The organism is Stenotrophomonas sp. CFBP8994, from assembly GCF_034044835.1.
In the GTDB taxonomy this organism is placed as follows: Bacteria; Pseudomonadota; Gammaproteobacteria; order Xanthomonadales; family Xanthomonadaceae; genus Stenotrophomonas; species Stenotrophomonas rhizophila_A.
Genome location: NZ_JAXCWT010000002.1, coordinates 562,979 through 678,321, shown reverse-complemented (window position 1 = coordinate 678,321; position 115,343 = coordinate 562,979). Strand labels below are relative to the sequence as shown.

General features: G+C 66.1%; 94 protein-coding genes and 1 pseudogene (2 of these 95 running past the window's edge). 33 read left to right on the top strand and 62 right to left on the bottom strand.

Annotated features, from left to right (window positions below):
* The 3 genes from fhuE to SOM39_RS07730 form a co-directional block, all read left to right on the top strand.
* A protein-coding gene (gene fhuE / locus SOM39_RS07740) for a ferric-rhodotorulic acid/ferric-coprogen receptor FhuE (RefSeq protein ID WP_093533818.1) crosses the window boundary here: on the top strand, positions 1 to 2,071 show its 3' portion. It extends 107 nt beyond the left edge of the window; the window shows 2,071 of its 2,178 coding nt (coding positions 108-2,178); the start codon falls outside the window, past its left edge; its stop codon occupies positions 2,069 to 2,071.
* A gap of 158 nt (positions 2,072 to 2,229) precedes the next feature.
* Positions 2,230 to 2,679 carry a hypothetical protein gene (locus SOM39_RS07735; protein WP_141236197.1) on the top strand — a complete coding sequence of 150 codons (450 nt, stop codon included), beginning with the start codon at positions 2,230 to 2,232 and terminating at the stop codon, positions 2,677 to 2,679.
* Between the two features lie 137 nt (positions 2,680 to 2,816).
* Complete coding sequence (locus tag SOM39_RS07730; RefSeq protein WP_320457978.1) at positions 2,817 to 3,353, top strand: hypothetical protein; 537 nt, start codon at positions 2,817 to 2,819, stop codon at positions 3,351 to 3,353.
* Positions 3,354 to 3,460: 107 nt separating this feature from the next.
* Here SOM39_RS07730 and SOM39_RS07725 read toward each other — a convergent pair whose 3' ends face one another.
* The 6 genes from SOM39_RS07725 to SOM39_RS07700 form a co-directional block, all read right to left on the bottom strand.
* Entirely contained in the window at positions 3,461 to 6,331 is a 2,871-nt protein-coding gene (locus SOM39_RS07725) for a TonB-dependent receptor (RefSeq protein ID WP_320457977.1), read from the bottom strand.
* 203 nt (positions 6,332 to 6,534) lie between these two features.
* On the bottom strand, positions 6,535 to 7,002 hold the full coding sequence (locus SOM39_RS07720; protein ID WP_320457976.1) for a hypothetical protein: 468 nt from the start codon (positions 7,000 to 7,002) through the stop codon (positions 6,535 to 6,537).
* 336 nt (positions 7,003 to 7,338) lie between these two features.
* Positions 7,339 to 7,710, bottom strand: coding sequence for a hypothetical protein (locus SOM39_RS07715; protein WP_320457975.1), 372 nt, complete (start codon positions 7,708 to 7,710; stop codon positions 7,339 to 7,341).
* A gap of 425 nt (positions 7,711 to 8,135) precedes the next feature.
* On the bottom strand, positions 8,136 to 8,456 hold the full coding sequence (locus SOM39_RS07710) for a hypothetical protein (RefSeq protein ID WP_320457974.1): 321 nt from the start codon (positions 8,454 to 8,456) through the stop codon (positions 8,136 to 8,138).
* On the bottom strand, positions 8,453 to 13,183 hold the full coding sequence (locus SOM39_RS07705; RefSeq protein ID WP_320457973.1) for an RHS repeat-associated core domain-containing protein: 4,731 nt from the start codon (positions 13,181 to 13,183) through the stop codon (positions 8,453 to 8,455). Before SOM39_RS07705 ends, SOM39_RS07710 begins: the two co-directional genes overlap by 4 nt.
* 376 nt (positions 13,184 to 13,559) lie before the next feature.
* On the bottom strand, positions 13,560 to 13,967 hold the full coding sequence (locus SOM39_RS07700; RefSeq protein ID WP_320457972.1) for a biopolymer transporter ExbD: 408 nt from the start codon (positions 13,965 to 13,967) through the stop codon (positions 13,560 to 13,562).
* A 204-nt stretch (positions 13,968 to 14,171) separates the two neighbouring features.
* Between SOM39_RS07700 and SOM39_RS07695 the strand changes: the two genes are divergently transcribed.
* Positions 14,172 to 16,151, top strand: a complete 1,980-nt coding sequence (locus tag SOM39_RS07695) for a transglycosylase SLT domain-containing protein (protein WP_320457971.1) — start codon at positions 14,172 to 14,174, stop codon at positions 16,149 to 16,151.
* 63 nt (positions 16,152 to 16,214) lie between these two features.
* Positions 16,215 to 17,438 (top strand): multifunctional CCA addition/repair protein, encoded by a 1,224-nt coding sequence (locus tag SOM39_RS07690; protein WP_320457970.1) that lies wholly within the window; start codon positions 16,215 to 16,217, stop codon positions 17,436 to 17,438.
* A 2-nt stretch (positions 17,439 to 17,440) separates the two neighbouring features.
* On the opposite strand, the gene SOM39_RS07685 is transcribed toward SOM39_RS07690, so the two are convergent.
* Genes SOM39_RS07685 through SOM39_RS07670 form a run of 4 tightly spaced genes read right to left on the bottom strand, consistent with a single transcriptional unit; the run spans position 17,441 to position 23,244 of the window.
* Entirely contained in the window at positions 17,441 to 18,889 is a 1,449-nt protein-coding gene (locus tag SOM39_RS07685) for a 2-dehydro-3-deoxy-6-phosphogalactonate aldolase (RefSeq protein ID WP_320457969.1), read from the bottom strand.
* Positions 18,886 to 19,806 carry a 2-dehydro-3-deoxygalactonokinase gene (locus tag SOM39_RS07680; protein WP_320457968.1) on the bottom strand — a complete coding sequence of 307 codons (921 nt, stop codon included), beginning with the start codon at positions 19,804 to 19,806 and terminating at the stop codon, positions 18,886 to 18,888. Before SOM39_RS07680 ends, SOM39_RS07685 begins: the two co-directional genes overlap by 4 nt.
* The gene (locus SOM39_RS07675) at positions 19,803 to 20,540 is read right to left on the bottom strand and encodes an SDR family NAD(P)-dependent oxidoreductase (protein ID WP_095362949.1); all 738 of its coding nucleotides are present in this window, start codon (positions 20,538 to 20,540) and stop codon (positions 19,803 to 19,805) included. Before SOM39_RS07675 ends, SOM39_RS07680 begins: the two co-directional genes overlap by 4 nt.
* A gap of 31 nt (positions 20,541 to 20,571) precedes the next feature.
* Positions 20,572 to 23,244 carry a TonB-dependent receptor gene (locus SOM39_RS07670; protein ID WP_176472590.1) on the bottom strand — a complete coding sequence of 891 codons (2,673 nt, stop codon included), beginning with the start codon at positions 23,242 to 23,244 and terminating at the stop codon, positions 20,572 to 20,574.
* A 245-nt stretch (positions 23,245 to 23,489) separates the two neighbouring features.
* Here SOM39_RS07670 and SOM39_RS07665 point away from each other — a divergent pair, with 245 nt between their 5' ends.
* Together SOM39_RS07665 and SOM39_RS07660 are read left to right on the top strand one after the other, a co-directional pair.
* On the top strand, positions 23,490 to 24,422 hold the full coding sequence (locus tag SOM39_RS07665) for a dihydrodipicolinate synthase family protein (protein ID WP_210131065.1): 933 nt from the start codon (positions 23,490 to 23,492) through the stop codon (positions 24,420 to 24,422).
* A complete protein-coding gene (locus SOM39_RS07660) occupies positions 24,419 to 25,588 on the top strand; it encodes a mandelate racemase/muconate lactonizing enzyme family protein (RefSeq protein ID WP_320457967.1) in 1,170 nt (389 codons plus the stop codon). The genes SOM39_RS07665 and SOM39_RS07660 overlap by 4 nt, the downstream gene beginning before the upstream one ends.
* A 172-nt stretch (positions 25,589 to 25,760) precedes the next feature.
* Here the strand turns inward: SOM39_RS07660 and SOM39_RS07655 are convergent, their stop codons facing one another.
* The 8 genes from SOM39_RS07655 to SOM39_RS07620 all read right to left on the bottom strand — a co-directional run bounded on the left by SOM39_RS07655 (position 25,761) and on the right by SOM39_RS07620 (position 36,748).
* Entirely contained in the window at positions 25,761 to 27,077 is a 1,317-nt protein-coding gene (locus SOM39_RS07655; RefSeq protein ID WP_320457966.1) for an MFS transporter, read from the bottom strand.
* A 97-nt stretch (positions 27,078 to 27,174) separates the two neighbouring features.
* A complete protein-coding gene (locus tag SOM39_RS07650; RefSeq protein ID WP_095362954.1) occupies positions 27,175 to 27,894 on the bottom strand; it encodes an IclR family transcriptional regulator in 720 nt (239 codons plus the stop codon).
* Positions 27,895 to 27,963: 69 nt separating this feature from the next.
* Positions 27,964 to 30,945 (bottom strand): autotransporter domain-containing protein, encoded by a 2,982-nt coding sequence (locus tag SOM39_RS07645; protein ID WP_320457965.1) that lies wholly within the window; start codon positions 30,943 to 30,945, stop codon positions 27,964 to 27,966.
* A gap of 152 nt (positions 30,946 to 31,097) precedes the next feature.
* Complete coding sequence (locus SOM39_RS07640; protein ID WP_320457964.1) at positions 31,098 to 32,165, bottom strand: acyltransferase family protein; 1,068 nt, start codon at positions 32,163 to 32,165, stop codon at positions 31,098 to 31,100.
* The gene (gene nagA / locus SOM39_RS07635; protein ID WP_320457963.1) at positions 32,162 to 33,310 is read right to left on the bottom strand and encodes an N-acetylglucosamine-6-phosphate deacetylase; all 1,149 of its coding nucleotides are present in this window, start codon (positions 33,308 to 33,310) and stop codon (positions 32,162 to 32,164) included. Before nagA ends, SOM39_RS07640 begins: the two co-directional genes overlap by 4 nt.
* The gene (locus SOM39_RS07630) at positions 33,310 to 34,338 is read right to left on the bottom strand and encodes an SIS domain-containing protein (RefSeq protein WP_320457962.1); all 1,029 of its coding nucleotides are present in this window, start codon (positions 34,336 to 34,338) and stop codon (positions 33,310 to 33,312) included. Before SOM39_RS07630 ends, nagA begins: the two co-directional genes overlap by 1 nt.
* Positions 34,339 to 34,345: 7 nt before the next feature.
* Entirely contained in the window at positions 34,346 to 35,413 is a 1,068-nt protein-coding gene (locus SOM39_RS07625) for a LacI family DNA-binding transcriptional regulator (protein WP_068854805.1), read from the bottom strand.
* Positions 35,414 to 35,455: 42 nt separating this feature from the next.
* Positions 35,456 to 36,748: a sugar MFS transporter gene (locus SOM39_RS07620; protein ID WP_068854025.1), complete on the bottom strand. Its 1,293-nt coding sequence runs from the start codon at positions 36,746 to 36,748 to the stop codon at positions 35,456 to 35,458.
* A 414-nt stretch (positions 36,749 to 37,162) separates the two neighbouring features.
* On the opposite strand from SOM39_RS07620, the gene SOM39_RS07615 reads away from it, so the two are divergent.
* The 3 genes from SOM39_RS07615 (at position 37,163) to SOM39_RS07605 (ending at position 43,313) form a co-directional block, all read left to right on the top strand.
* Positions 37,163 to 38,134, top strand: a complete 972-nt coding sequence (locus tag SOM39_RS07615; protein ID WP_320458071.1) for a glucokinase family protein — start codon at positions 37,163 to 37,165, stop codon at positions 38,132 to 38,134.
* A 62-nt stretch (positions 38,135 to 38,196) separates the two neighbouring features.
* A complete protein-coding gene (locus SOM39_RS07610; RefSeq protein ID WP_320457961.1) occupies positions 38,197 to 40,860 on the top strand; it encodes a TonB-dependent receptor in 2,664 nt (887 codons plus the stop codon).
* A gap of 116 nt (positions 40,861 to 40,976) precedes the next feature.
* Entirely contained in the window at positions 40,977 to 43,313 is a 2,337-nt protein-coding gene (locus SOM39_RS07605; RefSeq protein ID WP_320457960.1) for a family 20 glycosylhydrolase, read from the top strand.
* 199 nt (positions 43,314 to 43,512) lie between these two features.
* Here the strand turns inward: SOM39_RS07605 and SOM39_RS07600 are convergent, their stop codons facing one another.
* Both SOM39_RS07600 and SOM39_RS07595 read right to left on the bottom strand, forming a co-directional pair.
* On the bottom strand, positions 43,513 to 43,902 hold the full coding sequence (locus SOM39_RS07600) for a VanZ family protein (RefSeq protein WP_320457959.1): 390 nt from the start codon (positions 43,900 to 43,902) through the stop codon (positions 43,513 to 43,515).
* Position 43,903: 1 nt separating this feature from the next.
* Positions 43,904 to 45,088: a class I SAM-dependent methyltransferase gene (locus SOM39_RS07595; protein ID WP_068854809.1), complete on the bottom strand. Its 1,185-nt coding sequence runs from the start codon at positions 45,086 to 45,088 to the stop codon at positions 43,904 to 43,906.
* A gap of 55 nt (positions 45,089 to 45,143) precedes the next feature.
* Between SOM39_RS07595 and SOM39_RS07590 the strand changes: the two genes are divergently transcribed.
* Complete coding sequence (locus SOM39_RS07590) at positions 45,144 to 45,881, top strand: pteridine reductase (RefSeq protein WP_320457958.1); 738 nt, start codon at positions 45,144 to 45,146, stop codon at positions 45,879 to 45,881.
* Between the two features lie 189 nt (positions 45,882 to 46,070).
* Here SOM39_RS07590 and folK read toward each other — a convergent pair whose 3' ends face one another.
* Positions 46,071 to 46,556, bottom strand: a complete 486-nt coding sequence (folK, locus tag SOM39_RS07585) for a 2-amino-4-hydroxy-6-hydroxymethyldihydropteridine diphosphokinase (RefSeq protein ID WP_320457957.1) — start codon at positions 46,554 to 46,556, stop codon at positions 46,071 to 46,073.
* An 84-nt stretch (positions 46,557 to 46,640) separates the two neighbouring features.
* Between folK and SOM39_RS07580 the strand changes: the two genes are divergently transcribed.
* Complete coding sequence (locus tag SOM39_RS07580) at positions 46,641 to 47,378, top strand: 20S proteasome subunit A/B (protein WP_184125636.1); 738 nt, start codon at positions 46,641 to 46,643, stop codon at positions 47,376 to 47,378.
* 50 nt (positions 47,379 to 47,428) lie between these two features.
* Here the strand turns inward: SOM39_RS07580 and SOM39_RS07575 are convergent, their stop codons facing one another.
* The 4 genes from SOM39_RS07575 to SOM39_RS07560 form a co-directional block, all read right to left on the bottom strand.
* Complete coding sequence (locus SOM39_RS07575) at positions 47,429 to 48,949, bottom strand: ATP-binding response regulator (protein ID WP_068854032.1); 1,521 nt, start codon at positions 48,947 to 48,949, stop codon at positions 47,429 to 47,431.
* Positions 48,950 to 48,952: 3 nt separating this feature from the next.
* Positions 48,953 to 49,393: a response regulator gene (locus SOM39_RS07570; RefSeq protein WP_184125640.1), complete on the bottom strand. Its 441-nt coding sequence runs from the start codon at positions 49,391 to 49,393 to the stop codon at positions 48,953 to 48,955.
* Entirely contained in the window at positions 49,390 to 51,213 is a 1,824-nt protein-coding gene (locus SOM39_RS07565) for a sensor histidine kinase (protein WP_320457956.1), read from the bottom strand. Before SOM39_RS07565 ends, SOM39_RS07570 begins: the two co-directional genes overlap by 4 nt.
* 192 nt (positions 51,214 to 51,405) lie before the next feature.
* Entirely contained in the window at positions 51,406 to 51,783 is a 378-nt protein-coding gene (locus SOM39_RS07560) for a BON domain-containing protein (protein ID WP_184125644.1), read from the bottom strand.
* 171 nt (positions 51,784 to 51,954) lie between these two features.
* On the opposite strand from SOM39_RS07560, the gene SOM39_RS07555 reads away from it, so the two are divergent.
* Positions 51,955 to 52,998, top strand: a complete 1,044-nt coding sequence (locus SOM39_RS07555; protein WP_306987515.1) for an oxidoreductase — start codon at positions 51,955 to 51,957, stop codon at positions 52,996 to 52,998.
* A gap of 2 nt (positions 52,999 to 53,000) precedes the next feature.
* Here the strand turns inward: SOM39_RS07555 and gnd are convergent, their stop codons facing one another.
* From gnd to SOM39_RS07520, 7 genes are all read right to left on the bottom strand, one after another.
* Complete coding sequence (gnd, locus tag SOM39_RS07550) at positions 53,001 to 53,906, bottom strand: phosphogluconate dehydrogenase (NAD(+)-dependent, decarboxylating) (protein WP_320457955.1); 906 nt, start codon at positions 53,904 to 53,906, stop codon at positions 53,001 to 53,003.
* A 3-nt stretch (positions 53,907 to 53,909) separates the two neighbouring features.
* Positions 53,910 to 55,196, bottom strand: coding sequence for a hypothetical protein (locus SOM39_RS07545; protein ID WP_414715860.1), 1,287 nt, complete (start codon positions 55,194 to 55,196; stop codon positions 53,910 to 53,912).
* A gap of 13 nt (positions 55,197 to 55,209) precedes the next feature.
* Entirely contained in the window at positions 55,210 to 55,902 is a 693-nt protein-coding gene (locus SOM39_RS07540; protein ID WP_320457954.1) for a DUF2242 domain-containing protein, read from the bottom strand.
* A gap of 116 nt (positions 55,903 to 56,018) precedes the next feature.
* Positions 56,019 to 58,196 (bottom strand): carboxy terminal-processing peptidase, encoded by a 2,178-nt coding sequence (locus SOM39_RS07535; protein ID WP_184125654.1) that lies wholly within the window; start codon positions 58,194 to 58,196, stop codon positions 56,019 to 56,021.
* 571 nt (positions 58,197 to 58,767) lie between these two features.
* Positions 58,768 to 59,778 carry a lipoyl synthase gene (gene lipA / locus SOM39_RS07530; RefSeq protein ID WP_068854039.1) on the bottom strand — a complete coding sequence of 337 codons (1,011 nt, stop codon included), beginning with the start codon at positions 59,776 to 59,778 and terminating at the stop codon, positions 58,768 to 58,770.
* A gap of 18 nt (positions 59,779 to 59,796) precedes the next feature.
* The gene (gene lipB, locus SOM39_RS07525) at positions 59,797 to 60,504 is read right to left on the bottom strand and encodes a lipoyl(octanoyl) transferase LipB (RefSeq protein WP_320457953.1); all 708 of its coding nucleotides are present in this window, start codon (positions 60,502 to 60,504) and stop codon (positions 59,797 to 59,799) included.
* The gene (locus SOM39_RS07520) at positions 60,492 to 60,770 is read right to left on the bottom strand and encodes a DUF493 family protein (protein WP_068854041.1); all 279 of its coding nucleotides are present in this window, start codon (positions 60,768 to 60,770) and stop codon (positions 60,492 to 60,494) included. Before SOM39_RS07520 ends, lipB begins: the two co-directional genes overlap by 13 nt.
* Positions 60,771 to 60,962: 192 nt before the next feature.
* Between SOM39_RS07520 and SOM39_RS07515 the strand changes: the two genes are divergently transcribed.
* Complete coding sequence (locus tag SOM39_RS07515; RefSeq protein ID WP_093533521.1) at positions 60,963 to 62,024, top strand: lipid A deacylase LpxR family protein; 1,062 nt, start codon at positions 60,963 to 60,965, stop codon at positions 62,022 to 62,024.
* A 373-nt stretch (positions 62,025 to 62,397) separates the two neighbouring features.
* On the opposite strand, the gene SOM39_RS07510 is transcribed toward SOM39_RS07515, so the two are convergent.
* From SOM39_RS07510 to SOM39_RS07475, 8 genes are all read right to left on the bottom strand, one after another.
* A complete protein-coding gene (locus SOM39_RS07510; RefSeq protein ID WP_068854043.1) occupies positions 62,398 to 63,615 on the bottom strand; it encodes a D-alanyl-D-alanine carboxypeptidase family protein in 1,218 nt (405 codons plus the stop codon).
* Positions 63,616 to 63,675: 60 nt separating this feature from the next.
* Entirely contained in the window at positions 63,676 to 64,923 is a 1,248-nt protein-coding gene (locus tag SOM39_RS07505) for a septal ring lytic transglycosylase RlpA family protein (protein WP_320457952.1), read from the bottom strand.
* Positions 64,920 to 66,065 (bottom strand): lytic murein transglycosylase B, encoded by a 1,146-nt coding sequence (gene mltB / locus SOM39_RS07500; protein WP_320457951.1) that lies wholly within the window; start codon positions 66,063 to 66,065, stop codon positions 64,920 to 64,922. The genes SOM39_RS07505 and mltB overlap by 4 nt, the downstream gene beginning before the upstream one ends.
* Positions 66,066 to 66,592: 527 nt before the next feature.
* Positions 66,593 to 67,705, bottom strand: a complete 1,113-nt coding sequence (gene rodA / locus SOM39_RS07495) for a rod shape-determining protein RodA (protein ID WP_068854046.1) — start codon at positions 67,703 to 67,705, stop codon at positions 66,593 to 66,595.
* Positions 67,702 to 69,765 (bottom strand): penicillin-binding protein 2, encoded by a 2,064-nt coding sequence (mrdA, locus tag SOM39_RS07490; protein ID WP_217535762.1) that lies wholly within the window; start codon positions 69,763 to 69,765, stop codon positions 67,702 to 67,704. Before mrdA ends, rodA begins: the two co-directional genes overlap by 4 nt.
* A 1-nt stretch (position 69,766) precedes the next feature.
* On the bottom strand, positions 69,767 to 70,252 hold the full coding sequence (gene mreD, locus SOM39_RS07485; protein ID WP_068854048.1) for a rod shape-determining protein MreD: 486 nt from the start codon (positions 70,250 to 70,252) through the stop codon (positions 69,767 to 69,769).
* The gene (gene mreC, locus SOM39_RS07480; protein WP_320457950.1) at positions 70,249 to 71,253 is read right to left on the bottom strand and encodes a rod shape-determining protein MreC; all 1,005 of its coding nucleotides are present in this window, start codon (positions 71,251 to 71,253) and stop codon (positions 70,249 to 70,251) included. Before mreC ends, mreD begins: the two co-directional genes overlap by 4 nt.
* Before the next feature lie 159 nt (positions 71,254 to 71,412).
* A complete protein-coding gene (locus tag SOM39_RS07475) occupies positions 71,413 to 72,459 on the bottom strand; it encodes a rod shape-determining protein (protein ID WP_038686189.1) in 1,047 nt (348 codons plus the stop codon).
* A 274-nt stretch (positions 72,460 to 72,733) separates the two neighbouring features.
* Here SOM39_RS07475 and SOM39_RS07470 point away from each other — a divergent pair, with 274 nt between their 5' ends.
* Entirely contained in the window at positions 72,734 to 73,672 is a 939-nt protein-coding gene (locus SOM39_RS07470) for a carbohydrate kinase family protein (RefSeq protein ID WP_095362973.1), read from the top strand.
* Between the two features lie 301 nt (positions 73,673 to 73,973).
* On the opposite strand, the gene SOM39_RS07465 is transcribed toward SOM39_RS07470, so the two are convergent.
* From SOM39_RS07465 to ubiE, 3 genes are all read right to left on the bottom strand, one after another.
* On the bottom strand, positions 73,974 to 74,705 hold the full coding sequence (locus tag SOM39_RS07465; RefSeq protein ID WP_320457949.1) for a hypothetical protein: 732 nt from the start codon (positions 74,703 to 74,705) through the stop codon (positions 73,974 to 73,976).
* Between the two features lie 109 nt (positions 74,706 to 74,814).
* Complete coding sequence (locus SOM39_RS07460; protein ID WP_068854052.1) at positions 74,815 to 76,746, bottom strand: M1 family metallopeptidase; 1,932 nt, start codon at positions 76,744 to 76,746, stop codon at positions 74,815 to 74,817.
* Between the two features lie 150 nt (positions 76,747 to 76,896).
* Entirely contained in the window at positions 76,897 to 77,658 is a 762-nt protein-coding gene (ubiE, locus tag SOM39_RS07455; RefSeq protein ID WP_068854053.1) for a bifunctional demethylmenaquinone methyltransferase/2-methoxy-6-polyprenyl-1,4-benzoquinol methylase UbiE, read from the bottom strand.
* Positions 77,659 to 77,729: 71 nt separating this feature from the next.
* Here ubiE and SOM39_RS07450 point away from each other — a divergent pair, with 71 nt between their 5' ends.
* The 3 genes from SOM39_RS07450 to SOM39_RS07440 all read left to right on the top strand — a co-directional run bounded on the left by SOM39_RS07450 (position 77,730) and on the right by SOM39_RS07440 (position 79,176).
* Positions 77,730 to 78,182 carry a nucleoside deaminase gene (locus SOM39_RS07450; protein WP_068854054.1) on the top strand — a complete coding sequence of 151 codons (453 nt, stop codon included), beginning with the start codon at positions 77,730 to 77,732 and terminating at the stop codon, positions 78,180 to 78,182.
* Between the two features lie 199 nt (positions 78,183 to 78,381).
* A complete protein-coding gene (locus SOM39_RS07445) occupies positions 78,382 to 78,714 on the top strand; it encodes a hypothetical protein (protein ID WP_068854055.1) in 333 nt (110 codons plus the stop codon).
* A 69-nt stretch (positions 78,715 to 78,783) separates the two neighbouring features.
* Positions 78,784 to 79,176, top strand: a complete 393-nt coding sequence (locus SOM39_RS07440) for a low affinity iron permease family protein (protein WP_320457948.1) — start codon at positions 78,784 to 78,786, stop codon at positions 79,174 to 79,176.
* Here SOM39_RS07440 and SOM39_RS07435 read toward each other — a convergent pair whose 3' ends face one another.
* The 3 genes from SOM39_RS07435 to smeD are packed head-to-tail and all read right to left on the bottom strand — an operon-like array spanning position 79,177 to position 84,928.
* Positions 79,177 to 80,571: an efflux transporter outer membrane subunit gene (locus SOM39_RS07435; RefSeq protein ID WP_320457947.1), complete on the bottom strand. Its 1,395-nt coding sequence runs from the start codon at positions 80,569 to 80,571 to the stop codon at positions 79,177 to 79,179.
* Positions 80,564 to 83,740 carry a multidrug efflux RND transporter permease subunit SmeE gene (gene smeE / locus SOM39_RS07430; protein WP_320457946.1) on the bottom strand — a complete coding sequence of 1,059 codons (3,177 nt, stop codon included), beginning with the start codon at positions 83,738 to 83,740 and terminating at the stop codon, positions 80,564 to 80,566. The genes SOM39_RS07435 and smeE overlap by 8 nt, the downstream gene beginning before the upstream one ends.
* A 12-nt stretch (positions 83,741 to 83,752) precedes the next feature.
* Positions 83,753 to 84,928 carry a multidrug efflux RND transporter periplasmic adaptor subunit SmeD gene (gene smeD / locus SOM39_RS07425; protein WP_217535735.1) on the bottom strand — a complete coding sequence of 392 codons (1,176 nt, stop codon included), beginning with the start codon at positions 84,926 to 84,928 and terminating at the stop codon, positions 83,753 to 83,755.
* A gap of 160 nt (positions 84,929 to 85,088) precedes the next feature.
* Between smeD and SOM39_RS07420 the strand changes: the two genes are divergently transcribed.
* Positions 85,089 to 85,757: a TetR family transcriptional regulator gene (locus SOM39_RS07420; protein WP_217535733.1), complete on the top strand. Its 669-nt coding sequence runs from the start codon at positions 85,089 to 85,091 to the stop codon at positions 85,755 to 85,757.
* Positions 85,758 to 86,181: 424 nt separating this feature from the next.
* On the opposite strand, the gene hslU is transcribed toward SOM39_RS07420, so the two are convergent.
* The 8 genes from hslU to SOM39_RS07380 all read right to left on the bottom strand — a co-directional run bounded on the left by hslU (position 86,182) and on the right by SOM39_RS07380 (position 93,840).
* Positions 86,182 to 87,555: an ATP-dependent protease ATPase subunit HslU gene (hslU, locus tag SOM39_RS07415; RefSeq protein WP_068854061.1), complete on the bottom strand. Its 1,374-nt coding sequence runs from the start codon at positions 87,553 to 87,555 to the stop codon at positions 86,182 to 86,184.
* A 246-nt stretch (positions 87,556 to 87,801) separates the two neighbouring features.
* Complete coding sequence (gene hslV / locus SOM39_RS07410; RefSeq protein ID WP_017356659.1) at positions 87,802 to 88,353, bottom strand: ATP-dependent protease subunit HslV; 552 nt, start codon at positions 88,351 to 88,353, stop codon at positions 87,802 to 87,804.
* Between the two features lie 91 nt (positions 88,354 to 88,444).
* Complete coding sequence (gene xerC, locus SOM39_RS07405; RefSeq protein WP_093533981.1) at positions 88,445 to 89,335, bottom strand: tyrosine recombinase XerC; 891 nt, start codon at positions 89,333 to 89,335, stop codon at positions 88,445 to 88,447.
* Between the two features lie 22 nt (positions 89,336 to 89,357).
* Complete coding sequence (locus SOM39_RS07400) at positions 89,358 to 90,035, bottom strand: DUF484 family protein (RefSeq protein ID WP_068854063.1); 678 nt, start codon at positions 90,033 to 90,035, stop codon at positions 89,358 to 89,360.
* Positions 90,032 to 90,883 (bottom strand): diaminopimelate epimerase, encoded by an 852-nt coding sequence (gene dapF, locus SOM39_RS07395; RefSeq protein ID WP_249833138.1) that lies wholly within the window; start codon positions 90,881 to 90,883, stop codon positions 90,032 to 90,034. Before dapF ends, SOM39_RS07400 begins: the two co-directional genes overlap by 4 nt.
* A complete protein-coding gene (gene lptM, locus SOM39_RS07390) occupies positions 90,876 to 91,121 on the bottom strand; it encodes an LPS translocon maturation chaperone LptM (protein WP_068854065.1) in 246 nt (81 codons plus the stop codon). Before lptM ends, dapF begins: the two co-directional genes overlap by 8 nt.
* 127 nt (positions 91,122 to 91,248) lie before the next feature.
* Positions 91,249 to 91,665 (bottom strand): YbaN family protein, encoded by a 417-nt coding sequence (locus SOM39_RS07385; protein ID WP_306987499.1) that lies wholly within the window; start codon positions 91,663 to 91,665, stop codon positions 91,249 to 91,251.
* A 57-nt stretch (positions 91,666 to 91,722) separates the two neighbouring features.
* Positions 91,723 to 93,840, bottom strand: a complete 2,118-nt coding sequence (locus SOM39_RS07380; RefSeq protein ID WP_320457945.1) for a S9 family peptidase — start codon at positions 93,838 to 93,840, stop codon at positions 91,723 to 91,725.
* 97 nt (positions 93,841 to 93,937) lie between these two features.
* Here SOM39_RS07380 and SOM39_RS07375 point away from each other — a divergent pair, with 97 nt between their 5' ends.
* Positions 93,938 to 95,125: a pyridoxal phosphate-dependent aminotransferase gene (locus SOM39_RS07375; RefSeq protein WP_306987497.1), complete on the top strand. Its 1,188-nt coding sequence runs from the start codon at positions 93,938 to 93,940 to the stop codon at positions 95,123 to 95,125.
* 135 nt (positions 95,126 to 95,260) lie between these two features.
* Here SOM39_RS07375 and SOM39_RS07370 read toward each other — a convergent pair whose 3' ends face one another.
* Together SOM39_RS07370 and SOM39_RS07365 are read right to left on the bottom strand one after the other, a co-directional pair.
* On the bottom strand, positions 95,261 to 97,354 hold the full coding sequence (locus tag SOM39_RS07370; RefSeq protein ID WP_320457944.1) for a prolyl oligopeptidase family serine peptidase: 2,094 nt from the start codon (positions 97,352 to 97,354) through the stop codon (positions 95,261 to 95,263).
* A gap of 34 nt (positions 97,355 to 97,388) precedes the next feature.
* On the bottom strand, positions 97,389 to 97,745 hold the full coding sequence (locus tag SOM39_RS07365) for a hypothetical protein (RefSeq protein ID WP_093533995.1): 357 nt from the start codon (positions 97,743 to 97,745) through the stop codon (positions 97,389 to 97,391).
* 164 nt (positions 97,746 to 97,909) lie between these two features.
* Between SOM39_RS07365 and SOM39_RS07360 the strand changes: the two genes are divergently transcribed.
* The gene (locus SOM39_RS07360) at positions 97,910 to 98,512 is read left to right on the top strand and encodes a lipocalin family protein (RefSeq protein ID WP_184125697.1); all 603 of its coding nucleotides are present in this window, start codon (positions 97,910 to 97,912) and stop codon (positions 98,510 to 98,512) included.
* Here SOM39_RS07360 and SOM39_RS07355 read toward each other — a convergent pair whose 3' ends face one another.
* Positions 98,513 to 98,815 carry a HigA family addiction module antitoxin gene (locus tag SOM39_RS07355; RefSeq protein WP_320457943.1) on the bottom strand — a complete coding sequence of 101 codons (303 nt, stop codon included), beginning with the start codon at positions 98,813 to 98,815 and terminating at the stop codon, positions 98,513 to 98,515.
* Between the two features lie 12 nt (positions 98,816 to 98,827).
* Between SOM39_RS07355 and SOM39_RS19315 the strand changes: the two genes are divergently transcribed.
* From SOM39_RS19315 to SOM39_RS07335, 5 genes and pseudogenes are all read left to right on the top strand, one after another.
* The gene (locus SOM39_RS19315) at positions 98,828 to 99,166 is read left to right on the top strand and encodes a hypothetical protein (protein ID WP_422664268.1); all 339 of its coding nucleotides are present in this window, start codon (positions 98,828 to 98,830) and stop codon (positions 99,164 to 99,166) included.
* 227 nt (positions 99,167 to 99,393) lie between these two features.
* The gene (locus SOM39_RS07345) at positions 99,394 to 100,716 is read left to right on the top strand and encodes a dsDNA nuclease domain-containing protein (protein ID WP_320457942.1); all 1,323 of its coding nucleotides are present in this window, start codon (positions 99,394 to 99,396) and stop codon (positions 100,714 to 100,716) included.
* 14 nt (positions 100,717 to 100,730) lie between these two features.
* Entirely contained in the window at positions 100,731 to 101,264 is a 534-nt protein-coding gene (locus SOM39_RS07340) for an ABC-three component system middle component 4 (RefSeq protein ID WP_320457941.1), read from the top strand.
* Positions 101,261 to 101,584 (top strand): annotated as a pseudogene (locus SOM39_RS19275) (AAA family ATPase); the annotation flags it as partial. The gene SOM39_RS07340 and the pseudogene SOM39_RS19275, both read left to right, overlap by 4 nt.
* Positions 101,585 to 101,692: 108 nt before the next feature.
* Positions 101,693 to 103,270: a hypothetical protein gene (locus SOM39_RS07335; protein ID WP_320457940.1), complete on the top strand. Its 1,578-nt coding sequence runs from the start codon at positions 101,693 to 101,695 to the stop codon at positions 103,268 to 103,270.
* A 60-nt stretch (positions 103,271 to 103,330) separates the two neighbouring features.
* Here SOM39_RS07335 and SOM39_RS07330 read toward each other — a convergent pair whose 3' ends face one another.
* From SOM39_RS07330 to SOM39_RS07320, 3 genes are all read right to left on the bottom strand, one after another.
* A complete protein-coding gene (locus SOM39_RS07330; RefSeq protein ID WP_217535714.1) occupies positions 103,331 to 104,020 on the bottom strand; it encodes a methionine ABC transporter permease in 690 nt (229 codons plus the stop codon).
* The gene (locus tag SOM39_RS07325; protein WP_249834390.1) at positions 104,017 to 105,024 is read right to left on the bottom strand and encodes a methionine ABC transporter ATP-binding protein; all 1,008 of its coding nucleotides are present in this window, start codon (positions 105,022 to 105,024) and stop codon (positions 104,017 to 104,019) included. Before SOM39_RS07325 ends, SOM39_RS07330 begins: the two co-directional genes overlap by 4 nt.
* Positions 105,025 to 105,156: 132 nt before the next feature.
* Positions 105,157 to 106,053 carry a DMT family transporter gene (locus SOM39_RS07320; RefSeq protein WP_095362990.1) on the bottom strand — a complete coding sequence of 299 codons (897 nt, stop codon included), beginning with the start codon at positions 106,051 to 106,053 and terminating at the stop codon, positions 105,157 to 105,159.
* 78 nt (positions 106,054 to 106,131) lie between these two features.
* Between SOM39_RS07320 and SOM39_RS07315 the strand changes: the two genes are divergently transcribed.
* The 3 genes from SOM39_RS07315 to SOM39_RS07305 are packed head-to-tail and all read left to right on the top strand — an operon-like array spanning position 106,132 to position 108,008.
* On the top strand, positions 106,132 to 106,614 hold the full coding sequence (locus SOM39_RS07315; protein ID WP_095362991.1) for a YajQ family cyclic di-GMP-binding protein: 483 nt from the start codon (positions 106,132 to 106,134) through the stop codon (positions 106,612 to 106,614).
* Between the two features lie 6 nt (positions 106,615 to 106,620).
* Complete coding sequence (locus SOM39_RS07310; RefSeq protein ID WP_320457939.1) at positions 106,621 to 107,214, top strand: DUF1415 domain-containing protein; 594 nt, start codon at positions 106,621 to 106,623, stop codon at positions 107,212 to 107,214.
* A complete protein-coding gene (locus SOM39_RS07305; protein ID WP_320457938.1) occupies positions 107,205 to 108,008 on the top strand; it encodes an SDR family oxidoreductase in 804 nt (267 codons plus the stop codon). Before SOM39_RS07310 ends, SOM39_RS07305 begins: the two co-directional genes overlap by 10 nt.
* A gap of 104 nt (positions 108,009 to 108,112) precedes the next feature.
* Here the strand turns inward: SOM39_RS07305 and SOM39_RS07300 are convergent, their stop codons facing one another.
* On the bottom strand, positions 108,113 to 110,143 hold the full coding sequence (locus SOM39_RS07300) for a M3 family metallopeptidase (RefSeq protein ID WP_320457937.1): 2,031 nt from the start codon (positions 110,141 to 110,143) through the stop codon (positions 108,113 to 108,115).
* Positions 110,144 to 110,260: 117 nt separating this feature from the next.
* Positions 110,261 to 111,373: a PLP-dependent cysteine synthase family protein gene (locus SOM39_RS07295; protein ID WP_320457936.1), complete on the bottom strand. Its 1,113-nt coding sequence runs from the start codon at positions 111,371 to 111,373 to the stop codon at positions 110,261 to 110,263.
* A gap of 103 nt (positions 111,374 to 111,476) precedes the next feature.
* Here SOM39_RS07295 and gloA point away from each other — a divergent pair, with 103 nt between their 5' ends.
* The 4 genes from gloA to SOM39_RS07275 form a co-directional block, all read left to right on the top strand.
* A complete protein-coding gene (gloA, locus tag SOM39_RS07290; protein ID WP_320457935.1) occupies positions 111,477 to 112,004 on the top strand; it encodes a lactoylglutathione lyase in 528 nt (175 codons plus the stop codon).
* A gap of 92 nt (positions 112,005 to 112,096) precedes the next feature.
* The gene (locus SOM39_RS07285; RefSeq protein ID WP_320457934.1) at positions 112,097 to 112,525 is read left to right on the top strand and encodes a VOC family protein; all 429 of its coding nucleotides are present in this window, start codon (positions 112,097 to 112,099) and stop codon (positions 112,523 to 112,525) included.
* A gap of 68 nt (positions 112,526 to 112,593) precedes the next feature.
* Complete coding sequence (locus tag SOM39_RS07280; protein WP_320457933.1) at positions 112,594 to 113,901, top strand: putative DNA modification/repair radical SAM protein; 1,308 nt, start codon at positions 112,594 to 112,596, stop codon at positions 113,899 to 113,901.
* Positions 113,898 to 115,343, top strand: the 5' portion of a protein-coding gene (locus tag SOM39_RS07275) for a UdgX family uracil-DNA binding protein (protein WP_320457932.1). The gene runs 9 nt beyond the window's last position; only the first 1,446 of its 1,455 coding nucleotides appear in the window; the start codon lies at positions 113,898 to 113,900; its stop codon lies beyond the right edge, outside the window. Before SOM39_RS07280 ends, SOM39_RS07275 begins: the two co-directional genes overlap by 4 nt.

The following is a 115,343-nucleotide window of genomic DNA, read 5'->3' as shown; positions in this document are numbered from 1 at the left end:
GGACATCGGCGCCGACGCCACCACCCTGGACAAGATCGTGGTCAAGGGCGAGCGCGCCGAAGGCTATTCGGTCCGCAAGACGTCGGCCGCCACCCGCTTCGACCTCGCCCCGCGCGAGATCCCGCAGTCGATCAGCATCATCAGCCACCAGCGCATCGAGGACCAGAACCTCGATGACATCATCGACGTGCTGGCCAACACCACCGGCGTGAGCAGCACCCAGTCCGATACCGAGCGCACCGAGTTCTACTCGCGCGGCTTCTATATCGACAGCTACCAGTACGACAACCTGCCCACCCAGATGGTGCAGAACTGGAGCTACGGCGATTCCGGCCTGGACCTGGCCCTGTACGACCGCGTGGAAGTGGTGCGTGGCGCCACCGGCCTGCTGACCGGCGCGGGCAACCCGTCGGCCTCGGTCAACCTGATCCGCAAGCACGCCGACAGCGCCGAACTGACCGGCAGCGTGTCGGTCAACGTCGGCAGCTGGGGCCGCACCCGCAGCACCGTGGATGTGACCACCCCGCTGAATGCCAGTGGTTCGGTGCGCGCGCGCGTGATCGGCAGCTACCTGGATACCGAATCGCAGATGGACCGCTACGACCAGCACAAGACGCTGGGCTATGCGGTGATCGATGCCGACCTGACCCCGGACACGCAGCTGAGCGTGGGCTACGACTACCAGCAGAAGCGCGCCAACGGCGCCACCTGGGGCGGCTTCCCGATGCTGTTCTCGGACGGCAGCCCGACCCCGTATGACAAGACCTTCAACTCGGCCGCCAAGTGGACCTACTGGGACACCACCAGCAAGCGCGCGTTCGCCACGCTGGAACACGGCTTTGCCAATGACTGGAAGGTCCGCATCGGCGCAACCCATGACGAAACCAAGGCCGACGACAAGCTGTTCTACCCGGCCTACAACGACTGGGTGAGCGGTGCCTCGCTGTTCGACCCGGTGACCGGTGCCGGCGTGTCCCCGTCGGCCGGCTTCTACAACACCGAGCGCAAGGTCGACGCCGTCGACGGTTACGTGGAAGGTCCGTTCCAGCTGTTCGACCAGGAACACAAGGTCATGGCCGGGCTGAGCTACAACAAGCGCGACTACGCCAACTACGGTGACTACCAGGTCGGTGGCCCCGGCCTGCCCTGGGATCCCTTCAGCAGCTACCTCGGCTGGAACGGTGACATTTCCGAACCGAACTGGGTGGGCACACTGCCGCTGCAGAGCGAAGGCACCATCACCCAGAAGGCCGGCTACGCCGCTACCCGTCTGTCCTTGGCCGATCCGCTCAAGCTGATCCTCGGCGCCCGGTACACCGACTGGAAGAGCGAAGGCGAAGGCTCGGATCGTTCGCACAAGGAAACCACGCCTTATGCGGGCCTGGTCTACGACCTCAACGACACCTGGACCACCTACGCGGCGTACACCGAGATCTTCCAGCCGCAGACTGCGCGCGACCGCAACGCGACCTACCTCGATCCGGTTGACGGCAAGAGCTACGAAGTCGGCGTCAAGGCCGCCTGGTTCGACAACCGTCTGAACGCCTCTCTGGCCGTGTTCCGCATCGAACAGGACAACGTGGCCCAGATCACCAATGAGCCGATTCCGTCGCGTCCGGGCGAGTTTGCCTACATCGGCGCACGCGGCACCGTCAGCCGTGGTTTCGAGCTGGAACTGAACGGTGAACTGGCCCCGGGCTGGAACGGTACCTTCGGTGCCTCGCGTTACGTGGCCAAGGACATCAACGGCGCGGACATCAACACCAACCTGCCGCAGACCACCATCAAGCTGTTCACCAGCTACACCCCGCAGGCGCTGAGCGACCTGACCGTCGGTGGCGGCGTGAACTGGCAGAACGGCATCTACTACCCGGTGCCGGCCTACGGCCGCATCGAGCAGGAGAGCTACGCGCTGGTCAGTGCCTTCGTGCGCTACCGCCTGGCCCCGCAGTTCAGCGTGCAGGCCAACCTCAACAATCTGCTGGACAAGGAATACTTCTCGCAGATCAACGGCTATGGTGCCTACGGCGACGGCCGCAACGGCTCGATCACCTTCACCTGGTCGTTCTGAGCAACGCCAACGTGACATGCAGAAGGCCGGGATTTCCCGGCCTTCTGCGGTACTGCAAGCAGCACAAACCCGAACGCCACCTATGCACAGATGCGGGGCAACGGTACGCTCTGGCGATGCCGCATCCAAAACCAACAACCTTCAGCTTGTTCGTCTCATTGAGCGACTTCGTCATCTACTTCGGCGAGGGGGACGATGACTTTCTTGCGCATCCGCTTCTTGACGCCGTCACAAGAACACTAGGGTTACGAATCGACATTCGAAAACTCTATGACGACTATTTTTGCGGTGACGAGGACGTTCTTGGGCACACCCACGTGTTCCATGGACTCTCAAGAGAAAAGGACATCTTTGTGCTTGATCTTCGCCCCGGCGATGACCAGCTAGACATTGTGCATCTCGCAGTCATCTGCAGCCCTGCCACCCGGGACGCTGTTCGATATCAGTTGAGGTCGTTCTTCGATGCCGCTTCCTGCCCGATCTCGTACCACGAGTCCCATGGCACTGGGTACACCCGCAACCTACTGGATGCCAATCAATATCCGGGCCATGACTCCGCAAGGAACCGGCCGCAGGAGCTGAAGTACGCAGCCTCACTGAGCGGCTAGTCGCCACGCAGATCACCCCAGCATCCTGCTGGAGGCGCCTCCAGGCCCGGCGCGCCACGATACCGATCCGTGCCGAACTAGTCGATGCGGCAAACAAGCGGACTGGCTTTTCATTCACAAAGAGACGAGAGAGTGCGATGGAAGGAGCAATAACTGCAGCCATAGGCGCTGCGGCAGCTATCGGCGGCGCCGTGATAGCAGGGCTGCTCAGTCGTCGAACCCAGGAACTGAGCGGTCAGAATATCTTGAATATAGAGCGTGAGAAGATTGAAGCTTCAAGCCTCATGCACTCTCGCACAGAGCGCATGCAGGGACTGCAGAAGATATATCAGGCGATCTGCGATGTATCGAGAGAATTCTCCATGACCAGGGTCTTTGCCACACTGGAATCCGGGATTTCAGCCCAGGAGTTTGATCAGATTTATTTTCGGGAAGCCGAGAAGGTAGATACCATCAGATTCCTGGCATTGGTCTACGCTGGCGATGTCTCCGATGACCTGGATCTCCTCTACGCGGCAATGAACCGCTACTGGGGAGCAGTGAGAGCGCTTTTAGACAGCACTACGAGCCAGCCCGATTCCCGCCTGAGAATCGAGGCGCTCACGGCCATCCAAAACGATATTCAGAGTCTTGATGCAGCCGCCACAAGAGCTTTGCAGAAGATCCGACCCTGAATCAACACAAGGCGCGGATTCATCGGATCATGCGCTTGGACCGCAACAGAAGGCGGGGCGCCATTGAGGCGCCCCGACCATTCAGCACGACATCATAACGTCCCGCCTCAGAACCGCAGGTCCGCACGCAGGTACCAGTAACGTCCCTTCGGGATGTCATAGGTAGACGCGTCATACCCGTTCAACGAGCACGACAGGCAGATCGGCGGATCCTTGTCGAACGCGTTGTTCAAGCCAGCGCTGAGCTGCAGGCCCTTCATCCAGTCGAACTTGTAGCCCACCTGGAAGTCGTTGTAGGTGGTTGCCGCCAGTTCGTTGGTGCCGGCCGCCTGGTCGCTGCACACCGGGAACGCGGCGGCATCACCGCACTGCTCGGTGAGCTTGGAAATGTGGCGCACGGTCCACGACGCATTCCAGGCGCCCATGTTCCAGCTCAGCGACGCGTTGCTGGTCCATTCCGGAATCGAGCTGTCGGTGACTTCCACGCCCGGTTCCTGCGGCTGGCGCTGGCCTGCCGCACCCACTGCCTCGTAACGGCCGACAAAGGTGTTCTGCCAGCCGATCTTGAACTGGCCGACATCGGTCTGCGGCAGCGTCCAGAACAGGTCCACGTCCCAGCCGTCGGTCTTGATCGAGCCCAGGTTGGTGAGGCGGTTGTTGAAGCCGCTCACCGCGCCGGTCGATGCACGGGTGATGCCATCGCAGTACAGCGCGTCCAGCGTGTCCACGCACAGGTCGAGCTGGGTCTGCGCGTTGATCGCCTGGATCGCACCTTCGATGTTGTGGCGGTAGAAGGTCACTTCCACGTCGAAGCGCTCGGACCACGAGGCATTGTTGCCGAACCACGGGCTCCACACGAAGCCGGCACTGAAGCTTCGCGAGGTTTCCGGATCCAGCTGGTCATTGCCGCCGGTGGTGACCGAGATCTGCGAATTCGCCTGCTGGAAGCCAGTCGGCACGCCCAGCGCCGCGCAGTTGGCCGCACTGCCGCGCGGCGGCGTGCCGCCCAGGCCCACCGAGCACGGATCGAACAGCTGCAGATCCGCGCGCGCGGCCGAGCCGTACAACTCACCGATGGACGGGGCGCGGAAGCCTTCGGCATAGCTGGTGCGCAGCACGAAGTCGTCGGTTACCTGCCAGCGCAGGCCGTACTTGGGCGTGAACTCGCCACCGAAGGTGGAGTAATCCGAATAGCGCCCGGCCAGGCTCAGGTCCAGCTTTTCACCCAGCGCGCTCTTGGCGAAGATCGGCACCGCCAGTTCGAGGTACACCTCGTTGACGTCGTACGAACCGGAGGTCGGCAGCGACGGCACGCCGTTGTAGTGGCCGCGCACCGTGATCGGGTCCGGCTGGTACTCGCCCTCGTACTTGCGGTACTCGTACCCGGTGGCGAACGACAGCGGGCCTGCCGGCAGCGTGAGCAGGTCGCTGCTCAGGTTGGCGGTGAACAGGGTGAGCTCGTTCTGGCTGCGGTCGTGCACCACCGGCTGGATCCAGTCCAGCATCGGCCGGGTGATGGTGCCTGGGCCGCCGAAGATGTTCAGCGGCACGCAGCCCGGGGTGGCCGCGCAGATGGCCGGATCACCCAACGCGATGTTGGCGTTGTAGATGTTGTAGCTGCCGTAGTTGGTCTGCTCGGCCTTGTTCTTGCTGTACATGCCGTTGACGTCCCACGACCAGCTGCGATCGACGGCCTGGAACAGGCCCACCAGCCCGGTGGCGAAGTAGGTGGTGTTCACTTCCTGCTCGAAGATGCGCGGCCCACCTTCCACCGGGCGGCGGCCGATCATGCTCAGGTTGCTGGACGAATCCAGGTCGAACCCGAACGGGTTGTACGGATTGAGCGCGGAAATCACGATGTTGTCGGCCAACGGGTTGCCGGTGGCGCCATCGGGGCCGAAGAACAGCGGCTCGGGGCCGGCCTGGTTGGTCGATTCGCGGCGGTTGGCCAGCGCCTTGATGTACCACTGCACGTTGTCGGTGATGTCGAAGCGGAACTGGCCGAAGATACCCTTGCGCTCGGACGGGGTCAGCAGCAGGTTGTACTCGGCGAAGTTGAAGCGATCCGCTGTGGTGAAACAGTGGTAATCGTCGGTGCGGTCGCAACCGCCCACGCCGTTGAAGGTGGGATCGCTGGCGCCGGTGTTGGGCGTGATGTTGTAGGCGATGCCGGTGTTCGGGTCGGTGAACATGAAGCGGCCGGTCGGGGTGGCCGAGCTGCCGAACGACAGGCCGGTGCCGGGAACGGGGTAGCGCGACTGTTCGCGGGTGTTGGCATATACCGCGTCCTGCTTGGTCCAGCTGGCCCCCAGGAACAGGCTGTAGCGGTCGCCACTGGTGCCCCAGGCCAGGTCCACGCCCTTCTGGGTGCCATCGCCCTTGCTGTACTCACCGTAGTTCAAGGTGACCTGGCCGCCATCGAACTCGCGGCGGGTGATGATGTTGACCACGCCGGCAATTGCGTCCGAACCGTACAGCGACGAGGCGCCGTCTTCGAGCACTTCAATGCGCTCGACGATCGCCAGCGGAATGGTGTTGAGGTCGGTGGCCGCGCCCACGCCGGAGGCGGAGGACTCGTTGACCCAACGGATGCCATCGACCAGCACCAGCACGCGCTTGGCGCCGAGGTGGCGCAGATCGACCTGCGCCGAACCGGCACCCACGCCGCTGCCATCGGGCGGGAAACCGAAGTTGCCCGACGAGTTGAACTTTGCATTCAGCGCCGAACCGGAGCCGGTCAGCTGCTGCAGCACCTCGCCGATGGAATTCAAGCCGGTGCGTTCGATCTCGCTGCGGGTGAGGGTCTGGATCGGCACCTGGCCTTCGACCTCGGCCCGCTTGATGCGGGTACCGGTGACTTCCACCCGGTCCAGTTCGGTGGTGGTGCGGGGAGCATCCTGCGCGGTGGCAAGGGCGGGGACGGACAGCAGGCACAGCGCTACGGCAGCCGCCAAGGGGCGGTAATGCAGGTTGTTCATTCGCTCTCTCTCCAAAGGAATGGCTTGCTGGGGCCGCCTCGCCTCCCCCTTGAAGCGCGGCAGCGTCTCCTTTGTAAACAACCTGTAAAGATGAAGGCGTGATGAAAGTGTGGATTTCACGCGGACGTTACGGATGCGGCACCGAGCGGCGCATCTGAGCCGACGAGCGGCTGCGCAGCAGCGGAATTCCGGACGGAAGCGCCCTATTCCGTATGGCAGCTCAAGGCGGTACCCGACCATCGGCACTGCAGGCGGGTGGCAGAAGGGGTGTCGACCTGCACGGGGATGCCCTGCGCCCGCGCGGCCCGCACCCACGCCTGGCGGTTGCGGACATTCTGGAACTGGTACGACCCGACCAGCGACACCGCACCGGCGCGCTGGGCAGCACTCTGGTCCGGCAGCTGATTGCCGTAGGGGTCGCGGCTTTGACCCGTGACATAGCCGGCCCGGCGGTTGCTGTTGCCGTCCATGGTGTAGACCGTGCGGGAGCGGTCAGGCCAGACAAGGTCGACCCGCAGCGGCCCCATGCCCAACCTGTCGTACAGCTTCAGCCTGCGCTCGTGCAGGTTCATCGACAGCTCGTCGAGCCGTTGGTAACCGGTGGTGGCCCCGGCCAGGTGGCGGGCCAGCTGCGCGCCAGGGCGGGTCTGCAGCGCAGTGTCCTGCGCCACTGTCACCGCGCTGAGCTGAGCTGAGGCAGGGTTCGCTCGTGGTCAGCAACGCGCACCCCAACGGAAACAGCCGCCGCTGCGGGGGCGGGCAGAAGCAGACAGCCAAGGAAAACAGGAACAAGCAAGCAGCCAAGCAACTTCATCGCCATACCCCTATGCGTTGCCTTCCTCGTCCTCCTCCGGATAGAGCTCAACCGATAGACCTATCCCGGTTGCAGCGATCCGGAGTTCAATTCCTCGCGCGATTTCGTCAGATGAGACGACTGGGTGCCATACACGAAGCGACATCTTGACAAAACAAAAGCTAAAACCCCCTGTGCGCCACCATCAACTCGACTAACAACTCAGAAACACTTCCGGCTCACCAGGAGAGATCACGTCAATCACCTCCTCACCTATCATGAGAATGTAGTGCAGCAACCCAGGGCCGGAGGCCGTACCCAGTGATTCCTCAATGTAGCAATTCATCATTGTTCCCTCATGGCACCGAACCAAAGCACCACGCACCTCTCCCATATCAGCAAAGAGCCTCAACCGAGCACCTTCATCAGAAACACAGATGAAGTTTACCGACGAAAACGCTATCTCCAAGATCACGCGATCATCGCCATCTCGCCCCTGAATCACTACACGACCATCGTCGAAGACGACATGGGAGCTGGATGGCCGTGGCAGCAAACCAAGCAGAACCTCATAATTGATCGGCATAGAAAACCTTGATCCGCGCACCCTCCCAGGACATAGACTCTATTGAATGCACCCAATCGAGCGACCCCCACCAAGCACACTTCGACTGCCTTTTATACATGCTGCCAGCAGCGGTCACGGAAAGACGCGCTCGCGAATTCTCATCGGGTCAGCATCTGCAGGCGCCGTCAGGTAGCCAACGGCTAGAGGGCTCAAGTGCCCTGGCACTGCGAAATACTGTAATTCCAGCTTCCACCCAGATCCAAGCAACTATCAGTTGATAACTGCCGTCGCAGCCAGAATCCGACCAACAGCAACGCAAGGATAACCACCACGATCATCATTTTCGACCTTCGCTTCATCAACGGCGAACTTGAAGACAACGACGTTCGAAACAAGCCCGCCGAACGACGGGCAACCAAGGCGAAAACCGCCTTTTCACCTCCTCAGGATGCATCGACTCCGCCGAAAACACGACTATTCCAGTATGCGTCCTTTCGGCGAAACCAGCCAGAGAACTCAGGCACGTCAAACTCGCGCAACTGTGCCATTGATATATTGTACCTGTAGAAGAATGCAATCAGATCCAAGAGTTCGCCCTGTGATACGGCCGCCCGATCTACAACAATGTAGAGCTCCGTGCCTTTTCCATAGTGATTTTTAACGCATACCATCTTCCCAAGCCAGTCAAAAAATGCATACTCATCGTGCGCGGAGTAGTAAGTGACGGCATCCGCCTTCAATTCAACCAAGCCATCATTGCTCATCGCGTCCTACCTCCTGGATACACGTTGATATAGCCACCGTTTTTCTTCTGGACATCCCAATGGGGACCTCCGTGCGCTCCGCTACCCCAACCAGTCGGAATCCAGACGTCCTCACCCGCATCCTCCCAGCCATACCCTCTTCCATTCGGATCCTGGACCCATTTTGGCCCATCTTTACCAGGAGTGTATCCATCATCTTCGCATGGTAGGCCAGGGGCTTTAGCACCATTCGGATCACGAGCATCTTTTGGTTCAGGCAAAGCCTTCGCATAGACCGCATTGAGCAGCTGTAGGTACTGCGATGAGGTGGTTACAAGAAGAAGACTGCTGACTGCAAATTTTCCTGGATAGAACGTAGGACCATATGAGTTTGATCCGAGCTCAGGATAATCGGGATGTACAGGGCCGGACGAAGGTGGCAGGTAAGGGCTTGGCTTGTAGGTTCGGGAAATCGAACTAAGCCCCTTGGGGTCGTAATTGGAAACAGAATTGCCCTCCACATATCCATACGTTGATATTCCACCGCGCAATCCCGCAGGGTCACTTTGGCTGTACCTGCCCGAAGCGGGATCGTAGTCACGATGGTAATTGTAGAACAGTCCGCTAGCTTCCGTTGCCTGCTGCCCGGGGAACCGCAGTGTCAGTTTGAAAGCAACACCATCTCCATCCGGATCATGGTTTGGCGCTTGATTTCCAAAGACCTCACTCCTATTACTCCACTCCCATATTGCGACGTCACGTTGGGAGTCGACCACCGCACGCGGGGTGCCCAGATGGTCGGGTTGAACGTAGAACATCTCGTTTGACCCGACGACATCGATAATCGCTACCGGATAATTGCCTAGCCAGACTGCCTGCTGCAGAGGTTCCCCGATTGCCCCGTAATTGCCCAGCCATTGGCCACCCTCGTCATACATGGTGAGCTGCGCATCACCAGAGGTTGATGCAATTAGCACACGCTCGCCTCGATCGTTGTAAGTGTAGGTCTCCACTGCGCCCCCGGCTTGATCGACATTGCTAAGACGGTTGGCGCCGTTGTAGGTCAGTTCCTTGTCACCGAGGCGCACCGTGTTGCCGGCAGCGTCATAATCGCGAGCGGCGGCGTCAATCGCCGTGAGCCGGTGACTATCGGATGGGTAGGTGTAGACGGCCGTGCCAGATGAAGTGGAGAGCGATGTGCGGTTTCCGGTGGTGTCGTACGCGTAAGTTTCAATCGGAGTTCCGGTGGGACCGTCCTGCGTCTGGATCAGCCGGCCCAGCGTGTCGTAGCCATACTTGGCCAGAACCTCAGTGCCGGTGCCGTTCTTCAACTCGGTGATGCTACCCACCGCGTCATACCCGAAGCTCAGCGAGAGGCCGCCCGGAGCCGGGTCATGGACGGCTTGCGGACGGTAATCGGTATCCACCGGGCGCTGCAGTTGGCGGCCATTGCCATACGTCCAACCGGTGGCCGGGCCGAACGGTGCATGGGTGACGTTGGTGACTACCACCTGCCGTGCCTGGCTCGGGCGCGTCAGGCCTATCTCTGTGATGCGACCAAGGTTGTCTCGTACATAGTCGGCGGCACTGCCATCGGGGTAGGTCAGCTGGGCCAGTCGGCCAGCGTTGGTGTATGCGTAGCGCAGGGTGTGGCTGACACCGTTCACTGTCTGGACCTTGCGCGTGACCTGGCCGAACCGGTCATGGCAATACGCGGTGCTGCCCGCTGCGTGCTGCACGTATCCCAACCGCCCCTTGGCGAAGCGTTCATTGGCCTCGCAGACAGCGGGGGCGGTGTCGTAGGTGTAGCCAACGTCCAGGTTGGGGTCCGCATAGGCAATTCCGGTCAGGCGGTTGAGCGCGTCATAGTGATAGGTAGCGGTGATGCCGCGGGCGTCGGTGCGGGTCTTCCGGTTCCCGGCCGCATCCACGGTAAAGCCCGTCGTTCCGCTGTCTGGACTCACCTGCGCGGTCAGGTCTCCAAAGCCGTTGTAGGCATAGGTGGTGTGCAGCCCCTTCGGGTCGGTGATCTGGGTCACCTGGTCCAGCGCGTTGTAGCTGGACTTGATCTCGGCCTCGATGCCCCCTACATCCTGCAGGGTACGGGCGAGGCGTCCCAGCGGGTCGTGCTGCTGGGTAGTGACCCGCTGCAGGGCGTCAGTCAGACTGGCGGGGTTGCCTTCAGGGTCATAGGTGAAGACGGTGGCGTGGTTGCCGGCGTCCTTCAGCGTGGTCAGCTCGCCCAACGTGTTGTGGATGCGGGACAGGGTGCGGCGCAGCGTGCCAGCGGCATCCACCGTGTCTTCCTTGAGTCGGTTGCCGGCGTTGTCCAACGTGTAGTGGAGGGTGTTACCTGCATTGTCCGCAATGTCGGTCAGGCGCTGGGCAGCGTCGTAGACATAGGTGACCGTGCTGCCATCGGGCTCGACCACTTCCTGCACCTGGCCTGTGGGCCAGTAGCTGATCTGGGTGGTGCGGTTGGTGGCGGCGAAATCACCCCGCACGGTGACAGAGGTGGGCCAGCCACGCGGATGGTAGGTGAAATCACTGATCACGCCGTTGCTGTCCACCACCGAGAGCGGCCGGCCGTTAGCGTCGTACGCCAACGTCTGTGAGCTGTGTCCCGCTGCATTGGTCACGCTCAACAAGTCGCCCTTGCGGAAGTTGCACGTGCCGGTGCCACCGGGAGCGCAGCCGGCATCGTCGGCCGCATAGTAGGCGTAGGTGACCACGTCATTTGCATCAGTGCGCGGACCATCCACCTGCTTGAGCAGGCCCAGCGCCGGGCAGGTGCCGCCGGCCGCCACATCCGCTGCCTCGCAGTAGCTCAGCGTGGTGGTGCGAAGCTCGTCGGTGGTGATATCCCTCACAGCGACGCTGGTTGGCTGCAGACGGGCGTTGCGGGCAATCCGTGTTTCGCGATTTCCCACTCGATTGAGAGCCACGCGGTTGCTGCTCGCATCCGTGTGCGTCTCGATGATGCGCTGTTCTGGCAGGCCCACGGCCTCGGTCATGATCTGCACATTCACCACCTGGCCGCCCACCGGGTCTGTTCCGGTGCTGTAGGCGTACTTGGTCTGTATCCCCCGACGGTCGGTGACCGTGTCCAGCCTGCGGCGGAAGTCCTGTGCTACGGGGTAATAGGTGCGGCTGACAGCGCCCTGGGTATCTGTCAGCGCAGTGACCTTGCGTGGATAACCGCCGCTGGCGGTACCGGTAAGGCCATAGGTGGTGACATGGCCCAAGGCATCGGTAACGACGGTGGTACCTGCAGCGGTGTAGACCAGCTGCGTGCCATCAATTCCGACATCGGCTTGGCTGCAGTCACCCGAATGGCGGCTACAGGTCACGCGCCCCTTGGCGTCATAGGCGTACCAGCCGAACCGTTGGTTGTCCTCGGCGGTAATGCCGGTGAGGTACAGCGGGAAGCGGCTGTCCTCATAATGGTAGACACGGGTTGCGCCGTCGGCATAGGTGGCGGTGGCCACCTGTGCAGTCGGGGTGTAGGTGTACGACGCCACCATCTGGCCCGCCACCGAGAGCGCGCTGATCAGGTAGGCGCCTTGCGGCGCGTCGTAATGGAATCCCAGCGTCCGGCCGCTTGTGTGGGCAATGGAAGCGAGACGCCCACGCGAATCGTACGCATATGTCAGCGTCGTACCATCCTCGCGGGCGCGCGACTTCAACCGGCCACCTGCATCGAAGGTCAGAACCTCGTCAGCGCGGAAGAGCTGCCACTCTGTCCCCTGCGGGACGATTCGATCGCCACTGCCATCGATGGCTTCGTAGGCAGCGCCCACCTTCTGGAAGGCACCGTGCGTGCCGTCGGCCTGGATCAATCCCACGTTGAATTCCGTACCCGGCGGGAACGTGGTGGGATCCGTGCCGATCGCCAGGCGCAGATTGTGCGAGTGCGTCCAGCCTTGTCCGAACGCACCACCCGCCGTGGAGGTCATGGACTGGAAGTAGCGTGTGAAGTGGATCCAGCCGTAGTCCAGATCCGGTTCCGGTTGGGTCTTGTTGCCGGTGGTGGGTTCGCACGGGTTGCCCAACAGGCATTGGTTCGTCAACGGCGTGCTGGAATAGGTGCGCATCTGTGCGCTGCTCTGCTCCTGCATGGGATCCATGCCACAGGCGTCCAGATCAGGACGCCAAGCCATGATCGTGTTGTTGGGGCATTTGACCGTGCGCGTTCGCTGCACGTACTGCGTGGCCGGGGTGACGGAGCACGCGCCCGTCACTGAGTCATGGAACTGCACCGCCACCGCGTAATTGGCGTCCTCGCCGGTGTTGCTGCCATCCGGCCCGGTGCCTGCGCCGCCGCCAGGAATCCCGGTCCAGGTCCCGGGAGTGACTTCCGTCGCCGGACATTGTGGGGACGAGACGAATGCGGTCTTGATCGCCGCGATCAGCGCGTCCTCGGTCGCGTAGTCCTGCGAGTTGAGAATGTAATTCCAGTCGGTGCGCTGCAGCGCCTCCGGCTTGATCTGGTAGTCGTACAGGACCTTGTCTTTGGCGACGGTCTGTTTGGCAACGTGCCAGCTGAAGGGGCCGCCGGACTGGTAAGAGGCGTAGATGTTCTCGATCGCGCCCTGGACCTCGCCCTCTGTGTTCTTGGGCTGACCAAAGGTAATCATGGTTTCCCACTTCTTCTCCACTTCCTGCGCGTGCGCGAAAGAGGCGGATGAAAGCGCGATGAGAGTAACGAGCACGCGTTGGCGCGTGCGGTGCGGGGTTAAGCTGGACATCCCTGTACTCCTTCCTGGAGGCAGACTGCGCGTTTGACTGGAAACATCATTCGAGCGTCACCGCGTGGACCGACTGTGCGGGCGGTGAGTGACAGGGAGGTTTATGCGCGATGGATGGGTTGTAGGCAAGGCGGGAAAGTGTGACCGCTCTCACTCAATGGTGTGACTGGCGCTTCTTCTGCCACGATTTTCGGCTTGTCCTACAGGCTTACGCGGGGATTTCCTACAAGACGATGGGCGCAGCGACATCGGCTGGTGATGGAGGCGGTGTCGCTTTCGGTGCAGTCAGAGAGAGTACCGACCAACGGTCGGTACCTACCAGCGTAGCTGTTGGTGACGCGGAAGCGGCCCACCGTTCGGCGGGCCGCTCGTTCTGCTACGGGTTCACGAACGCGATCTTTTCCATGTGCGCGTTGTTGGCCGCAGCCAGCACTTTGGCCATCACGTCGTACTCGGCGTTGGGGTCGGTGGCGATGCGCAGTTCGGGAACGTTGCCGGTGTTGGCCTGTGCGGCGTCCTGCATGCGCTGCTGCAGGGAGTTGACCGCAACCATCTGCCCGTTCCAGCTGACCTGGTTGCTGGCGTCCACGCGCAGTTCGATCGGCGGTGGCGGTGCGGTGGGCGGTAACACGGTGGTGGGTTGCGGCAGGTTGACCGGGATGGGCATGGACACCATCGGGGCGGTCACGATGAAGATGATCAACAGCACCAGCATTACATCCACCAACGGGGTGACGTTGATGTCGGCCAGTGGTCCGGAGTTGCCTGCTGCACTGAATGCCATGGTGTGGGTCCTTGTTGTTGGTTTTCCTGCGGGCCGGCCAACGGCCGGCGCTACCGTTTCGTTTCAGTCTCCTGCAGCCGTTGGGGCTGGCGGCTTTGACATTACGCCCGTGCGTAGCGCCTGTTCAGGGGGGCGACGGGTGCCGTTCATCATTGAGTTGGCTTGCCGTCACCGGCTTTCACCCCTGCCCGCTATCCTTTCGGCATGAACCGACTCCCCCTCCTGATCCTCAGTTCCGCCACCCTGCTCGCCTGCACGGGCGTGGGCGCCGATGCCGGTGCCCAGAGCCTGGACATCCAGCGCGCGCAGATGAAGGCGGCCATCGAGAATGCCGAACGCGGCCAGTTCGATCCCGGCCAGGCGGCGGGGCTGGCAAAACATCCGCTGTATGGCTGGCTGGAGTACGCCAACCTTCGCCGCAACATCGATACGGTCACCACTGCCCAGGCCCAGGACTTCCTCAAGCGCTACAACGGCCAGGCCGTGGCCAGCAGCTTCCGCAGCGTGTGGTTGCCGGCGGTAGCCCGGCGCCAGGACTGGCCCACCCTGCTGGCGAACTGGGCACCCACCGAGAATGTCGGCCTGCGCTGCGCCCAGCTCAATGCGCGCCAGGCAACCGGCAAGGCCGATGCGCAGTGGGTCAGTGAAGCGCAGGCGATCTGGCGCAGCACGGGCAAATCCCTGCCCGATGCCTGCGATCCCGTGTTTGCGGTGCTGGATGCCAAGGGCGGAATGAGCGCGGAGCTGCGCTGGGAGCGCATCGATGCCGCGGCCGACGCGCAGGAGCCGGCGGTGATGCGCAGTGCCGCCCGCGGGCTGCCGGCCGCCGACCTGGCGCTGGCCAACACCTATGCTGCGTTCGTGGACAAGCCCAATGCCAGCGCGCTGAACTGGCCGCGCAACGAACGCAGCCGGCGCATCGCCACCGATGGCCTGGCCAAGCTGGCCAAGGCCGACCCGGACGCGACCGAGCAGCAGTTGCCGCAGTACGCCAGCGCGCTGCAGCTGAGCGCCGCCCAGCAGGCGGATGTGAAGTATCAGATCGCGCTATGGACGGTGGCGTCCTATGGGCCCGATTCCGCACGCCGGCTCAACGCCGTGCCGGATTCGGCCTATGACGAGCGCCTGCACGAGTGGCGGGCGCGCGAGGCGATGTCGCGCGGCGACTGGCCGGCCACGCTGGCGGCGATCCGCAAGATGGAGCCGAAGCAGCGCAGCGACTCGCGCTGGCGCTATTTCGAGGCGCGCATGCTGGACAAGACCGGCAAGCGTAACGAGGCATTGCCGCTGTACCGCGAAGCGGCGCGCGCGGCCACCTTCCATGGCTTCCTGGCCGCCGACCAGCTGGGCCAGAGCACCTACACGCTGTGCCCCGTCGAGCCCAAGGACAGTGCGCAGGCGCAGGCCACGGTGGCACGTGACCCGGCGATCGTGCGCGCGATGGAGCTGTTCAAGATCGAGCGTTCGGGCTGGGCCGTGGCCGAGTGGAACGATGCCCTCACCCGCTTCGACACCACCCAGCGCCGCATTGCGGTGGAAGTGGCGCGCGACAGCGGCTGGTTCGATCGCGCAGTGTTCTCGCTGGGCAAGACCCCGGAAGAGCAGCGCCTGTACAGCCTGCGCTTCCCGCTGCACCACGATGATGCGATCCGCCGTGAGTCGGCGCGCAACGCGATCGACCCGGCCTGGGTGGCCGCCGAGATCCGCGCCGAGAGCATCTTCAACCCGAAGGCCCGCTCGCCGGCCAATGCGATGGGGCTGATGCAGGTGCTGCCGGCCACCGGTGCGAGCGTGGCCAAGACCATCGGCCTGACCAACTATGGCGGTGCGGCCAGCCTGTATGACGCCGACACCAACATCGCCATCGGCACTGCCTACCTGCGCCAGCTGATGAACAAGTACGAAGGCCTGCCCTATGTGACCATCGCCGCGTACAACGCCGGACCGACCCCGACCGCGCGCTGGCAGTCGCAGCGGCCGGGCTTCGATCCGGATATCTGGATCGAGACCATCAGCTACAAGGAAACCCGCGAGTACGTTGCACGCATTCTTGCGTTCAGCGTGATCTACGACTGGCGGTTGAACGGCGACGCGCTGCCGGTCACCGACCGCATGAACGGCCGCCTGCAGGCGAAGCGCAAGGCGTTCGCCTGCCCAACCGACGCGGACAAGGGCGGCGATTGATCCGCGGTAGCGCCGAGGTTCTGCGGGGGATCGGCGCCAGGCCGGTCGTGGCATGATTCCCCCATGAAGATCTATCTCGTTGGCGGCGCGGTTCGCGACCGCCTGCTCGACCGACCGCCTGGCGACCGCGACTGGGTCGTCGTGGGCGCTACCCAGCCAGAAATGGAAGCGCTGGGGTACAAGGCCGTGGGCAAGGATTTCCCGGTATTCCTGCACCCGGATACGGGCGAGGAATACGCGCTGGCGCGGACCGAGCGCAAGTCCGGGCGCGGCTACCGGGGCTTCGTCGTCGATGCCGATCCCTCGGTGACGCTGGAAGAAGACCTGCTGCGGCGGGACTTCACCATCAACGCCATTGCCCGCGATGAGGCCAGCGGCGAGCTGGTGGACCCGTACCGCGGTGTGCGCGACATTGAACAGCGCGTGCTGCGGCATGTGGGCCCCGCCTTCGTGGAAGATCCACTGCGGGTGCTGCGCGCGGCGCGTTTCATGGCGCGCTTTGCACCGCTGGGCTTTACGGTGGCGCCGGAAACGATGCAGCTGATGCGGCAGATCGCCGACAGCGGCGAGCTGGATGCGCTGGTGCCCGAACGGGTCTGGCAGGAACTGCGCCGCGTGCTCGGTTCGGCGCAACCGTCGGCCTTCCTGCGCACGCTGCACGATGCCAATGCGCTGGGGGCGGTGTTGCCCGAACTGGAAGCGCTGTACGGAGTGCCGCAGCGTGCCGAGTACCACCCGGAGGTGGATACGGGCGTGCACCAGGAAATGGTCAGCGATATCGCCGCGCAGCTGGCGCCGGGTGATGACCTGGCGGGATTCGCCGCGCTTACCCACGATCTGGGCAAGGCACTGACTCCGCAAGCGGAATGGCCGCGCCATGTGATGCATGAGCAGCGCGGGCTGGAACCGCTGCGTGCGCTGTGTGATCGCTTGAAGGTTCCGCTGGATCACCGCCAGCTGGCCGAGGCGGTGTGCCGCGACCATCTCAACGTCCACCGCATCGACGAATTGCGCGATGGCACGGTGCTTGACCTGCTGGGCCGTTGTGATGGGTTCCGGCGGCCGGAACGGATCGCCCGGATCGCGGTGTGCTGCGAGGCGGATGCGCGTGGCCGCCTCGGCTTCGAGGATCGGCCGTACCCGCAGGGTGAAACACTCAAGCGGCTGCACCAAGCGGCACTGTCAGTACAGGCCCGCGATCTGGATCTAGCGCACCTGAAAGGCCCGGCGGTAGGCGAAGCCCTGGCCCAGGCGCGCATCAAAGCAATTGCCGCAGCCCGTCGTTGATCCTACGGATGCACCACGAACAGGCCGCCTGCTCCGGGTGAGCGGGCGAGGTCTGCGTCGGACAGGCGCGCCCGCGCGGTGGTGATGAAGAGGCGTCCGTCGTCGCCGAATGCCAGGCTGCCCACGTGCGCGGCCGGTACCGGGATCGAGCGCAGGACCGCGCCGTTGGGTGCGAGTTCCACTACCGCATGCCCGCCCCACATCGCCACCCATAGATGACCATCGGGCCCCATCGTCATGCCGTCGGGTTTGCCGGGCACGCCGAGGAAGTCGGTCACCACGCGCGGTTCGCCCAGGGTGCCGGCGTGGATATCGGCCGCATAGGCCAGCAGCGTGCGCGCCAGCGTATCAATCACGAACAGCGTGCTTTCGTCTGCGGAGAAGGCCATGCCGTTGGCCACGCCCAGCCCCTCCGCCACGCGATGCGCGGGCAACTCGACACTGCCTGCATGGAACAGCGCGCCCCGGCCGGACAACAGGCCGCGATGCATGGAACCGCCCCACAGCCCGCCCAGGCTGTCCACCACCATATCGTTGAGCCGGCACCCCGCACCAACATCGATCTCCGGGCCGGCGGTGATGCTTCCGTCCGCCACCAGCCGCAGGAAGTGCGTCTCTCCATTGCCGACCAGCCCGGACCCCACCTGCCCCAACGCCCATACCGGTTCGGTCAACGCCACGCGCGTGCACGCCGCTCCATCCCACCGCAGCAGGCACGGCACGGTCGGGTCGACCCAGCACAAGGTGCCGCCCGCATCGAAGAGGGGCGACTCGCCCACCATCGCCTGCGCGGCATGCACCAGCGTGGCCACCGGTGCGGCGGGCGCCTGCAAGGCCTGGATCCAAGCCGCAGCGCGCTGGCCAACGTCATCGGCGGCGCGGCCAGGACGGTACAGATCGGTGCCGACGCCGAAGGCGCGAACGCCTGCTTCGCGGTATGCACCGATGTCGCCCACGCTTGCGCCACCCACGGCGATCAGGCTCACGCCGGCCGGCAGCACCGCCGACAGCGCCGATAACTGTGGTCGCGCGCCATGGGCCGGGAACGCCTTGAGATGGCGGGCACCAGCGGCGATGGCGGCGAACGCTTCGGTCGCGGTGACGAACCCCGGCAAGGGGATCATGCCCTTGGCCACCGCAGCAGTGATCACCGCCGGATCGGTATTGGGCGACACGCAGAATACGCAGCCGGTGGCAGCGAGCTGCTCGACGGCATCGGTGCTTACCACCGTGCCGGCACCGATCAGCATGCGCCCTTCAAAATGCGCAACCAGCGCGGCGATGGTGGTGAACGGGTCCGGCGAATTGAGCGGCACCTCCGCCAATCGCACGCCAGCGGCATACAGCGCCTCCACCACGGCAATCGCGTCGTCGCCGGTCAGCCCGCGCAGGATCGCGATCAGGCCGGTCCCGGTCAGTGCACGGTCGAACGCCGCATCATGCGCACTCATGCCACCGCTCCCGCTGCCTGGTGCAATGCCAGGAACCCGCGCGTTGAGGCCTGCTGCGAGGCAATCGCACTGCCGGAGCCCCCCAGCTCCTGCAGTGCGCGCGCATACAGCGCGCACACCGGCGCGGCGCCGATCAGCGGCACCTCGTTCAATGCGTCTGGCCAATAACGGCGGACATCGGCAAGCTCCGCGCCGATCAGCAGGCCGCGCAGGTAGGAAGCTCCCTCGCGCCGGGCGAGGTCGCTGCGGATCACCCGCGCCCGCGCGCCGAACAGCAGGGTGGCCAATCCTGCACCGCCCTGCGCGGTCCGCACGCCGTCGATGAACGCCTCGCCGTCTTCGGCCGGACCGTCAACAACCGACGCCAGCAATCCGGCTGCGGTGAGCCGGTCGAAGATCTCGCCCGACATCGCGGTCATGAACTCCACCACCACACCCTGTTCCAGCCGCACCCATTTGCTGTGGGTGCCGGGCAAGGCCACCAGTCCAGTGGCGGGAATCGTGCCGAGCGCGACCATCCCCAGCAGCTCGGTTTCCTCCCCGCGCATGATGTCCGGCGCGCCGTCGCCGCGCCGGCAGGCCAGCCCCGGAACGATGGCCACCCCATGCGTACCGATCCGCACCTCATGCAGGTGCCCGGCGATGGCGTGCGGGGATGCCGGGCATTCCACGTATCCCGCATCACTCCAGCCGATGTTCGAGCCGATCATGCCGCTGGCATAGATCCGCGAGGCATGCGGCCACGCGGTTGCCACGTCCTCCAGCAGCGCCTGCATCTGCGACCGCTCCAGCCCGGCAATGCCGCGCGGCTGTTCGATCGTCGCGCTGACCGTGCCGTCGGCGTCGATCCGGTAAGCGCGGAAGTTGGTGCTGCCCCAGTTGATGCCGATGATGTAGTTCGTGTCCTGCCCCCTCATCGCCGGGTCACCCCTGCACCACCATCCAGCGCAAACACCGAACCGGTAATCCAGCCACTGCGCGGCGAGGCCAGGAACAGGGCGAGCTCGGCAGCGTCTGCAGGCGTACCCAGGCGTCCCAGCGGATGTCGTTGCTCGTTGCTGCGCCGTGCGGCGGCGGGGTCGGCTGCGCGCGCGAACGAGGCCTGCAGCATCGGCGTATCCACCGATGCCGGTGCGATGGTGTTGACCCGGATGTTGTCCGGGGCCAACTCCAGCGCGGCGGTGCGCGCCATTTCCTCCAGCGCGGCCTTGGACGCGGCATAGGCCGCCAGCCCCGGCGTGGCGAAACGCGCGTTGATCGACGACACCAGCACGATGCTGCCACCGCGTCCGCGCATGTCCGGCACCAGCTCGCGCATCACCCGCAGCGCACCGAGCACGTTGACCGAGTACACGTCCAGCCAAAGGTCGTCGGTGCTGTCGAGCGTACTGCCCGGCGGACAGATGCCGGCGCAATGCACCAGCGCATCAAATGGCCCCAGCGCAGCGCGCAGGTCGGCAATGGCAGCACTGACCGCGTCCGGCGAGCGCAGGTCGGCCACCGCCGTGGCATCGGCCCCGCTCGATACGCCCTGGTCCAGCGCCGCCACCCGGGCGCCATCGGCGCGCAGCCGCATCACCACCGCCGCGCCGATCCCGCTGGCCGCACCGGTCACCAGCACCGTGCGCCCCTGCATTCCCGCCTCGCTCATGCCCTGCCCTTCCTTTCCAGAGGAACCATGCTCAGAACCGGTAGGTCAGGCTGGCCTTGTAGGACCGGCCGAACACCACGTTGGTACGCAGGCCTTCGGCATAACCGTCGAAGGTGCGCTGTTCGCTGTCGAGCAGGTTGTTGCCTTCCAGCTTCAGCGACAGGCGCTCGCTGAAATCGTAGCTCATCGATGCCGACAGGTCCTTGTAGGTATCGTTGTAGATGCCCGTGGACGCTGCCGACAGGCCCACCAGGTATTCGTCACGCCAGTTGTAGGCCAGGCGGATGCCGAACGGGCCGTTCTCGTAGTAACCGATCAGGTTGGCGTTGTTCTTGGACAGGCCCGGGAACGTCATGGCGTTGCCGTTGATGTCGGTGATCGGGGTTTCCGAGTCGATCCAGGTGTAGGTGGCCACCACGCCGAAGCCATCGAACATGCCGCTGAAGGGCACCTGCGCCAACAGCTCCGCGCCCTTCACCTTGGCCTTGTCGCCGTTGATCTTGCGCAGCACCAGGAAGTTGACGTTGCTGTAGGTTTCCGCGCTCTGGCGCTGCACGATGAAGGTGGACACGTCCTTGTAGAACAGGCCGGCCGAGAGCAGGCCCTGGCCGCCGTAGTACCACTCCAGCGACAGGTCGTACTGGGTGGCCTTGAACGGATCCAGGTCCGGTGCGCCGCCGCTGCCGGTGCCCGGCGAGGTCTGCACCCCGTTGGCATCGAACACGGCGTTGTTGTTGAGGGTCACGCCGTTGTTGAGGTCTTCGGTATTGGGGAAGGCCACCACCTTGGCCGCGCCGCCGCGCAGCACCAGGCTGTCGCTGATCTGCAGCTTGGCCACCGCCGAGGGCAACACCTCGCGGTCGTCACGCTCGAAGCTGGACGGGGTCAGCGCACCGGTGCCGCTGATCAGGTTGCCGCGCGAGGTCAGGTCACGACCCACGAAGCGCAGGCCGACGTTGCCGCCCAGCGCCATGCCGCCCACCTCGGTGTCCCAGTTGAGCTTGGCGTAGGCCTCGAGGAAGTCTTCATCCACGCTGAAGGTGGCCGAATAGGCCAGCGCGGTGTTGGCTGGATCCAGGCACTGCGGGTTCTGCGAGATCTGCGGCAGCGTGGTGAAGCTGCCGCAGCCGCCGAAGGTGCCGCGGAACGCCCCCAGGTAATCGCGCGGCAGGCCGGCGAATTCGCCCGGCAGGAAGTCGCTGTTGCTGTACACGCGGATGTAGGGATCCATCTGCGTCACCGGAATGCCGCCGGCCGGGCGGATGTCGGCGCGGCGGGGGTCCTGCAGGCTTTCCAGCCGGCTGAAGCGCGCGCCAACGTCCAGCGAACGCAGCGGGCCGTTGTCGAAGGCCAGGCTCCAGTCGGTGCGCAGCGCGCGCGAGTCGGTCTGTGCGCGCCAGTCGTTGTCGAACAGGATGGTCATGCGCCACTGCGCCGGATCGACCACGTTGACGCCGCTGACGTTGAAGCTGCCGAAGCTGCCGCTGCGCAGGTCGAAGTCGGTGACCGAGGTCAGCCCGGCCATCGGCGCCAGCCGCATGTAGCGCTGGTTGTAGCTGGCGGTGGAACGGCCCCAGTCCAGTTCGGCCGAACCGGTTACGCGTTCGCCGACCTGGAAGCTGGCACGCAGCGCGCTGGACAGGGTGTCCGAATCGATGTCGGCCACTTCGGTGTTGAGCAGCACGGTGCCGGTGGATCGGCCGGCCAGCAGGATGTCGTGGTCGGAGTAGACCGCGTTGCTCAGGCCGGCGGAGGGATTGAAGGCGATCCAGTAGCGGTCGCGCTCGGCCTTCTGCCGGGAATAGAAGGTATCCCAGGACAGCTCCACGCCATCGGCCGGGCGCCACTGCAGTACCGCGCTGAGGCCCACCTTGGTGCGGTCATCGTCGATGTTCTGCGCGCGCATGTCGGTACTGCCGAAGCGCGTGCGGGTGGGATCGGTCGGGTCGTTGAAGCGGGCATACCCGGAGAAGGTGTCCAGGCCCTGCTGCACCACGTTGCGGCGGCCGTACGTGGCTGACAGCAGCGCACCGAAGGTGCGGTCCTCGTTGCGCCGCGAGATCAGCCCGAAGGCGTTGTGGCCCCAGGAATCGGCCATGTCGTCATAGGTGCCGGCCAGGCTGACCACGTTCTGGTCGCTGTCGCCCGACAGCGGCTGCCGGGTGTGGATGTCGACGATGCCGCCAAGCCCACCGGAAATCTGGTCGGCGCCGGCGAGCTTGGTCACTTCCAGCCGCGAGATCAGCTCGGAGGGCACCAGTGAGAGCAGGCCGTAGGTGGAGGTGGCCAGCTGGTCCAGGCCGTTGCCGCCGCGCCCGGTGGCATCGACGATCTGGCGGCCGTTGTACAGCAGCACGTTCTCTTTCAGGCCGCGCACCAGGATGTCGCTGCCCTCGCCCATGCCGCGCTCGAGCTGCACGCCGGCCACCCGGCCCAGCGATTCGGCGACGTTGGTGTCGGGCAGCTTGCCGATGTCATCGGCCACGATCGCATCGACGATCTGCGGCGAATCGCGTTTGAGGTCGCGCGAGGCTTCGAGGCTGCCGCGGATGCCGACGACGCTCACGGCGTCGAGTGTCTGCGCCTGCTGGTTGCCGGCGGTGGTGGTGGTGGCAGGCGGAGCATCCTGTGCGGCGGCCAGCATCGGCGCCAGCAGGCAGGTGCCCAAGGCGGTGAACAAGGTGGAACGTCGAAAACGAAGCATGTATCGGCCCTCTCCCAAGGTAGGGATCCCGCTGCAGGCCCCCGACCTGCCCAGCTGGATCCAGCGCTTTTTCGTCGTTGCTGCTGCGCTGCGACTTGGCAGCGTGTAGCTAATATAGCAATATGATTTGGCCGCGCACGCTGCAATGCAGCGAAGAATCAAGACCCGTCTGTAGCGTCTGCGGCCACTTCCCTTCCATAGTGTTGCTATCCATGGCACACGCATTTCAACAAGGACCCGGCGCAATGGCCGTTCTGCAAGGTGTCTTCCCGATCCTTCCCAGCATCTTCGACGCGCACGGCGCGCTCGATGAGGCCGGGACCGAAGCCGTGTTCGAGTACATCCTGGCCGCCGGCGCGGCCGGGGTGGTGTTTCCGGGCCTGGCCAGCGAATACGACATGCTCACGCTGGATGAGCGCCTGCACCTGACGGCCTGCATCGGCCGCTGGAACCGCGGCCGCGTGCCGTTCATCGTCGGCGCCAGCGCGCGCACGCTGGAGGACGCGGTGCGGCTGGCCCAGGCCGGCGGCCAGGCCGGGGCGAGCGCGGCGATGGTGCTGACCCCGCACGCGCTGGCCGGTGATGCCGAGGGCATGGCTGCGTTCTTCAGCCGCTTGGCCAGCGAGTCGGGCGTGGCGGTCATGCTGCAGAACGCTCCGGCGCCGATGGGCGTTGGGCTGGGCGTGGAAGAGGTCGTGGCGCTGACCGCGCGCGTCCCGGCCATTGAATATGTCAAGGAAGAAACGATGCCTTCGGGGCACCGCATCACCGCGCTGTCCGAGCGCGCCGGCAGCAGCGTGCGCGCGGTGTTCGGCGGTGCCGGCGCCCGCTACGTGCTGGACGAACTCACGCGCGGGGCGGTCGGCACGATGCCGGCCTGCGAAATCACCGAGGTGCATGTGGCGATGCTGGCAGCCTGGGCGACGGGCGACCAGGAGCGTGCACGCACACTGTTCGAGCGCACCCTGCCGCTGCTGAGCATGCAGGCGGTGTTCCGCTGGCGGCTCACCAAGGCCATCCTGCTGCGCCGCGGCCTGATCGGCAGCGACCATGCGCGCGCGCCCGGTCCGGCGCTGGACCGGTTCGATGCGCGCGAACTGGATATCCTGCTGGATCGCATCAGCGACCTGCTGCCGTTGGATACCGTCCCCGGGCAGGCACGGAGAAGCCACGCGTGAGCCAGGTCACACAGGTTGAAACGTTCATCCTCACCGTTCCGCGCACCACGCCCTACCTGGGGCCGCTGGGGCCGGGCGAACGGGTCAACGCGCGCGGCTACCTGGTGCGCAAAGGCAACGGCACGCTCTACCCCACCGTGGACCGCTCGGTGCTGGTGCGCGTCACCACCGCCGATGGTGCGGTGGGCTGGGGCGAAACCTATGGCATCTGCGCACCGCGCGCGACCTGCGAGATCATCAACGACCTGCTTGCGCCGGAACTGATCGGGCGCGAGCCGGAAGACGTGGAGCAGATCTGGGACGACCTGTACGGCCTGATGCGCGTGCGTGGCTGCGGCAGCGGGTTCCACACCGATGCACTGGCGGCGCTGGACATCGCCCTGTGGGACCTGCGCGCGCGTGCGGCCGGACAGCCGCTGTGGGCGCTGCTGGGTGAGCGGCGGCGCGACACCATTGCAGGCTATGTATCGGGATTGCCGGCGGCAACCGTCGCGGAGAAGGTGGCGATGGCGCGCGCGTTTGCGGCGCAGGGCCACGATGCCTTCAAGGTGCATGCCGTGGTCAGCCATGACGGCATCGTCGAAGAAATGCAGGCGCTGCGCAGCGAGCTGGGCGATGCGGTGCACCTGATGGTGGACCTGCACTGGAAGTTCGATCACGCGCAGGCATTAGCGCTGGCAGAGCAACTGCTGCCGGCGCAGCTGACCTTCATCGAAGCACCGCTCAAGCCCGAGGATGTTGCGGGGCTGATCGCGCTGGGTGGCGACAGCCCCATTCCCGTGGCGGCCGGCGAAGAGTGGCCCACCGACCATGTCGCACGGTTGCGATTGGCCGGTGGAACGCTCGCCTATGTGCAGCCAGAGATGGGCCACACCGGGATCACCCAGTTCCTGCGCATCGCACGCTTGGCGGCAGCGCACGGGGTGCAGGTCGCGCCGCACGCCACCATCGGCGGCGGCATCTTCATGGCCGCCAGCGTGCATGCATCAGCGGTCGTCGACGGCCTGTGGCGCCACGAGTGGCAGCACTCGATCTTCTCGCGGTCGGTGGAGATGCTCGACACCGACATGGCGTATGAGCGCGAGGGTTACACGCTGCCCTCTGGTCACGGCCTGGGTGCACAGCCCAATGCGCGTTTCTGGGAACACGCAGAATTCGTGCCTTGAGCGCGGGGCTGGATAATCTCCGGCCCCACGCGGTCGCATCCCAATCGACCGCCGATGGATTCCGCAACGTCCGATCCTGGCATGACCTCCGTCGAAGGCGGCTTCGGCCGGGGTCATGCGTTCGTCGCGCCGATGGACAGTGCCGGCAGTCGTTCGGGAACCGACCCTACCCTCAGGCCGCCGCCACCGCCTCGGCGTCCGGGCCAACCAGCGTCATCCTGGAGCGCTTCGCTTTCCGCAACGCGGTCCAGGCCAGTAGTACCGCGATCGGGTGCAGGAACGCCATCAGCACGAATGCGCGGTCGAAGTTGCCGTCGGCGACCAGGTGGCCCACCACCTGGGCCGAGACCATGCCGCCGAGTGCACTGCCGCAGCCCACCAGCCCCGCCACCGAGGCGATGTAGCGCGACGGGAACAGGTCCACCGTCATCGCGGTGAGGTTGATCTGGTAGGTCAGGTGCGCGAACGTCACCACGCACGCCAGCGCGAGCAGCAGCGGAATCGGCGGATGCAGCGCCACCAGCATGCCAACCGGCGCCAGGCACGCTGCACCGATCATGGTGGCCAGGCGGGCCCGCACCGGGCTCATGCCGCGCTTGACCAGCCGCCCTGAAATCAGGCCACCGCCCACGCTGCCGATATCCGCAGCAACGTAGACGATCCACGCCAGCGAGGCGATCGCGGCCAGACTCATGCCGCGCGCATCGCCCAGGTATTTGGGGAACCAGAACAGGTAGAAGTACCAGACCGGATCGGCCACCGCGCGCGAGGCGACCAGCGCCCACACCGTGCGGTCGCGCGCCAGCCGGCCCCAGACCCCTTTCATCGACGCCGCCGGTGCGGGTGCCGCGGGCGTGTCCAGCGCCGGCGTGGCGACCGCCTCGGCCGTTGCGGCCGCAGTCACCGCCGTGGCTGCCTGTTGCGCCGGACGCGGGTAGACCAGGTACCACGCAATCATCCACAGCAGCCCGGCCACGCCGGTGATCCAGAACGCGCTGCGCCAGCCGTAGGTCAATGCAATGCCACCGATCAACGGTGGCGCCAGCGTCGCGCCGATCATCGCGCCGGCGGTGTACAGGCCGAGCGCCAGGCCACGCTGCGGCGCCGGAAACTGCTCGGACACCACCTTGGTGCCCACGGTGTAGTTGCCCGGCTCACCCAGCCCCAGCGCGAAACGCGCCGCGCCCAGCTCGAACGCGCTGCGCACGAAGCCGGTGGCGATGTTGGCCAACGACCACCAGCCCACGAACAGCAGCAGCGCCACGCGCGCACCCAGCCAGTCGGTAACCCGCCCGGCCATCACGTAGGCCGCTGCGTAGGCGAACAGGAACACCTGCACCACACGGGCATATTCCAGGTCGCTCATGCCCAGGTCGGCCTGGATGGTGGTCGCCAGGATCGACAGCGCCTGCCGGTCCAGGTAATTGATCACCGTGGAAAAGAACAGCAGGGCCAGCAGCACCCACTTGGTGTTCCTGCCGCCGGTCACGCGCCCGCACGCTTGGACATCGCCGATGCCTCCCCTTCGGAAGGCTGCAACGTATTGCTATTGTAGCAACATGTCAAACCGCACTGCGGCAAAGCCCTCAGCCGATCTCGGCGGCCGCCGCGCGCAGTGCCGCCACCAGTTCTTCGGTGGCCGATTCAGGGATCCAGCCGGACATCGCGATGCCGGCATGCACCGGATCGCCCATCGCGATGGCTACAATGTGGTGGTCGCGTTCGTCGGCCACGTGCACGCGTGCATGCCCCTGCAGCCTTGTCCGTTCCAGCGTGGCCAGCAGCTGATCGATGCCCTCCGGGAACATCGGGATGGGGCGGTCGGCGTACAGCTCGCGCACCTCGTCGTCCGACAGCTGGGCCAGCAGCGCGATGCCGATGCCGCTGGTGGTCGCGGGCAGCAGGCCGATGCGGCCCAGGCCCCGCGCCGCCTCGATTCCCGGGGGCGCATGGAACAGGTAGCTGACGCTGTCGTTCCACAGCACGCCCAGCGCCACGGTATGACCAAAACGGCGCAGGTGCTCGAGCACGGGCAGCGCGCGGCGGATCAACCCGGAGGCGAACAGGCTCTGCGCGGCCAGCACGTGCATGCCCGGGCCGGCGGTGTATTTGCGGTCGGCGGTCTGCCGCGCAATGCCCAGGTAGGCCAGCGTCTTGAGCAGGCGGTTGACCCGGGTCGGGTTGGCATCCAGCTGCCGGGCCAGTTCGCGGCAGCCCACCGGCTCGGGCGAGGACGCCAGCGCCTGAAGGGTCGCAATCCCGTCGATCAGGCTCTGGTTGGGCTGGGCATTGGGCTTGGTTCGCATCGGCAAAGCGTACTTTGCCGCTACCGGTAATGCCACCAATAGCAACACCGGCAGCGGGCCTGCCTTCCGCTAGAAGTCGAAACGCAGCCCGATGTTGCCCTCGATCACCTTGCGCTCCTTCTGCTGGCTGCTTTCCAGGTCGCGGGTGTAGTCGGCGACTGCGAACGCGCTGACGTTGGCGTTGAAGCGCGCCACCACGCCGAACCCGACCTCCAGCGCACGTGAATCCTGCTGGTTGATGATGCGGTTGGTATCGAAGTCGATGCGGTCTTCCCCATCGAGCGTCTGCCAGTAGTTGAGCTTGAAGTACGGTTGCCAGCCGTTGCCGGCGATCTCGTAGTCCGCGGCCAGACGTACGCCGGCGCGCCCGGTCCAGGCGTTGTCGGCGTTGAAGCGAAGCCGCGCGATGCGGTCGGCGGCATCGTCCACCGAGGTGCGCTGCCAGATCACCTGCAGTTGCGGCTCCAGCCACCAGGCCGACTGGCCGAAGCGCAGCAAAGGCTTGCCCACTTCCACCGATGCGGTGGTGCCATCGCCGTCCACGTCGATGCCGATGCCGCGTGCGGAGGTCGCCTCGCCGTCGTAGCGGCTCTGCATCACCACCACGTCGAGGTAGCCGCCGGCGCTGCCGGCACGTGTCCAGTACAGGCCCACGTGCTTGTCGTCCAGGCGGGTGCGCCCCACCGCGACATTTTCCCAGCCGATCGCAAAGCCGTTGACGTTGCCCTGCGCGCGGGTACGGCCGACGAACACGCCGAACTGGTCGCGGTGCGCATCGCCTGCGTTCGCATAGAGGTCCAGACCCGCCTGCACGCCCTGGATGTCGCCATCGAATCCGGGCTGGGCATCGCCCTCCCAGTACTGCTCGTGGCTCTGCCCGACCAGGCGCGCCCATGCGGCCCGCACGCCGCCCTGTCCGGCGAGGATGCGCTGCTCACCCTGGCGCTCGTGGAAGGTACCCAGGCTGGCCAGGCTGGTTTCGCGCAGCAGGGGCGGCACCACCGAGTAAAGACCGGTTTCCAGCCGGTACAACGGCACGATGGCCTCTTCCGATGGGCGCGCGTCAGGCGTGGGCGGCTCCGCCAACGGCCCGGGAACGGCGGCCACTTCGGTCGGCACCGGCGGCGGCACGTCGTCCTGCGGCGGCGCGGCTGGAGGTGGTGGGGCCGGCTCCGGCGGCGGCGCGGGCTCGGCGGCCACCGGGTCCGGGTTTTCGGGGACGTCCGGTGAGGGGGGCGGCGGCAGCGCAGGCGGCGGCGTCCCCAACGCCTCCGGCGGCGGTGGCTCAGGTGTCACCGAGCCCAGACCGATGGGCGGTGGGGCCGGCGCGGCGACCACACCGTTGACTACGGTCGAACGCAGATACCAGTTCTCGCTGCTCCCTGCGCTGACGCCACCCTTGAACAGGAAATACTCGTACGCACCGGCGGCAACCGGTGCATACAGCGCGAACGCGCCCGGGCTGGTGCTGGCACCGTTGATCGCCTGCACCACAAGGATGCCGTCGGCTACGGTTTCGGCACCGGCACCGCCCGCGTTGAGGATGCCCACCCCCGTGGTCCCGCTGGCCACGCCATTGGAGATCACCAGCCGGTCCGATGCGGCATCGTCGGCACCCAGCACGGTGTCCAGGTACAGCGCACCGCCATTGCCGGTGTAATTGCCGGCGATGGTGAACGCATCGCCGGCGCCGCCACCGCCGTTGGTCAGGTCGATGCGGCCCGCATTGGTGACGTTGACCGGCAGTGCTGCGTTGAAGGCGACAATGCTGGCGTTGACGCCCCCGCCGAACAGCGTGCTGGTCGCGTCCACGTCGAGCGCGCCGGTACCGCTTCCGGTATCGCCCAGGCGCAGGTCGCCGTCGAAGGTCAGCTGGCTGTCATTGGCCAGCGCCATCGATTCCCAACCGGTGAAGCGGGCCACGCCATCGGTCTTGACGTTGTCCATGCTGAGCGTGTCAGTACCCAGGCCGCCGTCGAAGCCCGGCAGCGCGCCAAGGTAGGAGACGTTGAGGTCGGCCAGCGTGGCGGTGTCGTTGCCTTCCCCGAAATCGACCAGGCCGTGCACCACCCCACCACCGCGCCAGTCGAAGCGGTCGTCGCCGAAGCTGAGGCGGATCTCGCCGCGCACGGTGCCGCCGGTGATGGTGACCGAATCGTTGCCGCCGCTGACGCTGATGTTGCCGCCGATGTAGCCATCGGAGAGCACGATCGTGTCGTTGCCGAAGCCGGTAACCAGGTTGCCGTCGATGGTGCCACCGGACATCAGGAAGGTGTTGTCTTCCAGCTTCATGTTGACCCGGCCGATGCGGCCGCCGGTCATTTCGCCGTAATCGCCATCATCGAACGCGCCGACGATGCGCCCGTCGGTCATGCGGAAGCGGTCAAGGCCATCGCCCTGCAGCAGCGCGCCGATGCTGCCGCCGGTCATCAGGAACGTATCGATGCCCGAGCCCTGCTGCACGGTGCCGGACACGGTGCCGCCCGAGACCTCCAGGCTGTCCGCGTCGGCGCCCTGGTCGATGCTGCCGACGGTGCCGCCACTGAGGGTGATGGCATCGTTGCCCGCGCCCTGCAGGACGCTGCTGCTGATGCTGCCGCCAAGCATGTCCAGGCGGTCGGCGCCGGCGCCAAAGATGATGCCGGCGGTGCTGCCGCTGATGACGCCGCGGTTCACCACCGTGGTCGCCGCGTTGGTGAGGATTCCCACGCCACTGGCGCTGGCGATGCTGCCACTGTTGTCGATGCGGTGACCGCTGCCGCCGTCCAGCGCGATCGCAGCACCACTGGCGATGCCGAGCTGGGCGCCGGCCTGCACGTTGACGGTGACATTGCTCGAGCCCGGCACGCTGGCAATGGGCGTGGTCTGCGGACTCGGTGCCGCTGCCGTGCAGGTAACGGTCTGTCCGGTCGTAGGTGAGGTGCTGTCGCACCCGGCCCAGGCCGGCGCGGTCGTGGTAGCGAGGAGGAGGCCGCCGCAGGCCACGCGCAGGCTGCGCGCGATGCCTGCCGCCAGACGGGAACGTGGCGGAGTCGCATTCATGGGACGCATTGACCGTTCCTTTTCCAATGAAGGGAATTACGGTTTGCCGATGCGTCCCCCGTAACCTTACGCAGGCCGGCGAAGGTACTTTTACTGTCCGGATGTGAGGCGGAGGTAAAATTTGGGCGGTTTCTGGATATTCACGGAAACGGTCCGCGCATTCATATTTTCAGGTACACCCCGCGGCGGTCCAGCGCCCACGCGACGACCCACCAGAACAGCACGAACCCCACGGCGCACAGCAGCGACGCCAACGCGGGCATGCCCGGCAGCGCGCGGGCCAGCGCCGCGTAATACGCGGCCCATGCGCCGCTGGCGATCAGCACCAGCGCCATCACAGACGAACCCAGGTAGGCCGCGATCGCGTTGACCCCGAATCGGCGGCCCAGTGCCGGCCAGTGCCAGCGGTCGACCAGCAGGTGGGCCAGCAGCAGCGCGACGATCGACAGGCCGCCGGTCCACAGCACGTAGCTGGGCGTCCACAGGTTCTTGTTGAAGGGCAGCACCGGCGCCAGCAGCAGGCCGCCGCCGAGCAGCACCAGCCCCAGGCCGCCCAGCGCTCCCACGTTGCCGGCTCGCAGCCAGCGGCCGGCGATCAGGCCCAGCAGCGTGGTGGCGAGAGCGCCGGCCGTGCTGAGCAGGCCTTCAGGGTCGTGGCCCAGCCGGGTCACGGCCTCGTATTTGTAGAGGAACGGGGCAAACAGGGCGGTGTCCACCCGGCTGACCGGGTTCAACCAGGGCGCCAGCGTATCGGCGCCCAGCAGCAACGCCGCGTAGCCCAGCAGCAGGCCGGCCAGCACGGCCCACTGCGTGCGCGCGCGGGTGTGGACCGCCAGCAGGCCGACCACCGCCACGCACACGGCAATGCGCTGCAGCACGCCCCACAGCCGGTACGCCGGCAGCTCGAACAGCCACCATGCCAGCACGTGCAGCAGCGCACCGGCAAGCAGGATGCGCAGCGCACGCTGCAGCAGCGTGCGGGCCAGCGCCGGCCGCAACGTGGGATCAGCCGCGCGCGGTGCGAGGCTGTAGGCCAGCGACACCCCGGCAATGAACAGGAACAGCGGGAAAATCAGGTCCGTGGGGGTAAAGCCGTGCCAGTCCGCATGCAGCAGCGGTGCGTACACATGGCTCCAGTCGCCGGGGTTGTTGACCAGCAGCATCGCAGCCACGGTCAGCCCGCGCAGGGCATCGATCGAGCCCATGCGCGAAGAGGAAGGCGTGCTCATGCGTCCTCGCGCTCGCCGGCGATCCAGGTCGCACGCACCTGCAGCGCGTCGTCGAGCAGCACCAGGTCGGCCTGGTAGCCCTCGGCGATCTCGCCGAGGCGATCATCCACGTTGAGGAACTGCGCCGGGTAGCGCGATGCCATCCGCGCGGCCTCCTCCAGCGACAGGCCCAGCAGGTTCACTGCATTGCGCACGGCGGTGGCCATGTCCAGCGCCGAACCAGCCAGCGAACCGGCGGCATTGCGCACCACGCCATCCACGGCGGTGATCACTTCGCCATAGAGTTCATAGCTGGGGCTGTCGGCACCCACCGGCGGCATCGCATCGGTGACCAGCATGACCTTGCCCTGTGGCTTGGTTGCCAGCGCCACGCGCAGGCTGGCCGGGTGTACGTGCACGCCGTCGGCGATGATGCCCACCCAGCTGCCGCGATCTTCCAGTGCCGCACCGACCGCGCCGGGCTCACGCCCGGTCAGTGGCGACATCGCGTTGTACAGGTGGGTAAAGCCGCGGATGCCCGCCTCCAGCCCCGCGCGTGCTTCCTCATATGTTGCAGCGGTGTGCCCGGCGGCGACGATCACCCCGCGTTCGACCAGCGCGCGGATGCTGTCCAGCGGCACCCGTTCCGGGGCCAGGGTCAGCAGGGTCACGCCGTTCTCGAGCGAGGCCGCCATCGCGATCTCATCGGCATCGGGCACGCGGAACTTGTTCGCATCATGGGTGCCCTTGCGGGCCGGCGCGATGTACGGGCCTTCCAGGTGGATGCCGATCACCCCGGGCACGCCATCGGCAATCGCCTGGCGGGTCGCGTCGATCGCCTTGCGCATCACCTGCACGTCGTCGCTGATCAGCGTCGGCAGCAGCGCGGTGGTGCCGAAACGACGATGTGCGGCGGCCAGCGTGCGCAGGCTGTCCACGTCGGGCGTGTTGTTGAACAGCACGCCACCACCGCCGTTGACCTGCGCGTCGATGAACCCGGGCAGCAACCAGCCACCCCCCAGATCCACCTGCTCGGCCGCACTGCCCAGCTGCGGGGCGGCGTCGGACACCAACGCGGTGATGCGGCCGGCCTCGATCACCAGCGCGAGATCATCCCGGAAGCCGTCAGCGGTAAGGATGCGGGCATTGCGCAGGACGGTCTTCATCAGACGGTCTCCGTGACCTTGTTCAGGTGCGGCGGCAGGTCCGGGTTGTGACCGCGGCGCAGCGCCAATGCGTTGATGGCCTTGTAGAACGCCTGCACGGTGAGCAGCGGCGCGCAGGCCGGGTGCGGTGCCTGCGGCAGCGGCAGGTCGCCATCCGGGGCAGCCAGCCACACCTGCGCGTCGCGCGCGGCGAACTCGGCGGCCACCGCGCGGGTGCCTGCGCCGGTTTCATCGGGCTGGGCGAAGGCCAGCACCGGGAAGCCCGGGCCCACCAGCGCCATCGGCCCGTGCTTGACCTCGGCCGAGCTGTAGGCTTCGGCGTGCAGGCCGCAGGTTTCCTTGAATTTCAGCGCTGCCTCCTGGGCCGCGCCCAGGCCCAGGCCACGGCCGACCACGAACAGGTTGTGCGCCGGCACCAGGCCGTCGGTCAGGGCGGACCAGTCGCTGCTCCAGGCCTGGCGCAGTGCGTCGGGCAACGTGCGCAGCGAGGCGATCAGCCCGGCATCCTGGCTCCAGTACGCCACCAGCTGCAGGATCGCCGACAGCGAGGCGAGGTAGCTCTTGGTGGCTGCCACGCTGCGTTCGGCGCCCGCGCCCAGTGGAATCACGGTTTCGGCCAGCTGCGCCAGCGGCGAATCTTCCACGTTGACCAGTGCCACCACGCGCGCACCGGCCGCGCGCGCGGCCTCGGCGTTGCGCAGCAGGTCCGGGCTCTTGCCCGACTGTGAAATGACGATGTACAGCGCGCCGCGCAGCTGCAGCGGGGATTCGTACACCGACCCCACCGACGGCGAGGCCGAGGCCGTCACCAGGCCCAGCTTGGTTTCCAGCAGGTACTTGGCGTACGTGGCGGCATGGTCGGAACTGCCGCGTGCGCAGGTCACCACGAACGGCGGCGGCGCCGCGCGCAGGGTCGCGGCCAGCGTCTGCACCGTCGCTTCGTTGCGCGCGAACTGCGCGGCGATCACGTCGGCCGCTTCGGCGGCTTCGCGGAACATCAGGGTGTCGTGCGGGGCTGGCAGGGACATGCGGGACTCAGGTGGTTTCAGGGGTGGGGGGCCGCGTGCCGACCGGCCGCATCGGCGCGGTCGAACCGCGCACGACCAGCTGCGGTACGAAGCCCTGGTTCTGCAGCTGCAGCGGCGCATCGTCATACGCATCGCTGCGCAGCTGCGCGATCAGCAGGCGCGCGGCATGCCGCGCGATGTCTTCGGTGGCCTGCTTGGCGGTGGTCAGCGGCGGCCACGACTGGCGCGAGAACGGGCTGTCCTCGAAGCCGGCGATGGACAGGTCGTAGGGCACGTTCATGCCAGCCGACTTGGCTGCGGCGAGCACGCCGGCAGCGATTTCATCGTTGGAACCGAAGATCGCGGTGGGCGGCTCGCGCAGCGCCAGCAGGCGGCGCGCGCCACGGAAACCGTCGTCGAAGGTGTAGTCGCCCTGCACCACCAGGTGCTTGTCCACGGTCATGCCGTAGTCGCGCAGCGCGGCTTCGTAACCGGCATGGCGTTCGCCGCTGGAACGGTGCGAGGAGCCACCCCAGAGGAACCCAATGCGCTGGTGGCCGAGCTGGATGAGGTGTTCGGTGATTTCGTAGGCGGCCTCGCGGTCGTCCACGAACACGCACGCGCCATCCTGCGGATCGGCGGTGGCGGCGATGATGCGGACCAGCTTGATGCCCCGCGCGGTCAGCGCGGCGACCAGGTCGCGGCGTTCGGACATCGGCGCGGTCAGCACCAGCCCGGCCAGGCGCGAACGCTGCACCCAGTCGGCTAGCTCTTCGGCCAGCATCGGCGAACTGGAATCGCACGGGTGGATCTGCAGCCCGAAGCCGGTCTCGCGGCACGCAGCCAGCACGCCGTTCTGCACACCGATGATGTGGTACGGGTTGGGGTTGTCGTAGACCAGCCCGATCACCAGCGTGGTGCCGGTGCGCAGGTTGCGTGCGGCGGGATCGGGCTCGTAATCGAGTTCGGCGATGGCGCGCAGCACGCGCGCGCGCGTGGCCTGCATGACCGACGGTTCGTTGTTGATGACCCGCGAAACGGTCTTCAACGACACCTTGGCCCGTTCGGCGACATCCTTGATGGTCGCTCTACGCATGCTCTTTTCCTGGCTCACCGGTTGGGCGTCCATGATCGCCGATCACTGCCCGTCGCGGGGCAGCCCGACCCGGTGGCCGCGCAGGGAGTAGAACAGGATGTACAGGTAGCACGGCACCATCAGGCCCGCGAACACCCACTGGAAGTCGAAATGCTGCTTCAGCACGGCGAACGCCTGCGGGATGATCGCGCCACCGGCGATGGCCATCACCAGCAGCGCCGAGCCGGTTTCGGTGAAGCGGCCCAGGCCCCGGATCGCCAGCGGGAAGATCGCCGGCCACATCATGGCGTTGGCAAAGCCCAGCGCGGCCACGAAGCCGACCGACACATAGCCATGGGTGAACAGCGCACCGATGCAGAACAGCACGCCCAGGCTGGCCGAGATGCTCAGGTAACGCTGCTGCGAGACCAGGTGCGGAATCAGCGCCAGGCCGGCCAGGTAGCCCACCAGCATGGCGAACAGGGTGATGGAGGTGAACAGCTTGGTCTGGTCCAGCGGCAGGCCGAACCCGTGCCCGTAGGTGCCGATGGCATCACCGGCCATCACTTCCACGCCCACGTACACGAACAGGCACAGCACGCCCAGCCACAGGTGCGGGAACTGGAAGATGCTGCTGCGTTCGGCCAGGCCGGGCGCGCGCGCCGGGGTGGCGTTGGCTTCGGCGGTCTTGATTTCCGGCAGCGGCGAGAACAGCACGCCCACCGCGAGCACCACCAGCAGGCCGGCCATGGCCATGTACGGCATCTGGATCTTGGCCGCGAAGGTATCCAGCAGCGCGTTGCGGGTCACCGGGTCGGCGCTGGCCACCTGCTCGGAGAGGTCGCCGATGCCGTGCAGCACCAGGGTGCCGATCAGGAACGGGGCGATCATGCCGGCGATCTTGTTGCAGATGCCCATCAGCGCGATGCGGCGCGCGGCGGTTTCGATCGGGCCCAGGATGCTGATGTACGGGTTCACCGCCGTCTGCAGCAGGGCCAGGCCGCTGCCGATGATGAACAGGCCGCTGAGCGCACCGGGATACCAGCGCTGCTGCGCGAAGTGCGCGAACACCACCGCACCGGCGGCCATCACCAGCAGGCTCAGGCTCAGGCCCTTCTTCATGCCGGTGCGCTTGAGGATCCACGAGGCCGGCAGCGCCAGGAAGAAGTAGGACAGGTAGAACACCATCAGCACCAGGAAGGCGCCGACCTCGTCCAGTTCAAAGGCCAGTTTGACGAAGGTGATCAGCGGGCCATTGAGCCAGGTGAAGAAGCCGATCAGGAAGAACAGCACCCCGATGATGAGGATCGAAGTGGCCACGCTCGAACGCGCGGTAGCAGCAGGCACGGCAGACATCTGGAGGGCTCCTGCATCGACGGCACGCGGGCGGCGTCGGAAGAGTGGCTGGGAACAACGTTGTCACATTTATTCGATGGGCCACCCGGCTTTGTCAACAATTGGTTTCCGCGCAGATCGGGGAAAACCGCATGCTGCAGCTGCACAGAAACCCCGCAACGCCCCGCTGCGCCTTCACACAGCCCCTGATTGCAACGGCTTTACGAAATCTTGACGGGAGTGGACTGAAAACGTTTTCTTGTGACGCAGGTCGCTGCGCCGCAGCATCGAAAGTGTGAGGTTATCGTTGACATCGTTGTCAGAACGATTACAGACTCCGCTCAATCGCCGGGGTCCAGACCTGGCCGTACGTATCCCAAGGGAGCCCGTGTGACCGCAGCCGCCCACGCCGTATCGGCCAACGCCCCCCTCTCGATGCCGCCGTTCCTGGCGGCCGACGTGGGCGGCACGCATGTCCGCGTGGCCCGTGTACAGGCCAGCCCGGACCCGGCCCATCCGGTACAGCTGCTCGAATACCGCAAGTTCCGCAACGCCGACTACGCCGGCCTGAGCGCGATCCTGCAGGCCTTCATCGCCGACGGCGACCGCCCCGCGCACTGCGTGGTGGCCACCGCCGGGTATGCCCGCGAAGACGGCACGGTGATCACCGCCAACGTGCCGTGGCCGCTGTCGGCGCGCCAGATCGAGGCCGACCTCGGCCTGGAAACGGTGTACATCGTCAATGACTTCGAAGCCGTGGCCTACGCCGCCGCGCAGGTCGATGCCAGCGGCGTGCTGCAGCTGACCGGCCCGGCCACCGCCCCGCGCGGTCCGACCCTGGTGGTTGGCCCGGGCACCGGGCTGGGTGCGGCGCTGTGGATCCCGACCGCGCATGGCGCGGTGGTGCTGGCCACCGAAGCCGGCCAGCCGACGCTGGCGGTGAGCACCGAGCTGGAAATGGCGATCGTGCGGCAGATGCAGCGCGACCTCGCCCACGTCTCGGTCGAACATGCGCTGTCCGGCCCGGGCCTGATGAACCTCTACCGCGCCCTGTGCGCGATCGAAGGCCGGCCGGCCGTGCTGGCCACGCCCGATGCGATCACCGCCGCGGCCGTGGGCAACCAGGACGCACTGGCCCGCCAGAGCCTGGACGTGTTCTGCGGCCTGCTCGGCAGCACCATCGGTGACATGGCGCTGCAGTACGGCGCCCACGGTGGCGTGTACCTGGCTGGCGGCATCCTGCCGCAGATCCGCGAATACCTGTTGAACAGCACCTTCGTGTCCCGGTACCTCAACAAGGGTCCGATGCGCGAGGCGCTGGAACGCATACCCGTGAAGGTGGTCGAGCACGGGCAGCTGGGCGTCATCGGCGCCGCCAGCTGGTACCTCGGCCGCACGGACGCTTGATCGCACGCATCGCAAACCGCACGCCGTCGCTGGCGCACCAACGATTGATGAGGAGAGACATCATGAACCACCGCAAGAGCCTGCTTTCGGCAGCCATTTTCAGCTGTATCGCCTTCGGCGCACATGCGCAGGAAGCACAGCCCACCGCCACCGACCTGGACACCGTGGTCGTCACCGGTATCCGCGGTTCGATGGAGAAATCCCTCGACACCAAGCGTGATGCCAATGCGCGCCTGGAAGTGGTCACGGCCGAAGACGTCGGCAAGCTGCCGGCGCACAACGTGGCCGACACCCTGCAGCGCCTGCCCGGCGTGAACATCAGCTCGGCCAGCGCCGACGAAGGCGGCTTCGACGAAGCCGACCGCGTCAGCCTGCGCGGCACCAGCCCCAGCCTCACCCAGACCCTGATCGATGGCCACAGCGTCGGCTCGGCCGACTGGTTCGTGCTCAGCCAGGGCAACAACGTCGGCCGCAGCGTGAGCTACTCGCTGCTGCCGTCGGAACTGGTCAGCTCGGTGGAAGTGAACAAGTCCTCGCAGGCCAAGCTGCAGGACGGCGGCACCACCGGTACCGTCAACATCATCACCCGCAAGCCGCTGCAGTTCTCCAAGCAGCTCAGTGCCGAAGCCTCGCTGGGCGTGGTGCGTTCGGACCAGGCCGATTCCAACGACCCGCAGTTCTCGGGCCTGTTCAACTACAAGAACGCCGACAGCACCTTCGGCGTGATGGTGCAGGGCTTCTACCAGAAGCGCGAGCTGCGCCGCGAAGCGCAGGAAATCCCGGGCGGCTTCTTCAAGATCAAGGCCACCGACCCGGTGGCGGCGACCAACCCGGACCTGGTCGGCGTGAACGTGCCCGGCCTGCTGGGTTCCACCCTGTTCGAGCAGACCCGTGAGCGCAAGGGCGGCCTGGTCACCCTGCAGTGGAAGCCGATCGACGACCTGACCCTCGGTCTGAGCGGCTTCACCTCCGAACTTGAAGCGAACAACTACAACCGCAACTACATGATGTGGGGCGGCAACTTCGCCGCGTCGCAGGCGCCGAACCCGGGCTACACGATCAAGGACGGCGTACTGACCAATGCCACCTACGCAGGTGTGCCGGGCACCAACTACGCCGTGTACGACATGATCTACCGTGAGGCGACGGCCAAGACCAGCTACGTCACCTTCGATGCCGACTGGCAGATCAACGACAACCTGGGCGCCAAGTTCCAGGCCGGCACCACCAAGGGCACCGGCGAGACGCCGCGCCAGTTCATTGCCGAAGTGACCCTGGGCCAGGGCGGCGGCGCCAGCTGGGCCACCCATGGCGCAGGTTCGCCGGTGGATTGGAACGTGGGCGGCGATACCGGCCCGGGCGGCGTCAGCAGCTTCGGCACCTGGGGCAACCAGCAGGTCAAGGCGGAAGACAAGGAAGACTGGGCGTCGCTGGACTTCAACCAGTACTTCGGCGATGGCGGTGCACTGAGCTCGATCGACTTCGGCCTGCGCTTCGCCGACCACGAGCGTGAAGCGCTGTCGCCGGAAGGCGCCAGCCCGGGCGACATCTGGTCGGCCCTGCAGGGCAGCGCCACCGGCCAGTACCCGAGCAACTTCGCCAGCGGCATCGGTGGCACCTTCCCGCGCGACATCTGGTACTACACCCCCGACGCGCTGAAGACCGCCATCCTCAACAACTCCACCTGGCTGTCCAACAACGATGGCCCGACCGGCCGCCACAACTACGGCGCCGAGTGGAAGGTGAAGGAAAAGAACTTCGCCGGCTACGTGCAGGCCAACTTCACCGGTGACTGGTGGAGCGGTAACGTCGGCCTGCGTTACGTGGACATCAAGCAGGACATCGACACCTACCTGGCGGTCAGCGATGCCGCCCGTGCCGACGTGAGCAGCCTGTTCGGCATGTGGCAGCGCCAGGCGTTCCAGAACAAGCACAGCCGCGTGCTGCCGAGCGCCAACATCAAGTTCGACCTGGACGACAACCTGGTGCTGCGCGTAGCCGCGTCGCAGACCCAGACCCTGCCGGACTACTCCGCGCTGGGTGCGTCTGCATGGGGTTCGGACCTGAACAAGACCGGCGGTGGCGGCAACCCGGAACTGAAGCCGACCATCGGCAGCAACCTGGACGCCAACCTGGAGTGGTACTTCATGCCGCGCGGCCTGGTGTCGGTTGGTGCGTACCACATCGACCTGAAGGACTACGTCGCCTTCGACGTGGTCAACCGCCAGCTCTTCAGCGAACTGACCAACCAGCTTGAAACCTACGCGGTCTCCACCCCGATCAATGCCGACGGCAAGGTCACCGGCGTGGAAGTGGCCTACGAACAGCCGATCGGCGAGAACTTCGGCATCAACGCCAACTACACCTACGCCAACGGCAGCTCGGCGCACACCTGGGCCGACGGCAGCCACAACCTGCTGGGCACCTCGAAGAACACCTACAACGTGGGCGCCTTCTTCGAGAATGAAACCTTCGGTGCACGCGTCAGCTACACCCGCCGTTCCTCGTTCCTGATCAGCCTGTCCGGTGCCAACCCGTACTACCAGGATGATTTCGGCACGCTGTCGGCCTCGCTGAGCTACGCACCCACCAAGTGGATGAGCATCACCCTGGATGGCCTGAACCTCAACAACCCGACCTACAAGTACTACCAGAGCGCGTCCATTCCGACCTCGTTCTACTCCAACGGTCGCCAGTACTACCTGAACTTCCGCTTCAAGTACTAATGTGGCATTGGTGTGCCGGCCAACGGCCGGCGCTACCCGGTGGGCCGTTACGGCCCACTGAAAACGGGTCCGGAACCGGGCCCGTTTTTTTTAACCCGCACCAAAGGAATGACCCGATGCACACCCGCACCCGTCGTACCTCGCTGTCGCTGCTGCCGCTGGCCCTGGCGCTCTCGCTGGCCCCGCTGGCACATGCCACCGATGCCCAGGCCCCCGATGGCCCGCGCGCCCTGCCCGGCTCGTTGCCACTGATTCCCGCCCCCGCCCAGCTGCAACGCCTCGAAGGCGCGGGCTACACCGTCACCTCCACGACCGCGCTGCGCGCGCAGGGCGCGGCCGCCCAGCGCGTGGCCAGCCTGTTCGCGACCCAGCTGCAGCACAGCGGTGGTCCGGCACTGGTCGTGGCCACCGCACGCGGCAATGACGGTATCCGCTTCGTGCTCGACGCCACCCTGAAGACCGGTGCGGAGGGTTACCAGCTGCGCAGCGATGCGCGCGGCGTGACCGTGCAGGCCGCCACCGAAGCGGGCCTGTTCTATGGCGCGGCCACCCTGTCGCAGCTGCTCACGGGCGGCAGCGATGGTGTCGTGCCGGCACTGAAGATCGACGATGCGCCGCGTTTCAGCTGGCGCGGGCTGATGCTCGATTCGGCGCGCCACTTCCAGAGCCTGGACGAGATCAAGCGCGTGCTCGACGCGATGGCCGAACAGAAGCTCAATACGTTCCATTGGCATCTCACCGATGACCAGGGCTGGCGCATGGAAATCAAGCGCTACCCGAAGCTCACCGGCGTGGGCAGCTGCCGCATTCCGGCCGGCGATGGCGGGCGCGACCCGGCCACCGGTGCGCCGCGCCCGTATTGCGGCTTCTATACCCAGGACCAGATCCGTGAAGTGATCGCCTACGCCGCCGCGCGGCATATCCAGGTGATCCCGGAGATCGACGTGCCCGGCCACGCCACCGCCGCCATCGCTGCGTACCCCGAGCTGGGCACGATCGATACGCCGTTGCAGCCACTCAGCGAATGGGGCGTGTTCCCGAACCTGTTCAACACCGAAGAAAGCACCTTCGAGTTCCTGGAGAACGTGCTGGAGGAAGTCATCCAGCTGTTCCCCGCCAAGTACGTCCATGTCGGCGGCGACGAGGCGGTCAAGGACCAGTGGGAAGCCTCCGCGCGCGTGCAGGAACGCATGCGCGAAGTGGGCGCCGGCACCGAAAACGAGATGCAGGCGCACCTGATCAAGCGCCTGGAGACGTTCCTGGAACAGCACGACCGCCGCCTGATCGGCTGGGATGAAATCCTCGAAGGCGGGCTGCCGCCGGAAGCCACGGTGATGTCCTGGCGCGGTACCGAAGGTGGCCTGAAGGCCGCCAGCGAAGGCCACGACGTGGTGATGTCGCCGGTCACCGACATGTACATGGATTACCTGCAGACCAACTCGGAGAACGAGCCGCCGGGTCGGCCGCTGACCACCCCGCTGGGCCGCGTGTATGGCTTCGAGCCGGTGCCCGACAGCCTGGCCCGCGACAAGCAGCAGCACATCCTGGGCCTGCAGGCCAACATGTTCACCGAGCACACCCGCAGTGTCGCGCGCCTGCACCACAACGTGTTCCCGCGCCTGGCCGCAGTCGCCGAAACCGGCTGGTCGCCGCGTGAGCGCCGCGACTTCGCCGACTTCCTGGCGCGCCTGCCGTCGCAGCTGCAGCGCTGGCAGGCGATGGGCATCGCGTATGCGCAGACCCCGTTCGAAGTGGAAGCGGATGTGAGCGACGACCGCAAGGCGGGCACCGCGACGTTGGCACTGCGCAACCCGCTCAACTACGAGATCCGCTACAGCGTGGACGGTAGCCCGGTGACCGCGGCGTCGCCGCGCTACACCGCGCCGCTGACCCAGCCGCTGCCGGTGGGGGTCCAGGCCGCCACGTTCTTCGACGGGCAGGCGCTGGCCAAGGCGGCCAGCCGCTTCGACGTCACCGCGCAGTCGCTGCTGAGCCGCACCGACGAACACCTGGCAATGTGCCCGGGCGAAGGCAAGCTGCTGCTGCGGCTGGAAGACGACGGCCCGGCCGACGGCGCGCGCGCCATCTTCAACGTCAACATCTTCAACCCGTGCTGGCTATGGCAAGGCGCGGATGTGGACGGCATTGCGAAGCTGCGGGTGCGTGCCGGGCAGATTCCGTATTACTTCCAGCTGGCGCATGACGAGCCGCAGCGGCGCTTCGTGCCGGCGCGCAGCGCGCACGGCGAGATGGACATCCTCAACGCGCAGTGCAATGGCAAGCCGTTGGCCAGCGTACCGCTGCCGGCCACCCCGGGTGCGGATGGGTTCATCACGCTGGAAGCAGCGCTGCCGCGTTCACTGAAGGGCCACCAGGACCTGTGCGTGCGCTTCACCGGCGACACCCGTCCCACGATGTGGGTGCTCGACACGCTGGAGCTGGTACCGCGTTGATGAAGTAGCGGTGCCGGCCCATGGCCGGCACCCGTGTTGCCTGAATGAGGTAGGGTCGGTTCCCAAACGACCGCCGATAACGTGTCCGAAACCGGTAACGCATTGCAATCAACGGCAACGGCTTCTGCTTCGTTGCAGGTCATGCGTTACCGGGCGTTGATACGTTCACTGCGGTCGTTCGGGAACCGACCCTGCCCGGCTAGCCCTTCATGCGTAAAAGCAGATCGCGCAGCGGCGTGAATACCGTTGCCATGCCGACCACCACGCCGATGCTGTTGGCCAGCGCATCCATCGGGTCGGCCATGCGATCGGTGGTCAGCGCGCCCTGCAGGAATTCAATGCCCACGCCCAGCAGCACCAGCCCGGCGCCGGCCCACAGCAGTGACGCGCGCGTGCGGTAGATCTGCACCGCCGCCGAGGCCAGCAGGAAGTACGCAAGGAAGTGCTCGACCTTGTCGCTGTTCTGCGGCAATGCCAGCGGCGGTGGCGGGATCAGGCAGACCACGATCGTGACCGCGATCGCCAACCACCACAGCCCCAGCCACACGCGCGGGAAGCGCAGCGGCTTCAACATTCCGGTCGCAGTCATTTCAGAGCCGCCAGGTCAGGTCGCCAAGCAGGAACGCCGGATCGAAGTCCACGTCGCGCTGGAAGCCCATCACCTGAAAGCGCTCGCCCATCTCGCTGGGCAGGGTGAGTTTCTTGACCTGGTCACGCAGGCGCAGCTTGCCGATCTCGTCGGCACGTTCCTCGGCCAATGCCAGCAACCCATCCAGGCCGTTGCCGAGCAGGAAACTGGACTGGGTGCAGTAGCCGGCCAACTCGAAGCCGGCATGGGTGCCGGCTTCGGCCAGCGCGGTGAAATCCACCGACGCGGTCAGGTCCTGCAGGCCCGGCCAGAGGAACACGTCGTTGTGCACATGGTGACGGTAGAAGGCGCGCACGGTGCCGTCATCGCGGTCATCGCGGTAGTACTCGTTGCGCGGGTAGCCGTAATCCACGAACAGCATCGCGCCGCGCTTCAGCCCGCCAGCGACCGCCTGGATCCAGTACGGCAGGTGCGGCAGCAGTTCGGAACGGTAGCCATCGGCGAAGGGCTTCTCACGGTAGCGTTCCAGATGGCGCACGGCCGAGGTGAGCATGGCATCGGCCGGTTGCGCGCCGCGCATGAAGCGCCCGTCGGCATCCAGTTCCACGGTTTCTTCGTAGACCATGCCGTCGCGCGCCAGGAAGCGCGGGGTCGGCAGCGCATCGATGACTTCGTTGGCGAACACCATGCCGTCCCAGTCGTCGTCGAACGGGCCGTCCAGCCATTCCACCAGGGCGAACAGCGGCGGCACCAGCGCCTTCTCCAGGCGCTCGCGCTGGCGCTCGCGCAGGTCCGCGCTGGGTTCCAGGATCGCATAGCGCTCCGGCAGCGCATCCAGTTCCAGCATGCGCTTGAGCAGGATCTCGGCGAACGCACCGCTGCCGCCGCCCAGTTCCAGGAAGCGCGCCTGCGGCCCCAGCTGCTGCATGACCGGGGCCACTGCGTTGGCCACGGTGGCGGTGAACAGCGGGCCCAGTTCCGGAGAAGTGGTGAAATCCCCCGCCGCACCGAACTTGCTGGCACCGGCGCTGTAATAACCCCAGCCAGGTGCATACAGGCTCAGTTCCATGAACCGGGCAAATGGCATGGCACCGCCATTGGCGAGGATTTCCGCGCGCAGGGCAGCGGCCAGTTCGTCGCTGTGGGCCAGGGCGTCGGCGTCGGGCGTGGGCAGGGAGGTATGCATGGTGCGGGCGATTGCGGTGACAATGCACAGCATAGCCGAGCAGGAAGGAGCCCCGATGACCGCCACCACACCCGCCGTGCTGATCACCGGCAGCGCGCGCCGGATCGGCGCCGCCATCGCCCGCCAGTTCCATTCCTGTGGCTGGTCGGTGGTGCTGCACGCACACACCTCCACCACCGAGCTGCAGCAGATGGCCTTCGACCTGGACATGCTGCGCCCGGGCAGTGTGCTGGCCCTGCAGGCCGACCTGCGCGACGCCGATGCCCTGCCCGACCTGGTCGAACAGACCGTGGCCCAGTTCGGGCGGCTGGATGCGCTGGTCAACAACGCTTCCAATTTCTACCCCACCCTGCTCGGCCAGATCACCGCCGACCAGTGGGACGACCTGTTCGCGGTGAACGCCCGCGCGCCGCTGCTGCTGGCCCAGGCCGCCGCGCCGCAGCTGCGCCGCCACCAGGGCTGCATCGTCAACCTTACCGACCTGCACGGCACCCAGCCAATGCGTGACCACCCGGTCTACGCCGCCGCCAAGGCCGCGCTGGAAATGATCACCCGTTCGCTGGCGCTGGAACTGGCGCCGAAAGTCCGGGTCAACGCCGTGGCGCCGGGCGCGATCCTGTGGCCCGAACAGGGCAAGGACGATTTCGCCCAGCAGGCGCTGCTGGCACGCACCCCGCTGGGCCGCACCGGGACGGTGGAGGAGATCGCCGAGGCCGTCTACTGGCTGGTCAACGACGCCCCGTTCGTAACCGGGCACACGTTGCGGGTGGACGGCGGCCGGATGTTGACGTAATGCGGGCCGTTGGTCGATTGATCCCGATCCCAATGGGCCCCTAACGGTTCGTAGCCCCGGCCGTTGGCCGGAAACCGCGCGCAGCGCGGCCCAAGCGCCCGGAGCCGGTCACTCGATGGTTATGGCAAACACCCCGGCGTGTACACGTTCCGAAGCCCCGCCTTTGGCGACACCCGCCATTTGACGCTGTCACCCCAGTTCAACGATCTCGAACGCGTCGTCATGTTGCCGATGCCCCCGCCACAACGTGGCCAGGTCCAGGCCGCTGACCGGGTCGATGAAGTCCGGCGCGATATCGGCCAGCGGCTTGAGCACGAACGCGTGCTTCAGCTCCGGCCGCGGAATCCGGAGGTGCCCCGGGCCTTCCACGATCAGGTTCCCGTAGAACACCACGTCGATGTCCAGCGTACGGTCGCTGAAACGCGGCCCGCTGCGGTCACGCCCATGGGCGTCTTCCACGGCATGCAGCCATCGGTCGAGGTCCGCCAGTGGCTCATCGGTCTCGATTGCCACCGCGTTGTTGAGGAAGGCCGGGCCATCGAAGCCCACGGCGGCGGTGCGGTAGGCCGGGGACACCCGGATATCGCCGAAACGCCCGCGCAGCGCGGCCACCGCAGCGTGAAGATGCTGCTGCGGTTGCAGGTTGCTGCCCAGGCTCAGGAGCACAGTGGTCATGGTATTCAGCGTACGTGGGGCGAATCCACACGGGGCCAACAGGGGCTCCGCATAGAATCGGGGTGCACATCATAGGACACCGACATGACCTATTGCGTCGGCATTGCGGTGGACGAGGGCCTTGTCTTCGCCGCCGATACCCGTACCAACGCGTCGCTGGACGACGTACGCGTGCACCGCAAGCTGCACGAATTCGAGTTTCCGGGCGAAGCGGTCTTCGTCATCATGGCCGCCGGCAACCTGGCCACCACCCAGCTGCTGATCTCGCGGCTGCACCGCGACGTGGAGGAACAGCGGCCGGAAAACCTGCGCGCCTACCGGCACCTGTTCGAGGTGGCCGAGTACGTGGGCCGGGTGCTGGTGGACAGCCAGGTCAAATGCAGCAATCCCGAACACGGCCATGACGGGGTCAACACCCAGGCGACCCTGATCCTGGGCGGCCAGGTCGGCGGCGAACACCCCGGGATGTACATGATCTACCCGCTGGGCAACGCGATTGCCGCCTCGCCGGAAACGCCGTTCCTGCAGATCGGCGAATCCAAGTACGGCAAGCCGATCCTGGACCGCATCATCCGCCCGCAGACCCGGCTGGACGATGCCGCGCGCACGGCAATCGTGTCGCTGGATTCGACCATCCGTTCCAACCTTTCCGTGGGCCTGCCGGTCGACCTGGTACTGCTGCGCGCTGGCGACCTGCGCATCAGCCACCGCATGCGCCTGGCCGGCGACAGCCCGCTGTACGCGGAGATCCATGGCAACTGGTCGCGGCGGCTGGAACACGCCGTGGCCAGCCTGCCCAGTTTCCCGTGGGAAGATGCGTAGATACCGACCGTTGGTCGGTATTCCCCAGCGTCACGACCAACGGTCGTGACCTACCGTGTGGGCGCCAGCGCCTCGGCCACCGAGCGGAACACCTGCTGCATTTCCAGCGGTTTGCGCAGCACGTGCACCTCCACGCCCTCGGGGAACGCGTCCAGCGGCACCGGAACCTCGGCGTCTTCCAGCACCAGCGCCGGGCCGCGGTAGCCCAAGGTGGCCATCTCATCGAGCAGGTGGCTGGCTGAAAGCAGCTTTGCCCCGGCATCGGCGATCACCAGCGCCGGCATCGCCTCCTGCTGCATCCAGCGCAGCGCAGCGCCGCCATCGGAGGCCAGCTGCAGGTGATACCCCTGGCTGGACAAGGCATTGCCCAGCAGCGACAGCCGGGTGGCTTCGCCATCGACCACCAGGATCGACTGCCCCGCACCCGCCGCTACCGGCTGTGCCTGTGGGGCCGCATCGACAGGCGCCTGGCGCATCGGCAGCCGCAGTTCGAACCGGCTGCCCACGCCCGGCGTGCTTTCCACCCGGATGCTGCCCTGGGCGCCTTCGATGATGCGCTTGCAGGAGATCAGGCCCAGCCCCGTGCCGTTGACCTTGGTGGTGAAGAACGGGTTGAACAGGTGCGCCAGCACCTCGGCGCTCATGCCCACGCCCTCGTCGGTCACCGAGATGTGCAGCCAGTCCTGGCCATGCGCATCCGGGGCGGCCGCCGCGCGCAGGGACAAGCGCCCGCCATTGGGCATGGCCTGGATCGCGTTGAGCGCCAGGTTCAACAGCACCTGCTGCAGCTCGGTGTAGTTGGCATCCACCGCCAGGGCCGGGTCGTCCACGTCCAGATGCAGGCTCACCTGCGCCGGCAAGGTACTGCGCAGCAGCAGTTCCATCGCCTCGAACAGGTGGGCGATCTGGATCCGCTCGCTCGGGGTGCGCGAGCCGCGCACGAACGACAGCATGGATTCGGCCATTTCATGCCCGCGCCGCCCACATTCGGCGATCACGTCGGCCAGGTGGTGCAGCTGCGGATCATCGGTGCGGGCCTTGAGCAGCTCGGGCATGATCAGCAGCGGCTGCAGGATGTTGCGCAGGTCGTGGCTGAGCCCGGCGGCCAGCAGCGACAGGCTTTCCAGTCGCTGCGCGCGCATCAGCTCGGCTTCCACCCGCTGGCGGTCGATGGTGCCGCGCGCCTCGCGCACGGCACGCGCCACCGCCGACGGCAGCCGCGCCGGCTGGTGCTTGATGATGTAGTCGTTGGCGCCCTGGTGCAGCGCGGCCACGGCATTCTCTTCGCCGATCGTGCCCGACACGAAGATGAAGGGCACGTCCGGGTGCCAGCCGCGCACGATCTCCAGCGCCTGGTTGCCCGAAAAACCGGGCATGGCCAGGTCGGACAGCACGATGTCCGGCGCGAACCGCAGCAACGCATCGCGCAGTTCGGCAGCGGTCTCGACCCGCTCGAAGCTGGCCTCCAGCCCGGCGTCGAGCATCTGCCCGCACATCAGCTCGGCATCTTCGGGCGAATCCTCCACCAGCAGGATGCGCAGGTGTCCCAGCGAGGGGCCGGTGAGCGGCATGGGTTATTCGACCTCCGGGGCCTGGTTGATGAGCGCCCAGAACTTGCCGAGCGTCTGCACCGCACCGAAAAACTGGTCCACGTCCACCGGCTTGACCACATAGGCATTGACGCCCAGGTCCCAGCTGCGGGCCAGGTCGCTCTCTTCGCGCGAGGACGACAGGATCACCACCGGCAGGCGCTTGAGCTCCTCGGCATTGCGGATCTGGCGCAACACTTCCAGCCCGTCCATGCGCGGCATCTTGATATCCAGCAGCAGCACCGCCGGCAGGCCTTCCTCGCGGTGTGCGAAAGCGCCGCGGCGCAGCAGGTAGTCCATCGCTTCCACGCCGTCTTCGACGTGCACGATCGGGTTGGCCAGGCGCGCTTCCTTCAGCGCATCAATGGCCATTTCGGCGTCGGCGGGGCTGTCCTCGGCCAGCAGGATGGTACGCAGAGCGGTCATGGGACGGGACCTTTGTGGTTGAGTGCGTCGAGAGAGGAAGGCAGCAGGAAGTGGAACGTGGCGCCCTGGTCCAGCGCCGCTTCGGCCCAGATGCGGCCGCCGTGGCGGGCCAGCACCCGGCGAACGCTGGCCAGGCCGATGCCGGTGCCGGGGTACTCGCTGGCCTTGTGCAGGCGCTGGAACACGCCGAACAGTTTGTCGGCGTAGGCCATGTCGAAGCCGGCACCGTTGTCGCGCACACTGAACAGGTGGCTGCCATCAGGCTGGCGCGCGTACTCCACCGCAATCCGCGCAGGATGGGCGTTGGCCGAGTACTTCACCGCATTGCCCAGCAGGTTCAGCCAGAGCTGCCGCATCATGTTGTCGTCGCAGACGAGGATCGGCAGCGGTGCGATCTTCCATTCGATGCGCCGCGCCGCGCCGCCGTGTTCGGCTTCGCTTTTCACGTTGGCATCCAGCAGCGCGCGGGTGTCGGCGACCAGCGACTGCATGTCCACCGCCTGCAGGCGCATCGCCGCCCGGCCGAGCCGCGAATACACCAGCAGATCGTCGATCAGTGTCGCCATGCGCCGCGCCGAGCCCGAGATGACGTCCAGGTAATGGCGCGACTTCTCGTCCGCGTCCTCGCCCAGGTGCCGGGCCAGCTTGTCCGAGAAGCCGGCCACGTGGCGCAGCGGCGCGCGCAGGTCGTGCGACACCGAGTAGCTGAAGGCCTCCAGTTCACGGTTGACCTCCGACACCTGCTCGACCTTGCCCTCCAGCTGGCGGTTCAGTTCTTCCACGCGCTGCTGAACGGCACGCTGCACGGTGACGTCGCTGATCGTCATCAGCACCACTTCGTCGTCGCGGTCCGGCAACGGCATGCGGCGGGCGTTGATCAGCAGGGTGCGCACCTGGTCGTCGTCGGTGCGCTGCTGGTGTTCGAAGTCCCACAGTTCACGGCCACGCAGCAGCACGTCCATCAGCCGCTGGCGTACCGCCGGATCACTCCACGCTCCATCACCCAGCGTTTCCAGGGCGCGGCCGTCGGTGGTGGCGTCATCGTGCAGCCCATACAACTCGGAGAACGCCGGGTTGTGCAGCTGCACCTTCAGTTCGCGGTCAAGCAGCACGATCGGCTCCCGTACGGTATGCAGCACCGATGCCGCACGTGCCGACGCGCGCCGCGTGGCACGCTCGGCGGTGGCCCGGTGCAGCATCTGCCGATGCAACAGCCACAGCACCAGCCCGAGCAGCAGCAGCTGCACGACCAGCGCGGTCCACGACACCAGCTCGCCCTGCCGCTGCTGCTGGGCGAACACGGCTGAACGCTGGGCCAGCAGTTCCTCCTCGCGGTCCTGCAGTTCCTCGATCAGGCCGCGGATCGGATACCGGGTGGTCAGGTCCTGCACCAGCTGGCGCTGTTCGTCGTCGGGGCTGGAGCGCGCCAGCTCGCCGGCCAGTTCCATGCGCCGGTCCAGCAGTGACTGGATGCGCCCGATGCGCACCAGCTGTTCGGGATTGTCGCGGGTCAGCTCGGTCAGCCGCGCCAGCCGCGCCGGAATGTGGCGGGCCTGCCCAAGCCGCTCGCGCAACCCGGGGGCATCGATGCCCTTGGACAGGGTCAGCGCCGCCGATTCCACGTCGCGGACGTCGGCCTGCAGCTGGTACACGGCAACCCCGACGTCCTGGGTATGGGTGACCCAGCGCATCGCGTCGAGATTGTCTGCGGAAAGTCTGCGCAGGGTCAGCCATGGGACCACGATGATGGCCACAGCCGCCAGGCCGAGGGCCGGCAACCGCCAGCGGTCCCAGCGTTCATCACTGAAAACCAGTGCCATAGACCCTCGTTGGCTTGCATGCTCCCCTCCCCGCCTGCGCCACTCCGGTGCCGGAACGACGCCCGCAGGGGCGAAGTCCTGAATATACTCCACACCAACGTGAATACGGGACGGGACCGGACAGCGGCGCCGTCCACGAAAAAGGGCGCGCCTGACGGCGCGCCCCGGTGTCTGTGCAGGTGCTGTCGCGGATCAGCGCTTGGCAGCGGCCGCGGAGACCTTCAGTGCACTGGCGTCCACACTCTTTACGCCCTTGATCATCTTGGCCTTGGCAATGGCATTGTCATGCTCGGCCTTGGTCGCCACGGTGCCCGACAGCGATACCACGCCGTTCACGGTTTCGACCTTTACTTCCGTGCCGGGAACCTTGCTGCTCGCCAGCAGGTCACTCTTGACCTTGGTGGTGATCCAGGTGTCGGTGACCGGCTCGTCAGAATCATGCATGTCTGCGTGGGTCATCGCCGCCTTGTCGGTGGTCTTCGGCGGATCCTTGGCCATTGCCGCCGAGGTGCCCAGCAGCATGCCGAAAGCGAGCGAAGCAGCAAGCAGATTACGGGTAGTGTTGGTCATGTGCGGTGTCTCCCTGGTTAGTGGGCCCAGTGTCGGCTGCGATGCGTGGACAGCACGTCGCTGCAAGATCACGTTGCCGTGAACCGGTCAGGTTCAATCCCAACAGTTCAGGTTTCCCGCACTGCATCATTTGCAACTATTCTTATCCAAGGCAACACGGCAGGTACGCACATGGCGACGATCGCACAAGTGGGATTGATCGGATACGGGCTGGCTGGAAGCGTTTTCCATGCGCCGCTGATCCAGCACACGCCGGGCCTGGCGCTGCACAGCATCGTCAGTTCGCAGCGCGAGCGGCTGCTGCGCAGCTTCACCGATGTGCACATCCACGCGGATGTGGCGCCTCTTCTGGCCGACCCGGCGGTGGACGCGGTGGTGATCGCGACGCCCAATGAACAGCACGCACCCCTCGCGCTGGCGGCATTGCGTGCAGGCAAGCACGTGCTGGTCGACAAACCGTTTGCGTTGAGCGCGGCCGAAGCGGTGGCGGTGGTGGATGCCGCGCGCGACGCGGAGCGCGTGGTGTGCGTGTTCCAGAACCGCCGCTGCGATGCCGACTTCCTCAGCCTGCGCAGTGTGCTGGCGTCCGGTACGCTGGGCCGCGTTGCCGAATGCCATTCGCACTTTGACCGCTTCCGCCCGCAGGTGCGCGATCGCTGGCGCGAGAGCGATGCACCCGGCAGCGGATTGTGGATGGATTTGGGCCCGCACCTGCTGGACCAGATGCTGCAGCTGTTCGGCTGGCCCGAAGCGATCAGTGCCGACATCACCGCGCAGCGCGACGGCGCGCGCAGTGATGATTATTTCCATGCGGTGCTGCATTACCCCGCGATGCGCGCGATCGTGCACGCCGGTTCACTGGTGGCCGCGTCGGCGCCACGGTTTGCCGTGCACGGCAGCACCGGCAGCTACCTCAAGGAAGGCCTGGATGTGCAGGAAGACCAGCTGCGCCAGGGCATCGCCCCCGGCGCGCCGGGCTGGGGCCTGGATCCGCAGCATGGGCTGCTGGTGCAGGTGGATGCCGAAGGAAAGGTACATCGGCAGACCGTGGACAATGCTGTCGGCGACTATCGCCGGTTCTACGCCGCGTTCCGCGATGCGATGCTCGGCGAGGGCGAAGCGCCAGTCAGTACTGAAGAAGCACTGCAACTGATGCGGCTGCTGGAAGCAGGCCGCGAAAGCGCCGGCAGCGGCCGGCGCGTGGATCTTCGGTAAGGTTATTCCTTGACCATCGCGTGGCCGCCGAACTGGTTGCGCAGTGCGGAGAGCATGCGGTCGCTGAAGGAATTCTTTTCGCGTGAGCGCAGCCGCTCCAGCAGCGACAGGGTGATCACCGGGGCGGAGACGTCCAGGTCGATCGCTTCAGCCACCGTCCAGCGGCCTTCGCCGGAATCGGGCACGAACGGCGCGATGCCGTCCAGCTGCGGGTTGCGGGCCAAGGCGTCGGCGCTCAGGTCCAGCAGCCAGGACCGCACCACGCTGCCGTGCTGCCAGGCCGCCGCGACCTGGCCCAGGTCGAGGTTGAATTCGGTCTTGCGCTGCATCAGCGCGAAGCCTTCGGCATAGGCCTGCATCATTCCGTACTCGATGCCGTTGTGGACCATCTTGCAGAAGTGCCCGGCCCCGCTCGGCCCCGCGTGGACCCAGCCGCGATCCTCGGCCGGGGCCAGGGTGCGGAAGATCGCACCGACGCGCTCGACGGCCGCCGCATCGCCACCGATCATCAGGCTGTAGCCTTCCTGCAGCCCCCACACCCCGCCGCTGGTGCCGCAGTCGAGGTAGGTCACGTCTTCTTCCAGCAGCTGCGTGGCGCGGCGCATCGAATCCTTGTAATACGAGTTGCCGCCGTCGATCACCACGTCACCTTCGGACAGGTGCGGCGACAGCGACGCCAGGGTCTGGTCGACCACCTCACCGGCCGGCACCATCAGCCAGACCACGCGCGGCACCGACAGCTTCGCCAGCGCCTCGGCCGCCGTTGCGCTTACGTCGAAGCCGCGCGCGACGGCACTGGCCCGGGCCGCTTCACCCGGGTCCACGCCGATCACGCGGTGGCCGCCGCGGTGCAGCCGCTCGGCCATGTTGGCGCCCATGCGCCCCAGTCCAATCATTGCAATTTCCATGTCTCACCTTTGCTCGGTTTGCGAATGTGTCGACGCTGCCGCGCACTGCTGGAGCTGCGACTGGATCCAGCGGCGGTACAGCGTGGTGTGCAGGTTGTGCAGGCCCAGCTCGAACGCGAACGGCGTGCGCGGATTGCGGTCGAGCAGGCGTGCGATGTGATAGCCCACCGGACGTATACCGCGTGGGTGCACATAAATCACGAACTCCCGATAGAACGGATCGTCCAGCAGCGCGTCCAGTTCAGCCAGCAGCGGCTGCTGGCCGGCCGGCAGTGCCGCGCGCAGGGCCGGGTCGCGTTCGAACAGCAGGCGCTCGAAGCGGCGCAGCCCGGGGCCGGGCATGCGGCTGGCCAGCTCCCAGATGCGGCGGTTGATGCGGTCGTAGTGGGCGAAGCCGCCGTGCTCGCGCAGCGCCTTGGCTGCGCCTGCGCCGACGTCGACGATCACGAAGTTCTCGGCCTGGTTGTTGATGTCGTCCAGGTACACCGGATCGAACACATGTTCGATGAAGCCCGGGGCGCCCACGAACGCCTGGCGGCCGCGCTGCGAGGTCCGCACGGCCTTGCCATCGGCGAAGAACTCGCCGGCGTGATGGCCGAGCAGAATGCTGTCGGTGTCGTGCAGGGTCAGGAAGGTGCCGATCGACAGTTCGCCCGGGGTGAACGCCGCATCGAACGCGGCATCGCCATACAGCTCGCGCTGGGTGGCCAGCTGCGCCACCTGCCGGCCCACCCCGCATTCACTGCGCACCCGGCCGTCATAGAACGCCTGCACGGCCGCGCTGTTGGATCCGTGCGGCTGGTAACCGCGGCCGAAGCTGCGAAAGCCCTCCCAGCCCTGCGCCCGGGCGCCGCCGGGGCCGAAGCCGATCCAGCCCAGCTGCAGCGCCGAGAACCGGTAACCGGGGTTGTCCTGCAGGCGCGTGGCGGCGCGGCGGGTGGCCTTGCCCAGCTCGAAGGCGTAGGCGCACACGGTCGCCGGATCGTCCAGCAGCGTCTGCAGGAAGCGCTCGCGCTGCGGGGCGGCCCAGGCACGGGGCAGCTGCACGCGCAGATCGCCGGCAGCCTGCGCCTGGGACAGGTCGGCCCGTTCGCAGACGGGGCCACCGTGCACGCGCGGCGCGGCGATGTCGGCGTCCTGGAGCTGCCAGCCGAGTCGTTCGATCAGCCGGTGCACGCAGGTGCCCGGATCCGTGCGACCTTCCGCCGCCGGAAGCAGGCCCATCACCGCGGTCAGCAGAACGCCCACTGCGCGCAGCCTGCGCGAGGGATGACGACCCCTGCCCGGCATGCTTCGCGCCCGCTCAGTGCGCGTGGTCTGGCGTATCGCTGGCAGGAACCGGGGGCGGCGCTGGCGTCGGCGCGGCAGGTGGTGCGGGGACCGATGCAGGAACCGGCGCCTGCGCAGGCTCGGGAACAGGCGTCACCGGCGGCGCCGGGGCCGGCGGAACCGGCGCGGGTACCGGCTCCGGGGTGCTGGCCTTGGCCGCCGGCAGGTACTGCTGCAGGCGGGTGAAGAAGCGGCGGTAGAAGTCGCCGTCCTGCACGGTGCTGCTGGCCACCTTCACCAGCGAATCGTCGTTGCTGCCGAACGGCAGCGACACCGAGCCCAGCGCGCCCACGCCCACACTGGCCGAGGTGGGGCTCTTTTTCAGCGCATAGCGGTCCTGCACGGCACTGATGAACACCAGTGCTTCGTCGCCCCGCGCCGCGCAGGAAATGCGCAGCACCAGCTGCTCATGCGAGTCCTCGGTCGGCTGGAAGTTCTTGTTCGCTTCCACCGCGTCGGCGTCGGCACGGGCGATCGCATAGCCCTGGCTGAGCAGGGTACGCCGCGCGGCTTCGCAGGCCTGCGCCGGCGTGCCGGGAACGGTACGCGAGTACGTGTCGCCCGAATCGAAGGATTCGCGCAGCAGCGTGCTGTCAGCGGCCTTGCCGCCGCAGGCGGACAGGCCAAGGGCCAGCAGACCGGCCGGGAGTGCATGGGACAGCCGCATGGGCGCTCCTGCAGGAGGATGATTGCGCAAGCATAGGCCCGGCGGCGTATGCGTGGGGTCTAAAAGCAAAGGGCCGGCGTTTCCGCCGGCCCCTCGTTTTCACTTGATTCACCCGATCAATCGGCCCAGCGGCCTGCGGCGGTCGACTGCGGCAGCACCTGCGCCGACAGCGGGCGGTCTTCGGCCAGCAGGTTCACCGCGTCGGCCAGGATCGCGGCGGACTCGCGCAGCAGCGGGTCCGGGCGCTTCTCGGCGGCCTTCTCGCGCGCAGCATCCTTGACGATGTCGCGCTCGTTGCCGGTCAGGCCATCATCGTTGCTGTCATCGGCCAGCGGGTCCAGGTCCAGGCCCAGTTCCTTGCGGGTGGCCTGGCGCTGCTTGCGCTGGGTTTCCTGGCGCTCACGCTCGGTGCGGCGCTCGGCCTCGTTGAGCGAGATGTACTTCTTGGCCGCTTCGGTGCGGAACTGCTCCACGTCCTCGTTCCACCACTGGAACTCCTTGTCGGAGGCGATGCGCGAGGCATGCAGGGTTTCCAGCTTCGGCAGCAGCGGACCGAAGTTGCCGTACTGGGTGTGCGGCACGGCGGCAATGCGGGTCCACGGCAGCGCGTTGTCGTAGGTGCTTTCGCCGTACTCGCTGGCATCCACGCTGGCCGGGAAGGCCAGGTCCGGCACCACGCCCTTGTGCTGGGTGCTGCTGCCGCTGACGCGGAAGAACTGCGCGATGGTCAGCTTGACCTGGCCGAAGCGCTGGGCTTCGCCACTGGGCCAACGGTCCAGGTCCACGATGTTCTGCACCGTGCCCTTGCCGAAGGTGGTTTCACCAATGACCAACCCACGGCCGTAATCCTGGATGGCACCGGCGAAGATTTCCGAGGCCGAGGCCGAACCGCGGTTGATCAGCACGGCCAGCGGGCCGTCCCATGCCACCGCTTCGCTGCGGTCGTTGTTGACCGTGACGCGGCCACCGGATTCGCGCACCTGCACCACCGGGCCCTGTTCGATGAACAGGCCGGTCAGCTCGATCGCCTCATCCAGCGAACCGCCACCGTTGTTGCGCAGGTCCAGCACCACGCCATCGAGCTTGTCGTTCTTGAAGCCGGCCAGCAGCTTGGCCACATCGCGCGTGGCCGAGGCGTAATCGGTCGCGTTGCGGCGGCGGCCTTCGAAGTCCTGATAGAAGGTCGGCAGCTTGATCACGCCCACCTTGCGCGCCGGCGCCCCATCCTTGGCCGGGATGGTCAGCGTTTCACCCTTGGCGGCCTGCTCGGCCAGGCGCACCTTCTGCCGGGTCAGCACCAGCATGTGCGGCTTGCCGTCCACGCCCTCTTCGGCCGGAATGAATTCCAGCCGCACCTGGGTGTCCTTCTTGCCGCGGATCTTGGCCACCACGTCGTCAATGCGCCAGCCGATCACATCCTCGACCGGACCGGACTTGCCCTGGCCCACGCCTACGATGCGGTCACCCGGCTTGAGCGTGCCGTTCACCGACGCCGGCCCACCGGCGATGATCTCGCGGATCACCACCATGTCGTCCTGGCGCTGCAGCTGCGCGCCGATGCCTTCCAGCGACAGCGACATGGCCTGGTTGAAGTTCTCGGCCGTGCGCGGGGTGAAGTAATCGGTGTGCGGATCAACGGCGCTGGTATAGGAGTTGAGGAAGAACTGGAACACGTCCTCGCCCTTCAGCTCATTGACCGACTTCTCCAGCTGCGCATAGCGCTTGTCCAGCGTCTTGCGGATGTCGGCCGGCTGCTTGCCGGCCAGCTTCAGGCGCAGCCAGTCATTCTTCACCGACTTGCGCCACAGGTCATCGAGTTCGGCGCTGCTGGCGGCCCACGGCACGTCCTTGCGGTCGTACTCGAAGCGCTCATCGCTGCTGAAATCGAAATCCTGCTTGAGCAGCTTGCGCGCGTAACCCACGCGCTCGCCCACCCGCTGTTTGTAGACCGCAAACACCTGGAACGCCGGCTCCAGCTCGCCGCCGCGGATGGCCGACGAAATATTCGACTCGAACGGCGCGAATCTGGTGATGTCCGCCTGGGTGAAGAACTGCTTGCTGCCGTCGAGCGATTCCAGGTAACGCTTGAACACGTCCTTGGAGGTCGCCGCATCCAGCGCGCGCGGCCGGTACGCATAGCGGCTGTCCGACAGCAGCCCGTACACCAGCTTGGAGGTCGTCACCTGGTCGGCCGTGGCCGCCGACGGCAGGGCCGGCGAATCGGCATAGGCAGCCAGCGCCAGCGGCGCGGTCAGCGCCAGGGCCATCAGGAATGCGGGGGCTTTGAATTTCATCGACTTGCTCATGGCACCTTGCCAACGGGGAGACTGCGTGCGGATCAGACCACACGACAGTGCCGAAAGTTGCGGGGTTTGTCATCCACCGCGTCAGAACGCGGATTTCCAGCCTAAACGCGGGGCTGTATCAAATTGTGAATGACGCGGAATTGCTGCTGGGAACGGGGTTTACGGGCGAAACCAAGCGGCGGCCTGGCCCTTTCGGCGGTCGGCAGGCATTCAGGCCGGAGCAGCTTCACGGTCTTCGCTCAGGTCCATCGCGAGCGTTGAGGGCCCCGCCGCGGCCGGCAGGCCCCTGTGCAAATGTCCCCCGGCGGTCGCCCTGCGGCGACGGCCTCCTCCTTTACTTTGCCAGGAGCCTGCCGGCCGCGACGGGGCTCGGCTTGCGGTTCGCACTGGAAAAGCAGGAGCCAGGGGCAACGCCGGTGGATCGAGTGCCGGGTCGCCATGCCCTTGGAGGCGAATTAAAGGAGGAGGTGTCGGCCGCAGGCCGACGCCGGGGGACATTCGCCGGAAAGGGCATGGGGGCCCGGCGCTTGATTCACTGGCAGCCGCGTCTGACGGGAGCTCAGGCGACGCCAGCGCCCTTTGCCTGGACGTCGGCGTGGTACGACGAGCGCACCATCGGGCCGGAGGCCACGTGGCTGAAGCCCAGCTCGTAACCGTAGACCTCCAGTTCCTTGTATTCCTCGGGCGTCCAGTAGCGCAGCACCGGGTGATGGTGTGCGGTCGGCTGCAGGTACTGGCCGATGGTGATCATGTCCACGTCGTGCGCGCGCAGGTCGCGCATGGTTGCCCGCACCTGGTCCATGTCCTCGCCCAGGCCCAGCATGATGCCGGACTTGGTCGCGATCGACGGGTGCTGCGCCTTGAAGTTCTTCAGCAGGGTCAGCGACCACTGGTAATCCGCACCCGGGCGTACGTTGCGGTACAGGTCCGGCACGGTTTCGATGTTGTGGTTGAACACGTCCGGCGGGTTGGTCGCCAGGATGTCCAGCGCCCGCTCCATGCGGCCCTTGCCGCGGAAGTCCGGGGTCAGCACTTCGATGCGGGTGTTCGGCGACTTGGCGCGGATCGCCCCGATGCAGTCGGCGAAGTGCTGGGCACCGCCGTCGCGCAGGTCATCGCGGTCCACGCTGGTCACCACCACGTACTTCAGGCCCATGTCGGCCACGGTCTGGGCCAGGCTGGCCGGTTCACCAGCGTCCGGCGGCTTCGGTCGGCCGTGGGCCACGTCGCAGAACGAGCAGCGCCGCGTGCAGACCTCGCCCAGGATCATGAACGTTGCCGTGCCGTGGCTGAAGCACTCATGGATGTTCGGGCAGCTGGCTTCCTCGCAGACGGTCACCAGGCGGTTCTCGCGCAGCTTGGCCTTCAGCGTCTGCACCGCGTTGCCCGACGGAATCCGGACCCGGATCCACGACGGCTTGCGCAGCACCGGTGCGTCGGCGAACTGCACCGGCGAGCGGCCGATCTTGTCACCGCCCAGCTGTTTGACCCCGGCCTGCAACGGCGCGGCGGACGGCGTGTCGCCCTGCACGACCTGCAGGGGAATGATGCGAGCGGTGGTTTCAGTCATGGCCTTGGTCGGCGGCGCTCAGGCCGCGTCAGTCAGATCGGGCAGGTCCGTGGCAGGCTGGAGGTCCAACCCGAACTGGCGGGCCAGATGGCCCAGCAGTACCGGCTTGACGGCCGCCATGCCGGACGGTCCCCCCAAGTCTACCATCGAGGTGACCTGCAGCCCTTGGTAGCCGCAGGGGTTGATGCGGTGGAACGGCTCCAGGTCCATCGCCACGTTGAAGGCCAGCCCGTGGAAGGTGCAGCCGCGGCGGACCCGGATGCCCAGCGCGGCCACCTTGGCCCCGCCCACGTAGACCCCCGGCGCGCCGTCCAGCCGTTCAGCCCCGATATTCCATTCGTCCAGCGTGTCGATGATCGCCTGCTCGATCCGGCACACGTAATCGCGCACCCCGATCCCCAGCCGGCGCAGCTGCAGCAGCGGGTAGACCACGATCTGGCCCGGCCCGTGGTAGGTCACCTGGCCGCCGCGGTCCACGTGCAGCACCGAGATATCGCCCGGGGCCAGCACGTGTTCGTCCTTGCCGGCCTGGCCCAGGGTGAACACCGGATCGTGCTCGACCACCCACAGCTCGTCCGGGGTGTCGTCGTTGCGCGCATCGGTGAAACGCTGCATTGCATGCCAGACCGGCGCATAGGGCTGGCGGCCCAGGTCGCGCACGATCGCCGGCTGCGCCGGGCGCTGGCCCGGTGCAGCGGTGGTTTCGCAGCTGGTTACAGCGTCCACTTCACTTCCGGGTGGTCGCGCAGCGCGGTGTGGGCAAGGTCCAGCTGCTCGCGGCTTTCGGCCATGAAGACCAGCTTCACGGACACGTATTTGCCGTTGGACGAGGTCTTCCAGGTGATGCGCTCTTTGAGCACCTGGATGCCGGCCAGATGCAGCAGCTGCGGAAGTTCGTGCTCCAGACCGATGTTCGCGGCGCCCATGGCGCTGAGCTCGAATTGACCGGGGAACTGGAAGCCGTGTTCGGGATTGTCAGACTTGATTTCCATGACCGCGATTATGGGGACGGAAGCGTCTGAACCCAAGACCTGCATGATCGTGCGCACAGCTGCGCCGAACGATACGTGAAGATCGGCCTTCACGAACAAGACGCACCAGTGCGTGCGCGGTGCTGGTCACGGCATCACGCCGTGAATACCCTGCTCCCGCTTAAAAATGAATAAACCATCCGCGGGAATCTTATGCTTCTGAAGCGATTCGCGTTACCGGCCGCACTTGCCGGTGTTCTTGCAGCAGCCGCGCCTGCGGTACAGGCAGCCGAACAATGCGGGCCCGACGCCATGCGCGAGCACCCGCCGCAGGTCAACTTCCGCGTCGACAACGATCTGTTCGGCGGCGCCGACCAGGACCAGGGCTACACCAACGGGGCGCAGATCACCTTCGTCTCGCCCAACCTGGTCGATTACACCGACGATCCGTGCCTGCCGAAGCTTGCCCGCTGGGTCAACCGCCACCTCGAACGGCTGGCCCCCGGCGAGTTCGAGCAGCAGAACATGATCTTCAGCTTCGCCCAGCAGATCTACACCCCCAAGGACTTCACCCGCCGCGACGTGATCGAGGACGATCGGCCGTATGCCGGCGTGCTGATCGGCAGCTTCGGCTACAACGCCCGTCGCGGCGACCGCCTGCAGACCACCCAGCTCGCGCTCGGCGTAGTCGGGCCGTGGGCGCTGGGCAAGGAAGTGCAGGACGCCGTGCATGACGCGCTGGGCGATGAGAAATTCCAGGGCTGGGACAACCAGCTGCACAACGAGCCGGTGTTCATGCTCACCCACGAGCGCATGCACCGCTGGGGCGATGCCGAGGACAACCTGGCCGGCTGGGGCTGGGATGCGATCAGCCACTACGGCGGTGCGGTCGGCAACCTCGCCACCCACCTCAATGCCGGCGGCGAAGTCCGCTTCGGCTGGAAGCTTCCGGACGATTTCGGCAGCACCCCGCTGCGCCCGGCCGGCGAAAACACTGCGCCGACCCGCGGCGGCAAGCCGACCGGCTGGTCGTTCCACCTGTTCGCCACCACCGACGCGGCCTGGGTGATCCGCGACATCACCTTGGACGGCAACACCTTCCGCAACAGCCACAGCGTGGACAAGCGCAACTGGGTGGCCCAGGGCGGCTACGGCCTGGCGGTGATGTACAACCGCTGGAAGTTCGCCCTCGCCCGCTACCACAGCACCCGCGAGTTCGACCTGCAGGACCAGTCGCCGATCTACGGGTCCTTCACGATCAGCCGGTCGCTCTGAGCGACCGGAATCCCCACGGGCCCGTGACGGTGACGGGCTCGTGGTTGATTGATCCGGATCCCGATCGGAACGTATGAATTCGTAGCCCCGGCCGTTGGCCGGCTGCTCTTCGTTCCACGGTCATGACCGCCCGACGCGCGGCTTCGGAACGTGTAAACGCCGGGACGTTGACCGCGATCGTTGCGCAACCGCCTCCGGATACCTGGGCCGCGCTGCGCGCGGTTTCCGGCCAACGGCCGGGGCTACGAATTTTTACGTAACGTCCCCGGATCGGGATCAATCAACCAAGAGCAAGGAACCGTTACGGACCCATTGCGCGAAAAAAAAGACCGGCGCGAGCCGGTCTTTTTTTCATTGAATACGGGCGGAACCGTTATTCCGATTCCCACCACATCCAGAAGCTGTCCCACAGGCGCTTGAAGAAGCCGGCTTCTTCCACCGCGGCCACCGCCACCAGCGGAGCCTGCGCCACCACCTTGCCGTCCAGGGTCACCTTCAGCGTGCCCACTGCCTGGCCCGCAGTGAACGGGGCTTCCAGGGTCTTGGGCACGTCGATGCTCGGCTTGAGGTCGTTGTAGCGGCCGCGCGGCACGCTCACCAGCAGCGGCTGGGCCACGCCCAGCTGCAGCGTATCGGCCTTGCCCTTCCACACCTTGTGTTCGGCCACGGCCTTGCCCGGCTCGTACATGCGGTGCGTTTCGAAGAAGCGGAAGCCCCAGTTGAGCAGCGCCAGGCTGTCGTCGGCGCGCTGCTTCTCCGAAGCACCGCCCAGCACCACGGCGATCAGGCGCTGGTCGCCACGCTGGGCCGAGCTCATCAGGCAGTAGCCCGCTTCGGAGGTGTGTCCGGTCTTGATGCCGTCCACGCTCTGGTCGCGCCACAGCAGCAGGTTGCGGTTGGGCTGGGTGATGTTGCCCACGGTGAATTCCTTCACCTTGTTGTAGGCATAGGTTTCCGGGTAGTCACGCACGAACGCACGGCCCAGCAGCGCCAGGTCGTAGGCGGTGGTGCGATGCCCTTCGGCGCTCAGGCCGTGGGCGTTGACGAAGTGCGAGTCCTTCATGCCGATCCTGGCGGCGTAGCTGTTCATCAGCGAGGCGAAGGCTTCTTCGCTGCCGGCCACATGTTCGGCCAGCGCGATGGCGGCGTCATTGCCCGACTGGATCGCCATGCCCTTTTCCATGTCTTCCAGACGCGCGGTCTGGTTGACCGGGAAGCCGCTGTAGCTGCCGTCGGTGCCGGCGCCACCTTCGCGCCAGGCGCGCTCGCTCATCATCACCTGGTCGTCGGTACGGACCTTGCCGTTCTTCACTTCGGCGGCAACCACGTACGAGGTCATCACCTTGGTGATGCTGGCCGGGGCCAGCTGTTCATGGATGTTCTCGCCGGCCAGCACCTGGCCGGTGGCGTAATCCATCAGCACCCAGGCCTTGGCCACGCTGGGCTTGGGCGCCGGCGGGGTGGCCACGGTAACGGGGGCAGCGGCGGCAGGAGCGGGTGCCGGGGCCGGGGTCGGCAAGGGGGTCTGGGCGGAGACCATGCCCACGAACAGGGTCGTGGCCATGGCAGCAGCGGCAAAGCGGAATTTCATCGGACAGCAAGCTCCAGGAGGGCGCCAAGGGAATTACAGGGGACGGTCATTGTAGGTCGTTTACTCTTTCACGATCTGCGGCGACCCGAATCCCAGACCGACAATGCGGCCGGCAAGTTCCGAGGCGCTGGCATGGTCGGCCGCGGGCACCCGCAGGCGCCACAGGGTGCGGCCGCCGCTGACGATGTCGCTGATGCTGGCGCCGACGATGCCGGCCGAGGACAGCTGACCCAGGGCCTTGGTGGCGTTCTCGCGGCTGGCAAAGCTGGCCACCTGCAGCAGCACGTTGCCGACCTGCTGCTGCAACGAGGGGCTGGGTGTGGCGGCCGGGACGGGCGCAGGCAGGGGGCGGGCAGCGGCAGCCACCGGCGCAGCCGCCGGCAGCGCGCTCACCGTGACCGGGCCCGTCTCCAGCGTTGCCGCCTGGGTCGCGGCCGGCTGGGCCGGGCCGGCCGGACGCGCGGCAGGCGCCGGCAATGCGCCGACCAGCTTGTCCATGTCGCTGGCGCGGCGCACCGTGGCCGGCGGCGTTGCAGCCGCCACGGTCGCGGCCGCTTCCGCCGCACGGCGCTCACGGCGCGAGGGCTTGTCGGCCAGCAGGTTGTCCTCGCCCGGGGTCAGCGCGCGTACTTCCACGTTGCCGGTGCCGCGCTGGGTGATGCCCAGGCGCACGGCGGCGGCGTAGCTGAGATCGATCACCCGGCCGTCGTGGAACGGGCCGCGGTCATTGACCCGCACGATCACCGATTCGCCGTTGTCCAGGTTGGTGACCCGCGCAAAGCTCGGCAGCGGCAGGGTCTTGTGCGCGGCGGTGAAGGCGTACATGTCGTACACCTCACGGTTGGAGGTAAGCCGGCCATGGAACTTGGCACCGTAGTAGGACGCCGTGCCCTTTTCGGCATAGCCCTTGGGCCGGTCCAGTACCTGGTAACTCTTGCCCAGCACCACGTAAGGCGATTTGTTGCCGATCGCCGAGCGTGGCAGGTCCACCACGTCCGGTTCGGGAATGCAGGCCACGTTGGGAATGTAGGTTGGCGTGCTGTCGTTGACGCCCGGCTTGTACAGCCCGCCCGCGCGGTAATCGCCGCGCGTGCTGGGATCCTCCGACGCGGCCTTGTACGGCGAGCCTTCAGGGCAATGCGCAGGGCGGTTGCCCTTGCCCTTGCCCTGCCCCTGCACCAGCGCGCCCGACGGTTTGCCGGTAGTGCCGCTCGCGCTGGGCGGCTTTTTAGGTGCACTGCTGCAGGCGGCCAGCGCCAGGATCAGCAGGCCGGGAACCGCCCATCTGCAGCGCGCGCGTGCGTTCATGCCGGCGGCAGCTCCTGGCCGGCGATGGCCTGCGACAACTGGTACACGGCCATCGCGTACATCTTGGACAGGTTGTAACGGGTGATGGCGTAGTAGTTCTGGAAGCCCAGCCAGTACTGCTTGCCGGTGCTGCCCTCCAGCGTGATCGGGGTGGCCGTCAGCCCGGACGGGACAGATGCCGCGGGCTGGTAGCCGCGCTGGGCCAGGTCGGACAGCGTCCAGGTCGGGGTCCAGTCGGTGGGGTCGAACGGCGCGCGGCCGGGCGCCAAGGTGGCCGGCACCGCAACCGGGCCGCCGCGCACCCACCCGCCCTTCTTGACGAAGTAATTGGCGATGGAAGAGAACACGTCGTCGTAGCTGGTGAACAGATCGCGGCGACCATCACCGTTGCCGTCCACGGCGAAGTCCAGGTAGCTGGACGGCATGAACTGGCCCATGCCCATCGCGCCGGCATAGCTGCCCTTGATGGACAGGATGTCCAGCTTCTCGTCGCGGCTCAGCGCGAACAGGCGCGACAGCTCATCGCGGAAGAACAGTTCGCGGCGCACTTCGCGTTCGAGCTTGGCCGGGTCGCCGCTGCGCGGGTAATTGAAGGCCAGCGTGTACAGCGCATCGAGCACGCGGTAGCTGCCGGTGTTGGCACCGTAACTGGTTTCCACGCCGATGATCGCCACGATCACTTCGGCCGGCACCCCGGTACGCTCCTGCACGCGCATCAACTCATCGCGGTGCTGGGCCAGGAATTTCCTGCCGCCGTCGATCCGCGCCTGGCTGATGAACATCGGCCGGTACTCGTTCCACGGCTTGACCCGCTCGGCCGGGCGCGACATGGCGGCAATGATCGGAGGGCGCACCTGCGCCTGGGCCAGCGTGGCCTCGATCTGCGCAGCAGGAATGCCGTAGCGGGCGGCGGTATCACGCACGAAGTTGGCGCGTGCCACTTCGAACGGCACCGGGGTCAGGTCAACCGGCGGCGCGCTGGCTGCGGCCCCTTCCGGCGCAGCTTCGGCAGGCCCCTTGTGGGCGACTCCCGGCTTGTTGGGCGCACCTGACGCCTGCGGCGGCGGTGACGGGGAGTGCGGCTGGGTCGCGCAGGCAACCAAACCGAGCGTAAGCATGCAAGCCAAAGTGCGTCGAATCATCGCCGCAGGTTAGCAGGTCAAAGATGAAATAAAACCCCTAACACCATGAATCCCAACGATTTGCCCGAAGTTTCGGGGGTTCGTTAAGAGCGTGTGTAAGGTATTCCGGCTGCGCCCCCATCCCCATGGGCGCAACCGGGCTACCGACCCGGTCGATACCGGTGCGACGCGCTACTCCCCAGCGCAACGCCGCACCCCCTGTACCCGTTGGGTCAACTACGTCCCGCAGCGCCTTGCGCGTCGCTTGGCTCGATGCGCAGCTGCTTGCGGGCCGCCATTGTGCAGGCCGTTTACGACAAGTCCATTGATCGTGATCAAGCGCATTCATATTTGTGCGCTACATCTCACTTTCCTGTCAGCACGTTGACGCCTTCTACACCGGCAATGCCGGATTCGGCACATTCGCTACGATCCAAACCCGAATCTGCGCAAAAACCGGCCGAATTCCCGCCGATCTTTTGACTAGACATAAGCTGCGATCATGGGTGCGGCGACATGCCGTCGCCGCCGGACAGGACGTGCGACGGTCAGCTGTAGCCGCCGTGTACCGGGTTGTGGCTGCGCGCGGCCATCACCAGCCCGAACCCGGCCAGCAGCGATACCGCCGAGGTGCCGCCGTAGCTGATCAGCGGCATGGGCACGCCCACCACCGGCAGCAGGCCGGAGATCATGCCGCCGTTGACCAGCACGTAGACGAAGAACGCCAGCCCGGTGGCGCCGGCCAGCAGGCGGGAATAGGAATCGCGCGACTGCGAGGCGATCCACAGGCAGCGCCCGATCACCACCAGGTACAGGAACAGCACCAGCGCGACGCCGATCCAGCCGAACTCCTCGCTGAGCACGGAGAAGGCGAAGTCGGTGGTCTGCTCGGGAATGAAGTTCAGGTGCGACTGCGAGCCCTGGCCCCAGCCCTTGCCATCGAAACCGCCCGAACCAATGGCGATCTTGGACTGGATGATGTTCCACCCGGCGCCCAGCGCATCCATCTCCGGGTCCAGGAACATCATGATGCGGTCCTTCTGGTAGGGCCGCAGCAGCCAGATCCAGGCGACGGGTGCGGCGGCGGCGACGCCCCCCACGGCCACGCCCACCCACCACCACGGCAGGCCGGCCAGCAGCAGCACGAACGCACCGCTGGCGGCGATCAGCACGCCGGTACCGAAGTCCGGCTGCAGCATCACCAGCCCCGTCGGCACCCCGATGATCACCGCGCTGACCATCACCGTCGAAAAGCGCGGCGGCAGCGGCATGCGGTGCAGGTACCAGGCCACCATCATCGGCAGGCTGACCTTGAGCAGCTCGGCCGGCTGCAGGTAGAACAGCTTCAGGTCCAGCCACTGGCGGCCGTACTTGCCGGTGCCGAGCACGAACACGGCCAGCAGCGGGATCATCGACACCGCGTAGATCAGCGGGGTGGCCGAGCGGATGCGCAGGATCGGCATGCGCGAAATCGCCCACATCGCGCCCAGCCCGACCACGAAGCGCGCGCCCTGGGCGAACACCAGCGAATCACCGCCGGCGCTCTTGAGCACGGCAAGCCCGATCAGCATCAACGCACCCAGCGCCAGGCACAGCACCCAGTCCAGGGTGCTGCTGAAGCGCACGACCATGTCGCTGGCCCAGCGCAGGAAATCCTTCATCGGCTGCGCTCCGGCGGGGCGGGAGGTTGGGCCGCCGGCGCCAGTGGCGCGCCAGGTAGGGGTGCAGGCGCGGGAACCGGTTCCGGCAGGCCGACCAGCACCGGCAGCGATTCCAGCACGGCGGCAGCGGCATCGCCGGCTTCGCGCGCGGCACTGTCGCCTTCGAATGCGGTGATGCCGATCGCGGTGGTGCCGCGCAGGCTGTCCAGCGGCTCCATGCCCTCGGGCATCTTGCCCAGCAGCCAGGCATCGAACAGCTTGCGCGCGATCGGCGCTGCCGCCGAGCCGCCGTAGCCGCCGCCCTCGACCGCAATGGCCAGCACGATCACCGGGTTTTCGGCCGGCGCAAAGCCCACGAACAGCGAGCGGTGGCGCAGGTGCATCGGCAGGCTCTTGGGGTTCACCGCCGCGGTGCCGCGGCGGCTGATCACCTGGGCGGTGCCGGTCTTGCCGGCGATGGTGTACGGCGCGCCGGCCGCCGCGCGCGCGCCGCTGCCGCCCGGGCGCATGGTGCCCATCATGCCTTCGCGCACGGCCTGCAGGTTCCCCGGGCTCGGGCTGACCGGCTTGCTCGTGCCGGCCGGCGTGGGCACCCAGTCCGAATCGAAGCTTTCGCGCTGCTGCATCACCAGGTGCGGGGTGCGCAGCTGGCCGTCGGCAATGCCGCCCACGCCGTGCACCAGCTGCAGCGGGGTGACCTTCCAGTCGCCTTGGCCGATGCTGACGTTGACCGTATCGCCGGGATACCAGCGTTCCTTGCGGGATTTGTACTTGTTCTGCGGCGAAGGCAGGATGCCGCCGATCTCGCCGGTGAGGTCGATACCGGTCGGCTCGCCGAAGCCGTAATAGCCCATGTAGTGGTCGAACCGCTCGATACCCAGGTCCAGCGCCAGCTTGTAGTAATAGGTGTTGACCGACTGGGTGATCGACTTGCGCAGGTCGGTCCAGCCGTGGCCGCCACGGTTGGCATCGCCCCAGCCACGCGAGGTGCCCGGAAGGTAGAACATGCCGGTGGAGAGGATCTTGTCTTCGGGCTTGCGCACGCCGCTGTCCAACCCGGCCAGGCCGATCAGCGGCTTGATGGTCGAACCCGGTGCCACGCCACCGAGCACCAGGCGGTTGAACTGCGGGCGCGAGGGGTTGTCGTTGAGGGCCTTGAAATCGGCGTGCGAGATGCCGTTGACGAACAGGTTGGGGTCGTACGACGGCAGGCTGACCATGGCCAGGATTTCGCCGGTGCGCGGATCCATCGCCACGCCGGCGCCGTCGAAATCGCCGAAGGCCGCCACCATGGCGCGCTGCAGGTCGGCATCGATGGACAGTCGCAGGTCGTTGCCCGACTGCGCCGCGACCCGGCCGATGGTGCGGATGGCACGGCCCTGCACGTTGGTTTCAACCTGCTCGTAGCCGACCTTGCCGCGCAGCTGCTGCTCGTAATAGCGCTCCAGGCCGGACTTGCCGATATGGGTCAGCGCGGCATTGCCCTCGCCCAGCGTTTCCAGGTCCTTGTCATCCACCCGGCCGACGTAACCGATGATGTGCGCGAACAGATCGCCGTAGGGATAGCGGCGGGTCAGGTAGGGCTCCAGCTCCACGCCGGGATAGCGCCAGCGGTCGACCGCAAAGCGCGCCATTTCCTCGTCGGTGACCCGCAGCTTCAGCGTCACCGGCAGGAAGCTGCGACGCGCCTTGCGTGACTTGTTGAACGTTTCCAGGTCTTCCGGCGTGATCGTCAGGATCTTCGCCAACCCGGCCAGGGTGGCGTCCATGTCCTTGACCTTGTCCGGGGTGATGTCCAGCCGGAACGCGGGCACGTTTTCGGCCAGCAGCCGCCCGTTGCGGTCATAGATCATGCCGCGCCCGGGCACCACCGGCCGCGGCTTGATGCGGTTGGCTTCCGAACGCGTGGCGTACGTGTCGTGGTCCAGCACCTGCAGCTTGAAGTACCACCCGCCCAGCCCGACCAGGCAGACCAGCACGCCGAGGAAGCCCAGCGCGGCGCGGCGCCGGAACTGCTCGGCTTCGGCGCGCGGATTCTTGGCCTGGCGGCGCACGTACATGTCAGCGCCCGCGACGCCCGAAGCGCACGGCGTCGAGCAGCACGAACACCAGCGGCCACAGCCCCATGCCCAGCAGCGGCGCCCACCAGTACGACCACGGCAGGGTCGGTTCGCCCACGGCGATGTGGACCACGGCGCTGACGATGCGGTCGTTGAACAGCAGTCCACCGATGGCCAGCACCTGCTGGGACATCGGGAAGAAGCGGATGCGCGCACGGAAGCGCTGCAGGATGAAGGTGAGCATCACCAGCCGCAGCGCCTGTTCGCCGAGCACGCCGCCGTACAGCAGGTCGGCGATCACACCGCAGGCGAAGGCCACGCCCAGCCCGACCCGGTCCGGGGCTTCGATGACCCAGTACGCCAGCACCAGCGCCAGCCAGTACGGGCGCAGCGGCTGCAGCAGCACCGGCAACGGCAGCAGGCCGAGCAGCAGCGCCAGCACGATGCTGACCGGGAGCACCCAGGGTTTGTCGCGCAGGCGGCTCATGGGGTGGGCCCGGTTGGGGATGGCTGGGGTGCGGGTTGGGCCGGTTGTGGCGCGGTTTCCGTGGGCCGACTAACAGTCGGCGCTACCGGGGTTGCCGCCGCAGGTGCAGGCGCTGCCGGTCCGCCTCCGGCTTCGGACAGTTGCACATTGGGCGGAACGCGAATTGCTGCGCCGGGGCGGAGAAGCAGTACGTCGCGGCCGCGGTCGAGCTGGGCGGCAGGCTTGAGTTCGCCGACCAGGAAGGCATGGGTGTCGTCCGGGCGCAGGGCGGTGATCCTGCCGACGGGGAAGCCGGCCGGGAAACGGCCGCCCAGCCCGGAGGTGACGATCTCGTCGCCCACTTCCACCCCGGCGCTGAGCGGAATGTCGCGCAGTTCCAGGGTGTCGCCGCGGCCGTAGACGATCAGGCGCACGCCGTTGCGGGCCACGGTGACCGGCACCGCGTGGTCCGGATCGGTGAGCAGCAGCACGGTGGCGTTGCTGGCGGTGGTGGCGATCACCTGCCCCATCAGGCCGCCGGCGTCGATCACCGCCTGCCCCATGTGCACGCCATCGCGGGTACCGGCGGCCAGCACCAGGCGCTGCCGGACCGGGTCCAGGTCGATGTCCAGGATCGGCGCCAGCTGCACGTCCAGCCCGCTGCGTTCGGCCACGTTGAGCAGTTCGCGCAGCTGGGCGTTGTCCAGCGCGGCGGTCTGCAGGCGGGTCAGGCGTGCATTGGCGATCAGCAGCTGGTTGCGCAGCTCGCGGTTCTCATCGACCAGCTGGCCGTGGCTGGCCGCATTGTCCTTGACCTGGGTACCAAGCCGGCCCGGCAGCCCGGCCAGCGCCCACACCGGCTGCACCAGCACGTTGGCCTGCGCGCGCGCGCGCGCCAGCCAACCGGCCTGGTCATCGAGCACGATCAGGGTGATGGCCAGGGCCAGGTAGGCGAGCAGCCGCAGCGGGCTGCTGGCATCACCCTGGCGGGAGGCTACGGGAGGACCGGCGTAGGGCGGCACGACTGGCTTCGACTGGACAAGGTGGAAAGGGAGCGCGGGGCCGCCACGTGCGGCGGCACCGGGATGCAACAACGCCCCGGCGCTGCGATGCCCGGCGTGGCAGGCACGCAGCGGGCATCACGCCGCAGGGGCGCGTCCAACACACAGGACCGGTACGGCTTACTCCGGCGCAAAGAACTCGTTGCCGTGCATGTCCACCAGCTCCAGCGCACGACCGCCACCGCGGGCCACGCAGGTGAGCGGGTCGTCTGCCACCTGCACGTGCAGGCCGGTTTCCTCGGAGATCAGGCGGTCCAGGTCGCGCAGCAGGGCGCCACCACCGGTCAGCACGATGCCGCGCTCGGCGACGTCGGCGCACAGTTCCGGCGGGGTCTGCTCCAGCGCCAGCTTGACCGCGCTGACGATGCCCGAGAGCGGTTCGTGCAGCGCTTCGAGCACTTCGTTGGAGTTGATCTTGATCATCTTCGGCACGCCCTCGGCGAGGTTCCTGCCGGAGATTTCCATCTCGATGACCTCGGCCTGCGGGTAGGCGCAGCCCAGCTCGACCTTGATCCGCTCGGCGGTGGCTTCACCGATCAGCATGCCGTGGTTGCGGCGCACGTAGTTGGTGATCGACTCGTCGAAGCGGTCGCCGCCGATGCGCACCGAGGCCGAATAGACGATGCCGTTCAGCGAGATCACGGCCACTTCGGTGGTGCCGCCGCCGATGTCGATGACCATCGAGCCACGGGCTTCGGTGACCGGCATGCCGGCGCCGATCGCGGCGGCCATCGGCTCTTCGATCAGGAACACGTCACGGGCACCGGCTTCTTCGGCCGATTCCTTGATGGCGCGGCGCTCGACCTGGGTCGAACCGGCCGGCACGCAGACCAGCACGCGCGGGCTCGGGCGCAGGAAGCGCGACTTGTGCACCTTCTTGATGAAGTGCTTGAGCATCGCCTCGGTGTAGGTGAAGTCGGCGATGACGCCATCCTTCATCGGGCGGATGGTGGTGATGTGGCCCGGGGTACGGCCCAGCATCTGCTTGGCTTCGGCGCCGACGGCGGCCACCGAGCGGGTGCCACCGATGGCACGGTCCTGGCGCACGGCCACGACCGACGGTTCGTTCAGCACGATCCCCTGCCCGCGCACGTAGATGAGGGTATTGGCCGTGCCCAGGTCGATGGACAGGTCATTGGAGAACATGCCACGCAGTTTCTTGAACATCTGGGAGTTGATCCTGAGGGGTGTCGCGCCCAACGCGGGATGGCGAAAAATTGGGCAGAATTCGAGGTCGACAAGCCTAGCAATCCCCCTGTGCGCGAGCAAGGAGAAATGTCCGTCAAAGCCAGCCTTGGCGGCCATTCAGCCCAATCCGGACAGCCGGGGTTCTGGCCCTGCGGCGCCGCACCCGTTAACCTTTGCGCCATTGGGCGCCTCAGGGCGCCGTTTCGTTGCCCGCCTGCCGGGCCTCAAACCCCTTCCGCATAGGCCTTAATCGATGTCCGCTTTGATCTGTGGTTCTCTTGCCTTCGACACCATCATGGTGTTCCCGGACCAGTTCAAGAATCACATCCTGCCGGACAAGGTGCACATCCTGAACGTGTCGTTCCTGGTGCCGCGCATGCGCCGCGAGTTCGGCGGCTGCGCAGGCAACATCGCCTACAACCTGCACCTGCTGGGCGGCGAGCCGATCCCGATGGGCACGGTGGGCTCGGACTTCGGCCCGTACCGCGAGTATTTCCAGGGCTTGGGCATCGACCTGAGCCGGATCAAGGTGATCGACGAGCTGTTCACCCCGCAGGCGTTCATCACCACCGACCACGACAACAACCAGATCACCGCCTTCCACCCGGGCGCGATGATGCGGTCCTACGAGAACCATGTGAAGGACGTGCCGGGCGTGACCCTGGGCCTGGTCGGCCCGGACGGCCGCGAGGGCATGATCCAGAACTCGCAGGAGTTCTTCGAGGCCGGCGTGCCGTTCATCTTCGACCCGGGCCAGGCCATGCCCCTGTTCAACGGGCCGGAGCTGCGCACCTTCATCGAGCAGGCCGACTACGTGGTGGTCAACGACTACGAGTCCAACCTGCTGCAGGAGCGCACCGGCTGGGACGAAAAGGAGATCGTGAGCCGGGTCAAGGCCTACATCACCACCCGCGGCCCCAAGGGCGCGGTCATCCACACCCCGGAAAAGACCTACGACATTCCGCCGGCGCACGAGCGCCGCGTGGTGGATCCGACCGGCTGTGGCGACGCCTTCCGCGCCGGCCTGATCTACGGCATCGAGAAGGGCTACGACTGGCTGACCATCGGCCGCATGGGCAACCTGATGGGCGCGCTGAAGGTGGAGCATCCCGGCACGCAGAACCAGCGGTTCACGTTCGAAGAATTCAACGAGCAGTTCAAACAGCAATTCGGTTACGCGCTGGGCGCGTAACCGAATCGCTGGTTGACCTGCTCGCCCAGAATTCGCCTCCGGCGAATTCTGGGCCCCGTGGCATGTTTCCTATCCCCGCGCCTTCGGCGCGCCCCCTTAACAAAAGGGGGCTGCTCCTCCAGCGAGGTGCACCGCGCCGACTGTACCGACCAACGGTCGGTACCTACCGGGACACGCAAGGTCGGTACCTACCGGGACACGCAAGGTTGGTACCTACCGGGACACGCAAGGTCGGTACCTACCGGGACACGCAAGGTTGGTAGGTGCCGACCGTTGGTCGGCACTTTGCCTCACCGCTCGGTTAATTCCACCAGTTGGGCATGCGGCTGGCGTCTACGCCGCCGGTTTCGAATACTGCGGTGCGGGTGCCGCCGGCCTTGACCGGGAATTCGATGGTGATGGACCTGGCCTTGCGGGCCAGCTTCCAGAGCGCCTTCTGGTCGGTGATGAACATGGCGATGGCCTCGTCGGTCTTCGGGCGCCAGGCGGCCATCGAGATCGGCTTGCCGTCGTCGACCGTCACCTTCACCGTGCACTGCGGGCAGCGGAAATCACCGGCCTGGAGCACCAGGTAGGCGTGGCGCTTCCACTCCGGGTGGTCGCGGAAGATCAACTGCACCGTCGTCGGGCCGCTGCCGTCCACGTCCACCCGCTCCTTGCTGTAGATCGAGGCCGAGACCTGGTTGCCCTTGCTGCCCACCGGCACCTGGTTGTACTGCCACAGGCCCTGCATGCGGCGTAGTTCGCGCGCGGTTTCGGCCTTGGCCTTGACCTCGGCGTAGCCGGGCTCGATCCGCGCGGCGACGTCGGTGTCCTTGTACTGGTCCAGCAGCGAACCGCCATGGATGCGCGCACGCTCCCAGTCCTGCGCGGCCACGGCCATGTCGTACTGCTTGGCCACGCCTTCGGCTTTTTCTTCCTGCTGCGCCTTGGCGGCGGCGGTCGCGGCTTCCTGCGCCTTGCGCTCTTCTTCCGGGTTGCTGCAGGCAGCCAGGGCCAGTGCACAGGCCGCGGCAAGGATCAGTCGTTTCATTACGGGCTCCAGGTGTCAGCGAGGACGCCAAGAGGCGTCACCTGCCTACTTTAACAATGAAAAACGGCGGGGTTTCCCCCGCCGTTCCTGTTCAACGCAGCGCTGGCGGTTACTTGCCCGCGCTTGCCTTGTCCAGCATGTCCTGCACCGATGCCGTGGTGATCGGGTGGTAGCTGGGCTTGGCCTTTTCAAAGGCCGCCTTGGCGAACGCCAGGCCTTCCGGGGTCTTCACCAGTTCGGCGTAGATCGGCAGGATCAGCTTGCGCCGGCCAACGCGTTCGATGAAGGCACCGGCCGCTTCATTGGCCTCCAGATAACCGCTGCGGATGGCAAGCGGGTACCAGCGCATGGCGATCTCGCCATTGGCGGTGCCGGTGAACGCGTACGCCTTGTCCAGCGCGGCCAGCTTGTCCACGGGCAGGGTCTTGCCCATGCCGTCGATGAAGTGCACCCATTCCTGGGTACCCCACTCGCTGGTGATCTGCGCGCTCGGCAGCGTGCCACTGCCCTGCCATGCAATGCGCGCGGTATCGACGATGGAGAAGTTGCGCGAACGCGCCTTGGTGGCGAACGCCGGAATGCCCGGCTCGTCCAGCCATGCCTTCAGCTCGGCGTCGGTCACCGCGCCCGGCTTCTTGGACAGCAGGTTCTTCTTCAGGTACTCGACGAACTGGTCGGTGTTGGCGCTCTGGAATGCGTGGTCATCGAACCAGCCACGCAGGAACGGATCGAACACTTCACGGCCAAAGCGCTGTTCCAGGAACTGCAGGAACCACGAGCCCTTGACGTAGGCCACGTTGCTCAGCGCCTCGTCCGGGTCGCGCTCGGTCAGCGGCGGCAGGGCCAGGGCCTGGTCGGCCGGGCTCATGTCCTTGACCTCGGCCAGCAGGTCGTTCTGGTCGATCTCGCGCTCCATCTCGGCCATTTCCTGGCCATACAGCGCTTCGGTGATGCGGCCCTGCACGTAGGTGGTAAAGCCTTCGTTGAGCCAGATGTCCTTCCAGCTGGAGTTGGTCACCAGGTTGCCCGACCAGCTGTGCGCCAGTTCATGGGCCACCAGCGAGACCAGCGACTTGTCGCCCACGATCACGGTCGGGGTGGCGAAGGTCAGGCGCGGGTTTTCCATGCCGCCGAACGGGAACGACGGCGGCAGCACCAGCATGTCGTAGCGGCCCCAGCGGTATTCGCCATAGAGCTTTTCGGCCGCACCGATCATCTTCTCGGTGTCTTCGAATTCCTTGGCGGCCTTGCCGACCATGGTCGGTTCGGCCCAGACGCCGGAACGACCGGAGATCGGCTCGAACACCAGGTCGCCGGCGGCGATGGCCAGCAGGTAGGACGGAATCGGCTGCGGCATCTTGAAGGTGTAATCACCGTCACGCGCGGCCTTGGGGTCGTTGTCGGCGCTCATCAGCACCATCACGTCCGGGCGCGAAGCCACGTGCGCGCTGTAGGTGAAGCGCACGCTCGGCGTGTCCTGCAGCGGCACCCACGAACGCGCGTGGATGGCCTGGGACTGGCTGAACATGAAGGGCAGCTGCTTGCCTTCGGTCATCGACGGCTCCAGCCACTGCAGGCCCGAGGCGGTCGGCGCGGTGTGGTAGGTCACCCGCACTTTGCCCGGCTGGGCCGGGGCGTCGATGGTCAGCTTGCTGCCGAACACCTTGTCGGCCGGCGCCAGCGCGAACTGCAGCGGCGCGGCGCTGCCATCGGCAGCGACGGCTTCGACCTTCTCGATGGTCAGCTCGCGGGTGTCCAGCACCAGCTGCTTGGCTGCCTTGTCCTTCCACTCCAGGGTGTAGGTGGCGGTGCCGCCGATCTGCCTGCTGTCGAAATCCAGCTTCAGGTCCAGGCCCAGGTCCTTGATGACGACCTTGTCCGGTTCGGCGTAGGAACTTTCATCGTGGCTGCGGTTGACGGCTTTCACGGCAGTGTCGGCGCTCGGCTGGGCGGCGGGGGCCGCGGTCGGGGCGGCGGGCTCTTTGGAGCAGCCGGCGGCAAGCGCGACGGCCAGGGGAATCAGCAGGAACGGGGATCGCATGAATCGGGACCGATCAGGGTGAAACCGCCAGTTTACCCCCGACTTCGCTCGCCCGGGATGTGACCGCCTGCCCATTCCCCATTCAGTCACCCTCGCACAGCAGGCGCGCCCCACCGGCCGCCTCGGCTCAGAGGGAACCGGACCGGGGTCTCAAACCTTGTAACCGGAGTGGATCGAGACGATGCCGCCGGTCAGGTTCTTGTAATGGCAGCGCGCGAAACCGGCCTCGCCCATCATGGTCTTGAGCTGCTCCTGCGGCGGGTGCTTGCGGATGCTCTCGGCCAGATACTGGTAGCTGTCGCCGTCGCGGGCGAACAGCTGGCCCAGCTTGGGCAGGATCTTGAACGAATGGAAATCGTAGATCGGCTTGAACCAGTCGGCGGTGACTTCGGAGAACTCCAGCACCCGCGCCTGGCCGCCCACCTTGAGCACGCGGTACATCTCGCGCAGGGCGGCATCCTTGTCGGTCACGTTGCGCAGCCCGAAGGCGATGGTCACCAGGTCGAAGCTGGCATCCGGGAACGGCAGCGCCTCGGCGTTGCACTGGACGAAGTCCAGGCCAGCCACCAGGCCGCGGTTGGTCAGGCGGTCGCGGCCCACGGTGAGCATGCCGGCGTTGATGTCGCCGACCACCACCTGGCCGTCGTCGCCCACGCGCTCCTTGAGCAGCGCGGCGATGTCGCCGGTGCCGCCAGCCAGGTCGAGCACGCTGTCACCCGGCTTCACCTGCGCGGTGGCCACGTAATAGCGCTTCCACGCCCGGTGGATGCCCAGGCTCATCAGGTCGTTCATCAGGTCGTAGTTGCGCGCGACCGAGGTGAACACTTCGCCCACCAGCTTCTGCTTGTCCTTGGCGGCGACATCGCGGAAGCCGAAATGGGTGGTGCCAGTCTTGTAGGGGGATTCGCTCATGGCCCCGATTATCGCACCGCTGGCCGGCCGGCGGCACCTTATGATGGCCCCTTCAGTTGAACGGACCGCCCATGATCACCACCCCCGACTACGCCGCCCTGCTTGAAACCGCCATCGCCGAAGCCCGCCAGGGCCTGGCCGAAGGCGGCATCCCCATCGGCGCTGCCCTGTACCACAACGACGGCCGCCTGCTCGGCTGCGGCCACAACCGCCGGGTCCAGGAGGGCGACCCATCCGTGCACGGTGAAACCGACGCGTTCCGCAAGGCCGGCCGCCAGCGCCGCTACCAGGACACCATCATGGTCACCACCCTGGCCCCCTGCTGGTACTGCAGCGGGCTGGTGCGCCAGTTCAACATCGGCACGGTGGTGGTGGGTGAATCGGTCACCTTCCAGGGCGGTATCGACTGGCTGCGCGAAAACGGCGTGCAGGTGATCGACATGCAGAGCCAGGAATGCATCGACCTGCTGGGCGGATTCATCTCGGCCCATCCCGAGGTGTGGAACGAAGACATCGGCGAGTAAGCGCCGGTTCCCGCGCGGCCGCGCAGCGAAACATGCCAGATGCGCCACACCGCCTGCGTGTGGCGCCACGCAGTCATGAATGCTTCAGTTGAATGGCAGTGCGCGCACGCGCGCTGCACATCGCCATGACGCGCCATGCACCGGGTTTTACGCACTATCAGGTTGCCTTTCCCTTCCTTCCTTTCGAATCGAAGCAGCCATGTCCTCCGTCCCACGCTCCATTCCCGCCGTTATCAATGTCGAGGCCGAGGTGAACTACTGGCGCGAGAAGCATGTCGCTGACGAGCTGAAATCCGCGTCCTTCGGGCATTACATCCCGTGGATCAAGTTCGCCTGCGATTCGCTGATCACCCACCCCAAGGCCTCCGATGAAGAGCGCGAAGAAGCCTTCCAACACCAGTATGCGGCGCAGATCATGGCCAAACTCAGCGTGGATGACGCGCGAAAATTCGTCGAGGACGTCTGGGAACACGTCTACCTGATGAGCCAGCATGACCAGAATGCGCGTCCCCGCCTGAGCGCGAGCGCCTGAGCCACGGCTGCACGGCGCCTACACGGGGCGCCTGCCATTGATGGGGCCCGTTCCCGCGTTACGGTTCCCATGAAACTTCGCAGCGTGTTCAACCTCGTCGCCAAGAAGGCGTCCTACGCGGCGGGTACGCCGTGGACTTTCCTCGGTGCGGTCAGCATCGTGCTGATCTGGGCCCTCACCGGGCCCGTATTCAAGTTCAACGACACCTGGCAGCTGGTGATCAACACCGGCACCACCATCATCACGTTCCTGATGGTGTTCCTGATCCAGCACAGCCAGAACGCCGACACCGCCGCCATCCAGATCAAGCTCGACGAGCTGATCCGGGTGACCGCGGAGGCCAACAACGAACTGCTGGATCTTGAAGAACTGGACGAGGAGCGGCTGGAAGAGATCCGCCGCACCTACGAACAGATGGCGCGCGATGCGACCAAAGCCCTGGAAAAGGCGCGGAGTCGGTAGTTACCGCGCGGCCACATCGCCGCGTTCATACCACCCGCCACCCAGCACTTTGTACAGGGCCACCTGGTTGGACAACCGGTTCAACTGCGTGGTCACCAGCGACTGCCGTGCGGTGTACGCGGTCCGCCGCGCGTCCAGCAGGGTCAGGAAGCTGTCCAGCCCAGCGTCATAGCGCGCCTGCGACAGCGTCCGTGCCTGTTCGGCCGCCGCCACCAGCGCCTGCTGTGACGCCAACTGCGCGTCCAGGCTGTCGTTGAGCGCCAGTGCGTCGGCGGCCTCGCGGAACCCGGACTGGATCGCCTTCTCGTACTGCGCCAGCGCGATATCGCGGTTGGCATTGGCCACGCCCAGCCCAGCGCGCAGCTTGCCGCCCTGGAAGATCGGCAGGTTCAACGTGGGCATGAAGCTCCACGCGCGGGTGCCGGCATCGAACAACCCCGACAGTTCCGACGAGGTGGACCCAATGCTGCCGGTGAGGCTGATTGACGGGAAGAACGCCGCGCGTGCGGCGCCGATGTTGGCGTTGGCCGCCAGCAGCGTGTGCTCGGCCGCCATCACGTCCGGGCGGCGCAGCAGCACCTCACCGGGCACGCCCGCCGGCACCGCGCGCACGGCGGCCACGTCGGTGGCTTCGCTGGCGGGCAGCAACGCCTCGTCGACCGGGCCGCCGGCCAGCAGCGCCAGCGCGTTGCGGTCCTGCGCGACCTGGCCCTGGTAGCGGGCAACATCGGTGCGCGCGGTTTCCACCAGCGTACGCGTCTGGCTCAGTTCCAGCGCAGAGGCACCGCCCAGCTGGTGGCGCGCCTCGCTCAGGCGCAGCGAGTCCTCATAGGTGGCCAGGGTGGCCTCGGCGATCTTCAGCTGCTCGCTGTCGGCGCCCAGGGTCAACCACGCATTGGCCACTTCGGCCACCAGCGACAGCTGGGCGTTGCGGCGGTTGGCCGCCTCGGCGAAGTACTGCTGCAGCGCCGCCTGGCTCAGGTTGCGCACACGGCCGAACAAATCCAGTTCGAACTCGACCACGCCGAGGTTGGCGCTGAACTGCTCGGTGACCGGCACATCGCCACCGCTGCGGGTCATCTGCCCCTGCACGCCGAGCGCGGGAACCCGGTCGGCACGCTGGATGCGGTACTGCGCACGCGCCTTGTCCACATTGAGCACGGCCACGCGCAGGTCGCGATTGTTCTCCAGCGACTGGGCGATGAGTAATTGCAGCCGCTCGTCGACGAAGTAGTCGCGCCAGCCGATGTCGGCCACCGCCACCGCCGCAGCGGTGGAGGTGGTGGCCGGCCACTGCGCCGGGATCGCCGGGGCGACCTCGGTGCTGCGTGGCTCGAGCATGGCGCAACCGGAGAGGGCGGCGGTCATGGCCAGGGCAAGGAGCGCCTTATTCATGGGTGTCACCTTCGTTGGTGTTCGTCCCGACCAACGGTCGGGACCCACCGTTCCTGGTGCCGCGGTTGAACAGCTTCTGCACCACGACAAAGAACAGCGGAATGAAAAACAGGCCCAGCACGGTGCCGACGATCATGCCGCCCAGCACGCCCGTACCGATCGCGCGCTGCGCACCCGACCCGGCGCCCGAGGCGATGGCCAGCGGCAGCACGCCCAGGCCGAATGCCAGCGAGGTCATGATGATCGGCCGCAGGCGGTCGCGTACCGCGTGCATGGTGGCTTCCAGCACGCCTGCGCCCTTCTCCAGGTTTTCCTTGGCGAACTCCACGATCAGGATCGCGTTCTTGCTGGTCAGGCCCACCGTGGTCAGCATCGCCACCTGGAAGTAGATGTCGCGTTCCATGCCACGCAGGGTATTGGCCAGCACCGCACCGAGGATGCCCAGCGGCGCCACCAGCAGTACCGAGGTCGGCACGCTCCAGCTTTCATACAGCGCGGCCAGGCACAGGAACACGATCAGCAGCGACAGCGTGTACAGCAGCGGCGTCTGCGAACCGGCCTGGCGTTCCTGGTAGGACAGCGCGGTCCATTCGATCTCGAAGCCCGGCGGCAGGTCCTTGGCGATGCGTTCGATCTCGGCCATGGCATCGCCCGAGGCCACGCCCGGTGCGGGCTCGCCCTGGATTTCCATTGCCGACACGCCGTTGTAGCGCTCCAGGCGCGGCGAACCATAGTCCCAGCGCTTGGAGGCGAAGGCGCTGAACGGCACCATCTCACCGGCGTTGTTCTTCACCGACCACAGGTTGAAGTCGTCCGGGTTCATGCGGAACGGCGCATCGGACTGCACATACACGCGCTTGACCCGGCCACGGTCGATGAAGTCATCGATGTAGCTGCTGCCCCACGCGGCGGCCAGGGTGCTGTTGATCGCGCTGGTAGACAGGCCCAGTGCATTGGCCTTTTCCACGTCCACGTCGATGCGCAGCTGCGGGGTGTCTTCCTGGCCGTTCGGGCGCACGTTGGCCAGCAGCTTGCTCTGCCCGGCACCGCCGAGCAGCTGGTTGCGCGCGTTGAGCAGGGCCTCGTGGCCCTGGCCGCTGTTGTCCTTCAGGAAGAAGGTGTAGCCCGAACCAATGCCCAGCTCCGGCATGGCCGGCGGCGGGAAGGCGAAGATGAAGGCGTCCTTGATCTGGCCCAGCGCGCCCATCGCGCGCCCGGTGATCGGGCCCACGCCCTGGTCGGCATCACGCTCCTTCCAGTCCTTGAGCTTGATGAAGGCCATGCCCGCGTTCTGGCCCATGCCGGCGAAGCTGAAGCCCTGCACCGAGAACACCGACTCCACGGCTTCGGTCTCGTTCTTCAGGAAGTGGTCCTCCAGCTTGTACATCGCCTCCAGGGTACGTTCCTGGGTGGCGCCGACCGGGGTCTGCACCAGTGCCATCAGGATGCCCTGGTCTTCATTGGGCAGGAACGAGCTGGGCAGGCGCGCGAACAGCACGCCCATCGCCACGGCCAGTGCCACGAAGATGGCCATGAAGCGCCACGGCCGCGCCAGGATGCCTTTGACCCCGCGCTGGTAGGTTTCGCTGGAACGGTCGAAGCCGCGGTTGAAGCCGCCGAAGAAGCGCCCGGACCAGCCCTTGTGCGCCACGTGGTGCTCGCCCTTTTTCAGCGGCTTGAGCATGGTGGCGCACAGCGCCGGGGTGAGCACGATGGCGACCAGCACCGACAGCGCCATCGCGGACACGATCGTGGCCGAGAACTGCCGGTAGATGACGCCGGTGGAGCCGCTCATGAAGGCCATCGGGACGAACACCGCCGACAGTACCAGGCCGATGCCGACCAGGGCGCCGGTGATCTGGCTCATCGACTTGCGGGTGGCCTCCAACGGCGACAACCCTTCTTCGGACATGATGCGTTCGACGTTCTCCACCACCACGATGGCATCGTCCACCAGCAGGCCGATCGCCAGCACCATCGCGAACATGGTCAGCATGTTGATCGAGAAGCCCAGCGCGGCCAGGATGCCGAACGTGCCCAGCAGCACTACCGGTACGGCGATGGTGGGGATCAGGGTGGCGCGGAAGTTCTGCAGGAACAGGTACATCACCACGAACACCAGCACGATGGCTTCGATCAGGGTCTTGATGACGCCCTTGATCGAGACCTGCACGAACGGGGTGGTGTCATACGGCACTACCGATTCCAGCCCGGCCGGGAAGTTTTCCTTCAGGTCCTCCAGCGCGGCGCGCACGCCGTTGGCGGTATCCAGCGCGTTGGCGCCGGTGGCCAGGGTGATCGCGATACCGCTGGACGGCTTGCCGTTGTAGCGGGTCACGAAGTCATAGCTTTCGGCGCCCAGCTCGACCCGGGCCACATCGCCCAGGCGCAGCTCGCTGCCATCGGCACCACCGCGGACCAGGATGTTGCGGAACTGTTCCGGGGTCTGCAGGCGGTCCTGCGCGTTGATGGTGGCGTTGAGCTGCTGGCCCTTCACCGACGGCGCGCCGCCGAGCTGGCCGATGGCCACCTGGGCGTTCTGTGCGGTGATCGCCGCGGTGACTTCGTCCACCGACAGCTTGTAGGTGTGCAGCTTGTTGGGGTCCAGCCAGATGCGCATGGCGTACTTGCCGCCGAACACCTGGATGTTGCCCACGCCCGGCACGCGGCTGAGCGGATCGACGACATTGGAGCCGACATAGTCGGAAATGTCGTTGGCATCCATGCTGCCATCGTTGGAGACGAAGCCGATCACCTGCAGGAAGCCGCTGCTGGACTTGGCCACGTTGATGCCCTGGCGCTGCACTTCCTGCGGCAGCAGCGGCATGGCCAGCTGCAGCTTGTTCTGCACCTGGACCTGGGCGATGTCCGGATCGGTGCCGCTTTCGAAGGTCAGGGTGATGGTGGCCTGGCCGTTGGCCGAGCTGTTGGAGGAGAAGTAGATCAGGCCATCGATGCCCTTCATGTTCTGCTCGATGATCTGGGTCACCGAGTCCTCGACCACCTTGGCCGATGCGCCCGGGTAGGACGCGCTGATCTCGACGGCGGGCGGTGCCACTTCCGGGTACATCGACACCGGCAGCTTGAGCACCGCCAGCGCACCGGCGAGCATGATGATGATCGCAATCACCCACGCGAAGATGGGGCGATCAATAAAGTAACGAGCCATGGAATTCTCCGCTTACTGCTTGTCGGCCGCGGCCGCCGGCGTTGCCGGCTTGGCCGGCGCGGCGCCCATCTCGGTGGCCTGCACGGGCATGCCCGGCTGGATCTTCTGCAGGCCTTCAACGATGACCTTGTCGCCGGGCTTCAGGCCGTCTTCGACCAGCCACTTGCTGCCCAGCGCGCGGCTGACCTTGACCGGACGCACTTCGACCTTGTTGTCCTTGCCGACCACCATGGCGCTGGTGTCGCCCTTGGCGTCGCGGGCGATGCCCTGCATGGGCACCAGCAGCGCGTTGTCGCGCACGCCGCTACCGACCACGGCACGCACGTACATGCCGGGCATCAGCACCTGGTCGGGGTTGGCGACCTTGACCCGCAGCGCGTAGCTGCCGGTGGTGGGGTCGACGCTGACTTCGGAGAATTCCAGGGTGCCCTTGTGGTCGAACTCGGTGCCGTCGTCGAGCAGCACGGTAACGGGCAGGCTCTGGTTGTCCTGCAGGCGGCCACTGGCCAGCTCGCGGCGCAGCTGCAGCAGTTCGCTGGCCGACTGGGTCAGGTCGACGTAGATCGGGTCGAGCTGCTGCACCGTGGCCAGCGCGTCGGCCTGGCCGGCGCTGACCAGCGCGCCCTGGGTGACGCTGGACTTGCCGATGCGGCCACTGATCGGTGCGGTGATCCGGGCAAAGCCCAAGGTGACATTGGCGGCGTCCAGGGCGGCCTTGGCGGCGCCGACATCGGCTTCGGCCTGTTTCTGGGCGGCCACGGCGTTTTCCAGGTCCTGCTTGCTGACTGCATCGACCTTGGCCAGCTCGGTGATGCGCTTGGCGCTCAGGCGGGCGGCGTTGGCGGTGGCTTCGGCGCGGGCCAGCTGGGCGCGGGCACTGTTGGCATCGGCGCGGTAGCTGGCGTCATCGACCTGGTACAGCGGCTGGCCGGCGTTGACCAGGCCGCCCTCGGTGAACAGCCGCTTGGCGACTATGCCACTGACCTGCGGGCGAACTTCGGCGACCAGGAAGGCATTGGTGCGGCCGGGCAGCTCGCGGGTGAGGCCGACCTGTTCGGCCTTCAGGGTGGCCACGGTGACCTGCCCCGGCCCACCCTGCGGACCCTCCTCACCTCCGCCGCCGCAGGCGGACACGGTCAGGGCGATCGCGAGGGACAGCGCGAGAAGACGGTACGGGGTACGGGACATGGGAGGCTCGCAGCAGGAACGGAAATGGGGGTGGCCGGGCCCGCGCGGGTACGCGCACGCCTCACCGGATAGCAGTGGGGCGTAAATATACATACATGCATGTTTGTTTGTAAACGGGTACAATTCAGGCCGGTTTCATCCAGCACGTGTACACAGCGCCATGGCCAGAAAAACCAAAGAAGCGGCGCAGGCCACCCGGGAAGGCATCCTGGATGCGGCCCAGAGCTGCTTCCACGAATTCGGGGTCGCCAACACCAGCCTGGCGATGATCGGCGAGCGCGCGGGCTATACCCGCGGCGCGGTGTATTGGCATTTCAAGAACAAGACCGAAGTCCTGACGGCGATGATCGACCGCGAGCGGGTGCCGTTCATCGAGCGGCTGCGGCGGACGACCTCGTCACGACGCAACACGCCGGTACTGGACCTGCGTTCGGCGCTGTTGGTCTCCTTCCGGGAACTGGCCACGGACGAGCGGTTGCGCAACATGATGGAGATCATGCTGCGCAACGACCTTTCGGTGGAAAGCCAGGCGATGCAGCAGCTGCAGCTGGAGGCGTCACGTGAGGAGCTGGCGATTTTCAGCGCGGCATTCGAGCGCGCGCGCGAGCTGGGGCAACTGCGCGAGGGCGTGGACGTGGACACGGTAGCCCGCATCATCAGCACCAGCCTGACCGGCGTGCTGTACAGCGCGATGCTGGAACCGGAACTGTTCGAGCTGCAGCGCGACGGCACCCAGACCCTGGACGCCGTTTTCGGCGCCTTCGTAAATCCCGGCGTATTCGTACCGGGCGCCCCACCCGAAGCCCTGCCGACCGACGACGAGGCGTGATTGGTCCGATGTCGCCCGTGTGCTGGCGACAAGGGTGACTGCTGGGTGGTTTCGGTCTGGGTTTACACTCGGACGCATGAATCCGACCGGTCACGTCACCGGCTCCGGACATTCGGGCCGCGCTGCGCGCGGTGTCCGGCCAACGGCCGGGGCTACGAATTTCTACGGGGCCATTGGGATCGGGATCAATCAACCATCGGCGTCGGCTGGCATATCCAGATCTCCGGACGTTACGTAACAACTCGTAGCCCCGGCCGTTGGCCGGACACCGCGCGTAGCGCGGCCCAACCGTCCGAAGGCGTTTGCGCGACGATCACGGCCAACATTCCGGCGTTTAGAGGTTCCGAAGCCGCCCATCAGGCGCCATGACGTTCGAGCGAAGAGCAGCCGGGCAAAGCCCGGCTCTGCCTCGTTGACCCGCCGCTTACAGGATGTACCGGCTCAGGTCCGGATCCTTGACCAGCTCGCCCAGGTGCTTGTCGACGTAGGCCGCATCGATGGCCAGGGTTTCGCCATCGCGGTCCGGGGCTTCGTAGCTCAGCGAATCGAGCAGGCGTTCCAGCACGGTATGCAGGCGACGTGCGCCGATGTTCTCCTGGCGCTCGTTGACCTGGAACGCGATTTCGGCAAGGCGATCCACGGCGTCTTCGGTGAAGTTCACGGTCACGCCTTCAGTGGCCAGCAGCGCTTCGTACTGCTTGGTCAGCGCGGCCTTGGGCTCGGTCAGGATGCGGACGAAATCCTGCTTGCTCAGGGCACCCAGTTCCACGCGGATCGGGAAGCGGCCCTGCAGTTCGGGGATCAGGTCGCTCGGCTTGGCCAGGTGGAACGCGCCGGAGGCGATGAACAGGATGTGGTCGGTCTTGACCGTGCCGTACTTGGTGGACACGTTGGAGCCTTCCACCAGCGGCAGCAGGTCGCGCTGCACGCCTTCGCGGGAGACATCGCCGCCGCCGACGTTGTCGCCGCGCTTGGCGACCTTGTCGATCTCGTCGATGAAGACGATGCCGTGTTGTTCGCAGGCTTCGATCGCGGCGCTGCGGATGTCGTCTTCGTTGACCAGCTTGCCTGCTTCCTCTTCCACCAGCAGCGGGCGCGCGGCCTTGATGGTGACGGTGCGCTTCTGCGCCTTGCCGCCGCCCAGGCTGGAGAACATCTGGCGCAGCTGCTGGCCCATTTCCTCCATGCCCGGCGGGGTCATGATGTCCACGCCGATGTTGGCGGCCACTTCCAGTTCGATCTCGCGATCGTCCAGCTCGCCGTTGCGCAGCATGCGGCGGAACTTGATGCGGGTTTCGTTGTCCTGGGCGGAGGGTTCGTTGCGGGCGGCTTCCGGATCGAAGCCGATGCCGCCTGCACGACGCGGCAGCAGTGCGTCGAGGATGCGGTCTTCGGCACGCTCTTCGGCCTGGTTGCGCACGCGCACCTTGGCCATTTCGCGGTACAGCTTGACGGCGGTATCGGCCAGGTCACGGATGATCTGTTCGACGTCCTTGCCGACGTAGCCGACTTCGGTGAAGCGGGTGGCTTCAACCTTGACGAACGGGGCCTTGGCCAAGGTGGCCAGGCGGCGTGCGATTTCGGTCTTGCCGACGCCGGTCGGGCCGATCATCAGGATGTTCTTGGGCATCACTTCATCGCGCAGCTCGGCTGGCAGCTGCATGCGCCGCCAGCGGTTGCGGAGGGCGATAGCCACGGCGCGCTTGGCGTCGTGCTGGCCGACGATGTGGCGGTCCAGCTCCTGCACGATTTCGCGCGGGGTCATGGTGGCGGAGGATGATTCGTTGTTGTGCGGCATGGGTGCGCTCACAAAAAATTCTGGGGAAAATGGCAGGGCTGTCCGGGGCTACGACACTGACGTAACGGTAAGGTAAAGCCGACTGGTAGAGCCGACTGGTAGAGCCGACTGTTAGTCGGCTGCTGATACATGCTGCCGACTAACAGTCGGCACTACTGCTGATACATGCTGCCGACTAACAGTCGGCACTACTGCTGATACATGCTGCCGACTGACAGTCGGCACTACCGATTTTGACCCGCAGGGTCAAAGCTCCTCGACCACCACGTTGCGGTTGGTGTAGATGCAGATGTCACCGGCGATGTTGATCGATTCGGTGGCGATGGTGCGCGCATCCAGTTCGGTGTGCGCCAGCAGTGCGCGCGCGGCGGACAAGGCGTAGGAACCGCCGGAACCGATCGCGATGATGCCGTCTTCCGGTTCGATAACGTCACCGGTGCCGCTGATGATCAGCGAGGTGTCCTTGTCGGCCACGGCGAGCAGGGCTTCGAGCTTGCCCAGGCGGCGTTCGGTACGCCAGTCCTTGGCCAGCTCCACGGCGGCACGCTGCAGCTGGCCGTGCTTTTCCAGCTTGGCTTCAAACAGCTCGAACAGGGTGAATGCGTCGGCGGCGGCACCGGCGAATCCGGCCAGCACCTGGCCCTCGCGGCCCAGGCGGCGCACCTTGCGCGCGTTGCCCTTCATGACGGTGTGGCCGAGGGTGACCTGGCCATCGCCGGCGACGGCGACATGACCGTTGCGGCGCACCGAAATGATGGTGGTGGCGTGAAACACGTTGGGGTTCTGACTGGGATCCATGGAGCCTCCGGGGTGACAAGAACAGAGGTGGGGCCACCGGCCGATCCTTCAAGCCGCCCTGCCCTGCGCCCGGGTGACGCAGTGGTCCGGTTCAGCTTTCGTTGTCGCCCGTGCGCCGCTTTGCCCGTGGGTGCGCGGCGTCGTAGACCTTGGCCAGGTGCTGGAAATCCAGGTGGGTGTAGATCTGCGTGGTGGCGATATCGGCATGGCCCAGCAGCTCCTGCACGCCGCGCAGGTCACCGGAGGATTCGAGGATATGGCTGGCGAAACTGTGCCGCAGCATGTGCGGGTGCACGTGCTTGAACAGGCCCTGGCGTTGGGCCAGCTGGCGGATGCGGATCTGTACGGCGCGCTGGGTGATCGGCCCGCCCTTGCGCCCGGGGAACACCGGCTGCGCATCGCCGCCGCCGCTCTCCGCACGCCATCCCAGCAGCGCCTCGCGCGCGTGCGAACCAAACGGCACGCGACGCTGGCGATTGCCCTTGCCGAGCACGTTGACAAGACCGGTGGCGAAATCCAGGTCGCGCCAGATCAGCGCGCACAGTTCGCTCAGACGCAGGCCGGAGGAATAGAACAGTTCGAGCAGCGCGCGGTCGCGCAGACCGAGCGGTGCATCGGTGGGCAGTTCCACCAGGCGCACCGCTTCATCGGCATCGAGCACCTGCGGCAATTTGCGCGGTGCCTTCGGGGCCTTCAGGCCGGCGGCGGGACTGACTGCGATGCGGTGGTGCTTGAGCAGCCACGCGTAGAAACTGCGGCAGGCCGACAGCCGGCGCTGCAGTGATTTTGGCGCCAGCCCGCGGCGGTGTTCGGCCGCGATGAACTGGCGCAGCTGCGCGCCATCGAGCCCTTCCGCGCTGCCCTCCTGCTGGATCGCCCAGGCATCGAGCGCGGCCAGGTCACGGCGGTAGGCATCCAGCGTGTGCGCCGATGCGCGACGCTCCACCTGCAGGTACCCGAGGAAATCCTGGACGGCGTTCATGCGGGATGGCGCCGGCGCGGTCTCAGGCCGGGTCGAAGCGCTTGAGGGCCACGGCCAGCGCCTCGCCCATCATGCGCAGGAACAGCGTGCCCATGCCCGGGTAGAAGCGGTTGCCATCATGGCTGCCCACCGCGATCAGGCCCACGCCCGGCAACGGCAGCAATGCGCTGGACTGCACTTCATCCACGCGCCCGCCGTACAGCACCGTGTTCTTCTCCGGCTGCAGGCGGCCGCAGATCGGCTCGCCATCCTTCAGGCAATCGCGGAACGATGCCAGCAGCGGGCTGCCTTCTTCGATCACCTGCAGCCACGGTGCCTGCTCCAGGCCCTGCACCGGATGCAACACCACCAGCCGCACGAGGTCACCGGCGAAGTCTTCCTCCAGCGAAGCGGCCATGGCGCGCAGGGTATCGGCGGCGCTGTCCTGCTTCATCAGTGCCAGCGTGAGCTGGTGGGTGCGCACGGCCAGGCGTTCGTTGACCTGCGCGTTGGCCGCCAGGTCGGCCAGCCGGCGCGACAGCTCGCGGTTCTTGTCGCGCAGCACTTCCAGCTGGTAGCTGGCCAGCGACGCGGTGGGGCCATCGTCGCGCGGCACCACCAGGGTCAAGGCCAGGTCCGGGAACTGCTTCAGGAACGCCGGGTGCCGGCGCAGCCACGCGGCGACTTCATGTGCGCCGATCTTCTCGATGGTGTCGCTCATGCGTTCCACTCCCCTTCGAAGACGAATGCAGCCGGTCCGGACATCACTACCTGGGCGTCGTCGGCCGTCCAACGCAGGCGCAGGTCGCCCCCCGGCAGCGACACCGTGGCGTCGCGCTGCAGGCGGCCGCGCTGCATCATCACCACGGCTGCGGCGCACGCGCCACTGCCGCAGGCCAGCGTTTCGCCGACGCCGCGTTCGAACACGCGCAGGCGCGCATGCTGCGGATCGACCACCTGCACGAAGCCGACATTGACCGACTGCGGGAAGGTCGCGTGCTGCTGCAGCAGGGGCCCCAGCCGTTCGACCGGTGCGGCGTCGACCAGGCCGACTTCGATCACGGCATGCGGGTTGCCCATGGAGACCGCGCCAAAGCGCACGGTATCGCCCTGCAGCGGCAGCAGGTATTCCTCGCGCGCACGGGCAAAGCCCAGCAACGGCACCTGGTCCGGTTCGAAGCGCGGCACGCCCATGGCCACCGCGTAGTGATCGGCGCCGATACGTTCAATGGCGTGGGTGGCGAGCGGGCTGTCGATGTTGAAACGTTCGCCCTGCGCCGCACCATCGCGCACCAGCCAGGCCGCGACGCAGCGCGCGCCGTTGCCGCACTGTTCGGACTGCGAGCCGTCCGAATTCCAGATGCGGTAGGCCGCCACCGAGCCTTCCGCGCGCGGCGGTTCGATGGTCAGGATCTGGTCGCAACCGACGCCGGTGTGGCGGTTGGCCAGCTGGGCCGCCAATGCCGGGGTGGGTGCCGGGGTACCGTCGCGCAGGTCGAGCACGACGAAGTCGTTACCCGCGCCGTGCATCTTGCTGAAGCGCAGCGCGGTGGAGGCGGCCTTACTCATTCCCGTCGTCGGAGTTGAGCTGCGGGTCGACCGGATCGGGCACGACCGGCGGATCGTCGGTGGCGTTGGTGTCTTCCGGTACCGCCTCGGCATCGGCGGCCGGCTCGACGGCCTGCTCTTCGACCGGCACCGGCTTCTGCGGCATGACCAGCGGGCCCTTGTTGCCACAGGCCGAAAGGAACAGCAGCGCCAGCGCTGCCAACGGAATCAGGATGCGATTGCGATGGGGGATGCTCATGGCCCGAGTATAGCGGCGCGCGAAAGGACAGGTGTGCCGATTCAATGAACGCCCAGATGGGACCGGTGCGCCCGGACCGGTGACTGCCACCACGGGTAGCGGCGGCCGTTGGCCGGCCCGGGCAGTGCTAGGGCGGCAACGGCCGGGTCCACAGCCACGCCGCCACCACCGTCATGCAGCCGATCGACAGCCACTTCACCCAGGCGATCGGCACGCACCACAACATGATGCTGGCGCACACCGCCATGGTCAGGGTGGCCATCCACTTGCCCTTGCGGCTGACCGCGCCATGCGCCTGCCAGTTTCCAATGGCCGGGCCGAACCGTGGGTGCTGCAGCAGCCAGGTGTGCAGGCGCTCGGAACCGCGTGAGGCGGCCCAGGCCGAAATCAGGACGAACACCGTGGTCGGCAGGCCGGGCACGAAGATGCCGACGATGCCGGTGCCCAGGCTGGCATAGGCAAGCAACCACCAGGCCCAGCGGAAGCGCACCGGTGGCCGCGCAGGCGCGGCATCGGGGTGCTCGGGGCGTTCGGGCAGGGTCATGCCGTGAGGATAGCGAGGCCCGGCGCCGACCGCGATGGTCGGCGCCGGCACGCAGCGTTACGGCGCCGTATCGACGCCCAGCTGGTCGAGCACGAACGCATACGACTCGGCCAGCTCCAGGTAACGCTGGAAGCGGCCGGACTTGCCGCCGTGGCCGGCTTCCATGTTCGTGCGGAACACGATCGGCGCGGTGCCGGTGTTGTCGTCGCGCAGGCGCGCCACCCACTTGGCCGGCTCCCAGTACTGCACCTGCGAATCCCACAACCCGGTGCCGACGAACAGCGACGGGTAGGCCTGGCGCTGCACGTTGTCATACGGGGAGTAACCCAGCATGTAGTCGTAGTACTCGCGGTTTTCCGGGTTGCCCCACTCGTCGTATTCGTTGGTGGTGAGCGGGATGCTGGCATCCAGCATGGTGGTCACCACGTCCACGAACGGCACCTGTGCCACCATCACCCGGTAATCCTGCGGGGCCTGGTTGGCCACCGCACCCATCAGCAGGCCGCCGGCGCTGCCACCGGACGCGGCCACCCGGTCCTTGGCGGCATAGCCCTGCCGGACCAGTTCGCGGGTGACATCGACGAAGTCGTTGAAGGTGTTCTGCTTCTTCAACAGCTTGCCGTCCTCGTACCAGGCGCGGCCCATTTCCTCGCCGCCGCGGATGTGCGCGATGGCATACACCACGCCGCGATCGAGCAGGCTGACCACGGTCTGGTTGAAACCCGGGTCCATCGACATGCCATAGCTGCCGTAGGCGTACTGATACAGCGCGCCCGTGCCGTCCTTCCTGAAACCGTTGCGGTAGACCAGCGACACCGGCACCTTGGCGCCGTCACGCGCGGTCACCCACACCCGTTCGGTGGTGTACTGCGCCGGGTCATAGCCGATCACCGGCTGCTGCTTGAGCTGGCGGCGCTCACCGGTGGTGGTGTTGAGCTCGTAGGTGGTGGTCGGCGTGGTCAGCGAGGTGTAGGCATAGCGCAGCCACGGCGTATCCGCTTCGGGATTGGCGGCCAGGCCCATGGAATACGCCGGCTCGTCGGCCTTGACGTAGTCCTGGCGCCCATCGGCGAACAGCAGGCGCACCCGCTCCAGCGCGTTGGAGCGCTCGGCGATCGCAGTGAAGCCGTCGAACAGTTCGAAGCCCTCCACCAGCACGTTGTCATCGTGCGCCACCCAGTCGGTCCACTGGCTGCGTGCGGTGGCATCGGTGGGCGCGGTGACGATCTTGAAGTTCTTCGCACCGGCATCGTTGGTGCGGATCACCCAGCGCCCACCGAAATGGTCGGCGTCGTATTCCACATCGCGCGCACGCGGCGCCAGCACCGTGAACTGCTGCGGGTTGGCGGCGGGTGCGTAGCGGCTTTCCGAGCTGACGGTGCTGTGCAGGTCGATGGTGATGAAGCGGTCGTCACGGGTGCGGCCCACGCCCATGTAGAAGCTGTCGTCCGCTTCCTCGTACACCAGCACGTCGCTGTGGGTCGGGGTACCCAGCACGTGCTTCTTCACCCGCACGGTGAGCAGGGTTTCCGGGTCGTTTTCCACGTAGAACAGCGTGCGGTTGTCGTCGGCCCAGACCACGTTGGCCGAGACATTCTCAATGCGGTCCGGCAGCACCTCACCGGTGCGCAGGTCCTTGAAACGGATCACATACTGGCGGCGGCCGACGTCGTCCTCGGCCCAGGCAAGCAGGTGGTTGTCCTGGCTTACGTCGGCATCGCCCACGTCGAAGTAGCCCTTGCCCTCGGCCATCACGTTGAGGTCGAGCAGGATTTCTTCCGGCGCTTCCATGCTGCCCTTGCGGCGCGCCTGGATCGGGTAGTCCTTGCCGGTTTCGTAGCGGCTGTAATACCAGTAGCCGCGCTCGCGCGCCGGCACGCTGGCATCGTCCTGCTTGATGCGGCCGACGATCTCCTTGTACAGGGTGTCCTGCAGCAGCTTGAGCGGGGCCATCACCTGGTCGGTGTAGGCGTTCTCCGCATTCAGATAGGCCAGCATGGCCGGCGCTTCGCGCTTGTCGTCCCGCAGCCAGTAGTAATCGTCATTGCGGGTCGCACCGAACGGAGTGGTGACCGCGTGCGGATGCTTCTCGGCGTCGGGTGGGGTCAGCGCGGGGGCGGCATGCACGGAAGCGGTCATCAGGGTGGCAACCAGAAAAGGAAGGGGGGATTTCACGAGATAGGGCTCCTTGCCAGTGAATGCAATGGTGGCCAGTCTGGCGGCGCGGCGGCACCCACGGCAAGCGCGCAGGCCCTCGCCTATCATGGGCTGCATGAGCACCCGCATCCCCACGGCTGGCTACAGCCGCCGCAGCCAGGAAATCGAACCCTTCCACGTGATGTCCCTGCTGGCCCGAGCGCAGGCGTTGGAACAGGCCGGCCATGATGTGATCCACCTGGAAATCGGCGAGCCGGACTTCACCACGGCCGCGCCCATCGTGCAGGCCGGCCAGGCCGCGCTGGCCGCCGGGCATACCCGCTACACCGCCGCGCGCGGGCTGCCGGCCCTGCGTGCGGCCATCGCCGGGTTCTACGGCACCCGCTACAACCTGGACCTGGACCCGGAGCGGATCCTGGTCACCCCCGGCGGCTCGGGCGCGCTGTTGCTGGCCAGCAGCCTGCTGGTCGATCCCGACCGCCATTGGCTGCTGGCCGACCCGGGCTACCCGTGCAACCGCCATTTCCTGCGGCTGGTGGAAGGCGCGGCGCAACTGGTGCCGGTGGGGCCGCACACCGCCTACCAGTTGACCCCATCCCTGGTGGACACCCATTGGAATGCCGCCAGCGTCGGTGCGCTGGTGGCGTCTCCAGCCAACCCGACCGGTACGGTGTTGTCGGCGGCGCAGCTGGCTGCGCTGTCGCAGTCGTTGAAGGCGCGTGGCGGCCACCTGGTGGTGGATGAGATCTACCACGGCCTCACCTACGGCATGGATGCGCCCAGCGTGCTGCAGGTCGACGACGACGCGTTCGTGCTCAACAGCTTCTCCAAGTACTTCGGCATGACCGGCTGGCGGCTGGGCTGGCTGGTGGCACCGCCGCAGGCCGTGGCAGACCTGGAGAAGCTGGCCCAGAATCTGTACATCAGCGCCTCCAGTATCGCCCAGCATGCCGCGCTGGCCTGCTTCGAGCCGGACACCATCGCCATCTTCGAGCAGCGCCGCCACGCCTTCCAGGCACGTCGCGACTACCTGCTGCCCGCCCTTCGGGCCTTGGGCTTCCGCATCGAGGTCGAACCGGAAGGCGCGTTCTATCTCTATTGCGACGTCAGCGGGTTCACCGATGACGCGCAGGCCTTCTGCGCGCACTTCCTGGAAACCGAGCACGTGGCGTTCACCCCGGGCCTGGATTTCGGGCATTACCGCGCCAACCAGCACGTGCGGCTGGCGTATACGCAGGAAATTCCGCGATTGGAGGAAGCCGTGGCAAGGATCACGCGCGGCCTGGAAACCTGGAAGGGCTGAAAAAAAACGCCGCGCATCACGCGCGGCGTTCAAAAGGGGTGGAGCCAACCAGACGCCCCACCACCCGGAGGCGTGCACCGACCAACGGTCGGTGGCTACCGAGGGTAGGTGCCGACCGTTGGTCGGCACACCTTCTTATTTCAACTGTTCCCACAGGAAGCTGTAGGCCAGCGCCGACATGTGCGCGGCCTGCGCATTGTTCGCCGCGCCGCCGTGGCCGCCTTCGATGTTCTCGTAGTAAGTGACGTCCTTGCCCGCCTCGATCATCTTCGCCGCCATCTTGCGGGCATGGCCCGGGTGGACGCGGTCGTCACGGGTCGAGGTGGTGAACAGCACCGGAGGATACGTCTTCTTCGGATCGAACAGGTGGTACGGCGAGAAGGTTTGAATGTACGCCCAGTCGGCGGTGTCGGGGTTGCCGTATTCGGCCATCCACGAGGCGCCGGCCAGCAGGTGGCTGTAGCGCTTCATGTCCAGCAGCGGCACCTGCACCACTACCGCCCCGAACAGCTCCGGGTACTGGGTGAGCATGTTGCCGGTGAGCAGGCCACCGTTGCTGCCGCCCTGCACGCCCAGGTGCCGGGGCGAGGTGATCTTCCGGCTCACCAGGTCGCGGGCAACTGCAGCCATGTCCTCATACGCCTTGTGCCGGTTCTGCTTCAGCGCCGCCTGGTGCCAGCGCGGGCCGTACTCGCCACCGCCACGGATGTTGGCCACCACGTACACGCCGCCCTTTTCCAGCCAGGCGCGGCCCATGCCGCCGGAGTACGACGGGGTCAGCGAGATCTCGAAGCCGCCGTAACCGTACAGCAGGGTCGGGTTGGACCCGTCCAGCTTCATGTCCTTGGCATGCACCACGAAGTACGGCACGCGGGTGCCGTCCTTGCTGGTGGCGAAGTGCTGCTCGATCACCTTGCCTTCGGCATCGAAGAACGCCGGCATGGTCTTGAGCACTTCCGGCTGCTTGCCGATCTCAGCCAGCGCCAGGGTGGTCGGGGTCAGGTAGTCGGTGACGGTCATCCACACCGCATCGCTTTCGTCGGCATCCACCGCGCCTACCGCCACGGTGCCAAACGAGGGCGCGCCGGTGAAGTCGCTCTTCTTCCAGCCCTCGGCTGACGGCGTCAGCACCTGCAGGCGGCTCTTGACGTCATCCAGCACGTTGAGCACCAGGTGGTTCTTCGTCCAGCTCGAGCCGGCCAGCGAGGTGGTCGCGGTGGGGGCGAACAGCACCTCGAAATCACGCTTGCCGGCGATGAAATCGTCCAGCCTGGTGATCAGCAGCGAACCGGCGGCATAGGTCTTGCCACCCACCGTCCACGGATCGCGCAGCTCCAGGGTGAGCCACTGCTTACGCAGACCCTTCTCGGCCGAGTTCGGCGCATCGATCCTGGTCAGCGTGCCATCGTCGGCGCGCAGGTAGATCTCGTTGTTGTAGAAGGCCAGCGTGCGGCTGACCAGGTTGCGCTCATAGCCGGGCGTATCGTCGTGCATCGCCGCGATGTACATGTCATCGGACTTGCCTTCGTAGACCACGCTGGCCGCCGACAGCGGCGTGCCGCGCTTCCACAGCTTGGCCACCCGCGGGTAGCCGGAGGTGGTCATGCTGTCCTTGCCGAAATCGGTGTAGACGAACACGGTGTCGCGGTCGATCCAGCCCAGCCCGCCCTTGGATTCGGGACGGAAGAAGCCGTCCTTGATCCAGCGCTTGTTGGCCAGGTCGAATTCGCGGGTCACGTCGGCATCGGCGCCACCGCGCGACAGCGCGACGAGGCAGCGGGTGTACTCCGGGCGCAGGCATTCGGCACCGTGCCACACCCAGTTCTCGCCCTCGGCCTTGTTCAGCGCGTCCAGGTCGAGCACGGTCTCCCACTTCGGGGCAGGCTTGCGGTACTCATCCAGCGTGGTGCGCCGCCACAGGCCGCGCTCGTGCTGCTTGTCCTTCCAGAAGTTGTAGTAGTACTCGCCGATCTTCTGCACGCCGGGAATCTTGGCATCCGAATCGAGCACCTCGCGGATGCTGGCTTCCATCTGCTTGAAGGCCGGGGTCTGGGCCAGGCGCCCTTCGGACTTGGCGTTCTGCTGCTTGACCCAATCCAAGGACGTGTCGCCGGTGACATCTTCCAGCCAGGCGTAGGGATCGGCGGGGGTCTCAGCGGCCATCGCGGTTCCAGCGGCACCAGCAGAGAACAGGCCTGCCATCAGGCAGGCAGAGGCGAGTCGTGACATTGGGGCTCCAGGCGGTCATATCCCCCGGACGCTATCACACGGCCTGCCCCGCTCCCCCCTGTCGAAGGTCAGGGCGAAGGCGGGGAGCCGCGCGGCGGACCCGGCGCCGCGCCTGCGGGCCGCGCCGGCGGCGGGCCTGCCAGGCCAACAGCGAAGTCGGCAGGCGGAAGCGGTACAGGCTCCACCACGCCAGGCACGGCATGCCGACCAGCCACATCGGCAACCACCCCACCCATTCACTGCTGCCACGCGCGGCCGGCCACACCAGCACCACGGCCAGACCGGCCAGGGCCACCTGGCGAACGCCCCGCAGGATGCGGGGATCGGGGGCCTGCAGGGCGCGGGTGCCAGGCTGCGGGGTGCGGGAACGGCGCGAAGACGACAGGGTCATGACAGGGCTCCATGCGAAAGTGATGCGTCACCTTGCCGCGCTGCCATCTCACAGGCTGCGACCTTCGCATTCCCGCCATTGACGTTCTCTTCCGTCCCACCCACCATGCCTGCAGCCACGCTGACCGACCCATGGCCTGTACCACCACTGGAGCTTTTCGCCGCATGTCTTCGAACCGCCCGCTTCGCGTTGTCCTGCTGCTGTCGACGCTGTCGCTGCTGTCCGCCTGTGCGTTCGGCGACAGCAAGCCGACCCCGGTGCCGACGGTCAGCACCCCGGCCAGCGCGCCGATCGACCTGCAGAAGTTCATGGGTACCTGGTACGTCATCGGCCGCGTGCCGAACCCGGTCGAGCGTGGCCACGTGGCCAGCGTCAACCAGTACACGCTGCGCGGCGACCAGAAAGTCTCGATCACCTATCGGTTCCGCGACGGCTTCTCGCAGCCGCAGCAGGAGCTGACCGTGCGTGCCTCGGTGGACGAGGAGAGCGGCAACCACAACTGGCGCACCTGGTTCTACAAGGTGGTGCCGACCCATACCCGCGTACTGGAAGTGGCGCCGGATTATTCGTGGGCGATGCTGGGGTACCCGGGCCGCGAGATGGCCTGGATCTTTGCGCGCAAGCCGGACATGGACAAGGACCTGTACAAGGAGCTGGCCACCCGCCTGCGCGACCAGTACGGGGTCAACACCGACAAGCTCAAGCGCGTGCCGCAGCACCCCGAGCAGGTGGACCGCCTGGGCTACGAGGTTCCGAACGTAAGGTGATCAGGCCGCAACGCGGGGCATGACCCTGCGTTCGATGTCCTGCCACGTAGGCAGGGTCTTGAGGTCGTATTCGGCCTGCAGTGCGAGCCACGAGGCGGCGTCACCGCCGAAATGGCGCGCCAGCCGGGCCGCCGTATCCGCGGTGACGCCCCTGGTTTCATGCACGATGGCATGCAGCCGGGTGGCCGGCACGTCGAGCGCGCGGGCCAGCGCGTTGATGCTCAGCTTCAACGGAGCCAGGAATTCCTCGCGCAGGATCTCGCCCGGGTGGATGGCCCTCAGGTTGTTCTTGGGACGGCTCATGGCGGCACCTCAGTGTTAATCAACGCTCTCGACATCGCGCGGACCGGCTTCGGTACAGATAAAGCACAACCGCCACTGGGCATTGATGCGGATGGTGTACTGGCCGCGCCTTCCCCGTTCAGCTGTTTCAACGCGGTTGCCGGGTGTGCTGCGCAGGAACGGCAGGATCTGCGCAGCATCGAGCATCCGCAGCATGCGTTCGGCGGCCAGCTAGAGCCCCAGGAACTGCCGGGGGCAACGGCCTTCGAACAGGGCGAGCGCATGGCGGCAGCGACGGACTGGATCATTCCGCGCAGCGTATTACGCTACGCGGAATATAACACAGGCGTTCGTCACACACCTACTAGCTGACTAAGTGCGCAGTGGTAACCGAAGCAGCGGCGTCGGCACGCTGTTGCCACCCAACGGATCGCCATGTCGCCGATCTCTAGTTGGGAACGACACCCGCCCTTGTTCAGGTCGTAGCGCAGCTCCAACATCAAGAAAAGGCTGTAGAGGTTCCGCGCCGCGCCGCGCAGTCTCATCTAGAGGCGAGACCGCCGAGGCAGCTACGACAGCTGGTGCAAGACGGGGGGTGCATGATGAATGTAACGTATGTCCGTTCAGATCTCAGCCTGACCGGTGCACATATGGAGTGCATCGCTCAACTGCCCAAAAGGAATAAAGGGACTTCGATCGCAATGATGCTTGAGACCACTTTGGCACAGGACGACCCGGGCGACGAAACTTCCCGGAGGTTTCGCTATCAGTACACCTATGCAGCAACTGCCTGCTGTGGCGCTATCGACGCGGACCAAGATGCGGACGAAATCTACTGTGAACACCATGAAGACATTCTAATTAAGCACACCGATGGACGGTGGACCGGCATCCAAGTCAAGACGCGAGCATCAAACCAACCTGTCTGGAAAGCGAGTGACGAGCAGGTAAAATCTTCATTCGCTCGCTTCTGCTTTCTTGACAACCTGTTCCCTGAATCTTTTCGAAGCTTTCTCTTCGCTACGAACCATCCTCTGCACGATGCAAAAAACGCTGCGAGCTTAAAAAACATCATTAAAGAGGCGCACGATGCGACAATTTTTAGCGATCTCTCTGGCCCCATACAGAAATGGATTTCTGCGCGAGCAATTGAAGCGGGCGTCTCAGAAGCGCAAGCCCTTCGAACCCTGAAAAAGTGCCACGCGAGAGACAACCTACCTAAGCTCGAGGACTCGCTAATTCGACTGGTGGGCGACCTTTCTCTAATGTGGTCAGGTGCCAAGAACTGTACATATGAACAGCTTCAGAAGGCGGCAACCCGCTTGATTGACGAGTGCTGTAAGGCCTCCAGCCTGGAACACGACCAAGCGCTCTCAGCATACGTCCGCTCCCTCGCACCGACTAACGAGGTGTCGATGGCTATCGCCGGAAAGCGTATGACGCAAGAAAAAATCCTCCAAGCGCTCACATCCGGCCTAGTGTCAACGGCAATGCTCTCCGGCGACACTGCGCTGACTCCGATGCCAGGGCATGGATCATCTGAGCTACTATCTCGCAAGCTAGATGCCGGCGGATTCTCTTTCAACTCGATCAATGCTGCAGCCGATCTCCGAGATAAGGCGGACTATCTTGCTCTTGGATGGACGAAAAAGTTCGGCAATGAAAGAGGATTGGAACGGTACGATCACGTTCGAAGCGTAGCTCTCTCTGAGGCAGCGAAAGCGTATGACGAGACCTGTACCGACAAGTCCACTTTCGGCAAAGAGATGGCCATGCAACTGCGCAACAACATCAACTCGCGCAGACAGGCAAAAGAAGAATTGTTCGACTGCAGTGACTCTCATGTTGAGGGCATTGCTTACGAGTTAACTGCGGAATGCAAGATTGCTTGGAGCACGGACCGACCTTGGGAAGACGAATAATGGATATCGTGAAGATGATCGCAGAATTGGATGATTCACCGTCGCTGAATGAGGCGAGAATTCTCATATTAATCGCGGCGTTCCAGAACGACGAGGAAGGATCTTCAGTTGAGGGAATCACAAAGCTTGCGAAACTGGACTTCCTACTGCGCTATCCCGTCATGCTTGAGAAAGCACTTTTATCGAAAGGCAGATCAATCAGAGATCTCCAGCTTCAGGAGCACGAGCGCTACAGCGTGGAGTCCGAAATGGTCAGGTATCGTTTTGGCCCTTGGGATCATCGATACAAAGAGTACTTGAATGTGCTGACATCGAAAGGCCTAGTTGCGATATCGATTGAAGGACGAAAGGTTGTGATATCAGTGACTAAGGATGGGAAGCGAGTGGCACAGATGCTAGCCTCGAATAAGGACCTTGAGATTCTTTCTCAGCGCGCCAACATCCTGAAGCGGAACTTCGACTTGACGGCAACCAACTTGATGAAATTTATCTATGAGACCTTTCCGGAGATAATTTCCTTGCGGTCGAACGTGGCGATTCCGACATGAGGGTAAAACTACTCAGCCTCACACTGACAAATCAAAGCTCTGTCGAGATAGTGCCCTTTTCTCGCTCGGTGACGTTCCTTTATGGACCGGTTGGAACGGGAAAATCGACGGTCGCGAGGCTTATAGACTACTGTTTTGGAGGTGACCTCGAGCGGACGGCCGCAATCAAGAGCGAGCTGCTGTCCGCGAAATTGGATGTTGAGCTGGGAAACTTTCGCTGCGCGATCGAACGCTCGGTCACGGACACGCAAACCGTGCGCGTGACATGGGCACTGGTGCCTAGGCAGTTGCACCTTACCGAAGAAATTTCTACCGATTCAATGCCAGAGAGCCAGGCCTCCTATACAGGGGATGTCGCTGAATCGGAGTCAGTCAATGCCACCATCGCAGCGGGCCCAGCGCTTATCGCGGGAGAGCAGGTTTGCAACTTGAGCGATCTGCTCTTTTACTTGTGCGGAGTGACACCCATAAAAGTTCGAAAGAGCCGACGAGACTGGGATTCACCATTGGTACGACTCAGCTTCAGAGATATCTGGTGGTACTGCTATCTGGAGCAAGAACACTTGGATTCATCGTTCTTCCGTCTCGAAGATCCATTTAAAGGACGCAAAAGCCAAGATGCCATGCGATTCTTCACAGGCCTTCATTCTCTGCGGATGAACGAGCTTGAGCAAGCCCTGTACGCAGCGATTGACGAACAGAAAGCGAAGCGAGAAGCCGCCAAACAGATACGTCAGTTCATGGAAAAGTTTGAGCTTGGATCAGAGATTGACGTTGAAGCGAGGATAGAGGCAACCACGTCAGAACTGGCAGGACTCAAGGCAAGCAGAACAATCGCTGAGGCTGGGCGAAGTGCGGCCATTCATCCAACAGAACCCCTAAGAGCCAGCATTCGCGGTCTGGATGCGGAGATTGCTGGGACGGAGAGCTCTATATCGGAGATGGAGGCGACTGTCAGCGAGCAACGCGCCTTGAAGGCAGAGTTTGTAACCGCCAAGTTGAAGTCTTCCAGATCAGAATGGGCCGGAGACGTGCTTGGTGATGTCCCATTCAGGACCTGCCCCCGCTGTGCGGCGGACATCTCGTCGCGCACGAGCGTGGACTCCTGCACACTCTGCTGCTCCCCTATTTTTCAAGCTCGGGAGGTCGACAGCGTAAAACTTGAGGCCGCAAGACGAGAGTTGAACGACAGAATCGACCAGCTTTCTGACTCAATCGCCAGACGCCAAAAATCTCTTGCTCGCGCCAAGAAGCAGCTCACGCTGCTCCGAGAGGATAAGCGCGCCGCAGACTATAAGTTATCCATGGACCTTCTCCGTTATGACTCCGCGTCAGTGGAGACACTGAGGGAGCTGGATAGGAAGGAGGCAACGTTACAAGAGCGTGTGCACTCGCTTGAGCGCCTTCAGATGATGCCGAAGGCCATCTCCGAGCTGGAGGAGGAGGCTGCGATCCTTGAAGCGGTCATTGATCGAACTAGAGCTTCTTTAAAACATGCGGCGGATAGCCTCCGACTCGCAGACAGCAACGTTTCCGCCATAGCCGATCGCTTCAAGCAAATTATGCTATCAATTGGATTCCCCGGCGTCTCCACGGAAGACGATGTGATCATCGACACTCGGACATGGCGCCCTGAAATTCTTCACGGAGATCAAGAATGGAATTTCTGGGAAGCCGGAAGCGGCGGAAAGAAGACGCTTTTTAACGTGTGTTACGCACTCGCAATTCACGAGACCGCCAGAGAGCGCGGCCTCCCTGTGCCATCGGTTTTGGTGATAGACAGCCCGACGAAGAACATCAGTGACGATGAGAACCCCGCTCTGGTTGAATCTCTATATCGGGAGATTTACAGGATTGCGCAGGGCGAAGGCAATCAACCGATACAGTTCCTGTTGATCGATTCGGACTTGGTACCGCCGACTGTTGAAGATATTGAATTTACGAGTAGACATCTAGCGGGAACGCCTGAGGATCCAAGCTTAATTTCGTACTACCACGGCCCGTAGCGCAAGTATTCATGCGGACAAGAGGCCAAGCCAAGCCACGCAGGGCGTGGCTCCAGCACATTATTTGCGCGAATACCGCCCTACCAGCCAATCGCCCAGCATCTGCAGCAGCTGGACCAGCACCAGCAGCAGCACCACGGTGACCAGGGCCACGTCGGTGTGCGAGCGCTGGTAGCCGTCGCGGAAGGCCAGGTCGCCCAACCCACCGGAGCCGATCGCGCCGCCCATGGCGGTGAAGCCGATCAGGGCGATCACCGTGACGGTGGCACCGGCGATCAGGCCCGGCCGTGCTTCGGGCAGCAATACCCGGCTGACCAGCTGCCAGGTGGTGGCGCCCATCGCTTGGCTGGCTTCGATCACGCCGCGGTCCACTTCGCGCAGCGCGGTTTCCACCAGGCGCGCGTAGAACGGTGCGGCACCGATGACCAGCGGCACGATCGCGCCGCGTACCCCGAGCGAGGTGCCCATCATCCACAGCGTGATCGGAATCAGCACGATCATGAGAATGATGAAAGGCACCGAACGCAGCAGGTTGACCAGCAGCGCCAGCCCGCCATACAGCACCGGCTTGCGGTGCAGCTGCGGCGAACCAGTCAGGAACAGCAGCACGCCCAGCGGCAGGCCGATGGCCAGCGTGAGCGGCAGCGAGCCGGCCAGCATCAGGAGGGTGTCGACGGTGGCCTGGCCGATATCGGCCCATTTGGCCGCGTCGAGATGGCGGAAGAACCCGCCCGCAGTAGCGATGATCATCGGCGCAGCTCCTCCAGGTGGACGCCGGCCGCAACGAACCCCGCCTGCGCGGCCTGCACATCGCCTCCCACCAGCGATACCGTCAGCTGGCCATACGGGGTGTCCTTGATGCGGTCGATGCGACCGGACAGGATGTTGTAGTCCACTCCCGTCTCGCGGGCGATGCGGCCCAGCACCGGCTCATAGGTATCGGTACCGAGGAAGGTCAGGCGCACGATGCGCCCTGCCACGGCGTCGAAATCCTTGTGCAGCTCGCCTTCGTCGACCTGCTCGGATTCATTGACGAAGCGGCGCGTGGTCGGATGCTGCGGGTGCAGGAACACCTCGGTGACCGGCCCGGTTTCTACCAGGTGGCCAGCATCGAGCACGGCCACGCGGTCGCAGACGCGGCGGATCACATCCATCTCGTGGGTGATCAACACGATGGTCAGGCCCAGCTCGCGGTTGATCCGGCCCAGCAGCTTCAGCACCGAGGCGGTGGTCTGCGGGTCGAGCGCACTGGTCGCTTCGTCGCACAGCAGGATCTGCGGGCGGGTGGCCAGGGCGCGGGCGATGCCGACGCGCTGCTTCTGGCCGCCGGACAGCTGTGCCGGATACTTGTTGGCGTGCGCCTCCAGGCCCACGGTATGCAGCAGTTCGCTTACCCGTGCGTCGATGTCCGCACGCGGGGTGCCGGCCAGCTCCAGCGGGAAGGCCACGTTGGCCGCCACCGTGCGCGAGGACAGCAGGTTGAAGTGCTGGAAGATCATGCCGATCTTCCGGCGCAGCGCGCGCAGGCCGTCGCGGTCCAGCGCGGTGACGTCCTCGCCGTTGATCAGAAGGCGGCCACCGGTCGGCTCTTCCAGCCGGTTGATCAGCCGGATCAGGGTCGATTTGCCCGCGCCGGAATGGCCGATGATGCCGAACACTTCGCCGGCCTCGATGGTCAGGTCCAGCGGCTGCAGCGCGGCGATCGCGCGGCCGCCGACGGCATAGGATTTGTGCAGGCGCTGGAACTCGATCACTTCGCGGTCAACCGGGGCATCGACGGGAGGGGGCGTGCAGCCTACCAGCGCGGGACGGCCCTGGCCCGCGCGGCAGCAGCGAATCATATTCCGTTTGATTATAAGGCGGCGTCATCGCCCGCCCGGCGGCGCTCAGGGATGGTCCAGCGGCTGCGGCGCCCGCACCTGGCGGACCCGCTCGCGGTGCAGCAGGTACAGCCCGGAGGCCACGATGATCGCCGCGCCCAGCCAGGTGAAGCGGTCCGGCAGCACGCCCCAGAACAACAGGTCCCAGCCGATCACCCAGACCAGCCCGGTGTATTCCAGCGGGGCGATCAGCGAGGCCTCGCCCAGCTGGAAGGCCCGCGTCAGCGCCACCTGGCCACCCGCCCCGGCCAGGCCCATGCCGGCGATCAGCCAGCCATGGCGCAACTGCAGCGGCTGCCAGTCCGGGATCGCCAGCAACCCGGCGCCCAGCGCCAGGATCACCAGGAACCAGACCACCATCGACTGCGGCGTATCGGTGCGGGTCAGCATGCTGACGGTGATCGCCGCGACCGCATAGGCGGTGGCCGCCAGCAGCACCATCAGGCCCGGAATGGAAATGAAGCCATCCACGCCGGGACGCAGCACCACCAGCACCCCGACCAGGCCGATGCCAATGGCGATCCAGCGGCGCGGCCCGACGTATTCACCGAGCAGCGGCACCGACAGCGCGGCGATCAGCAGCGGCGCCACGAAATAGATGGTGTAGGCGGTGGACAGCGGCAGGCTGCGCAGGGCGAACACGAAGCACCCGATCATGGCCATGCCGAGCAGCCCGCGCAGCAGGTGCAGGCCCCACCGGACCGGAATCAGCGAGCGCGGGCCGGCCGTGGCCAGCACCCAGACCAGCACGAACGGCAGCGACGCCGCGCCACGCAGGAAGGTGACCTGCAGGGTCGGATAGCTGGAGGACAACTGCTTCATGCCCGCATCCATCAGCGAGAAGCAGGCCACGGCCATGAGCATCCAGGCGACGGCACGGGTGGGGGTACGTTGGGATTCCATGGCCCATTATCACCACCCTTGCCGGGACGTCCATGCGGGGTTGTTAGAATGGCGGCTTCACCTGCAGGAGTTTGCCCCATGCCCTCTTTTGACGTCGTTTCCGAAGTCGACATCCACGAACTGACCAATGCGGTCGACCAGGCCAACCGGGAGCTGTCCACCCGCTTCGATTTCAAGGGCGTGGATGCCAAGTTCGTGCTGGAAGACAGCGTCATCAGCCAGTCCGCGCCCAGCGACTTCCAGCTGCAGCAGATGACCGACATCCTGCGCCAGCGCCTGACCGCACGGAAGATCGATGCCGCCTGCCTGGAATTCGGTGATATCGAAACCAACCTCGCCGGCGCCCGCCAGAAGATCACCGTGAAACAGGGCATCGAACAGAAGGTCGCCAAGAAGATCGCTGCGGCAATCAAGGAAGCCAAGCTCAAGGTCGACAGCCAGATCAACGGCGACAAGCTGCGCGTGACCGGCAAGAAGCGCGACGACCTGCAGGACGTGATGGCCCTGCTGAAAAAGGGAACGTTCGAGGTCCCGCTCCAGTTCGACAATTTCCGCGACTGATTGCCCATGAATGACATGCCCCTCATCGCCGACACCGCGCCGGACGGCAGCGATCCCATCGCGGAAACCCGGCGTTGGCTGGAGCAGATCGTCATCGGCCTGCACCTGTGCCCGTTCGCCAAGGCGGTGTACGTAAAGGACCAGGTGCGCTTCGTGCTCAGCGACGCCACCACCGTCGAAGCGCTGGTGGAAGAACTTGCCGAAGAGCTGGTGCTGCTGCGCGACACCCCGGCCGAGCAGATCGACACCACGCTGATCGTGCACCCGGACGTGCTGACCGATTTCCTGGACTACAACGACTTCCTCGACAACGCCGATGCCGCGATCGAAGCGCTGGACCTGCAGGGCATCCTGCAGGTAGCCAGCTTCCACCCGCAGTACCAGTTCGCCGGGGTCGCGCCGGATGACGTGAGCAACTACACCAACCGCGCGCCCTACCCGACCCTGCACCTGCTGCGCGAAGACAGCGTGGAACGCGCCGTGGCCGCCTTCCCGGACCCGGACGTGATCGTCGAGCGGAACATCGAAACCCTCGACAAGCTGGGGATTGAAGGCTGGACCCGCCTGCTCGGCCGCAAGGACACCCCCCGGTGCCACTGACCCCGGCCATCACCGACTGGCCCGCGCAACCGCTGCGCGACCGCGTGGTGATCGTCACCGGTGGCGCGCAGGGCGTGGGTCGTGGCATCGCGCAGGCGGTGCTGGGCGCCGGCGGCAGCGTGATGATCGCCGACCTGGACGCCGACGCCGGCCGCGCCTGCCTGAAGGAATGGGCACTGCCGGAGCGCGCCGCGTTCCAGCGTGCGGATGTCGCCAGCGAACGCAGCGTGCAGGCGCTGGTCAAGGCTGCGCTGAAGCGTTTCGGGCGGATTGATGGGCTGGTCAACAACGCCGGCATCGCCAGCGCGCATGGGACGCCGTTGGCTGACATGACGTTGGCCGAATGGCAGCGCCGCCTGTCCAGCCTGCACGGGGCGTTCCTGTGCAGCAAGCACGCACTGCCAGCGCTGCGTGCGCAGGCCGGCGGGGCGATCATCAACATCGCCTCCACCCGCGCCTGGCAGTCCGAGCCGGACAGCGAAGCCTATGCGGCGGCGAAGGGCGGGCTGGTGGCGTTTACCCACGCGCTGGCGATCAGCAGCGGGCCCGATGTGCGGGTCAACAGCATCAGCCCCGGGTGGATCACCACCGATGCCTGGCAGGCCCCGGCACGGCGGCGCACGCCGAAGCTGTCGCGCCGCGACCATGCCCAGCATGCGGTGGGGCGCGTCGGCCAGCCGGAAGACATCGGTGCGCTCGCGGTGTTCCTGCTCTCGGACCTGTCCGGCCTCATCACCGGGCAGGACCACATCGTCGACGGCGGCATGAGCCGCACGATGATCTACGCCGAGTGATTCACCGCCGTGCCGACCAACGGTCGGCACCTACCCGGATCAATGGTGCGTGCGCACCAACGGTCGTACCGGTAGGTACCGACCGTTGGTCGGTACCCATCGCATCAACCGGCCATGCCGTTGTGACGCAGCAACGCGTCCACGTTCGGCGCACGCCCGCGGAACGCCGCGAAATTCTCCGCTGCACTCCGGCTGCCTCCCCGTGACAACACTTCATCGCGGAAGCGCCTGCCCGTTTCGGCCACCTGCTCCGGCGCTTCCTCGAATGCGGCGTACGCATCGGCGCTGAGCACCTCGGCCCACTTGTAGCTGTAGTAGCCCGCCGCATACCCACCCGCGAAAATGTGGCTGAACTGGTGCGGGAAGCGGTTCCATTCCGGCGGGCGGTTGACCGCCACTTCGTCGCGCACGCGTTCCAGCAGCTGCAGCACGCTGTCCTGCACCGGATCGAAACTGCTGTGCAGCTGCATGTCGAACAGCGCGAACTCCAGCTGGCGCACGGTGAACATGCCGCTCTGGAAATTGCGCGCGGCCAGCATCCGGTCAAACAGCGCGCGCGGCAGCGGCTCGCCGCTGTCCACATGCGCGGTCATGGCCTGCACGCGGTCCCATTCCCAGCAGAAATTCTCCATGAACTGGCTGGGCAGCTCCACCGCATCCCATTCCACGCCATTGATGCCGGCCACGCCCAGCTCGCCGATGCGGGTCAGCAGCTGGTGCAGGCCATGGCCCATTTCATGGAACAGCGTGGTCACTTCGTCGTGGCTGAAGGTCGAGGCCTTGTCATCAGCTCCCTTGCCGAAGTTGCACACCAGATACACCAGCGGCGTCTGCACGCCCTGCGCGGTATCACGGCGGTTGCGGCAGTCGTCCATCCACGCGCCGCCGCGTTTGCCTTCGCGCGCGTACAGGTCCAGGTAGAACTGGCCGACCAGCGCGCCCTGCGCATCGACCAGGCGGAAGAAGCGCACGTCCGGATGCCACACCGGCGCCTGGTCGGGCTGCACCTGCAGGCCATAAAGGCCGTGGATGACGCTGAACAAACCCTCCAGCACCTTCGGCTCGGTGAAGTACTGCTTCACTTCCTGCTCGGAATAGCTGTAACGCGCCTGCTTCAGTTTCTCGGAGGCAAAGGCGAGGTCCCACGCTTCCAACGCAGGCAGGCCCAGTTCGTCGCGTGCGAATGCGTCCAGCTCGGCGCGGTCGCGCTGCGCATAGGGCTTGGCACGCCCGGCCAGATCGCGCAGGAAACCCAGCACCTGCGGCGCGTCGTCGGCCATCTTGGTGGCGATGGAGTACTCGGCGTAGTTGGCAAAGCCCAGCAGGGTCGCCAGCTCGGCGCGCAGCGCCAGCACGCGATCGATGTGCGCGCTGTTGTCCAGCTTGGGATCGCCGAACTCGGAGGCGCGCAGCGCGTTGGCGCGGTACAGCGTCTCGCGCAGCGGGCGGTGTTCTGCATAGGTCTGCACCGGCAGGTAGCACGGCATCTGCAGGGTCAGCTTCCAGCCTGGACGACCATCCTTCTCTGCGGCGGCGCGCGCAGCGGCGACCACATCGTCGGGCAGGCCGGCCAGTTCGCTGCGGTCTTCCACGTGCAGCGACCATGCATCGGTCGCATCGAGCACGTTCTGCGAGAACGTTGCCGACAGCGCCGAGAGCTCCTCGCGGATCGCGCTGTAACGCGCCTTGCCGGCCTCGTCCAGTTCGGCGCCACCCAGGCGGAAATCGCGCAGTGCGTTGTCCAGCACCTTGCGCCGCGCCGGGTCGTACTGCGTCGCTTCCGGCGTGGCGGCCAGCGCGCGGTACTGCTCGAACAGCGCCAGGTTCTGGCCGAGCGCGCTGCCAAAGCGGGTCACCTTCGGCAGGTTGCTGTTGTAGGCCTCGCGCAGCGCCGGGGTGTTCACCACCGCCTGCAGGTGGCCGACCTGGCCCCAGGCGCGCCACAGGCGTTCGGTGGCATCGTCCAGCGGCTCGACGAAGCTGGCCCAGCTGACCGGCTGCACGGTTTCGGCGGCTTTCACCGCGGCTTCGGCCTGCGCCAGCAAGGTGTCGATGGCCGGCCCGATGTGCTCGGGCTGGATCGCATCGAAACGGGGCAGGCCGGAAAAATCGAGCAGGGGATTGGCAGGGGTCACAGGGGTCTCCAGACAGCAGGGCCGGTACGCCGGCGTTTCCCACGATATGGCACCGGACCCTGCGCTGCACAAGCCCCGCCGGCCACGGGTTCGTGGCCGTTCACCCGCCTGCGGCGCTCAGTACAGGGCTTCCAGCGCGGCGTTGGGCAGCTCCGGCAGGCCCTGCCCGGCAACGGCCGCCGCGATCACCGCATCGGCCTGCTCCACGTCGATGCCCTGCCGCGGGTACCAGTCCGGGTTGTAGTAGCTGTGCGCATAACGCTCGCCGCTGTCGCACAGGATGGTCACGATCGAGCCGCTGCGCCCGGCCGCACGCATGCGCTCGGCGGCATGCAGCACGCCGACGAAATTGGTACCGGTAGAGCCGCCGACCCGGCGTCCCAGTTGCCGGCTGACGTGGCGCATCGCCGCCAGGCTCAGCGCATCGGGCACCTTGACCATCGCATCCACGCTGGTCGGGATGAAGCTCGATTCCACTCGTGGACGGCCGATGCCTTCCACACGCGAGCCGCCACTGCAGGTCAGTTCGCGCCACGGCTCGCCCGCCAGCGCGGCGCGGTAGCCGTCGAAGAACACCGACACTTCCGGGTCCGCGCACAGGATGCGGGTGTCATGCCGGCGGTAGCTGACATAACGGCCCAGGGTAGCGGCGGTGCCCCCAGTGCCGGGGCTGCACACGATCCATTCCGGCACCGGATGCGGCTCTTCGGCCATCTGCTTGAAGATGGATTCGGCGATGTTGTTGTTGGCACGCCAGTCGGTGGCGCGCTCGGCATAGGTGAACTGGTCCATGAAGTGGCCGCCGGTTTGGCGGGCCAGCTTTTCCGAATCGCAGTTCAGGTCGCAGGCGCGCTCCACCAGGTGGCAGCGCCCGCCATGGAATTCGATGGCGGCGATTTTTTCCGGCGAGGTGGTGGCCGGCATCACGGCAATGAATGGCAGGCCCAGCAGGCGCGCGAAGTAGGCTTCGGACACCGCGGTGGAGCCGCTGGACGCCTCGATCACCGGCCGCCCTTCGCGCAGCCAGCCGTTGGCCAGTGCGTACAGGAACAGCGAGCGCGCCAGGCGGTGCTTCAGGCTGCCGGTGGGATGGCTGGATTCATCCTTGAAGTACAGCTCGATGCCCGGGTGGCCCGGCAGGTCCATCGGAATGAGGTGGGTATCGGCCGAACGGTTGAAATCGGCTTCGATCTTGCGGATGGCGGCGGCCACCCATTCACGCTGCGACATGTCGACGACGGGCCAGGAAGATGCAGCATTCTACGTCCCCTTGCCGCCGCCCCGCTAAAATGAACGGCCAGCCGCGTTGCGCGGCCCCCCCACAGGATCCCCCATGAGCCTTGCCTCCCTGCAGTCCCAGCCGGGCGTTGCCGCCCAGCCGCCGGCCGAAACCACCGGCTTCGTGTTCAACCACACCATGCTGCGCGTCAAGGACGCCGCCGCCTCGCTGGACTTCTACACCCGCGTGCTCGGCTTCCGCCTGCTCGACCAGCGCGATTTCCCCGAGGCGCAGTTCAGCCTGTACTTCCTGGCCCTGCTGCCGGCGGGCACGTCCATCCCCGAGGGCGACGACGCCCGCCGGGTGTGGATGGCCGGCCTTCCGGGCGTGCTGGAACTGACCCACAACCATGGCACCGAAACCCAGGAAGGCCGCGTGTACCACGACGGCAACCAGGACCCGCGCGGCTTCGGCCACATCTGCGTTTCCGTGCCGGACATCCACGCCGCCTGCAAGCGTTTCGATGACCTCGAGGTGCCCTACCAGAAGCGCCTGGAAGACGGCCGCATGAAGCACCTGGCCTTCATCAAGGACCCGGATGGCTATTGGGTGGAGATCATCTCCAACACCCCGATCAGCTGACCGCCCCGGCTTCAACAATGTGCACGCCCTGCCAAGGCGGGCGTGCACCGCCGGTGGTATACCTGCGTTCCTTTCCACCCGAAGGAACCCGCATGGAAACCATGGAACTGCACCGCGGCCGGCTCATCGACCACCTGCAACTGATCGTGCGTGACCTGCCGGCCAGCCGCCGCTTCTACCGGGCCGTGTTCGACACCATCGGCATTCCCATCGCCGGCGAGGGCGATACGTATTTTTGGGCCGATGAGCTGTTCATTTCCACCGCCGACAGCGAAGCGGCCGCCGGTGAACTGACCGGCCGCCACCACCTGGCCTTCCAGGCCCGCGACCGCGCCACCGTCGATGCCTTCCACAAGGCGGCGTTGGCCGCTGGCGGCAAGGACAACGGCGCGCCCGGCGAACGCCCCTACCACCCGGGCTATTACGCCGCCTTCGCGATCGATCCGGACGGCAACAACATCGAGGTCGTGTACCACGGCCCGGCGACCTACAGCGCCGACTCGGTGAAGGTGACCTTCTGAACCTGAATTCTTCACCTTCCCGATAATCAGTCTCACGGGATGAGATTGGGTTTGCCTACCGTTTCCGCATGGAGACGATACGCAAACTGGCGATCCTGGCCGATGCCGCCAAGTACGACGCGTCCTGCGCCTCCAGTGGCGCGGGTCGGCGGGATTCGCGCGCGTCCGGCGGCATCGGCAGCACCGAAGGCGCCGGCATCTGCCACAGCTACACCCCCGACGGTCGCTGCGTATCGCTGCTGAAGATCCTGCTCACCAACTTCTGCATCTACGACTGCGCGTACTGCGTGAACCGGGTCTCCAGCAACGTACCGCGCGCACGCTTCAACGTAGGCGAAGTCGTCGCGCTGACCATGGATTTCTACAAGCGCAACTACATCGAAGGGTTGTTCCTTTCCAGCGGGATCATCCGCAATGCCGACTACACCATGGAGCAGATGGTGGAAGTGGCGCGCCAGCTGCGCGAGGAACACCGGTTCTCCGGCTACATCCATCTCAAGACCATTCCGGAAGCCTCGCCCGAACTGCTGGCGGCGGCCGGTCGCTACGCCGACCGCCTGTCGATCAACATCGAGCTGCCCACCGAGGAGGGCTTGAGCAGCTTCGCGCCAGAGAAATCGCTGCCTTCCATTCGCGGCGCGATGGGTGAACTGCGCTGGCGCATCGAAGAAGCCAAGGAGGCCAAGGCCGCCAGCGAGGCCAAGCCGACCACGGTTTCAGCACCCGCCCCTGCCGCCCCGGCCAAGCGCGCCGGCCGCGCCCGTGCGCCGCGCTTTGCACCTGCTGGCCAGAGCACGCAGATGATCGTCGGTGCCGACGGCGCCAGCGACCAGCAGATCCTCGGTGCTGCCGACAACCTGTACGGCAACTACCGCATGCGCCGGGTGTACTACTCGGCCTTCAGCCCGATCCCCGACGCCAGCCGGCTGCTTCCGGTGCAGGCACCGCCACTGGCGCGCGAACACCGCCTGTACCAGGCCGACTGGCTGCTGCGCTTCTATGGCTATGGCGTGGAGGAAATCACCGATACCACGCAGAACGGCATGCTCGACCTGGACATCGACCCGAAGCTGGCCTGGGCGATCCGCCACCCTGAACGCTTCCCGGTCGATCTCAACGTGGCGTCGAAGGAGATGCTGCTGCGCGTGCCCGGGTTGGGCGTGCGCAACGTCAAACGCGTGCTGATGGCACGCCGCCATGGCCGCCTCCGCGTGGCCGACGTGGCCCGCCTGCGCGCGCCGATGAGCAAACTGCTGCCGTTCGTGCAGCTGGCCGACCATCACCCGCGTCGCGCACTGGATGACCCCACCGCGCTGCGCGCGCGGCTGGCACCGCCACCGCGCCAAGCCTCGCTGTTTCCCGACGCTGCCGCATGAACCGCTGGAGTGTGCGGGTCGACCCGTCGTGGTCGGTGCAATCCTGGCGTGAGGCCGCGCGGCGGGCGCTGCAGCACCGCGTCGCACCGGAGCAGCTGGACTGGCTGCAGGAGGGTGAAGGTTCGCTGCTGGACGCGCCGGCGCTGGCCACCCTCTCAGTGCCTGACGCTGAAGCCACCGCCATTGCGGTGCCGAAGGCGTTCCTCGAACTGGCCGCCAGCTGCCTGTGCCACCGCGATCCGCAGCGCCACTCGCTGCTGTACCGCATGCTGTGGCGGATCACCCACGGCGAGCGTGGCCTGCTCACCAACCCGGCCGATCCGGACGTGCTGCGTGCGATGGCCCTCGCCCAGGCGGTGCGCCGCGACAGCCACAAGATGAAAGCCTTCGTGCGTTTCCGCGAAGTACCGGGCGAAGAGGATGCCTTCATCGCCTGGTTCGAGCCCGATCACTTCATCGTGGATCGGGTCGCGCCGTTCTTCGCGCGCCGCTTTGCGGGCATGCGCTGGGCCATCCTCACGCCGTATCGCAGTGCCCGCTGGGACGGCCAGGTGCTGGCATTCGGCCCCGGCAGCAAGCAGGCGGATGCGCCGGTGGAGGATGCGCGCGAAGAGCTGTGGCGCACCTACTACGCCAACATCTTCAACCCTGCCCGGCTCAACACGCGGATGATGCAGCAGGAAATGCCGGCCAGGTACTGGAAGCACCTGCCGGAGGCGAGCCTGCTGCCCACGCTTGTACGCGATGCCGGTGACCGCGTGCAGGAAATGCATGACCGCGAAGCGCAGGCACCACAGCGGCGGATTCCCGAGCAGCACATTCCCGTGCGCGTCCCGGCGACCGCCAATGGCGACTCACTTGATGAACTGCGCAGCGCTGCCGCTGGCTGCCGCCGATGCCCGCTGTGGGAGCCGGCCACCCAGACCGTGTTCGGTGAAGGCCCGCGCGATGCGCAGGTGATGTTAGTTGGCGAGCAACCCGGCGATTCGGAGGACCTGAGCGGCCACCCCTTCGTCGGGCCGGCGGGGCAGTTGTTGAACCGGGCGCTGCAGGAACTGGGCATCGATCGCAACACGCTGTACCTGACCAACGCGGTGAAGCACTTCCGCTATGAGCGGCGCGGCAAGAGACGCATCCATTCCAAACCGCAGGTCACCCATATCAATGCGTGCCGGCCATGGTTGCTGGCGGAGATTGAACAGGTGAACCCCAAGGTGATCGTCTGCCTGGGGGCCAGTGCAGCGCGTGCCGTGTTTGGCCCCGGCTTCAACCTGGGTCGCGACCGTGGCCGCTGGCACACGTTGGAAGATGGCACACGGGGCTTTGCGACTGTGCACCCTTCCTGGGTGTTGCGGCAGCCTGCGGGTGGTGCGCAGGAAGATGCCTATCACCTGCTGTTGGGTGACCTGGAAAGGCTGTCGATCCACGCTGGAAACAGCAGC

Bases quoted from the DNA above. Each gene is read 5' to 3' on its own strand.
- SOM39_RS07730 (WP_320457978.1), top strand. From the start codon at position 2,817: ATGGAAGGAGCAATAACTGCAGCCATAGGCGCTGCGGCAGCTATCGGC.
- SOM39_RS07725 (WP_320457977.1), bottom strand. From the start codon at position 6,331: ATGAACAACCTGCATTACCGCCCCTTGGCGGCTGCCGTAGCGCTGTGC.
- SOM39_RS07715 (WP_320457975.1), bottom strand. From the start codon at position 7,710: ATGCCGATCAATTATGAGGTTCTGCTTGGTTTGCTGCCACGGCCATCC.
- SOM39_RS07710 (WP_320457974.1), bottom strand. From the start codon at position 8,456: ATGAGCAATGATGGCTTGGTTGAATTGAAGGCGGATGCCGTCACTTAC.
- SOM39_RS07705 (WP_320457973.1), bottom strand. From the start codon at position 13,183: ATGTCCAGCTTAACCCCGCACCGCACGCGCCAACGCGTGCTCGTTACT.
- SOM39_RS07700 (WP_320457972.1), bottom strand. From the start codon at position 13,967: ATGGCATTCAGTGCAGCAGGCAACTCCGGACCACTGGCCGACATCAAC.
- SOM39_RS07695 (WP_320457971.1), top strand. From the start codon at position 14,172: ATGAACCGACTCCCCCTCCTGATCCTCAGTTCCGCCACCCTGCTCGCC.
- SOM39_RS07690 (WP_320457970.1), top strand. From the start codon at position 16,215: ATGAAGATCTATCTCGTTGGCGGCGCGGTTCGCGACCGCCTGCTCGAC.
- SOM39_RS07685 (WP_320457969.1), bottom strand. From the start codon at position 18,889: ATGAGTGCGCATGATGCGGCGTTCGACCGTGCACTGACCGGGACCGGC.
- SOM39_RS07680 (WP_320457968.1), bottom strand. From the start codon at position 19,806: ATGAGGGGGCAGGACACGAACTACATCATCGGCATCAACTGGGGCAGC.
- SOM39_RS07675 (WP_095362949.1), bottom strand. From the start codon at position 20,540: ATGAGCGAGGCGGGAATGCAGGGGCGCACGGTGCTGGTGACCGGTGCG.
- SOM39_RS07670 (WP_176472590.1), bottom strand. From the start codon at position 23,244: ATGCTTCGTTTTCGACGTTCCACCTTGTTCACCGCCTTGGGCACCTGC.
- SOM39_RS07665 (WP_210131065.1), top strand. From the start codon at position 23,490: ATGGCCGTTCTGCAAGGTGTCTTCCCGATCCTTCCCAGCATCTTCGAC.
- SOM39_RS07650 (WP_095362954.1), bottom strand. From the start codon at position 27,894: ATGCGAACCAAGCCCAATGCCCAGCCCAACCAGAGCCTGATCGACGGG.
- SOM39_RS07645 (WP_320457965.1), bottom strand. From the start codon at position 30,945: ATGCGTCCCATGAATGCGACTCCGCCACGTTCCCGTCTGGCGGCAGGC.
- SOM39_RS07640 (WP_320457964.1), bottom strand. From the start codon at position 32,165: ATGAGCACGCCTTCCTCTTCGCGCATGGGCTCGATCGATGCCCTGCGC.
- nagA (WP_320457963.1), bottom strand. From the start codon at position 33,310: ATGAAGACCGTCCTGCGCAATGCCCGCATCCTTACCGCTGACGGCTTC.
- SOM39_RS07630 (WP_320457962.1), bottom strand. From the start codon at position 34,338: ATGTCCCTGCCAGCCCCGCACGACACCCTGATGTTCCGCGAAGCCGCC.
- SOM39_RS07625 (WP_068854805.1), bottom strand. From the start codon at position 35,413: ATGCGTAGAGCGACCATCAAGGATGTCGCCGAACGGGCCAAGGTGTCG.
- SOM39_RS07620 (WP_068854025.1), bottom strand. From the start codon at position 36,748: ATGTCTGCCGTGCCTGCTGCTACCGCGCGTTCGAGCGTGGCCACTTCG.
- SOM39_RS07615 (WP_320458071.1), top strand. From the start codon at position 37,163: ATGCCGCCGTTCCTGGCGGCCGACGTGGGCGGCACGCATGTCCGCGTG.
- SOM39_RS07610 (WP_320457961.1), top strand. From the start codon at position 38,197: ATGAACCACCGCAAGAGCCTGCTTTCGGCAGCCATTTTCAGCTGTATC.
- SOM39_RS07605 (WP_320457960.1), top strand. From the start codon at position 40,977: ATGCACACCCGCACCCGTCGTACCTCGCTGTCGCTGCTGCCGCTGGCC.
- SOM39_RS07600 (WP_320457959.1), bottom strand. From the start codon at position 43,902: ATGACTGCGACCGGAATGTTGAAGCCGCTGCGCTTCCCGCGCGTGTGG.
- SOM39_RS07595 (WP_068854809.1), bottom strand. From the start codon at position 45,088: ATGCATACCTCCCTGCCCACGCCCGACGCCGACGCCCTGGCCCACAGC.
- SOM39_RS07590 (WP_320457958.1), top strand. From the start codon at position 45,144: ATGACCGCCACCACACCCGCCGTGCTGATCACCGGCAGCGCGCGCCGG.
- folK (WP_320457957.1), bottom strand. From the start codon at position 46,556: ATGACCACTGTGCTCCTGAGCCTGGGCAGCAACCTGCAACCGCAGCAG.
- SOM39_RS07580 (WP_184125636.1), top strand. From the start codon at position 46,641: ATGACCTATTGCGTCGGCATTGCGGTGGACGAGGGCCTTGTCTTCGCC.
- SOM39_RS07575 (WP_068854032.1), bottom strand. From the start codon at position 48,949: ATGCCGCTCACCGGCCCCTCGCTGGGACACCTGCGCATCCTGCTGGTG.
- SOM39_RS07570 (WP_184125640.1), bottom strand. From the start codon at position 49,393: ATGACCGCTCTGCGTACCATCCTGCTGGCCGAGGACAGCCCCGCCGAC.
- SOM39_RS07565 (WP_320457956.1), bottom strand. From the start codon at position 51,213: ATGGCACTGGTTTTCAGTGATGAACGCTGGGACCGCTGGCGGTTGCCG.
- SOM39_RS07560 (WP_184125644.1), bottom strand. From the start codon at position 51,783: ATGACCAACACTACCCGTAATCTGCTTGCTGCTTCGCTCGCTTTCGGC.
- SOM39_RS07555 (WP_306987515.1), top strand. From the start codon at position 51,955: ATGGCGACGATCGCACAAGTGGGATTGATCGGATACGGGCTGGCTGGA.
- gnd (WP_320457955.1), bottom strand. From the start codon at position 53,906: ATGGAAATTGCAATGATTGGACTGGGGCGCATGGGCGCCAACATGGCC.
- SOM39_RS07545 (WP_414715860.1), bottom strand. From the start codon at position 55,196: ATGCCGGGCAGGGGTCGTCATCCCTCGCGCAGGCTGCGCGCAGTGGGC.
- SOM39_RS07540 (WP_320457954.1), bottom strand. From the start codon at position 55,902: ATGCGGCTGTCCCATGCACTCCCGGCCGGTCTGCTGGCCCTTGGCCTG.
- SOM39_RS07535 (WP_184125654.1), bottom strand. From the start codon at position 58,196: ATGAAATTCAAAGCCCCCGCATTCCTGATGGCCCTGGCGCTGACCGCG.
- lipA (WP_068854039.1), bottom strand. From the start codon at position 59,778: ATGACTGAAACCACCGCTCGCATCATTCCCCTGCAGGTCGTGCAGGGC.
- SOM39_RS07520 (WP_068854041.1), bottom strand. From the start codon at position 60,770: ATGGAAATCAAGTCTGACAATCCCGAACACGGCTTCCAGTTCCCCGGT.
- SOM39_RS07515 (WP_093533521.1), top strand. From the start codon at position 60,963: ATGCTTCTGAAGCGATTCGCGTTACCGGCCGCACTTGCCGGTGTTCTT.
- SOM39_RS07510 (WP_068854043.1), bottom strand. From the start codon at position 63,615: ATGAAATTCCGCTTTGCCGCTGCTGCCATGGCCACGACCCTGTTCGTG.
- SOM39_RS07505 (WP_320457952.1), bottom strand. From the start codon at position 64,923: ATGAACGCACGCGCGCGCTGCAGATGGGCGGTTCCCGGCCTGCTGATC.
- mltB (WP_320457951.1), bottom strand. From the start codon at position 66,065: ATGATTCGACGCACTTTGGCTTGCATGCTTACGCTCGGTTTGGTTGCC.
- rodA (WP_068854046.1), bottom strand. From the start codon at position 67,705: ATGAAGGATTTCCTGCGCTGGGCCAGCGACATGGTCGTGCGCTTCAGC.
- mrdA (WP_217535762.1), bottom strand. From the start codon at position 69,765: ATGTACGTGCGCCGCCAGGCCAAGAATCCGCGCGCCGAAGCCGAGCAG.
- mreD (WP_068854048.1), bottom strand. From the start codon at position 70,252: ATGAGCCGCCTGCGCGACAAACCCTGGGTGCTCCCGGTCAGCATCGTG.
- SOM39_RS07475 (WP_038686189.1), bottom strand. From the start codon at position 72,459: ATGTTCAAGAAACTGCGTGGCATGTTCTCCAATGACCTGTCCATCGAC.
- SOM39_RS07470 (WP_095362973.1), top strand. From the start codon at position 72,734: ATGTCCGCTTTGATCTGTGGTTCTCTTGCCTTCGACACCATCATGGTG.
- SOM39_RS07465 (WP_320457949.1), bottom strand. From the start codon at position 74,705: ATGAAACGACTGATCCTTGCCGCGGCCTGTGCACTGGCCCTGGCTGCC.
- SOM39_RS07460 (WP_068854052.1), bottom strand. From the start codon at position 76,746: ATGCGATCCCCGTTCCTGCTGATTCCCCTGGCCGTCGCGCTTGCCGCC.
- ubiE (WP_068854053.1), bottom strand. From the start codon at position 77,658: ATGAGCGAATCCCCCTACAAGACTGGCACCACCCATTTCGGCTTCCGC.
- SOM39_RS07450 (WP_068854054.1), top strand. From the start codon at position 77,730: ATGATCACCACCCCCGACTACGCCGCCCTGCTTGAAACCGCCATCGCC.
- SOM39_RS07445 (WP_068854055.1), top strand. From the start codon at position 78,382: ATGTCCTCCGTCCCACGCTCCATTCCCGCCGTTATCAATGTCGAGGCC.
- SOM39_RS07440 (WP_320457948.1), top strand. From the start codon at position 78,784: ATGAAACTTCGCAGCGTGTTCAACCTCGTCGCCAAGAAGGCGTCCTAC.
- SOM39_RS07435 (WP_320457947.1), bottom strand. From the start codon at position 80,571: ATGAATAAGGCGCTCCTTGCCCTGGCCATGACCGCCGCCCTCTCCGGT.
- smeE (WP_320457946.1), bottom strand. From the start codon at position 83,740: ATGGCTCGTTACTTTATTGATCGCCCCATCTTCGCGTGGGTGATTGCG.
- smeD (WP_217535735.1), bottom strand. From the start codon at position 84,928: ATGTCCCGTACCCCGTACCGTCTTCTCGCGCTGTCCCTCGCGATCGCC.
- SOM39_RS07420 (WP_217535733.1), top strand. From the start codon at position 85,089: ATGGCCAGAAAAACCAAAGAAGCGGCGCAGGCCACCCGGGAAGGCATC.
- hslU (WP_068854061.1), bottom strand. From the start codon at position 87,555: ATGCCGCACAACAACGAATCATCCTCCGCCACCATGACCCCGCGCGAA.
- hslV (WP_017356659.1), bottom strand. From the start codon at position 88,353: ATGGATCCCAGTCAGAACCCCAACGTGTTTCACGCCACCACCATCATT.
- xerC (WP_093533981.1), bottom strand. From the start codon at position 89,335: ATGAACGCCGTCCAGGATTTCCTCGGGTACCTGCAGGTGGAGCGTCGC.
- SOM39_RS07400 (WP_068854063.1), bottom strand. From the start codon at position 90,035: ATGAGCGACACCATCGAGAAGATCGGCGCACATGAAGTCGCCGCGTGG.
- dapF (WP_249833138.1), bottom strand. From the start codon at position 90,883: ATGAGTAAGGCCGCCTCCACCGCGCTGCGCTTCAGCAAGATGCACGGC.
- lptM (WP_068854065.1), bottom strand. From the start codon at position 91,121: ATGAGCATCCCCCATCGCAATCGCATCCTGATTCCGTTGGCAGCGCTG.
- SOM39_RS07385 (WP_306987499.1), bottom strand. From the start codon at position 91,665: ATGACCCTGCCCGAACGCCCCGAGCACCCCGATGCCGCGCCTGCGCGG.
- SOM39_RS07375 (WP_306987497.1), top strand. From the start codon at position 93,938: ATGAGCACCCGCATCCCCACGGCTGGCTACAGCCGCCGCAGCCAGGAA.
- SOM39_RS07370 (WP_320457944.1), bottom strand. From the start codon at position 97,354: ATGTCACGACTCGCCTCTGCCTGCCTGATGGCAGGCCTGTTCTCTGCT.
- SOM39_RS07365 (WP_093533995.1), bottom strand. From the start codon at position 97,745: ATGACCCTGTCGTCTTCGCGCCGTTCCCGCACCCCGCAGCCTGGCACC.
- SOM39_RS07360 (WP_184125697.1), top strand. From the start codon at position 97,910: ATGTCTTCGAACCGCCCGCTTCGCGTTGTCCTGCTGCTGTCGACGCTG.
- SOM39_RS07355 (WP_320457943.1), bottom strand. From the start codon at position 98,815: ATGAGCCGTCCCAAGAACAACCTGAGGGCCATCCACCCGGGCGAGATC.
- SOM39_RS07345 (WP_320457942.1), top strand. From the start codon at position 99,394: ATGATGAATGTAACGTATGTCCGTTCAGATCTCAGCCTGACCGGTGCA.
- SOM39_RS07340 (WP_320457941.1), top strand. From the start codon at position 100,731: ATGATCGCAGAATTGGATGATTCACCGTCGCTGAATGAGGCGAGAATT.
- SOM39_RS07330 (WP_217535714.1), bottom strand. From the start codon at position 104,020: ATGATCATCGCTACTGCGGGCGGGTTCTTCCGCCATCTCGACGCGGCC.
- SOM39_RS07320 (WP_095362990.1), bottom strand. From the start codon at position 106,053: ATGGAATCCCAACGTACCCCCACCCGTGCCGTCGCCTGGATGCTCATG.
- SOM39_RS07315 (WP_095362991.1), top strand. From the start codon at position 106,132: ATGCCCTCTTTTGACGTCGTTTCCGAAGTCGACATCCACGAACTGACC.
- SOM39_RS07310 (WP_320457939.1), top strand. From the start codon at position 106,621: ATGAATGACATGCCCCTCATCGCCGACACCGCGCCGGACGGCAGCGAT.
- SOM39_RS07295 (WP_320457936.1), bottom strand. From the start codon at position 111,373: ATGTCGCAGCGTGAATGGGTGGCCGCCGCCATCCGCAAGATCGAAGCC.
- gloA (WP_320457935.1), top strand. From the start codon at position 111,477: ATGAGCCTTGCCTCCCTGCAGTCCCAGCCGGGCGTTGCCGCCCAGCCG.
- SOM39_RS07285 (WP_320457934.1), top strand. From the start codon at position 112,097: ATGGAAACCATGGAACTGCACCGCGGCCGGCTCATCGACCACCTGCAA.
- SOM39_RS07280 (WP_320457933.1), top strand. From the start codon at position 112,594: ATGGAGACGATACGCAAACTGGCGATCCTGGCCGATGCCGCCAAGTAC.